The 115,343-nt window shown below is 52.9% G+C and carries 107 protein-coding genes, 2 tRNA genes and 4 pseudogenes (2 of these 113 only partly in view); 55 read left to right on the top strand and 58 right to left on the bottom strand.

Annotated elements, in window-relative coordinates; genetic code table 11:
* Nucleotides 1-728, top strand: partial view of an inosine/guanosine kinase gene (gsk, locus tag QEN31_RS17025; protein ID WP_000671592.1) — the 3' portion only. It extends 577 nt beyond the left edge of the window; the window shows 728 of its 1,305 coding nt (coding positions 578-1,305); its start codon lies beyond the left edge, outside the window; its stop codon occupies nt 726-728.
* A gap of 48 nt (nt 729-776) precedes the next feature.
* Here gsk and ybaL read toward each other — a convergent pair whose 3' ends face one another.
* Together ybaL and QEN31_RS17015 are read right to left on the bottom strand one after the other, a co-directional pair.
* Nucleotides 777-2,453 carry a YbaL family putative K(+) efflux transporter gene (gene ybaL, locus QEN31_RS17020; protein ID WP_000546209.1) on the bottom strand — a complete coding sequence of 559 codons (1,677 nt, stop codon included), beginning with the start codon at nt 2,451-2,453 and terminating at the stop codon, nt 777-779.
* Nucleotides 2,454-2,667: 214 nt separating this feature from the next.
* On the bottom strand, nt 2,668-3,888 hold the full coding sequence (locus QEN31_RS17015) for an MFS transporter (protein ID WP_001251593.1): 1,221 nt from the start codon (nt 3,886-3,888) through the stop codon (nt 2,668-2,670).
* A 172-nt stretch (nt 3,889-4,060) separates the two neighbouring features.
* On the opposite strand from QEN31_RS17015, the gene ushA reads away from it, so the two are divergent.
* On the top strand, nt 4,061-5,713 hold the full coding sequence (ushA, locus tag QEN31_RS17010; RefSeq protein WP_000670399.1) for a bifunctional UDP-sugar hydrolase/5'-nucleotidase UshA: 1,653 nt from the start codon (nt 4,061-4,063) through the stop codon (nt 5,711-5,713).
* Nucleotides 5,714-5,829: 116 nt separating this feature from the next.
* On the opposite strand, the gene ybaK is transcribed toward ushA, so the two are convergent.
* The 4 genes from ybaK to copA form a co-directional block, all read right to left on the bottom strand.
* Nucleotides 5,830-6,309, bottom strand: a complete 480-nt coding sequence (ybaK, locus tag QEN31_RS17005; protein ID WP_000186618.1) for a Cys-tRNA(Pro)/Cys-tRNA(Cys) deacylase YbaK — start codon at nt 6,307-6,309, stop codon at nt 5,830-5,832.
* Between the two features lie 201 nt (nt 6,310-6,510).
* A complete protein-coding gene (locus QEN31_RS17000) occupies nt 6,511-7,305 on the bottom strand; it encodes a TraB/GumN family protein (RefSeq protein WP_000421861.1) in 795 nt (264 codons plus the stop codon).
* Nucleotides 7,306-7,390: 85 nt separating this feature from the next.
* A complete protein-coding gene (locus QEN31_RS16995) occupies nt 7,391-8,218 on the bottom strand; it encodes a lysozyme inhibitor LprI family protein (protein ID WP_000488549.1) in 828 nt (275 codons plus the stop codon).
* A gap of 153 nt (nt 8,219-8,371) precedes the next feature.
* A complete protein-coding gene (copA, locus tag QEN31_RS16990) occupies nt 8,372-10,873 on the bottom strand; it encodes a copper-exporting P-type ATPase CopA (RefSeq protein ID WP_000083899.1) in 2,502 nt (833 codons plus the stop codon).
* Nucleotides 10,874-10,982: 109 nt separating this feature from the next.
* On the opposite strand from copA, the gene cueR reads away from it, so the two are divergent.
* Nucleotides 10,983-11,399, top strand: coding sequence for a Cu(I)-responsive transcriptional regulator (cueR, locus tag QEN31_RS16985; protein ID WP_001026760.1), 417 nt, complete (start codon nt 10,983-10,985; stop codon nt 11,397-11,399).
* Here the strand turns inward: cueR and QEN31_RS16980 are convergent, their stop codons facing one another.
* A complete protein-coding gene (locus QEN31_RS16980; RefSeq protein ID WP_000561177.1) occupies nt 11,400-11,852 on the bottom strand; it encodes an NfeD family protein in 453 nt (150 codons plus the stop codon).
* Entirely contained in the window at nt 11,849-12,766 is a 918-nt protein-coding gene (locus QEN31_RS16975; protein ID WP_000906146.1) for an SPFH domain-containing protein, read from the bottom strand. Before QEN31_RS16975 ends, QEN31_RS16980 begins: the two co-directional genes overlap by 4 nt.
* 146 nt (nt 12,767-12,912) lie before the next feature.
* On the opposite strand from QEN31_RS16975, the gene fetA reads away from it, so the two are divergent.
* Nucleotides 12,913-13,590, top strand: a complete 678-nt coding sequence (gene fetA / locus QEN31_RS16970) for an iron efflux ABC transporter ATP-binding subunit FetA (RefSeq protein ID WP_000140195.1) — start codon at nt 12,913-12,915, stop codon at nt 13,588-13,590.
* Nucleotides 13,577-14,356 (top strand): iron efflux ABC transporter permease subunit FetB, encoded by a 780-nt coding sequence (fetB, locus tag QEN31_RS16965; RefSeq protein WP_001002130.1) that lies wholly within the window; start codon nt 13,577-13,579, stop codon nt 14,354-14,356. Before fetA ends, fetB begins: the two co-directional genes overlap by 14 nt.
* Nucleotides 14,357-14,441: 85 nt before the next feature.
* On the opposite strand, the gene cnoX is transcribed toward fetB, so the two are convergent.
* The 3 genes from cnoX to tesA form a co-directional block, all read right to left on the bottom strand.
* Nucleotides 14,442-15,296 carry a chaperedoxin gene (gene cnoX, locus QEN31_RS16960; RefSeq protein ID WP_000116058.1) on the bottom strand — a complete coding sequence of 285 codons (855 nt, stop codon included), beginning with the start codon at nt 15,294-15,296 and terminating at the stop codon, nt 14,442-14,444.
* A gap of 59 nt (nt 15,297-15,355) precedes the next feature.
* Nucleotides 15,356-16,126, bottom strand: coding sequence for an SDR family oxidoreductase (locus QEN31_RS16955; RefSeq protein WP_001172802.1), 771 nt, complete (start codon nt 16,124-16,126; stop codon nt 15,356-15,358).
* A gap of 154 nt (nt 16,127-16,280) precedes the next feature.
* On the bottom strand, nt 16,281-16,895 hold the full coding sequence (gene tesA, locus QEN31_RS16950) for a multifunctional acyl-CoA thioesterase I/protease I/lysophospholipase L1 (RefSeq protein ID WP_001010576.1): 615 nt from the start codon (nt 16,893-16,895) through the stop codon (nt 16,281-16,283).
* Between tesA and ybbA the strand changes: the two genes are divergently transcribed.
* The 6 genes from ybbA (at nt 16,866) to QEN31_RS16920 (ending at nt 24,075) form a co-directional block, all read left to right on the top strand.
* The gene (gene ybbA, locus QEN31_RS16945; RefSeq protein WP_001110598.1) at nt 16,866-17,552 is read left to right on the top strand and encodes a putative ABC transporter ATP-binding protein YbbA; all 687 of its coding nucleotides are present in this window, start codon (nt 16,866-16,868) and stop codon (nt 17,550-17,552) included. The two genes, tesA and ybbA, sit on opposite strands and share 30 nt — an antisense overlap.
* Nucleotides 17,549-19,963 carry a putative ABC transporter permease subunit YbbP gene (gene ybbP, locus QEN31_RS16940; RefSeq protein ID WP_064047290.1) on the top strand — a complete coding sequence of 805 codons (2,415 nt, stop codon included), beginning with the start codon at nt 17,549-17,551 and terminating at the stop codon, nt 19,961-19,963. The genes ybbA and ybbP overlap by 4 nt, the downstream gene beginning before the upstream one ends.
* A 186-nt stretch (nt 19,964-20,149) precedes the next feature.
* The gene (locus QEN31_RS16935; RefSeq protein ID WP_000152863.1) at nt 20,150-21,283 is read left to right on the top strand and encodes a porin; all 1,134 of its coding nucleotides are present in this window, start codon (nt 20,150-20,152) and stop codon (nt 21,281-21,283) included.
* A gap of 256 nt (nt 21,284-21,539) precedes the next feature.
* Nucleotides 21,540-22,370, top strand: coding sequence for a MetQ/NlpA family ABC transporter substrate-binding protein (locus QEN31_RS16930; RefSeq protein ID WP_000524311.1), 831 nt, complete (start codon nt 21,540-21,542; stop codon nt 22,368-22,370).
* 36 nt (nt 22,371-22,406) lie between these two features.
* Complete coding sequence (gene sfbB, locus QEN31_RS16925) at nt 22,407-23,423, top strand: virulence-associated ABC transporter ATP-binding protein SfbB (RefSeq protein ID WP_000569660.1); 1,017 nt, start codon at nt 22,407-22,409, stop codon at nt 23,421-23,423.
* Nucleotides 23,416-24,075 (top strand): methionine ABC transporter permease, encoded by a 660-nt coding sequence (locus QEN31_RS16920; protein ID WP_000342247.1) that lies wholly within the window; start codon nt 23,416-23,418, stop codon nt 24,073-24,075. Before sfbB ends, QEN31_RS16920 begins: the two co-directional genes overlap by 8 nt.
* A 38-nt stretch (nt 24,076-24,113) precedes the next feature.
* Here QEN31_RS16920 and mnmH read toward each other — a convergent pair whose 3' ends face one another.
* Both mnmH and allS read right to left on the bottom strand, forming a co-directional pair.
* Nucleotides 24,114-25,208: a tRNA 2-selenouridine(34) synthase MnmH gene (mnmH, locus tag QEN31_RS16915; protein WP_001154077.1), complete on the bottom strand. Its 1,095-nt coding sequence runs from the start codon at nt 25,206-25,208 to the stop codon at nt 24,114-24,116.
* Nucleotides 25,209-25,277: 69 nt separating this feature from the next.
* On the bottom strand, nt 25,278-26,204 hold the full coding sequence (gene allS, locus QEN31_RS16910) for an HTH-type transcriptional activator AllS (protein WP_000460169.1): 927 nt from the start codon (nt 26,202-26,204) through the stop codon (nt 25,278-25,280).
* 226 nt (nt 26,205-26,430) lie between these two features.
* On the opposite strand from allS, the gene allA reads away from it, so the two are divergent.
* The 10 genes from allA to glxK all read left to right on the top strand — a co-directional run bounded on the left by allA (nt 26,431) and on the right by glxK (nt 38,275).
* Entirely contained in the window at nt 26,431-26,913 is a 483-nt protein-coding gene (gene allA, locus QEN31_RS16905) for an ureidoglycolate lyase (protein WP_000764659.1), read from the top strand.
* Between the two features lie 78 nt (nt 26,914-26,991).
* Nucleotides 26,992-27,810, top strand: a complete 819-nt coding sequence (gene allR / locus QEN31_RS16900) for an HTH-type transcriptional repressor AllR (RefSeq protein ID WP_000141265.1) — start codon at nt 26,992-26,994, stop codon at nt 27,808-27,810.
* A gap of 84 nt (nt 27,811-27,894) precedes the next feature.
* Nucleotides 27,895-29,676, top strand: a complete 1,782-nt coding sequence (gene gcl / locus QEN31_RS16895) for a glyoxylate carboligase (RefSeq protein WP_001096865.1) — start codon at nt 27,895-27,897, stop codon at nt 29,674-29,676.
* Nucleotides 29,677-29,688: 12 nt separating this feature from the next.
* Nucleotides 29,689-30,465 (top strand): hydroxypyruvate isomerase Gip, encoded by a 777-nt coding sequence (gip, locus tag QEN31_RS16890; RefSeq protein ID WP_000943591.1) that lies wholly within the window; start codon nt 29,689-29,691, stop codon nt 30,463-30,465.
* A 100-nt stretch (nt 30,466-30,565) separates the two neighbouring features.
* Nucleotides 30,566-31,444, top strand: a complete 879-nt coding sequence (gene glxR, locus QEN31_RS16885) for a 2-hydroxy-3-oxopropionate reductase (protein ID WP_000765815.1) — start codon at nt 30,566-30,568, stop codon at nt 31,442-31,444.
* A gap of 65 nt (nt 31,445-31,509) precedes the next feature.
* A complete protein-coding gene (locus QEN31_RS16880) occupies nt 31,510-32,757 on the top strand; it encodes an MFS transporter (protein WP_000005070.1) in 1,248 nt (415 codons plus the stop codon).
* Nucleotides 32,758-32,852: 95 nt separating this feature from the next.
* The gene (locus QEN31_RS16875; RefSeq protein ID WP_000401063.1) at nt 32,853-34,307 is read left to right on the top strand and encodes an allantoin transporter; all 1,455 of its coding nucleotides are present in this window, start codon (nt 32,853-32,855) and stop codon (nt 34,305-34,307) included.
* A gap of 78 nt (nt 34,308-34,385) precedes the next feature.
* A complete protein-coding gene (allB, locus tag QEN31_RS16870; protein ID WP_000006865.1) occupies nt 34,386-35,747 on the top strand; it encodes an allantoinase AllB in 1,362 nt (453 codons plus the stop codon).
* A 58-nt stretch (nt 35,748-35,805) separates the two neighbouring features.
* The gene (locus QEN31_RS16865) at nt 35,806-37,104 is read left to right on the top strand and encodes a uracil/xanthine transporter (RefSeq protein WP_000484506.1); all 1,299 of its coding nucleotides are present in this window, start codon (nt 35,806-35,808) and stop codon (nt 37,102-37,104) included.
* Nucleotides 37,105-37,126: 22 nt separating this feature from the next.
* Nucleotides 37,127-38,275 carry a glycerate 3-kinase gene (gene glxK / locus QEN31_RS16860; protein WP_058145208.1) on the top strand — a complete coding sequence of 383 codons (1,149 nt, stop codon included), beginning with the start codon at nt 37,127-37,129 and terminating at the stop codon, nt 38,273-38,275.
* Nucleotides 38,276-38,354: 79 nt separating this feature from the next.
* Here glxK and allE read toward each other — a convergent pair whose 3' ends face one another.
* From allE to allD, 3 genes are read right to left on the bottom strand one after another with little or no spacing between them, the layout of a single operon-like run.
* The gene (gene allE / locus QEN31_RS16855) at nt 38,355-39,140 is read right to left on the bottom strand and encodes a (S)-ureidoglycine aminohydrolase (RefSeq protein WP_000540985.1); all 786 of its coding nucleotides are present in this window, start codon (nt 39,138-39,140) and stop codon (nt 38,355-38,357) included.
* A 10-nt stretch (nt 39,141-39,150) separates the two neighbouring features.
* A complete protein-coding gene (gene allC, locus QEN31_RS16850) occupies nt 39,151-40,386 on the bottom strand; it encodes an allantoate deiminase (protein WP_000589759.1) in 1,236 nt (411 codons plus the stop codon).
* A gap of 21 nt (nt 40,387-40,407) precedes the next feature.
* On the bottom strand, nt 40,408-41,457 hold the full coding sequence (gene allD / locus QEN31_RS16845) for an ureidoglycolate dehydrogenase AllD (RefSeq protein ID WP_064047291.1): 1,050 nt from the start codon (nt 41,455-41,457) through the stop codon (nt 40,408-40,410).
* 315 nt (nt 41,458-41,772) lie between these two features.
* Between allD and QEN31_RS16840 the strand changes: the two genes are divergently transcribed.
* Genes QEN31_RS16840 through QEN31_RS16825 form a run of 4 tightly spaced genes read left to right on the top strand, consistent with a single transcriptional unit; the run spans nt 41,773 to nt 46,424 of the window.
* Nucleotides 41,773-43,437 carry an acyl-CoA synthetase FdrA gene (locus tag QEN31_RS16840; RefSeq protein ID WP_023224347.1) on the top strand — a complete coding sequence of 555 codons (1,665 nt, stop codon included), beginning with the start codon at nt 41,773-41,775 and terminating at the stop codon, nt 43,435-43,437.
* A 9-nt stretch (nt 43,438-43,446) separates the two neighbouring features.
* Nucleotides 43,447-44,706 carry a DUF1116 domain-containing protein gene (locus QEN31_RS16835; protein WP_000495330.1) on the top strand — a complete coding sequence of 420 codons (1,260 nt, stop codon included), beginning with the start codon at nt 43,447-43,449 and terminating at the stop codon, nt 44,704-44,706.
* 11 nt (nt 44,707-44,717) lie between these two features.
* On the top strand, nt 44,718-45,527 hold the full coding sequence (locus QEN31_RS16830; RefSeq protein WP_000821194.1) for a DUF2877 domain-containing protein: 810 nt from the start codon (nt 44,718-44,720) through the stop codon (nt 45,525-45,527).
* Between the two features lie 3 nt (nt 45,528-45,530).
* Nucleotides 45,531-46,424, top strand: coding sequence for a carbamate kinase (locus tag QEN31_RS16825; protein ID WP_000855345.1), 894 nt, complete (start codon nt 45,531-45,533; stop codon nt 46,422-46,424).
* A gap of 40 nt (nt 46,425-46,464) precedes the next feature.
* Here the strand turns inward: QEN31_RS16825 and purK are convergent, their stop codons facing one another.
* The 4 genes from purK to ppiB form a co-directional block, all read right to left on the bottom strand.
* Nucleotides 46,465-47,532 (bottom strand): 5-(carboxyamino)imidazole ribonucleotide synthase, encoded by a 1,068-nt coding sequence (gene purK, locus QEN31_RS16820; RefSeq protein ID WP_000815601.1) that lies wholly within the window; start codon nt 47,530-47,532, stop codon nt 46,465-46,467.
* Nucleotides 47,529-48,038 (bottom strand): 5-(carboxyamino)imidazole ribonucleotide mutase, encoded by a 510-nt coding sequence (purE, locus tag QEN31_RS16815; protein WP_000098736.1) that lies wholly within the window; start codon nt 48,036-48,038, stop codon nt 47,529-47,531. Before purE ends, purK begins: the two co-directional genes overlap by 4 nt.
* 117 nt (nt 48,039-48,155) lie before the next feature.
* Complete coding sequence (gene lpxH, locus QEN31_RS16810; RefSeq protein ID WP_000212284.1) at nt 48,156-48,878, bottom strand: UDP-2,3-diacylglucosamine diphosphatase; 723 nt, start codon at nt 48,876-48,878, stop codon at nt 48,156-48,158.
* Between the two features lie 2 nt (nt 48,879-48,880).
* Nucleotides 48,881-49,375, bottom strand: a complete 495-nt coding sequence (gene ppiB, locus QEN31_RS16805; protein ID WP_000255991.1) for a peptidylprolyl isomerase B — start codon at nt 49,373-49,375, stop codon at nt 48,881-48,883.
* A 172-nt stretch (nt 49,376-49,547) separates the two neighbouring features.
* Here ppiB and cysS point away from each other — a divergent pair, with 172 nt between their 5' ends.
* Nucleotides 49,548-50,933: a cysteine--tRNA ligase gene (gene cysS, locus QEN31_RS16800; RefSeq protein WP_021000029.1), complete on the top strand. Its 1,386-nt coding sequence runs from the start codon at nt 49,548-49,550 to the stop codon at nt 50,931-50,933.
* A 43-nt stretch (nt 50,934-50,976) separates the two neighbouring features.
* Here cysS and QEN31_RS16795 read toward each other — a convergent pair whose 3' ends face one another.
* The 5 genes from QEN31_RS16795 to folD all read right to left on the bottom strand — a co-directional run bounded on the left by QEN31_RS16795 (nt 50,977) and on the right by folD (nt 53,981).
* Nucleotides 50,977-51,801, bottom strand: a complete 825-nt coding sequence (locus QEN31_RS16795; protein WP_021000030.1) for a DUF2145 domain-containing protein — start codon at nt 51,799-51,801, stop codon at nt 50,977-50,979.
* The gene (locus QEN31_RS16790; protein ID WP_001038580.1) at nt 51,798-52,235 is read right to left on the bottom strand and encodes an STM0539 family protein; all 438 of its coding nucleotides are present in this window, start codon (nt 52,233-52,235) and stop codon (nt 51,798-51,800) included. Before QEN31_RS16790 ends, QEN31_RS16795 begins: the two co-directional genes overlap by 4 nt.
* Nucleotides 52,228-52,773, bottom strand: a complete 546-nt coding sequence (locus QEN31_RS16785) for a metal-dependent hydrolase (RefSeq protein ID WP_001143507.1) — start codon at nt 52,771-52,773, stop codon at nt 52,228-52,230. The genes QEN31_RS16790 and QEN31_RS16785 overlap by 8 nt, the downstream gene beginning before the upstream one ends.
* Before the next feature lie 127 nt (nt 52,774-52,900).
* Entirely contained in the window at nt 52,901-53,113 is a 213-nt protein-coding gene (gene ybcJ, locus QEN31_RS16780) for a ribosome-associated protein YbcJ (RefSeq protein WP_000190278.1), read from the bottom strand.
* 1 nt (nt 53,114) lies between these two features.
* Nucleotides 53,115-53,981 (bottom strand): bifunctional methylenetetrahydrofolate dehydrogenase/methenyltetrahydrofolate cyclohydrolase FolD, encoded by an 867-nt coding sequence (gene folD, locus QEN31_RS16775; protein WP_000729165.1) that lies wholly within the window; start codon nt 53,979-53,981, stop codon nt 53,115-53,117.
* A gap of 546 nt (nt 53,982-54,527) precedes the next feature.
* On the opposite strand from folD, the gene fimA reads away from it, so the two are divergent.
* From fimA to sfmF, 6 genes are all read left to right on the top strand, one after another.
* Complete coding sequence (gene fimA / locus QEN31_RS16770; protein WP_000681030.1) at nt 54,528-55,085, top strand: type 1 fimbrial protein subunit FimA; 558 nt, start codon at nt 54,528-54,530, stop codon at nt 55,083-55,085.
* A gap of 75 nt (nt 55,086-55,160) precedes the next feature.
* Entirely contained in the window at nt 55,161-55,694 is a 534-nt protein-coding gene (fimI, locus tag QEN31_RS16765) for a type 1 fimbrial protein subunit FimI (RefSeq protein WP_000619606.1), read from the top strand.
* Between the two features lie 43 nt (nt 55,695-55,737).
* Nucleotides 55,738-56,430 (top strand): type 1 fimbria chaperone FimC, encoded by a 693-nt coding sequence (gene fimC / locus QEN31_RS16760; RefSeq protein ID WP_000935025.1) that lies wholly within the window; start codon nt 55,738-55,740, stop codon nt 56,428-56,430.
* Nucleotides 56,431-56,460: 30 nt separating this feature from the next.
* The gene (locus QEN31_RS16755) at nt 56,461-59,073 is read left to right on the top strand and encodes a fimbrial biogenesis usher protein (RefSeq protein ID WP_000754233.1); all 2,613 of its coding nucleotides are present in this window, start codon (nt 56,461-56,463) and stop codon (nt 59,071-59,073) included.
* A 14-nt stretch (nt 59,074-59,087) separates the two neighbouring features.
* A complete protein-coding gene (gene fimH, locus QEN31_RS16750) occupies nt 59,088-60,095 on the top strand; it encodes a type 1 fimbria D-mannose specific adhesin FimH (protein ID WP_000708662.1) in 1,008 nt (335 codons plus the stop codon).
* 9 nt (nt 60,096-60,104) lie between these two features.
* Nucleotides 60,105-60,623 (top strand): fimbria assembly protein, encoded by a 519-nt coding sequence (gene sfmF, locus QEN31_RS16745; RefSeq protein WP_000577507.1) that lies wholly within the window; start codon nt 60,105-60,107, stop codon nt 60,621-60,623.
* A 45-nt stretch (nt 60,624-60,668) separates the two neighbouring features.
* Here the strand turns inward: sfmF and fimZ are convergent, their stop codons facing one another.
* From fimZ to fimW, 4 genes are all read right to left on the bottom strand, one after another.
* Nucleotides 60,669-61,301, bottom strand: a complete 633-nt coding sequence (fimZ, locus tag QEN31_RS16740; protein WP_000801273.1) for a fimbria biosynthesis transcriptional regulator FimZ — start codon at nt 61,299-61,301, stop codon at nt 60,669-60,671.
* Between the two features lie 603 nt (nt 61,302-61,904).
* Complete coding sequence (fimY, locus tag QEN31_RS16735; RefSeq protein WP_001258123.1) at nt 61,905-62,627, bottom strand: fimbria biosynthesis regulator FimY; 723 nt, start codon at nt 62,625-62,627, stop codon at nt 61,905-61,907.
* A gap of 18 nt (nt 62,628-62,645) precedes the next feature.
* Nucleotides 62,646-62,957: a hypothetical protein gene (locus QEN31_RS16730; RefSeq protein WP_000226501.1), complete on the bottom strand. Its 312-nt coding sequence runs from the start codon at nt 62,955-62,957 to the stop codon at nt 62,646-62,648.
* Nucleotides 62,958-63,118: 161 nt separating this feature from the next.
* A complete protein-coding gene (gene fimW, locus QEN31_RS16725) occupies nt 63,119-63,715 on the bottom strand; it encodes a fimbria biosynthesis transcriptional regulator FimW (protein WP_000948629.1) in 597 nt (198 codons plus the stop codon).
* A 254-nt stretch (nt 63,716-63,969) separates the two neighbouring features.
* On the opposite strand from fimW, the gene QEN31_RS16720 reads away from it, so the two are divergent.
* A tRNA-Arg gene (locus QEN31_RS16720) sits at nt 63,970-64,046 on the top strand.
* Between the two features lie 21 nt (nt 64,047-64,067).
* Here QEN31_RS16720 and QEN31_RS16715 read toward each other — a convergent pair.
* The 6 genes and pseudogenes from QEN31_RS16715 to QEN31_RS16690 form a co-directional block, all read right to left on the bottom strand.
* Nucleotides 64,068-64,193: pseudogene (locus QEN31_RS16715) on the bottom strand (integrase); the annotation flags it as partial.
* Nucleotides 64,162-64,576, bottom strand: a pseudogene (locus QEN31_RS16710) (IS3 family transposase); the annotation flags it as partial. The pseudogenes QEN31_RS16710 and QEN31_RS16715, both read right to left, overlap by 32 nt.
* 34 nt (nt 64,577-64,610) lie before the next feature.
* Nucleotides 64,611-64,829, bottom strand: coding sequence for an IS3 family transposase (locus QEN31_RS16705; protein ID WP_001541675.1), 219 nt, complete (start codon nt 64,827-64,829; stop codon nt 64,611-64,613).
* Nucleotides 64,830-65,215: 386 nt separating this feature from the next.
* Entirely contained in the window at nt 65,216-66,868 is a 1,653-nt protein-coding gene (gene gtrC1, locus QEN31_RS16700) for a putative glucosyltransferase GtrC1 (protein ID WP_010988978.1), read from the bottom strand.
* Entirely contained in the window at nt 66,849-67,775 is a 927-nt protein-coding gene (locus QEN31_RS16695; RefSeq protein WP_000703614.1) for a glycosyltransferase family 2 protein, read from the bottom strand. Before QEN31_RS16695 ends, gtrC1 begins: the two co-directional genes overlap by 20 nt.
* A complete protein-coding gene (locus QEN31_RS16690) occupies nt 67,772-68,134 on the bottom strand; it encodes a GtrA family protein (protein ID WP_000915523.1) in 363 nt (120 codons plus the stop codon). Before QEN31_RS16690 ends, QEN31_RS16695 begins: the two co-directional genes overlap by 4 nt.
* A gap of 240 nt (nt 68,135-68,374) precedes the next feature.
* Here QEN31_RS16690 and QEN31_RS16685 point away from each other — a divergent pair.
* Nucleotides 68,375-68,468 (top strand) — tRNA-OTHER (locus tag QEN31_RS16685).
* Between the two features lie 163 nt (nt 68,469-68,631).
* On the opposite strand, the gene QEN31_RS16680 is transcribed toward QEN31_RS16685, so the two are convergent.
* Together QEN31_RS16680 and QEN31_RS16675 are read right to left on the bottom strand one after the other, a co-directional pair.
* Nucleotides 68,632-68,802 carry a hypothetical protein gene (locus QEN31_RS16680; protein ID WP_001683811.1) on the bottom strand — a complete coding sequence of 57 codons (171 nt, stop codon included), beginning with the start codon at nt 68,800-68,802 and terminating at the stop codon, nt 68,632-68,634.
* Nucleotides 68,803-69,001: 199 nt separating this feature from the next.
* Nucleotides 69,002-69,376 (bottom strand): annotated as a pseudogene (locus QEN31_RS16675) (ATP-binding protein); the annotation flags it as partial.
* A 3-nt stretch (nt 69,377-69,379) separates the two neighbouring features.
* On the opposite strand from QEN31_RS16675, the pseudogene QEN31_RS16670 reads away from it, so the two are divergent.
* Nucleotides 69,380-69,619 (top strand): annotated as a pseudogene (locus QEN31_RS16670) (efflux RND transporter permease subunit); the annotation flags it as partial.
* A 50-nt stretch (nt 69,620-69,669) separates the two neighbouring features.
* Here QEN31_RS16670 and rclR read toward each other — a convergent pair.
* Nucleotides 69,670-70,524 carry a reactive chlorine-specific transcriptional regulator RclR gene (rclR, locus tag QEN31_RS16665; protein WP_000339633.1) on the bottom strand — a complete coding sequence of 285 codons (855 nt, stop codon included), beginning with the start codon at nt 70,522-70,524 and terminating at the stop codon, nt 69,670-69,672.
* A gap of 215 nt (nt 70,525-70,739) precedes the next feature.
* Between rclR and rclA the strand changes: the two genes are divergently transcribed.
* The 3 genes from rclA (at nt 70,740) to rclC (ending at nt 73,031) form a co-directional block, all read left to right on the top strand.
* The gene (gene rclA / locus QEN31_RS16660) at nt 70,740-72,065 is read left to right on the top strand and encodes a reactive chlorine resistance oxidoreductase RclA (protein WP_000195929.1); all 1,326 of its coding nucleotides are present in this window, start codon (nt 70,740-70,742) and stop codon (nt 72,063-72,065) included.
* Between the two features lie 156 nt (nt 72,066-72,221).
* Nucleotides 72,222-72,458, top strand: coding sequence for a reactive chlorine resistance periplasmic protein RclB (rclB, locus tag QEN31_RS16655; RefSeq protein ID WP_000922170.1), 237 nt, complete (start codon nt 72,222-72,224; stop codon nt 72,456-72,458).
* A gap of 12 nt (nt 72,459-72,470) precedes the next feature.
* Nucleotides 72,471-73,031 carry a reactive chlorine resistance membrane protein RclC gene (gene rclC, locus QEN31_RS16650; RefSeq protein WP_000362180.1) on the top strand — a complete coding sequence of 187 codons (561 nt, stop codon included), beginning with the start codon at nt 72,471-72,473 and terminating at the stop codon, nt 73,029-73,031.
* Between the two features lie 78 nt (nt 73,032-73,109).
* Here the strand turns inward: rclC and QEN31_RS16645 are convergent, their stop codons facing one another.
* Nucleotides 73,110-74,285 (bottom strand): DnaJ family molecular chaperone, encoded by a 1,176-nt coding sequence (locus tag QEN31_RS16645; protein WP_001033457.1) that lies wholly within the window; start codon nt 74,283-74,285, stop codon nt 73,110-73,112.
* A 325-nt stretch (nt 74,286-74,610) separates the two neighbouring features.
* On the opposite strand from QEN31_RS16645, the gene pheP reads away from it, so the two are divergent.
* Entirely contained in the window at nt 74,611-76,005 is a 1,395-nt protein-coding gene (gene pheP / locus QEN31_RS16640) for a phenylalanine transporter (protein WP_000786288.1), read from the top strand.
* A 41-nt stretch (nt 76,006-76,046) separates the two neighbouring features.
* Here the strand turns inward: pheP and QEN31_RS16635 are convergent, their stop codons facing one another.
* A complete protein-coding gene (locus QEN31_RS16635; protein ID WP_001156978.1) occupies nt 76,047-77,294 on the bottom strand; it encodes a mechanosensitive ion channel family protein in 1,248 nt (415 codons plus the stop codon).
* 310 nt (nt 77,295-77,604) lie between these two features.
* Here QEN31_RS16635 and QEN31_RS16630 point away from each other — a divergent pair, with 310 nt between their 5' ends.
* Together QEN31_RS16630 and QEN31_RS16625 are read left to right on the top strand one after the other, a co-directional pair.
* Complete coding sequence (locus QEN31_RS16630; RefSeq protein ID WP_000192437.1) at nt 77,605-79,575, top strand: autotransporter domain-containing esterase; 1,971 nt, start codon at nt 77,605-77,607, stop codon at nt 79,573-79,575.
* A gap of 166 nt (nt 79,576-79,741) precedes the next feature.
* The gene (locus QEN31_RS16625; protein ID WP_001031460.1) at nt 79,742-82,471 is read left to right on the top strand and encodes a sigma 54-interacting transcriptional regulator; all 2,730 of its coding nucleotides are present in this window, start codon (nt 79,742-79,744) and stop codon (nt 82,469-82,471) included.
* A gap of 127 nt (nt 82,472-82,598) precedes the next feature.
* Here QEN31_RS16625 and QEN31_RS16620 read toward each other — a convergent pair whose 3' ends face one another.
* The 9 genes from QEN31_RS16620 to QEN31_RS16580 form a co-directional block, all read right to left on the bottom strand.
* A complete protein-coding gene (locus QEN31_RS16620) occupies nt 82,599-83,585 on the bottom strand; it encodes an SIS domain-containing protein (protein ID WP_000109360.1) in 987 nt (328 codons plus the stop codon).
* A gap of 66 nt (nt 83,586-83,651) precedes the next feature.
* On the bottom strand, nt 83,652-84,695 hold the full coding sequence (locus tag QEN31_RS16615; protein ID WP_010988979.1) for a glutamine--fructose-6-phosphate aminotransferase: 1,044 nt from the start codon (nt 84,693-84,695) through the stop codon (nt 83,652-83,654).
* A gap of 32 nt (nt 84,696-84,727) precedes the next feature.
* On the bottom strand, nt 84,728-85,582 hold the full coding sequence (locus QEN31_RS16610; protein WP_000005803.1) for a PTS system mannose/fructose/sorbose family transporter subunit IID: 855 nt from the start codon (nt 85,580-85,582) through the stop codon (nt 84,728-84,730).
* 2 nt (nt 85,583-85,584) lie between these two features.
* A complete protein-coding gene (locus tag QEN31_RS16605; RefSeq protein ID WP_000927523.1) occupies nt 85,585-86,328 on the bottom strand; it encodes a PTS mannose/fructose/sorbose/N-acetylgalactosamine transporter subunit IIC in 744 nt (247 codons plus the stop codon).
* Nucleotides 86,329-86,342: 14 nt separating this feature from the next.
* On the bottom strand, nt 86,343-86,813 hold the full coding sequence (locus QEN31_RS16600) for a PTS sugar transporter subunit IIB (protein WP_000594177.1): 471 nt from the start codon (nt 86,811-86,813) through the stop codon (nt 86,343-86,345).
* Nucleotides 86,791-87,240 (bottom strand): PTS sugar transporter subunit IIA, encoded by a 450-nt coding sequence (locus tag QEN31_RS16595; protein ID WP_001216659.1) that lies wholly within the window; start codon nt 87,238-87,240, stop codon nt 86,791-86,793. The genes QEN31_RS16600 and QEN31_RS16595 overlap by 23 nt, the downstream gene beginning before the upstream one ends.
* A gap of 199 nt (nt 87,241-87,439) precedes the next feature.
* On the bottom strand, nt 87,440-88,093 hold the full coding sequence (gene nfsB, locus QEN31_RS16590) for an oxygen-insensitive NAD(P)H nitroreductase (protein ID WP_000355879.1): 654 nt from the start codon (nt 88,091-88,093) through the stop codon (nt 87,440-87,442).
* Between the two features lie 96 nt (nt 88,094-88,189).
* Entirely contained in the window at nt 88,190-88,558 is a 369-nt protein-coding gene (locus tag QEN31_RS16585) for an MmcQ/YjbR family DNA-binding protein (RefSeq protein WP_000348999.1), read from the bottom strand.
* The gene (locus tag QEN31_RS16580) at nt 88,558-89,139 is read right to left on the bottom strand and encodes a TetR/AcrR family transcriptional regulator (protein WP_000113609.1); all 582 of its coding nucleotides are present in this window, start codon (nt 89,137-89,139) and stop codon (nt 88,558-88,560) included. The genes QEN31_RS16585 and QEN31_RS16580 overlap by 1 nt, the downstream gene beginning before the upstream one ends.
* Before the next feature lie 288 nt (nt 89,140-89,427).
* On the opposite strand from QEN31_RS16580, the gene QEN31_RS16575 reads away from it, so the two are divergent.
* A complete protein-coding gene (locus tag QEN31_RS16575; RefSeq protein WP_000155631.1) occupies nt 89,428-89,769 on the top strand; it encodes a RamA family antibiotic efflux transcriptional regulator in 342 nt (113 codons plus the stop codon).
* A 5-nt stretch (nt 89,770-89,774) separates the two neighbouring features.
* Here the strand turns inward: QEN31_RS16575 and QEN31_RS16570 are convergent, their stop codons facing one another.
* From QEN31_RS16570 to QEN31_RS16555, 4 genes are all read right to left on the bottom strand, one after another.
* Nucleotides 89,775-90,023 (bottom strand): DUF1158 family protein, encoded by a 249-nt coding sequence (locus QEN31_RS16570; protein WP_000682497.1) that lies wholly within the window; start codon nt 90,021-90,023, stop codon nt 89,775-89,777.
* 66 nt (nt 90,024-90,089) lie between these two features.
* Nucleotides 90,090-91,208, bottom strand: coding sequence for a YbdK family carboxylate-amine ligase (locus tag QEN31_RS16565; RefSeq protein WP_001196903.1), 1,119 nt, complete (start codon nt 91,206-91,208; stop codon nt 90,090-90,092).
* Nucleotides 91,209-91,219: 11 nt separating this feature from the next.
* Nucleotides 91,220-91,924, bottom strand: coding sequence for an enterobactin synthase subunit EntD (gene entD, locus QEN31_RS16560; protein ID WP_000958064.1), 705 nt, complete (start codon nt 91,922-91,924; stop codon nt 91,220-91,222).
* 45 nt (nt 91,925-91,969) lie between these two features.
* Nucleotides 91,970-94,225, bottom strand: a complete 2,256-nt coding sequence (locus tag QEN31_RS16555; RefSeq protein ID WP_001034955.1) for a TonB-dependent siderophore receptor — start codon at nt 94,223-94,225, stop codon at nt 91,970-91,972.
* A 188-nt stretch (nt 94,226-94,413) separates the two neighbouring features.
* On the opposite strand from QEN31_RS16555, the gene fes reads away from it, so the two are divergent.
* The 4 genes from fes (at nt 94,414) to wzz(fepE) (ending at nt 101,144) form a co-directional block, all read left to right on the top strand.
* Nucleotides 94,414-95,628, top strand: coding sequence for an enterochelin esterase (gene fes, locus QEN31_RS16550; RefSeq protein ID WP_000656600.1), 1,215 nt, complete (start codon nt 94,414-94,416; stop codon nt 95,626-95,628).
* A 30-nt stretch (nt 95,629-95,658) separates the two neighbouring features.
* Entirely contained in the window at nt 95,659-95,877 is a 219-nt protein-coding gene (locus QEN31_RS16545; protein ID WP_000396006.1) for an MbtH family protein, read from the top strand.
* Entirely contained in the window at nt 95,874-99,758 is a 3,885-nt protein-coding gene (gene entF / locus QEN31_RS16540; protein WP_000194139.1) for an enterobactin non-ribosomal peptide synthetase EntF, read from the top strand. The genes QEN31_RS16545 and entF overlap by 4 nt, the downstream gene beginning before the upstream one ends.
* 249 nt (nt 99,759-100,007) lie before the next feature.
* Entirely contained in the window at nt 100,008-101,144 is a 1,137-nt protein-coding gene (wzz(fepE), locus tag QEN31_RS16535; RefSeq protein ID WP_001139584.1) for an LPS O-antigen length regulator Wzz(fepE), read from the top strand.
* A 52-nt stretch (nt 101,145-101,196) separates the two neighbouring features.
* On the opposite strand, the gene fepC is transcribed toward wzz(fepE), so the two are convergent.
* Genes fepC through fepD form a run of 3 tightly spaced genes read right to left on the bottom strand, consistent with a single transcriptional unit; the run spans nt 101,197 to nt 103,984 of the window.
* The gene (gene fepC, locus QEN31_RS16530; protein WP_000140620.1) at nt 101,197-101,991 is read right to left on the bottom strand and encodes an iron-enterobactin ABC transporter ATP-binding protein; all 795 of its coding nucleotides are present in this window, start codon (nt 101,989-101,991) and stop codon (nt 101,197-101,199) included.
* Nucleotides 101,988-102,977, bottom strand: a complete 990-nt coding sequence (gene fepG / locus QEN31_RS16525; protein WP_000480067.1) for an iron-enterobactin ABC transporter permease — start codon at nt 102,975-102,977, stop codon at nt 101,988-101,990. Before fepG ends, fepC begins: the two co-directional genes overlap by 4 nt.
* Nucleotides 102,977-103,984 carry a Fe(3+)-siderophore ABC transporter permease gene (fepD, locus tag QEN31_RS16520; RefSeq protein WP_099949698.1) on the bottom strand — a complete coding sequence of 336 codons (1,008 nt, stop codon included), beginning with the start codon at nt 103,982-103,984 and terminating at the stop codon, nt 102,977-102,979. The genes fepG and fepD overlap by 1 nt, the downstream gene beginning before the upstream one ends.
* 110 nt (nt 103,985-104,094) lie before the next feature.
* Between fepD and entS the strand changes: the two genes are divergently transcribed.
* The gene (entS, locus tag QEN31_RS16515; protein ID WP_001081661.1) at nt 104,095-105,339 is read left to right on the top strand and encodes an enterobactin transporter EntS; all 1,245 of its coding nucleotides are present in this window, start codon (nt 104,095-104,097) and stop codon (nt 105,337-105,339) included.
* Between the two features lie 62 nt (nt 105,340-105,401).
* Here entS and fepB read toward each other — a convergent pair whose 3' ends face one another.
* Entirely contained in the window at nt 105,402-106,358 is a 957-nt protein-coding gene (gene fepB, locus QEN31_RS16510; RefSeq protein WP_001238988.1) for a Fe2+-enterobactin ABC transporter substrate-binding protein, read from the bottom strand.
* 308 nt (nt 106,359-106,666) lie between these two features.
* On the opposite strand from fepB, the gene entC reads away from it, so the two are divergent.
* The 7 genes from entC (at nt 106,667) to QEN31_RS16475 (ending at nt 114,052) form a co-directional block, all read left to right on the top strand.
* A complete protein-coding gene (gene entC, locus QEN31_RS16505) occupies nt 106,667-107,842 on the top strand; it encodes an isochorismate synthase EntC (protein WP_000367601.1) in 1,176 nt (391 codons plus the stop codon).
* Nucleotides 107,843-107,851: 9 nt separating this feature from the next.
* Nucleotides 107,852-109,462, top strand: a complete 1,611-nt coding sequence (gene entE, locus QEN31_RS16500) for a (2,3-dihydroxybenzoyl)adenylate synthase EntE (protein WP_001222445.1) — start codon at nt 107,852-107,854, stop codon at nt 109,460-109,462.
* Nucleotides 109,463-109,475: 13 nt separating this feature from the next.
* Entirely contained in the window at nt 109,476-110,333 is an 858-nt protein-coding gene (locus QEN31_RS16495) for an isochorismatase (protein ID WP_001007166.1), read from the top strand.
* Nucleotides 110,333-111,088, top strand: coding sequence for a 2,3-dihydro-2,3-dihydroxybenzoate dehydrogenase EntA (entA, locus tag QEN31_RS16490; protein ID WP_000145522.1), 756 nt, complete (start codon nt 110,333-110,335; stop codon nt 111,086-111,088). The genes QEN31_RS16495 and entA overlap by 1 nt, the downstream gene beginning before the upstream one ends.
* A gap of 2 nt (nt 111,089-111,090) precedes the next feature.
* On the top strand, nt 111,091-111,504 hold the full coding sequence (gene entH, locus QEN31_RS16485) for a proofreading thioesterase EntH (protein WP_000637965.1): 414 nt from the start codon (nt 111,091-111,093) through the stop codon (nt 111,502-111,504).
* Nucleotides 111,505-111,685: 181 nt separating this feature from the next.
* A complete protein-coding gene (gene cstA, locus QEN31_RS16480) occupies nt 111,686-113,791 on the top strand; it encodes a pyruvate/proton symporter CstA (protein ID WP_001043108.1) in 2,106 nt (701 codons plus the stop codon).
* 63 nt (nt 113,792-113,854) lie between these two features.
* A complete protein-coding gene (locus tag QEN31_RS16475; RefSeq protein WP_000460619.1) occupies nt 113,855-114,052 on the top strand; it encodes a YbdD/YjiX family protein in 198 nt (65 codons plus the stop codon).
* A 35-nt stretch (nt 114,053-114,087) separates the two neighbouring features.
* On the opposite strand, the gene QEN31_RS16470 is transcribed toward QEN31_RS16475, so the two are convergent.
* On the bottom strand, nt 114,088-115,176 hold the full coding sequence (locus QEN31_RS16470; protein WP_001016847.1) for an oxidoreductase: 1,089 nt from the start codon (nt 115,174-115,176) through the stop codon (nt 114,088-114,090).
* Nucleotides 115,177-115,302: 126 nt separating this feature from the next.
* On the opposite strand from QEN31_RS16470, the gene QEN31_RS16465 reads away from it, so the two are divergent.
* Nucleotides 115,303-115,343 carry the beginning of a pyridoxal phosphate-dependent aminotransferase gene (locus QEN31_RS16465; RefSeq protein ID WP_001245592.1) on the top strand. 1,120 nt of this gene lie beyond the right edge of the window, so the window shows 41 of its 1,161 coding nt (coding positions 1-41); the start codon lies at nt 115,303-115,305; its stop codon lies off the right edge, out of view.

Raw genomic sequence — 115,343 nt, 5'->3', positions numbered from 1 at the left:
CCTCATATCTGGTGCGCTGTAAGCCTGGCGAACCGATGCCTGACGCGACGATGAAAGCGATCGAATACGCGAAAAAGCATAACGTGCCGGTTGTCATGACGCTGGGCACCAAATTTGTGATCGCCGATAATCCGCAGTGGTGGCAGGCGTTTCTCAAAGAGAATGTCTCGATTCTGGCAATGAATGAAGAAGAAGCGGAAGCGCTGACCGGCGAAAACGACCCGCTGCTGGCGGCGGATAAGGCGCTGGACTGGGTCGACCTGGTGTTATGCACCGCCGGGCCGATAGGGTTATATATGGCGGGCTTCACCGAAGAGGAAGCAAAACGTAAAACCCAGCATCCGCTGCTACCGGGAGCTATTGCTGAATTTAACCAGTATGAATTTAGCCGGGCAATGCGCCATAAAGATTGTATTAATCCGCTGCGCGTTTATTCGCATATTGCGCCGTATATGGGCGGGCCGGAAAAAATCATGAACACCAACGGCGCGGGCGATGGCGCGCTGGCGGCGCTGCTGCACGATATTACGGCGAACAGTTACCATCGTAGCAACGTACCGAACTCCAGTAAGCACAAATTTACCTGGCTGACCTATTCGTCGCTGGCGCAGGTGTGTAAATATGCTAACCGTGTCAGTTATCAGGTACTGAACCAGCATTCTCCGCGTCTGACACGCGGGCTGCCGGAACGTGAGGACAGCCTGGAAGAGTCGTACTGGGATCGCTAATCTGGCTTGCCCGATGGCGCTGCGCGCATCGGGCCGTCCGGCAAACCCTTAACTGGCGACGACTTCACCCGCGGGCGGCGTTTCAAGCAGTTCCAGCATCGCCCGGGCAATTTCTCGCTCGCCCATCACTACCTGATTGGCTCCCCGCTCGGTAATATATTTCACTTCATCATCATAGTGCGCGCGGGCGATTATCTCGATATCAGGACTTTTTTCCCGCGCTGAGGCGACAATCTCGCCGGCTTCGTAACCGTTGGGGATGGTCAATAACAGCCAGCGGGCGCAGTCCAGATGCGCCAGATTCATGATTTCTTCGTTAGCGGCGTTGCCCAGTACGGCGCGAATCCCGCGTTCGCGCAGTTCATCCACGCGGGTACGGGACGTTTCGATAACCACCAGCGGAATCCCCGCCGCCAGTAATTTTTCTCCCAGCAGACTGCCTACGCGGCCAAAACCCACCAGCAGGGCATGATTACAGATATCCACCGGAATTTGCTTCTCTTCTTCGATAGCCTCTTCCAGAGTTTGCTCTTCCAGCGTTTCGGTTTTCGCCAGATACTTCTCCAGCAGGGTAAACAGTACGGGATTAAGCATAATCGACAAAATAGCGCCTGCCAGCACCAGGTTCTGTCCCGCTTGCGGCAGCAGATTGAGCGCCATGCCGAGTCCGGCGAGAATAAAGGCGAATTCGCCGATTTGCGCCAGGCTGGCGGCAATGGTCAGCGCGGTTCGCGGCGAGTGGCCGAACATACGCACCAGGAAAAACGCAGCGATCGATTTACCAAAGACGATAATGGCAAGCGTCGCCAACACCGCCAGCGGCTGTTGGATCAAGACTAACGGATCGAACAACATGCCGACGGAAACAAAAAACAGGACGGCAAAGGCGTCGCGCAGCGGCAACGTATCGTGCGCCGCCCGGTGACTCAGTTCCGACTCATTAAGCACCATTCCAGCGAAGAACGCGCCCAGCGCAAAAGAGACGTCAAACAGTTCTACCGCGCCAAACGCAATGCCTAACGCCAGCGCCAGTACGGAAAGGGTAAATAACTCGCGCGAGCCGGTGGCGGCGCTGCGGGCCATAATCCACGGCACCAGGCGGCGTCCGACCAGCATCATGATGGCGATAAACGCCACCACTTTACCAATGGTTATCCCCATATCGACTGTCAGCGAGGCTATGCCGACATCGCCTTTTTCCACCATGCCGGCAACGGCGGGCAGCAAGACCAGCGTCAGCACCATCACCAGATCTTCGACAATCAGCCAGCCGATGGCGATTTGCCCGCGCTGGCTATCAAGGAGTTGTCGCTCCTCAAGCGCGCGCAGCAGGACGACGGTACTGGCGGTAGACAGACAGAGCCCAAAAACGATGCCGGTCATTAATGACCATCCCAGCACGGCGGAAAGCGCCATACCCAACAGCGTCGCCACCGCTATCTGAGCGACAGCGCCGGGAATGGCGATAGACTTTACCGCCATCAAATCCTTCAGCGAAAAATGCAGTCCGACGCCGAACATCAATAGAATCACGCCGAGCTCCGCCAGCTCCGGCGCCAGTTTGGTATCCGCAACAAAACCAGGGGTAAAAGGTCCCGCCAGAACGCCCGCTAACAGATATCCCACCAGTGGAGAAATACGCAATTTGTTGGCAATCATGCCGAGAATAAAAGCGAGCACAAGGCCGCCGACAATGGTGGTGATAAGCGGGGTAGCGTGATGCATTCCGTCTCCTTTGGTTGCTGGACTCCAAAACTCCGGGTAATAGTTTATGACAATTTCAATCAGGATGTTTATAAAAAATGGTTGTGTTTTATAAAAAAATACAATCTGACGGTAAAAAGAGCACGGAACGGAAAAGTGATAAGTATGGGATGGGCAAAGCATGATGGCATCGGGATGTACAGGCGGTTAAAGCGTACCTTTAACCGCCATAAAATCACGCTTTATGTCGATTATCAGGTAAGAATATGGTCAGTATCCCCAGAAGCGGCAGGAAAGCACAGATTTTATAAACTAAATAGATACTGGTATGGTCGGCAATCAGCCCCAGCACCGCTGCGCCCAGGCCTCCCATCCCGAAGGCAAACCCGAAAAACAGGCCGGAAACCATACCGATGCGTCCTGGCAGCAGCTCCTGGGCATACACCAGAATGGCGGAAAACGCCGACGCGAGAATAAAGCCGATAATCACCGTTAAAATCCCCGTCCAGTACAGCGTGGCGTAGGGTAAAACAAGGGTAAACGGCGCGACGCCGAGAATAGAGCCCCAAATCACATATTTCCTGCCGATTTTATCGCCCACCGGCCCGCCGATTACCGTCCCGGCAGCCACCGCAAACAGGAAGGCAAACAGATGGAGCTGCGCGTTTTGTATTGATAATCCGAATTTTTGCATCAGATAAAAGGTGTAGTAGCTACTGATGCTCGCCATATAGAAATATTTCGAGAAAATGAGTAGCAATAATACGCTGACCGCCAGCACGACTTTATTGCGCGGCAGCGGGTTAGCGATTATCGCTTTTGGCTTGCCTTTCGCTATCCGGTGCTGGGCTGCATACCAGCGGCTGATCTGCGCCAGCACCACGATCGCCAGCAGCGCAGCCAGCACAAACCAGGCGACATTCCCTTTGCCATAGGGCGCGATAATCACGGCGGCCAGCAGCGGGCCCAATGAACTGCCGAAGTTACCGCCGACCTGGAAGATAGACTGCGCCAGACCATGACGTCCGCCGGAGGCCATGCGCGCCACGCGGGACGATTCCGGGTGAAAAACGGACGAGCCGGTACCCACCAGCGCCGCAGCGAGCAATACGCCGCCAAAACTTCCCGCCATTGCCAGCAGTACCAGCCCGCTCAGGGTAAAACACATGCCGACAGGCAGCGACCACGGCATGGGATACTTATCCGTCCAGTAGCCGACGACCGGTTGCAGCAGCGATGAGGCGAGCTGGAACGTCAGGGTGATCAAACCTATCTGGACGAAGGTCAGCGAGAACTCCGCCTGCAACAGGGGATAAATGGCTAAGATTAGCGACTGGATCATATCGTTCAGCAGATGGGAAAGACTGATCGCGCCCAAAATACCAAACGAAGTACGTGCTTTAGCGGCCGCTGCGGGCGCGCCGGCTAACGGCTGGGTTGGTTCACTCATGGCCATAGAAAGTCACTTAAATTTTATGCGATGTTGGAGATAGTAGGATGTGTAATTATTACTTGCCTAACATACCTGTGAAATGTGTTTGAAGGAAGTCTCAATTCTGAAAACATATTTGTCTATTATTGCAAGGAAAGGTAATTTCTGCGGTTGATATTGAGTCAGGGAGAGAAAGATGAAATTTTTGAAACGGGGTGTGGCGCTGGCGTTACTGGCGGCGTTCGCGCTGACGACTCAGCCTGCACAGGCTTACGAAAAAGATAAAACCTATAAAATTACTATCCTGCATACCAACGATCACCACGGTCACTTCTGGCGCAGCGAATATGGCGAATATGGTCTGGCAGCGCAAAAAACGCTGGTGGACAGTATCCGTAAAGAGGTGGCGCAAGAGGGGGGAAGCGTCCTGTTGTTATCCGGCGGCGACATTAATACCGGAGTGCCGGAATCCGATCTCCAGGATGCGGAGCCCGATTTCCGCGGGATGAATCTGATTGGCTACGACGCTATGGCCGTCGGTAATCATGAATTTGATAACCCGCTCACCGTATTGCGCCAGCAGGAAAAGTGGGCGAAGTTTCCCTTTCTTTCCGCCAATATTTATCAAAAAAGTACCGGCGAGCGTCTGTTTAAGCCGTGGGCTATTTTTACACGCCAGGATATAAAAATCGCGGTAATCGGCTTAACCACCGATGACACGGCGAAAATAGGCAACCCGGAATATTTCACCGATATTGAGTTTCGTAAACCTGCTGAAGAAGCAAAGGTGGTGATTCAGGAACTTAATATGAATGAAAAACCGGACGTGATTATCGCGACCACGCATATGGGACATTATGACAACGGCGATCACGGTTCGAACGCGCCGGGCGACGTTGAGATGGCGCGTAGCCTGCCTGCCGGTTCGCTGGCGATGATTGTGGGCGGTCACTCACAAGACCCGGTATGCATGGCGTCGGAAAATAAAAAACAGGTGAATTACGTACCTGGAACGCCCTGCGCGCCGGATAAGCAAAATGGCATCTGGATCGTGCAGGCGCATGAGTGGGGTAAATATGTGGGCCGCGCGGATTTCGAATTCCGTAACGGCGAGATGAAAATGGTTAACTACCAGCTTATTCCGGTAAATCTCAAGAAAAAAGTGACCTGGGATAACGGGAAAAGCGAGCGTGTACTTTACACGCCGGAAATCGCAGAAAATCCGCAAATGCTCTCGTTATTAACGCCGTTCCAGAATAAAGGTAAAGCGCAACTGGAGGTGAAAATTGGTAGCGTGAATGGCCTTCTTGAAGGCGATCGCAGTAAGGTCAGATTTGTCCAGACCAATATGGGACGGGTGATTCTGGCTGCGCAGATCGCGCGCACCGGCGCCGATTTTGGCGTGATGAGCGGCGGCGGTATTCGCGACTCGATTGAGGCGGGAGATATTACCTATAAAAGCGTGCTCAAGGTACAGCCGTTCGGCAACATTGTGGTGTATGCCGATATGAGCGGCAAAGAGGTAGTTGATTATCTCACCGCCGTAGCACAGATGAAACCGGACTCCGGCGCCTATCCACAGTTCGCCAATGTGAGCTTTGTCGCCAAAGAGGGCAAGCTCACCGATCTGAAAATCAAAGGCGAGCCTGTTGATCCGGCTAAAACCTATCGCATGGCGACGCTGAGTTTCAACGCCACGGGCGGCGATGGTTATCCGCGCATTGATAACAAACCGGGCTACGTGAATACCGGGTTTATTGACGCGGAAGTGCTGAAAGAGTTTATTCAGCAAAATTCACCGCTGGATGCGGCGGCGTTTACGCCAAATGGTGAGGTGAGCTGGCTGTAGCGGTACGGATAGCCATTTCTGCCTGATGGCGCGCAACCTTAAGGCCTACGGATTATGTCTGCTGTAGGCCGGATAAGGCGTTTGCGCCGCTATCCGGCAATGTATTTTACGCAGGCTTAATCCCGACGCGCGATATCAGCGAATTTAGCACCCAGGATGGCGGCCAAATCGTCAGCCGCCAGTTCAATATCCAGCCCGCGTTTACCACCGGAAACATAAATAGTGGCAAACGTGCGGGCAGGCGCGTCAATCAGCGTGGGCAGCCGTTTCTTCTGTCCCAGCGGACTGATCCCGCCGACCAGATATCCCGTGGTGCGTTGCGCCACCATCGGGTCGGCCATATCGACCTTTTTCGCGCCCAGAGCTTTGGCGACTTTTTTCAAATCCAGCTGTCCGGCTACAGGCGTCACGGCGACGGCCAGTTGCTTCATATCGCCATTCACGGCAACCAAAAGCGTTTTATACACCTGATCGGCGTTTAGCCCGAGCTTACGCACCACTTCATCGCCAAAGTTAGTTTCATTCGGATCGTGATCGTAGGTGTGAATGTTAAACGGAATCTTGTTTTTTTCGAGTAACTTAACTGCGGGTGTCATAACGTTCCTTCTTACTACAGACGTGATTTGCCATCAGCATACGCCCGAAAGCGGACTAAAAAATAGTATAATCTTGTGCATTAGGTCTTGGCAGTTGCGGCAACTTTGAGCGACAATCTGAAGATCCGAAGCGAAAGCGTCGGGATAATAATAACGATGAAATTCCTCTTTGACGGGCCAATAGCGATATTGGCCATTTTTTTATTTCAATATTTGCGGTAGGTTGCCTTCGCCGTACAGATGTAGCGCCCCTACGGCTACCACGTAGCGTCCCGGCGGCAGTGCCAGCAGCGCGTCGCGCCAGGCTTCATTGCGTTTTACCATCAGTACATCATACAGCGGTTGGCTAAACGTTCTGGGGAGCGAAGCGCCGACGCTGGTCGGCGGCTGTTCAAGCCACCAGCCGATCATCACCTGCAAAAGCCGTGCGTTGGTGTGCCAGTGCGTCAGCGTGTCGTCGAGCAGCGCCATCCCGCCATCGGGCAGATCGCATAGTAGTTCGAGCTGGTGTTTCGCCCCTTCCAGCTCTTGCACCGGCAGCGACATTTCGCGGGCAGCCTGTAATAGCTGATAATCAATGCCATAGTCCGGACGCAATCCCAGCCGTTGCGCCTGCGTGGCCTGTAGCACCATAGCTATCTGCCATAAAGGTTGATTATCAAAATGGATCAGCGGCATACCCAACTCACTGACCCGTTTTTCCAGTGCGCTTAGCTGCCCGGCGCTGAGACGTTCGACCAACGGCGGGCATTTGGGGAGATTGCTGAATGGCGTTTCGTTACCAGAAATATCCGCTTCAACGACCAGCGCGTCGGCCTGGCGTAGCTTTTTCACCAGCTTTGCTGGAAGAGGAGCCATATCGCGCGTTCCCATATGGATACTGCCAACCAGATGCAGATGACGACCGCCGGGCAGGGAGAGATCGATAGCAGGCCAACTATTTGGGGTACCACGCAGCGCGCGCCATAAACGTTTAAGTTGATTTAATAACTCCATACGCGCTCCCTTTGAAAAAGCTCATGCTAGCGCGTTGGAGAAAAGGGCGCAATGCGCCCTGACGGGACGTCAACGATCGGTCGGGTTATTCGCTGCTGTCGAGATAGGCCGTTCTGGCGATGGTCATTTCAAGCTGGCATTTATAAATACTGATGCGCTTTTCAGCGGGTATGGCCTCGGATTTGGCATCGCTAAGTTTGCCGCACTGCTGCTCTTTTTGGGTCACCCAGACTCGCTGCTCTTGTTTTAATGCCGTTCGGGCAGAGGCGGGTAGTGAATTCCAGACCTGATTAAGCTCGCGATCTCTACTTTCAAATTTCTTTGCTGCGATTTCAATCAGTGAGTTATTTTTTTTCTTTATAATGCTATCACCAGATACCGTCATTCTTGCCATTACATAAATAGATCGCGCCAATTTATCGGTTTTTTGCACAGAGGTGACAACAATATCTTTGTTGTTGTCTGCTAGCTGAATATTGTAGTTAACCTGTTTCCAGGTCACCGTATTGTTTATTACCTGTCCATCCCCTTGTGAAATATAGAATAGAGTATTTGGTAAGTCTTTCATTAATTTAAATAATGGCTGAGGAATACCCATGGCGACGGTAGCCGAGCAAGTTCGTAGGTTGGCATTTTCTGCTTGAGGGTTCTGCGTGATTACATCACTGAATTGAACAGGAATAGCCCGGAGTTGTTGCTCGTATTGAGTCTGGGGGATATCGAAGAAAAGCGTGGAGGGCTCTTTAATATAGTCTTGCTGTAAACGACCTAATGCTTCATTGTAAATCCATTCTTTTGCCGCCGTGACTGCATTATCGTTGCCACATTTTAACTCTGGAGTGGAATCAAATAACCCTGCATAACTGACGGCGGGAGAAAGCAGGAAAAGAAGCGTAACTGCTTTTCTAAACATAAATAACACATCCTTATGATTCAAAAAAACATTATAAAATGTTATTTTTTATTTTTCTACAGGATGTGCGGTTAAATTTTTATATATTGATACGGTAAATTACTGATGGCTTAATAATATATCAGGCAGCTGATGCTGCCTGATATAGCGTTTTTACGCTTTCGGTTTAAAACGCAATAGCCGGTTGGCATTGCTGACGACGGTAATGGAAGACAGCGCCATTGCCGCGCCTGCTACTACCGGGTTTAACAAGGTACCGGTAAACGGCCACAGAATACCGGCGGCCACCGGGATACCAATGCTGTTGTAGATAAATGCGCCAAGCAGGTTTTGTTTCATATTGCGCAACGTCGCGCGCGAAATGGCCAGCGCATCCGCCACGCCCATCAGACTATGGCGCATCAGCGTAATCGCCGCGGTTTCAATCGCCACATCGCTGCCGCCGCCCATCGCGATACCGACGTCCGCCTGCGCCAGCGCGGGCGCATCGTTGATACCATCGCCGACCATCGCAACCTGACGACCCTGGCTTTGCAGGCGTTTAATCGCATCGGCTTTGCCATCCGGCAGAACGCCCGCAATGACTTCGTCAATACCCGCTTCTTTGGCAATCGCGTTAGCCGTCGTTGGGTTATCCCCGGTGAGCATTACCAGACGGTATCCGGCGTTGTGCAGGCGTTCAAGCGCGGCAATACTATCGCTGCGCAATGGATCGCGTACCGCCAGTAACGCCGCCGCTTTACCGTCAATCGCCAGCAGGACCGGAGTCGAGCCTTGCGAGGCCTGCGCGGTGATTTCCGCCGTCATGTCATCCGTGGCGACGTGCTGTTCGTTCAGCAACGCCTGGTTCCCCAGAAGCAGTTGATGACCTTCCGCTTCACCGCTGACGCCCAGTCCGCGCAGCGTTCTGAAACCGTTCACCTGCGGCAGTTTATCATCGCCGGCTTTTTCCAGAATCGCATGGGCCAGCGGGTGGCTGGAGCCTTGTTCGAGCGCGGCAGCCAGACGTAATGCCTGAGCTTCCTCAACGCCGTTAAAGGTTTTTATCGCCACCACTTGCGGCTTGCCTTCCGTCAGCGTCCCGGTTTTATCAAAAACGAGGGTATCCAACGTACTGGCGCGTTGCAGGGCATCGGCGTCGCGTACCAGCACGCCGAATTCGGCAGCGCGGCCTACGCCGGAAATAATCGACATTGGCGTCGCCAGGCCTAATGCGCAAGGGCAGGCGATAATCAGTACGGTGGTGGCGATGACCAGCGTATAAACAATTTGCGGCGCCGGCCCGAAGAAATACCAGATAGCGGCGCTGAACAGCGCAATGGCCACGACGACGGGAACGAATACCGCGGAGATTTTATCGGCCAGTTGGCCAATTTCCGGTTTACTGCTTTGCGCCTGGCGTACCATGCGAATAATGCGTGACAGCGTGGTATGGCTGCCCACCGCGCTGGCGCGGAACAGGACGCTGCCGTCCTGGACGACGGTGCCGGCATGAACGCTGTCGCCTTCGCCTTTTTGCTGCGGAATAGGTTCGCCGGTCAGCATGGCTTCATCAAGCCACGCTTCGCCTTGGGTAATTTCGCCATCCACCGGCACGCGATCGCCGGTAGTGAGCCGCAGCAGCATCCCTGGCTGAACGTCCGCCAGCGGGACGCTTTTTTCGCCGTCTTCTGTCACGACGCGTGCGGTGGGCGGGGTGAGATCGAGTAATTTTTCCAGCGCTTTTGAGGAACGCTGACGGGCGCGCGCTTCCAGCATGTGTCCGAGATTAATCAAACCGATAATCATCGCGCTGGCTTCGTAATAGAGGTGCCGCGCTTCCATCGGGAACCACTGCGGCCACAGGTTGACGCTCATGGAGTAGAGCCAGGCAACCCCGGTGCCGAGCGCCACCAGCGTATCCATCGTCGCCGTGCCGTTCAGCAGGCTTTTCCACGCGTTACGGTAAAAGTGACCGCCCGCAAAGACCATCACCGCAAGCGTGATCAGGCCAATAGCCAGCCACAGGCTGCGGTTGTCGTCGGTCACCATCATGTTATCGCCGATCATCCCCCAGACCATGACCGGTATACCGACCGCAAGGGCGACGATTGCCTGCCAACGAAAACGTTTCATGGTGGCGATGGCGGTTTCCTGCTGGCGCTCGCGGCGTTTGATGTCATCTTCAATCGCTTCTGCGCCGTAGCCGGCTTTTTCCACCGCCTGCACTAAATCAGCGGCGGACGCGCTGCCCATCACCAGCGCAGTGCGTTCCGCCAGGTTTACCCGTGCCTGCGTGACGCCCGGTACGCTTTGTAGCGCATGTTGTACGCGGGTGACACAACTGGCGCAGCTCATGCCGCTTAACAGCAACTGTTGGCTTTCTTCATCGGCCGTCGCTACCGGAAGCTCATGAGGAACCGCTGCCAGTGCTTCCGACGGGATTGATGACTCCGTCAGCGGTTTAGCCTTTGGGTGGCTTAACGTCGCGCCATACCCGGCTTGTTTGATGGTTTCAATTAACGCGTCCGCACTGGCGGTACCGGTAACGTGCGCTTCGGTTACGGTGACGTCCGCCAGCTCAACATCCGGACGTTGTTCAAGACTTTCTTTCACGCGTTTAACGCAATGACCGCAGGACAAACCGTCCAGGGTCAGGTCGATAGTTTGAGACATAGTAAAAACTCCTTTATGATTGGTCATCAATTCATTGACCTTAGTAATCGTAGTGACTCACTGTGATAAAGGTTAAACCTTCCAGCAAGGTTAAGGTCAAGGGGGAAATATGAATATTAGCGATGTGGCGAAAAAAACCGGTTTAACCAGCAAAGCCATTCGGTTTTATGAAGAGAAAGGGCTGGTGACGCCGCCATTACGTAGCGAAAATGGTTATCGCACCTACACGCAGAAGCATTTAAACGAGCTGACGTTGCTGCGACAGGCGAGGCAGGTGGGGTTTAATCTGGAAGAGTGTGGCGAACTGGTCAATCTGTTTAACGATCCGCGACGCCATAGCGCAGATGTGAAAAAGCGGACGCTGGAAAAGGTCGCGGAGATCGAGCGCCATATCAGCGAGCTGCAATCAATGCGCGATCAACTGTTGGCGCTGGCGGAGAGTTGTCCCGGCGATGACAGCGCCGACTGCCCGATTATTGATAATCTTTCCGGCTGCTGTCATCACAAGGCGCAAAAGCCACGTTGATTAAACGGCACGAATGCGTAAGGTGATGCCTTCCACGGCGATCACTTCGACATGCGTACCTGCGCGCAGGTCTTCGTCAGCGCATACCGGCCACGAGCTGTCGCCGACACGCATATGACCCCGTCCGTTCACTAACGCGGCATCAAGCATAAACCGGCGGCCTACCAGTTGTTGTCCGCGTTGGTTAAGGCGGCTGTCGGTCGGCTTCTGTTCCCGCACGCGACGCGCCAGCCAGCGCCACCAAAGCCAGGCCGCCAGCAACGTTAAGGCCGCAAACAGCACGCCCTGCCATTCCCAGCCGAGCGGTAAGAGCCAGACGGTTAAGCCGGTAATCACTGCTGCCACGCCGCTCCACAGCAAATAGCCGTTACCGCCGAGCATTTCCGCAGCCAACAACAGGCCGCCGAGGCTAAGCCAGAAGATATGCGGATGCACCAGAATCATCGCTATCATGCTTTTTTCCGTTCGCTGGCGCTGTCCTTAACCAGCTCGCTGATCCCGGCGATAGCGCCCATCAGACTGCTGGCATCCAGCGGCATCATGACCACTTTGCTGTTATTCGCCGAGCCGATTTGCTGTAACGCTTCGGTGTATTTCTGCGCCACGAAGTAGTTTATCGCCTGAATATCCCCGGCGGCGATGGCTTCAGACACCATCTGCGTAGCGCGGGCTTCCGCTTCGGCGGAACGTTCGCGCGCTTCCGCCTGCAGGAAAGCGGACTGACGTTCGCCTTCGGCTTTCAGAATCTGCGACTGTTTTTCCCCCTCGGCTTTCAGGATTTCCGCCTGACGTACCCCTTCGGCCTCAAGGATATAGGCGCGTTTGGTACGTTCCGCTTTCATCTGGGCGTTCATCGAGGAGATCAATTCCGCGGGCGGGCGGACATCGCGAATTTCGATACGGGTAACTTTAATTCCCCACGGGTTGGTGGCTTCATCGACAATATGCAGCAGCCGCGTGTTGATGCTGTCGCGCTGGGAGAGCATTTCATCCAGCTCCATCGAACCGAGTACCGTACGGATATTGGTCATGGTCAGGTTAATGATCGCCAGTTCCAGGTTACTGACTTCATAAGCGGCGCGCGGCGCATCGATAACCTGAATAAAACAGACCGCATCGATAGTGACGTTGGCGTTATCTTTTGAGATCACCTCCTGCGACGGAATATCCAGCACCTGCTCCATCATATTGATCTTGCGGCCAATTCTGTCCATAAACGGTACAACAAGGCTTAATCCCGGCTGCAGGGTTTTGGTGTAACGTCCAAAGCGCTCCACCGTCCACTGGTATCCCTGCGGAACGATTTTGACGCCCGCGCCGACGATCACCAGCGCGACGAAAATGAGAATAGGGATAAGAATGAGCATAGCTAAACCTCCTGTTGCGTTGTCCATAAACCGATTTTGCTGACGAATTAAGCGAATTATACCTGATTCAGTAAAGCATGTTCCCCCCTTATTAATTACAGGGATACACTATCGCTATAAAAATATGAACAACGGATGCGCAATAAATGACAGAACGTAGCATGTTGCTTGAGTTAAAGCAGGTCGGTTACCGGACTGCGACGACAAAAATAGTGAATAACATCAGTTTTACGCTGCAACGCGGCGAATTTAAGTTAATTACCGGTCCTTCTGGCTGCGGAAAAAGTACGTTGTTGAAAATGGTGGCCTCGTTAATAAGCCCTGATATCGGCGTGATTCTTTTTGAGGGGCAGGATATTACTACTCTGAGTCCGGAAGCCTATCGCCAGCAGGTTTCTTATTGCGCTCAGACGCCAGCGCTATTTGGCGATACGGTTTACGATAACCTGATTTTTCCCTGGCAAATTCGCCATCAGCGCCCGCAGCCGACAGCCTTCGCAGACGATCTGGCGCGTTTTGAACTGCCGGAGACGATTCTGCAAAAACCGATTACCGCGCTTTCCGGCGGAGAAAAACAGCGTATTGCTCTAATTCGTAATCTACAGTTTCTGCCGAAAATACTGTTACTCGACGAAATAACCAGCGCGCTGGATGAACATAACAAACGGAATGTGAATGATATTATTCATCGCTATGTTCGCGATAAGCAGGTCGCTGTCTTGTGGGTAACGCATGATAAAGATGAAATTCAACACGCGGATAAGGTGATAACGTTAACGCCATCTGCCGGAGAGATGCAGGAGGCGCGTTATGAACGAGCATAATATTACCAATACCTCGCTGGCGTTATCGATGCTGCTGGTGGTGGTCGCGATGCTCATCAGTCACAAGGAAAAGCTGGCGCTGGAAAAAGATATTCTGTGGAGCGTATGCCGGGCGGTGATACAGCTCATTATTGTCGGCTATGTACTGAAATACATCTTTGGCGTTAATCATGCCGCCCTGACGCTACTGATGGTGCTGTTCATCTGTTTTAACGCCGCATGGAACGCGCAAAAGCGCAGTAAATATATCGATAAGGCATTTCTCTCCTCGTTTATCGCCATCACCGTCGGCGCCGGGCTAACGCTGACGGTACTGGTGCTTACCGGTTCGATTGAATTTGCGCCGATGCAGGTGATTCCCATCGCTGGCATGGTCGCCGGTAATGCGATGGTAGCGGTAGGGCTGTGCTACAACCAACTGGGGCTGCGTTTTCATAGCGAGCAGCAGCAAATCCAGGAAAAGTTAAGTTTGGGCGCAACGCCGAAAATGGCCTCCGCCGGGCTTATCCGCGATAGCATCCGCGCATCGCTTATCCCGACGATCGACTCGGCAAAGACCGTTGGGCTGGTGAGCCTGCCGGGGATGATGTCCGGGCTGATTTTTGCCGGGATCGATCCGGTAAAAGCGATTAAATATCAAATTATGGTAACGTTTATGCTGTTGTCGACAGCCAGCCTGTCTACCATCATTGCCTGCTATTTAACCTACCGGAAGTTCTATAATTCGCGTCATCAGTTGGTAGTGATGCCGCTCAAGAAATCATGATAGTTGCCGGATGATGGCGCAAGCGCCTTATCCGGCCTGAGGACGACAGGTAGGCCAGATAAGCGCGCCATCAGGCAAGAGAGGATTAATACAGTAGCGCGTACAACTGGCGGCGGTATTTCGACGCCAGCGCGTCGCCGGTGCCGAGCGCGGCAAGGATCTCCTGGAAGGTTTTGCGCGTCTGTCCCTCGGCGGCGGTAAGATCTTTTCTCAGATGGCTGAACAGCAATTCCAGCGCTTCTTCATTACGTCCGACCTGGTGCAACTGCAATGCCAGTTGCGTTGCCAAAGCCGCATCCTGCGGATTGTCCGCGACTTGCTGCTGAAGTTGCTGAATTTCCGGCGTATCCGCCGCCTGTTTAAGCAGTTCGATCTGCGCAACCAGCCCCTGATAACGGGTATCCTGATCCTGTAGCGGGATAGTTTTTAACACCGCTTCGGCCTCTTCAGAGCGGTTCAGCGCAATTTGCGCTTCCGCCAGTAACAGGCCAATCTCACTGTTCTGCGAAGAGAGCTGCCAGGCGTCTTTGAGCAACGGCAGCGCGTCAATGTAGTTGCCCTCCTGCATTAACTGCATCGCTTGTTGCGCCTTTAGCTCTTCTTCGCGCGGCAGTACTTTATCCAGCAGAGCGCGGATCGCCTCTTCCGGCTGCGGTCCCTGGAAACCATCGACCGGTTGGCCATTCTGGAACAGATAGACTGTCGGGATGGCGCGCAGCCCAAACTGAGCGGCGATCATCTGTTCGGCGTCGCAGTCCAGCTTTGCCAGAATAAACTGACCGTGGTACTGGGCAGCCAGGCTTTCCAGCACTGGCGTTAATTGCAGACAGTGTTGGCTGCGTTCAGACCAGAAATAGAACAGTACCGGCGTGGTCATGGACTGCTCTAAGGTCTGCTGCAGGTTGGATTCATTAATATTGACAATGTTCTGTACGGACATGGCGTCGCTCTCTTTTGTCTGTGTCACGTTTACATGGGGGCTGACGGGCGCGCTTCAACTCAGCTTTGTAAAATTTTATCCAGCATCCGGCCCGGCAATATGCGTTTCAGCGCCATCACCGCCCAGGTGACCAGCGTAACGGGATAGCGCAGCCTGGGTTTATCGCTTGCAAAAGCATGACGTACTTTCGCTACTACCGCGTCAGGATCGCGGGTGAAACGTGCGGCGATGCCGGGATTTTCTACCGGTTTATCACGCTGCGTCTGGTTAACGTTATCGGTAAAACGGGTACGAATCGGCCCCGGTTCTATCAGGCTCACTTTAATGCCTGTGTGCCGTAGCTCCATACGTAGCGCGTCAGACCAGGCTTCGAGCGCATATTTGCTGGCGGCGTAAGCGCCGCGCCCTGGGGTGGAAATCAGCCCCATCACCGATGAGGTCATCACAATGCGTCCTTCGCCATGCGGCAACATGGCGGGAAGTAAGCGCATAGTAAGCTGATGCGCGCCGAAGAAATTACTGGAAAACTGTTGCTCCATCTGCTCACGGCTGATGGTGGAAAGGGGGCCATACACGCCGTAGCCGGCATTGTTAAAGATCCCATACAGACGATTATCGGTCAGGGCGATCACTTCATCGGCGGCACGATCCACGCTTTCAGGGGAGTCGAGATCGATCAACACGCCGGTAAATCCCATACTGTTCATCCGGGCGACATCATCAGGTTTGCGGCAGCCCGCCAGGATTTGAAAGCCCTGGCGTTTAAGCTCAAGCGCGCTGTCCAGACCGATTCCGCTGGAACATCCTGTTATTAAGACCGATTTTTGCATAACTTTACCTGTCAGGATCTCCGTTGATTTAAGAGTCGTGGTTAACTATATCCGTCATACTTCAAGTTGCCTGTGCGTTCGTTTACTCCAGTCACATAGGTATCTATGCTCCTGGAAATTCTCTTACGTGCCGCCTTCATGCAACTCGAATTATTCAGGAGAGAAAAGGGGTCAACTGCTTCGCCATCCAGTCGGCAATAAACGGCTGGGCGTCGCGGTTGGGATGAATGCCGTCATCCTGCATCCACTGCGGTTTCAGATATACCTCTTCCATAAAAAACGGTAACAGAGGAATATCGAACTCTTTGGCGAGCTTAGGATAAATGGCGCTAAAGGATTCATTATAACGGCGACCGTAGTTAGCGGGCAGATGAATTTGCATCAGTAACGGTTGGGCATCGGCGGCTTTCACCGTCTGAATGATTTTACGTAGCGTCTGTTCGGTTTGCGCAGGCGCAAAACCGCGTAGGCCATCGTTGCCGCCAAGTTCCACCACTACCCAGCGCGGGTGATGCTGTTGCAACAGCGTCGGCAAACGCGCCAGTCCCTGCTGCGAGGTATCTCCGCTTATACTGGCATTAACGACCGACGTTTTGTTTTGCCATTTATCATTAAGGAGCGACGGCCATGCCGCGCTGGCGGCCATACGGTAACCGGCGCTGAGGCTATCGCCCAGAATTAATAAGGTGTCTGCGGCGGCGGCACGGAAAGTTAACAGGATCAAAAACAGGAAGGGCAAATGCCAGCGGAAAACAGTGTTGAAGTTCATCGTCTCAGGAAGTCCGTCGGTCAGGGTGAGCATGAGCTTTCCATCCTTACCGGAGTTGAACTGGTTGTCAAACGCGGCGAAACCATTGCGCTGATTGGCGAATCAGGATCGGGAAAATCTACGCTGCTGGCGATTCTCGCCGGACTGGATGACGGCAGTAGCGGAGAGGTCAGTCTGGTCGGGAAACCGCTTCACCAGATGGACGAAGAGGCGCGGGCGCAGCTTCGCGCTCAGCATGTCGGTTTTGTTTTTCAATCCTTCATGCTTATTCCTACGCTTAACGCGCTGGAAAACGTTGAACTACCGGCCCTGCTACGCGGTGAAAACAGCGGTCAGAGTAAGGCGGGGGCGAAAGCGCTGCTCGAACAACTGGGACTGGGAAAACGGCTTGACCACCTTCCGGCACAGCTTTCCGGCGGCGAACAGCAGCGCGTAGCGCTGGCGCGCGCGTTTAACGGGCGTCCTGATGTGCTGTTTGCCGATGAGCCGACGGGCAACCTTGACCGTCAGACCGGAGATAAAATCGCCGACCTGCTATTTTCGCTTAACCGCGAGCACGGCACCACGCTGATTCTGGTGACGCACGACCCGGCGCTGGCGGCGCGCTGCGACCGGCGGCTGCGGTTGGTCAACGGTCAGTTACAGGAGGAGGCATGATAGCTCGCTGGTTCTGGCGCGAATGGCGCTCGCCGTCGCTGATTATTGTCTGGCTGGCGTTGAGTCTGGCGGTGGCCTGCGTACTAGCGCTCGGCAGTATCAGCGACCGGATGGAAAAAGGGTTAAGTCAGCAAAGCCGCGAGTTTATGGCAGGCGATCGGACGCTGCAAAGTTCGCGGGAGGTACCGAAAGCCTGGCTTGAAGAGGCGCGTAAACGCGGCCTTAACGTGGGCGAGCAGTTAACCTTTGCGACCATGACGTTTGCCGGCGATACGCCGCAACTGGCCAGCGTGAAAGCGGTAGATAGCGTTTATCCGATGTACGGCGAATTGCAAACCCGTCCTGACGGAGTGAAACCGCAGCCGGGTAGCGTACTGCTGGCGCCGCGTCTGATGGCGCTGCTTAATTTGAAAACGGGCGATACCATTGATGTCGGCGACGTGACCTTGCGTATTGCCGGTGAAGTGGTGCAGGAGCCGGATTCCGGATTTAACCCTTTTCAGATGGCGCCGCGTCTGATGATGAATATGGCCGATGTGGCAAAAACCGGTGCGATACAGCCGGGGAGTCGCGTGATGTGGCGGTATAAATTCGGCGGAACGCCGCAACAGCTTGCTGGCTATGAAAGCTGGCTGTTACCGCAGCTTAAACCGGAACATCGCTGGTACGGACTGGAGCAGGATGACGGGGCATTGGGGAAATCGCTCGAACGTTCGCAGCAGTTTTTGCTGCTTTCGGCGTTATTAACGCTACTGCTGGCGGTAGCTGCCGTCGCGGTGGCGATGAGCCATTACTGCCGTAGCCGCTACGATCTGGTGGCGATTTTAAAAACGTTGGGCGCGGGCCGGGCCCAGTTGCGTAAACTTATTATCGGACAGTGGTTGATGGTGCTGGGGCTTTCCGCCGTCACGGGAGGCGCGATTGGGTTACTGTTTGAAAACATATTGCTGGTGCTGCTAAAACCGGTACTGCCCGCCGATTTGCCGCCCGCCAGCCTGTGGCCCTGGCTGTGGGCGCTGGGCGCGATGACGGTCATCTCTCTGCTGGTCGGTTTACGGCCTTATCGATTGTTGCTGGCGACCCAGCCGCTACGGGTGCTGCGCCGCGATGTTGTCGCTCGCGTCTGGCCGTTAAAAATTTATTTGCCTGTCGCCTGCGCCGTCGTGGTGGCGCTGCTCGCCGGATTGATGGGCGGAAGTATGCTGTTGTGGGCGGTTCTGGCGGGCGCCGTGATACTGGCGCTGCTGTGCGGTCTGGTGGGCTGGATGCTGCTTAACGTGCTGCGCGGCATGACGTTGACGTCGCTACCGCTGCGTCTGGCCGTCAGCCGACTTCTGCGTCAGCCGTGGTCAACGTTGAGTCAGCTTTCGGCGTTTTCGCTTTCGTTTATGCTGCTGGCGCTCTTGCTGGTGCTGCGCGGCGACCTCCTTGATCGCTGGCAACAGCAACTCCCGCCGGAAAGTCCGAACTATTTCCTTATCAATATTGCTTCAGAGCAGGTCGCGCCGCTGAAAGCCTTTTTGGCGGAACATCAGGTGATTCCGCAGACGTTTTATCCGATTGTGCGGGCGCGGTTAACCAGGATAAACGGTAATCCGACGGAAGGTCAGCAGGATGAGTCACTCAACCGTGAACTGAATTTGACCTGGCAGGATACGCGCCCGGCGCATAATCCGCTGGTCGCCGGTCACTGGCCGCCAAAATCGGGCGAAGTCTCCATGGAAGAGGGGCTGGCGAAGCGGCTGAACGTCAAACTCGGCGATAGCGTAACCTTTATGGGCGATACCCAGGCATTTAGCGCTAAAGTCACCAGCCTGCGTCAAGTGGACTGGGAAAGCCTGCGGCCCAACTTTTTCTTCATTTTTCCTTCCGGGGCGCTGGACGGGCAACCACAAAGCTGGCTGACCAGTTTTCGCTGGGAGAATGGCAACGGCATGTTAACGCAGCTTAACCGCGAGTTTCCTACCGTCAGCCTGTTAGATATCGGGGCGATCCTGAAACAGGTGGGACAGGTGCTGGAGCAGGTCAGTCGGGCGCTGGAGGTGATGGTTGTGCTAGTCACCCTCTGCGGCATGTTGCTATTACTGGCCCAGGTACAGGTCGGGATGCGTCAGCGCCATCAGGAGCTGGTGGTGTGGCGCACATTAGGAGCCGGAAAGAAACTGTTGCGTACCACACTCTGGTGCGAATTCGCCATGCTGGGGTTAGTTGCCGGGCTGGTCGCCGCGATTGGCGCGGAGACGGCGCTGGCGATCTTACAAATCAACGTTTTTGATTTCCCCTGGGAGCCGGACTGGCGTTTATGGGTCGCACTGCCGTTTTGCGGCGCGCTGCTGCTTTCCGTATGCGGCGGCTGGCTTGGCGTTCGTTTGCTGAAAGGCAAAGCGCTATTCCGACAGTTTAACGGATGATTCATGATGTGAATAATTTCGCGCCGGTTTTTAAAACGGCGCGTACTTTATTTAGTCGCACAAATTGCTAACTTCTTGATTTTTAGTAGCACAAATCATTAAAAAATACACAACACGTAAGGTTTTATAACAGTTATTATTTGCCTGCTAAATGATTTGGATTGGCTATCTATCAAGGAAAATATAATGACAATTAAAATAACAGCGTTGGCGGCATCGATCGGCGCGGCAATGGCTTTCATGCCTTTCGCCACTCAGGCGGAAATCACCGTTTTAAAACAAGATCCCCAGGCGGGTAATCCACTCAGCCGACTCAATTTCACCGTTGGCGGGAGTATTCGTCCGCAGTTCCAGAATATGACCGGCAATGACGGCGCGAACGGTTATAAACGTAATGGTTTTGATGGCGGGACGCGTTTCCGCTTCGCCGCGGATTATTATCTGTTTGATGATATCAGTTGGATTAGCTATTACGAGCTGGGCGTCAATATCCCTGCGGTATTTGACTGGGATAACCATTATGCGAAGGGCTCGACTGATACCACTCGCCGTATGCTGTATACCGGCTTCAAGAGCGCGACGTGGGGAACGCTGACCTTCGGTCAACAGAACAGCATTTATTACGATGTGGTGGGCGTAAAAACCGATATCTGGGATTACGACATGATAGGTCAGGCGCCGGGCAACGGGATTAACGGCGACTACGATGGTTCTTACCGCACGCGTAAGTCATTGAAGTATAAGAAAAGCATTGGCAATGTCGATCTCTACGCGTCTTATCTGTTCAGCGACGATTATAATGCCAATAACGGCCTGAATTACAAACGTAAAGGCGGCGGTTCTTTAGGCGCGGATTACCATCTCACCGACGATCTGACCTGGGGGACGGCATGGAACTATACCCGTGCGGAGATGCGCGGCAACGGCAATAAAACTTACGATCAAAATATTGTCGGTACCGCGTTAAGCTGGACGCCGGAAAACTGGACTATCGCCGCAGGCGGCGGTTGGTATCAGAACTTTATGACGACCAAAAAAGTGTCTGTGAATGATTACTTTGCCGGCGATGCGTGGGGTCTGGAATATTTTGTCGGTTACGCTTTCCCGATTGGTCAGTATGCCGTGAAAGCTATTCAACCGTACTTTATGGGCGACCGCATTGAATATGTGAATGGCCGCGACTATCTGCGCACCGATAACGGCGTGGGGATCACCTTCCAACTGGATTATGGTTTCCGCGTTGATTATGAACATGTTTTCACCTCCAGCACTGACAATCTGGGCGATATGAACCTGGTGCGTCTGCGTTACGATTTCTAAAGCGTTTTCCTCTGCCGGATGTTGGCGTTAAGACCTCTTATCCGGCATTTCCCTTTACGCCATTCCCGCCTGACACACGCCTGAGCGCCTGCCTCGTACATTTAACGACACACCAGGAAACATCATGAAATAATTTCAAGGACAGCAGGCTGTGATCTGTGTCATGTTAAGAAATAGCCTTTCGTTTGGGCCAAAACAGACGATGCCGCATGAACGGCATCCGGCACAGCATCACACTATTTAAAATGGAGAAATTATGGGATTGCGTCAGAGTTTACGCATTGCGGCCAGCACGCTATTACTGGCCTGCGGATTACAGTTTGCCCATGCCGATGGTTCCCCGCAAACGATCGTATTTGGCGTCGCGCCAGGGCCGTATGGCGACATGGTGAAGCAGGCGATTGCGCCGACATTAAAAGAAAAAGGGTATAAGGTCGTGGTGCGCGAGTTTAGCGACTATGTCCAGCCTAATATGGCGTTAGCTAACGGCAGTATCGACGCCAACCTCTTTCAACATACCCTCTATTTTGACAAATTCACCGCTGACAAAGGGCTGAAGCTCAGCAAACTTATTGTGGTACCGACCGCCGGGATGGGCTTCTATTCACGTAAAATCAACAGTCTGGATGCGCTTAAAAAAGGGGACATTATTACCCTCTCCAACGATCCGACCAACCTGGCGCGCGGCCTTCGCTTCCTGCAATCGTTGGGGCTTATCACGATTAAGGACAATATCGATCCGACCAAAGCCTCTGAACGAGATATCGCCAGCAATCCAAAAGGACTGGTTTTCAAACCGCTGGAAGCCGCACAGCTACCGCGCACGCTGGATGGCGTGACCGGCGCGCTGGTTAACGGGAACTTTGCGGTGGCGGCAGGACTCGATCTCTCCAGCGCGATTAAGCAGGAACACCTGGATGAGAATCTGAAAAATATCATTGCGGTACGCAGTGAAGATGCCGATAAGCCGTTTGCCAAAGATATTGTCGAGGCGGTGAAATCGCCGGCTTATCGCGCGGTTATCGACGATCCAAAGAATATTTATAGCGCCTTCCAGAAACCGGAATGGATGACCGCGACACCCTGATCGCAGCGGTAGCCATCCCCAATTTCTGAGGTGAATATGATTGAAATAGAAAAAGTCTGCGTCGATTTTACCGCCGGTCGCGGTACCCCCACGCGCGCGGTGGATGATGTGAGCCTGCATATCGCCGCGGGCGAGATTTTTGGCATTGTCGGTACCAGCGGCGCAGGAAAAAGCACTCTGCTGCGTACCCTGAACGCCTTAACGCGTCCCAGCCAGGGGCGCGTCAACGTCAACGGCGTGGAAATTTCGGCGCTGGACGGAAAAGCGTTACGCCAGGCGCGGCAGCGTATTGGTATGATTTTCCAGCATTTTAACTTAATGCATACCCGGACAGTGGCGCAAAACGTTGCGTTTAGCCTGAAAGCGGCTGGCTGGGAACGCAGCAAAATCGCGCCACGGGTGGCGGAAATTTTAACGCTGGTGGGCCTTGCCGATAAAGCGAACCGTTTCCCGGTACAGCTCAGCGGCGGGCAAAAACAGCGGGTGGGGATAGCCCGCGCCATCGCTAACCATCCGGATGTTTTGCTGTGTGATGAACCGACTTCCGCGCTGGATCTGGAAACTTCCGCCACGATTCTGGCCCTGCTCAGACAGATCAACGCACAGCTCGGGATTACTATTGTGCTGATCACCCATGAAATGAACGTGATCAAATCTATTTGCGATCGCGTGGCGGTGATGTCGGGCGGTAAGGTTGTGGAATCGGGCGAGGTGTTTGATGTGTTTGCCCACCCGCAACACGCTTTCACACAGCAACTGGTGTCTCATACCCTTAATTTGACCCTGCCGGAACGTTTACGGGAACACCTGCCCGGGCAGCTGCTGAAAATTTTGTTTATCGGCGATTCGGCGGAGCAGCCGGTACTGTCGGAGGTGGCGATCAAGTTTGGCGTCGCGGTCAATATCCTGCATGGCAAGATTGAGTATATCGGCGAACGCGCGTTGGGCATTCTGGTGGTGCAATTAACCGCGCCGCATAATCCAACGGCGGTGGCCGCCGCCGTGGAGCATATCCGTCAACGTACTGCACAGGTGGAGGTGATCCGTGGATGATTTATTGCCGGATTTAACGCTGGCGTTCAATGAAACTTTCCAGATGTTGAGTATTTCAACGGTGCTGGCGATTCTTGGCGGTCTACCGCTCGGTTTTCTGATTTTTGTCACCGATCGTCATCTGTTCTGGCAGAACCGTTTTATTTATCTCGTCGCCTCGGTTCTGGTGAATATTATCCGCTCGGTGCCATTTGTTATTTTACTGGTGCTGTTACTGCCGCTAACGCAGCTTTTGCTGGGCAATACCATTGGCCCGATTGCAGCCTCCGTCCCGCTGTCGGTGGCCGCAATCGCGTTTTATGCACGCCTGGTAGATAGCGCGCTCCGTGAAGTCGATAAAGGGATTATTGAGGCGGCGCTGGCATTCGGCGCTAGTCCGATGCGTATTATCTGTACCGTACTGTTGCCGGAAGCCAGCGCAGGGCTGCTGCGCGGCCTGACGATTACATTGGTAAGCTTAATCGGCTACTCGGCGATGGCCGGGATTGTCGGCGGCGGCGGGGTAGGCGACCTGGCGATTCGCTATGGCTACTACCGTTACGAAACCGAAGTGATGGTTGTTACCGTGGTGGCGTTGATTGTGCTGGTTCAGGTCGTTCAGATGCTGGGCGACTGGCTGGCAAAACGTGCCGACAAGCGCGACAGACACTAAGCCGGCTCAATGTAGCGTCAGCCGGCAATAAAAATAAGCTATTGCGCTTTTAGCCAGTTGGCAACGTCTTGCCATGGGCCGCGAAAAACGATATTCGCGGCTTTTTTCTCCAGTTGATAGCGATACATTGGGTCGTAATATTCGTTAAGTAGCGGAACCAGCCATGCCATATGGCCGTCGGTGCTGCCGCTGGATAATTGCTCTGCCAGCGCCCTATCCAGCGTGTCCGTCAGTTCGGCAAAGCGTTGCAACCCCAGACGGCGGCGAATAGCGAACAGTCCATGATGAAGATATTCACTATACGCCTGCCAACCGGCTTCATCGCCGTAGGCGTGGGTGAAGTCGTGATGCATACGGATGAAATACTCTTCACGCAGTCGTTCCAGACGAAGCGCAAACGGATCTTCCACTACCGCAATGGGGGCCTGCGCCATTCTTTCGCGTAAACACTCAGGCAGATGGTTGGCGCCGATCGTTCGCCCTTCATCTTCCAGTACCCACCTTTTTAGCGTCTGACGCGCGTTAATTTTCAGCAATTCAACGGCAAGTTTGTTTTCAAAACTGGCCTGGCTGAGCTGGGGGTTCAGCGTGCGGCCAAAAGAGGAGCCGCGATGACGCGCGAGACCTTCCAGATCCACGCCGTTGGGCTGTTGTCGCACCAGTTGCGTTTTGCCGCTGCCCGTACAGCCGCCAATTAAAAGTATCGGTTTTTGCGCCAGTTGCCAGGTCGCCTGAATTGCTGTCTGGCGCAGCGCTTTATAGCCGCCTTCAATAAGCGGGCAGTCAATCCCTGTTTCTTGCAGCCAACGTTGTACGATATGTGACCGCTGACCGCCGCGCGCGCAGCACAGATACCCGTTGGGGAAACGTTGATACGCGGCTTTCCAGGCCTCAAGCCGCTGCTGGCGAATGTCGCCGCAAACCAACCGATGCCCCAACGCTAACGCCGCATCCGCGCCCTGACGTTTGTAGCAGGTGCCGACGGCGGCCCGCTCGTCATCCATCATCAATGGCAGGTTGATAGCGCCCGGCATGGCGCCCTGTTCAAACTCAATCGGCGCGCGTACATCAATTAAAGGCGTATCGGCAAGGAGGAGCGCGCGATAGTCCTGTGCTTTTTGTCTGTCTTGCATAACGTAAAACGTAACCTTAAATCATCCTTTGCGCTATTTTACGCGCCAATTCGCAAAGTGGCTTGATTTTTAACAGCGTACGGTATTGAAAATGGATAAAAAACCGGCTATTTCGGGTTGCCGTTGGGTAAATAATTTCACAATGTCTTCTACCGCTTTGCCTCCGCCAAATTTATGCCAGGCGAGGCTTAACGGTGAGGGCGGACGCATCGTAGGGATGGTACAGCTCACCAGTTCGTTTTTGTCGATCAGCGTTTGACAAAGCGGCTGCGGAACAAAACCGATACCGACGCCTGCCAGATGAGCGGCGATTTTGGTTTCCATATCAGGCACGATAATTTCCTTCTGCCCCGGAAGGCGCCAGGCTACCCGCTTGGTCAGCGTACGCGCGCTGTCTTCGATATTTATTGCCGGGAAACGGCGCAACTGCGCTTCTGTTAGAGGCCCGCTGACGTGAGCTAAAGGATGATCCGCGGACATCACAAAACGCCATTGTACGGAACCTAAAGGGTCGAGCATAAAGGTATTAGCCAACGGCTCGGTGCCAGTTACGCCAATCGCCAGCGAAAAACCTTCATACAGGAGCGAATCCCAGACGCCCATATAAATTTGCCGGGAAAAGTGAAACTGAGTGAAAGGGTAACGCGCATTAAGCCACGATAAAAGACTGGCGACCGCTTGCGGGCTATAGAGCAGGTTATTCACCACAATATTGACCTGACGCTCTACGCCGTCGTTAACCTGGCGTAGCTCGTCAGGCATGCTGTCCAGCCACGCAAGCCAGTCTTTTGCCTGAGAGAGAAGGTGAGAGCCCGCCGCCGTCAACGAGACGCTTCGCGTTGTGCGAAAGAACAGCCCTACGCCGGTATTTTCCTCCAGCAGTTTGATGCGGTAGCTAATGGTTGCCGTGGTTTTACACAGGCGCTCCGCCGCTTTGGAGAAACTCCCCGTTTCGGCAACGCTGATAAAGGTACGCAGTGTTTCCGGGTCAAACATCGTCAGACGCCTCCTTACGATCCTGATAAAACCAGAATTGTTTTCCTATGATTTTTAAGTAGTTTTACATAATAGCCATGTTTGATTTGTGGTCTAAATCTACTTTTGGAAAAATATTCCAACTTTTATGTTGATGTTAAATCCCGAAGGTTTTAGATTGCATGGTATTGAAACCGGACAGAGTCCAAACCGCGGTTAAACGGAATCGAGCTACAAGGGAAAAATAATGAAACTTGAGGTATTACCGTTAGATCAGAAGACGTTCAGCGCTTATGGCGATGTTATTGAGACGCAGGAACGTGACTTTTTTCATATAAACAACGGGTTAGTTGAGCGATATCACGACCTGGCGAAGGTTGAAGTTCTGGAGCAGGATCGCACGCTGATCAGTATTAACAGGGCGCAACCGGCCGCGATGCCTATTGTGGTACATGAACTGGAACGTCATCCTTTAGGTACGCAGGCGTTTGTGCCGATGAACGGCGAGGCTTTTGTCGTTATTGTCGCGCTCGGCGATGATAAACCCGATCTCTCCACGCTGCGGGCGTTTATTAGCAATGGACGGCAGGGCGTCAATTATCACCGTAATGTATGGCATCACCCGCTGTTTGCGTGGCAGACGGTTACCGATTTTCTGACGGTGGATCGCGGTGGCAGCGATAACTGTGATGTTGAAAGTATCCCGACACATGAACTCTGTTTTGCGTGACGCTATTGGCCTTCTTGCATAAGATGAACATATTGTTCATTGTTTATGCTCATATTTTGGGCCGGAGTTAACGTAAATATGACGGAAGTAAGACGACGCGGCAGGCCAGGACAGGCAGAGCCGACTGCGCAGAAAGGCGCTCAGGCGCTGGAGAGGGGCATAGCGATATTGCAATATCTCGAAAGAAGCGGCGGCAGTTCATCAGTTAGCGATATTTCCGGCAGCCTGGATTTACCGCTTTCTACGACGTTTCGCCTGTTAAAGGTACTGCAAGCGGCTGATTTTGTGTACCAGGATAGCCAGCTTGGCTGGTGGCATATTGGTTTAGGCGTATTTAATGTGGGCTCTGCGTATATTCATAATCGCGATGTCCTCTCGGTGGCCGGACCCTTTATGCACCGACTTATGCTGCTTTCTGGCGAGACGGTCAACGTAGCGATTCGCAACGGTAATGAAGCGGTGTTAATCGGTCAAAAGGAGTGCAAATCGATGGTCAGAATGTGCGCGCCCTTAGGGAGTCGTCTGCCGTTACATGCTTCCGGCGCCGGAAAAGCGCTGCTTTACCCGCTCACCGAAGAAGAGCTGGTGGGGATCGTCGTCAATACCGGTTTGCGGCGGTTTACGCCGACCACTCTGGTGGATTTACCTATCCTGCTTAAAAATCTGGAGCAGGCGCGTGAACAGGGCTACACCGTCGACCAGGAAGAACATGTTGTCGGGCTGAATTGTATCGCCTCCGCTATCTATGACGATGCGGGCAGCGTGGTCGCCGCTATCTCAATATCGGGACCGGCTTCCCGGCTGACGGAAGATCGCTTTATCAGCCAGGGTGAACTGGTACGGGATACCGCGAAAGACATCAGTACGGCGCTTGGGCTAAAACCCCCTGTAGCCTGAGCCGCATCCCGCTCGCTGGAGCGGGACTTTTTTAAAATTTTTAAAAGTTGGAAACTTTTTCCAATAAAAAGAGGTAGCAATAAAATGGCAAAAATGAGAGCCGTGGATGCGGCAATGTATGTGCTGGAAAAAGAAGGTATCACCACAGCATTCGGCGTTCCTGGGGCTGCAATCAACCCCTTCTATTCTGCAATGCGTAAGCATGGAGGCATTCGCCATATACTGGCGCGTCATGTGGAAGGCGCTTCGCATATGGCTGAGGGCTACACACGTGCGGCGGCAGGTAATATTGGGGTCTGCCTGGGCACTTCCGGCCCGGCGGGAACCGACATGATCACCGCGCTCTATTCCGCTTCTGCCGACTCTATCCCGATTTTATGCATTACCGGTCAGGCGCCACGAGCGCGTCTGCACAAGGAAGATTTCCAGGCAGTCGATATTGAAGCGATTGCAAAACCAGTCAGCAAGATGGCAGTGACGGTTCGTGAGGCGGCGCTGGTGCCGCGCGTATTACAACAGGCTTTTCATCTGATGCGCTCAGGCCGCCCAGGTCCTGTACTGGTTGATTTACCGTTTGATGTCCAGGTTGCGGAGATCGAATTCGATCCGGATATGTATGAGCCGTTGCCGGTATATAAGCCAGCCGCCAGCCGCGTACAGATTGAAAAGGCGCTGGAGATGCTGATTCAGTCCGAGCGTCCGGTAATTGTCGCGGGCGGCGGGGTTATTAACGCCGACGCCGCGCCACTGCTGCAGCAGTTTGCCGAACTGACCAACGTACCGGTGATCCCTACCCTGATGGGCTGGGGCTGTATCCCGGACGATCACCCCTTAATGGCGGGGATGGTCGGCCTGCAAACGGCGCACCGCTACGGCAACGCCACTCTGCTGGCATCTGATATGGTTTTTGGCATCGGTAACCGTTTCGCCAACCGTCATACGGGGTCCGTTGAGAAATATACTCAGGGGCGAAAAATCATCCATATCGATATTGAACCGACGCAAATTGGCCGCGTGTTGTGCCCGGATCTGGGCATCGTTTCGGACGCCAAAGCGGCGCTAACGTTGCTGATCGATGTCGCGCAGGAGATGCAAAAAGCGGGGCGTTTGCCATGCCGGAAGACCTGGGTGGACGAATGCCAGCAGCGTAAACGGACTTTGCTGCGTAAAACCCACTTTGACAACGTGCCAGTGAAGCCGCAGCGCGTCTATGAAGAGATGAACAAAGCCTTTGGTCGCGATGTGTGCTATGTCACCACCATTGGATTGTCGCAAATCGCGGCAGCGCAGATGCTGCATGTGTTTAAAGACAGACACTGGATCAACTGCGGCCAGGCGGGGCCTCTTGGCTGGACAATCCCGGCGGCATTAGGGGTTTGTGCTGCCGATCCGCAACGCAATGTGGTGGCGATTTCCGGCGATTTCGACTTCCAGTTCCTGATTGAAGAGTTAGCCGTCGGCGCGCAGTTTAACATCCCGTATATCCATGTGCTGGTTAACAACGCTTATCTTGGTCTGATTCGCCAGTCGCAACGCGCATTTGACATGGACTACTGCGTACAGCTCGCCTTTGAAAATATCAACTCCAGCGAAGTGAATGGCTATGGCGTTGACCATGTAAAAGTGGCGGAAGGGTTAGGCTGTAAAGCAATTCGTGTCTTTAAACCGGAAGATATTGCGCCTGCATTTGAACAAGCCAAAGCGCTAATGGCGCAATATCGCGTTCCGGTGGTGGTGGAAGTCATTCTGGAACGCGTAACCAATATTTCCATGGGCAGCGAACTGGATAACGTAACCGAGTTTGAAGAGGTTGCGGATAGTGCGAAAGATGCGCCAACAGAAACCTGTTTTATGAAATATGAGTAAGGGAGGTAATCGATGTTACGTTTCTCTGCCAATCTTTCTATGCTGTTTACGGAATATGATTTCCTGGAACGCTTTGATAAAGCGGCGTTGTCGGGATTTCGCGGCGTGGAATTCATGTTTCCCTACGATAACGACATCGAAGTGTTAAAACGTAAACTCAGGGATAATAATCTTGAACATACGTTACATAATTTACCGGCTGGCGACTGGGCGGCTGGCGAACGTGGAATTGCCTGTATTCCTGGGCGCGAAGAAGAGTTTCGCGATGGCGTAGCGGCCGCAATCCGTTATGCACGTGCGTTAGGCAATAAGAAAATAAATTGTCTGGTGGGTAAAACACCGTCAGGATTCTCCGCAACGGAGATCCACGACACGTTGGTTGAAAACCTGCGCTATGCGGCAAATATGCTGGCGAAAGAAGACATTTTATTACTTATCGAACCTATTAATCACTTTGATATGCCGGGATTCCATCTCACCGGCACTCAACAGGCGTTAGCATTAATTAAGGATATCGGCAGTGATAATATCAAAATTCAGTATGATATTTATCACATGCAACGCATGGAAGGGGAATTAACGCAAACCATGACGGCATGGGCCGATAAAATAGGCCATTTACAGATTGCTGATAACCCGCGTCGCGGCGAGCCGGGGACCGGGGAAATTAATTATGACTTTATTTTTAATGTCATTAAACAGTCTGGTTATGATGGCTGGGTTGGCTGTGAATATAAACCACTGACTACCACGGAAGCGGGATTATCGTGGATTAATCAGTACCGTTAAAACGCAGAATAATTCGGGCAGCGCTTTTTTTTTCACTGTGTTGGAAGGGGATTGTGTTGCCTGAATCTGGAAACACCGAAAGCAATAAAAGAGGTTGTATATGAAACTGGGATTTATTGGCCTGGGAATTATGGGCTCGCCAATGGCTATCAATTTGGCACGCGCCGGTCATCAATTACACGTTACGACTATTGGTCCGGTCGCGGACGAACTGCTCTCGCTGGGGGCGGTAAATGTTGAGACTGCACGTCAGGTAACTGAATTTGCAGACATTATCTTCATAATGGTGCCGGATACGCCGCAGGTTGAAGAGGTGTTATTTGGCGAACACGGTTGCGCCAAAACATCGCTTCAGGGAAAAACCATCGTCGATATGAGTTCTATTTCTCCTATCGAAACCAAACGTTTTGCCCAGCGCGTTAATGAAATGGGCGCTGATTACCTGGATGCCCCGGTTTCCGGGGGCGAAATCGGGGCGCGTGAAGGCACTCTGTCGATTATGGTCGGCGGCGAGCAGAAAGTCTTTGACCGCGTTAAACCGCTCTTTGACATCCTGGGAAAAAATATCACCCTGGTGGGCGGCAATGGGGATGGGCAAACCTGTAAGGTGGCTAACCAAATTATTGTTGCGCTGAATATTGAAGCGGTTTCTGAAGCCTTAGTGTTTGCTTCAAAAGCAGGTGCCGATCCGGTACGCGTGCGCCAGGCGTTAATGGGCGGGTTCGCCTCTTCACGCATTCTGGAAGTTCACGGCGAGCGGATGATCAACCGGACGTTCGAGCCTGGTTTCAAAATCGCGCTTCATCAGAAAGACCTTAATCTTGCATTGCAAAGCGCAAAAGCGCTGGCGCTGAATTTACCGAATACGGCGACCTGCCAGGAATTATTCAATACCTGTGCGGCAAATGGCGGGAGCCAGCTTGACCATTCGGCAATGGTACAGGCGCTGGAATTAATGGCCAATCATAAATTGTCCTAATTATGTGTATCGCTGCGGCTGCAGCGATACCTGTTCACAAGGAACACTCTGTAAAGGTGAAGAACATGAGTGAAACTAAAAAATCCGGGATTGATTACTGGAAACAAATTGTTGTCGTAATGAGTCTGGGCTGGGTAGCGATTTGGATCTATCGCACCGTGCTTACGCCAATTTATCCAGAAATTCAGGCATCTTTAGACAATGTAAGTAATGCTGAAATAGGCGCCATTGCAAGTTTTTACTTTTTTGCTTACTGCAGTATGCAAATCCCTTGCGGAATATTGGTCGATAAATTCGGTCAAAAAATCATGCTGATGGCCGGATTTACGCTTTTTATTATTGGTACACTCTGTATCGCGAAAGCCAATGGCCTGACCATGATCTATATAGGGTCGCTAATGGCAGGTGGCGGATGCGCTTCTTTCTTTAGCTCGGCTTATTCACTCTCTTCGGCAAACGTGCCGCAGGCCCGTCGGGCATTAGCCAACGCGATTATCAACAGCGGGTCGGCTATAGGGATGGGGATTGGCTTAATCGGTTCCAGCGTATTAGTAAAAAACATGAGCATGGCCTGGCAGAATGTACTGTATATCGTGGCCGCGATATTAGTAATCATGCTGTGCGTCTTTACGCTGATCATTCGCGGTAAAGCCAAAAGCGACTCTGCGCAAGCGGAAAAGCAAACCCAAACCGTTACGGAAGATGAGAAACGCGCGCCTTTATTCTCTGGTTTATTGTGTAGCGTTTACTTCCTCTATTTCTGTACCTGCTACGGTTATTATTTGATAGTGACCTGGCTGCCCTCTTATCTACAGACTGAAAGAGGATTTGATGGCGGAGCTATCGGGCTGGCATCAGCGCTGGTAGCGGTGGTTGGCGTACCGGGGGCGTTATTTTTTAGCCATCTGTCAGATAAATTCCGTAACAGTAAAGTTAAGGTTATTCTCGGTCTGGAAATTGTGGCGGCAGCAATGTTGGCGTTTACGGTTTTGTCCCCGAATACCACGATGCTGATGGTCAGTCTGACGCTATACGGCTTGCTGGGGAAAATGGCAGTAGACCCGATCCTGATCTCCTTTGTATCTGAACAGGCTTCGGCAAAAAGTCTGGGAAGAGCTTTCAGCCTTTTTAACTTCTTTGGCATGAGTTCAGCGGTTGTCGCCCCAACGTTGACCGGATTTATTTCGGATGTAACGGGGTCGAAAGAGATCAGTTTTGTGATTTCAGCATGTTTAGTGGTCACCGGAACGCTGATCTTTGCTGTCGTCACTTTATATAAAAAGAAAGCAACGCAACGTATTGCTTCAGCTTAAAAATAATTATATCTACTAATTCTTTATTTTATATTTATTTGTTCCTCATAGCTAAACCCATAACAACGTTATCCGATGCGTGAAAAGAGGGATTTATGGAACATCAAAGAGAGCTATACCAGCAGCGCGGTTATAGCGAAGACTTATTACCTAAAACAGAAACCCAACGAAACTGGAAGGCATTTAACTATTTCACCTTATGGATGGGATCTGTACATAACGTGCCAAATTACGTTATGGTCGGCGGTTTTTTTATACTGGGGCTATCAACATTTAATATCATGTTGGCCATTATTATCAGCGCATTATTTATTGCGGCGGCGATGGTAATGAATGGCGCGGCAGGCAGCAAATATGGCGTTCCTTTTGCTATGATATTGCGAGGTTCTTACGGCGTCCGCGGCGCGCTATTCCCTGGATTATTGCGAGGGGGAATCGCGGCAATTATGTGGTTCGGCTTACAGTGTTACGCGGGATCGCTGGCATTTCTTATTTTGATTGGGAAGATCTGGCCAGGATTTCTGACATTAGGCGGAGATTTCAAGCTGCTGGGTCTTTCACTGCCAGGACTAATTACTTTTCTAATTTTTTGGATTATTAACGTTGGCATCGGTTTTGGCGGTGGTAAAGTATTAAATAAATTTACCGCTATTCTCAATCCATGTATTTACATTGTCTTTGGCGGCATGGCTATTTGGGCAATATCGCTGGTCGGCATTGGCCCGATTCTGGACTATCTGCCTTCAGGCGTGCAAAAAGCAGAGCACAGCGGCTTTCTGTTCCTGGTGGTGATTAACGCCGTAGTCGCCGTCTGGGCTGCGCCAGCAGTGAGTGCGTCCGATTTCACGCAAAACGCGCATTCATTTCGCGCTCAGGCATTGGGACAAACACTGGGGCTTATCGTAGCGTATATATTATTCGCCGTAGCCAGCGTGTGCATTATTGCCGGAGCCAGTATTCATTATGGTATGGATACCTGGAACGTGCTGGATATTGTGCAGCGCTGGGACAGCCTGTTTGCTTCATTCTTTGCGGTGCTGGTGATTCTGATGACGACAATTTCAACCAACGCCACCGGTAATATTATACCTGCGGGGTATCAAATTGCGGCGCTTGCCCCGACAAAGCTTAACTATAAAAATGGCGTAATGATTGCCAGTATTATCAGTCTACTGATTTGCCCATGGAAATTAATGGAGAATCAGGACAGTATTTATCTGTTCCTCGATATTATCGGCGGTATGCTTGGCCCGGTAATCGGTGTAATGTTAGCTCATTATTTTGTGGTAATGCGTGGAAAAATTAATCTTGATGAGCTGTACACCGCCAGCGGTGATTACAAATATTATGATAATGGATTTAACCTGACTGCATTTTCAGTCACCCTGGTCGCAGTCATTCTGTCATTAGGCGGCAAGTTTATACCATTTATGGAGCCTTTATCCCGCGTGTCCTGGTTTGTAGGCGTAATAGTTGCGTTCGTTGCTTATGCGCTATTGAAGAAACGCACGGGTTTTGAAAATACAGGAGAGAAAAAACTCGCAGGTTAAATATTGAAAAAGCATTAAGCGTATTTAATGAAGTGTGCGCTATTTAAAAACTATCTGTATCCATACAAGGAGTTTGTTATGTCTTTTGATTTAATTATTAAGAACGGTACTGTCATCTTAGAAAACGAAGCGAGAGTTATCGATATCGCCGTCCAGGGCGGAAAAATCGCCGCGATTGGCGAAAACCTGGGGGAAGCGAAAAATGTGCTGGATGCGACGGGATTGATCGTTTCGCCGGGCATGGTTGACGCGCATACCCACATTTCTGAACCGGGCCGTACCCACTGGGAAGGCTATGAAACCGGTACCCGCGCGGCGGCGAAAGGCGGTATTACCACGATGATTGAGATGCCGCTCAATCAGCTGCCGGCGACGGTAGATCGTGAGACGATTGAACTCAAGTTTGACGCGGCAAAAGGTAAATTGACTATCGACGCCGCGCAGTTGGGCGGTTTGGTCTCTTATAACCTGGATCGGCTGCATGAGCTGGACGAAGTGGGCGTTGTCGGCTTCAAGTGCTTTGTCGCCACCTGCGGCGATCGTGGCATCGATAATGATTTTCGCGACGTTAATGACTGGCAGTTTTACAAAGGCGCGCAAAAATTGGGGGAAATGGACCAGACGGTACTGGTACATTGCGAAAATGCTCTGATTTGCGATGAGCTGGGCGAGGAAGCTAAACGCGAAGGTCGCGTAACGGCGCATGATTATGTCGCCTCACGTCCGGTATTTACTGAAGTGGAAGCCATTCGTCGCGTGCTGTATCTGGCGAAAGCGGCAGGTTGCCGTCTGCACGTTTGCCATATCAGCAGCCCGGAGGGGGTAGAGGAAGTAACGCGCGCGCGTCAGGAAGGCCAGGATGTCACCTGTGAATCGTGCCCGCACTATTTTGTCCTCGATACCGATCAGTTCGAAGAGATTGGCACCCTGGCAAAATGTTCTCCGCCAATTCGCGACCAGGAAAACCAGAAAGGGATGTGGGAAAAACTGTTTAACGGCGAAATCGACTGCCTGGTATCCGACCACTCTCCATGTCCTCCGGAAATGAAAGCAGGCAATATCATGCAAGCATGGGGTGGAATTGCCGGACTGCAAAACTGCATGGACGTCATGTTTGATGAAGCGGTGCAAAAACGCGGTATGTCGTTGCCGATGTTTGGCAAATTAATGGCGACCAACGCCGCCGATATTTTTGGTCTGAAACATAAAGGACGTATTGCCCCCGGCAAAGATGCTGACCTGGTCTTTATTCAGCCTGACAGCAGCTATGTTCTGAAAAATGAAGATCTGGAATATCGCCATAAAGTCAGTCCGTATGTTGGCCGTACTATTGGCGCGCGTATTACCAAAACGATTTTGCGCGGCGATGTTATTTATGACATCGAGCATGGCTTCCCTGTGCCGCCAAAAGGTCAGTTTATCCTTAAACATCAGCAGTAATCCGGTGTGATTTAATGCCCGTCGTCACGACGGGCATTCTCTATTTTAAGGTGTGGATATGTTCCCTGTTATTAACCGCGAAAGTGTATTGTCCGGCTTTCAGTGGTTTTTCTTTATTTTCTGTAACACGGTTGTGGTTCCCCCTACCTTGCTGTCCGCTTTTCATCTTCCCGCTGATAACCTGTTAATGCTCACACAATACGCTTTTTTGACCACCGCGTTGGCCTGCCTGGTTCAGGCATTTTGCGGCCATCGCCGCGCCATTATGGAAGGGCCGACAGGGCTGTGGTGGGGCGCTATTCTTACGATTACGCTTGGCGAGGCGTCTCGCGGCACGCCGTTGAACGATATCGCCTCCAGCCTGTCGGTCGGGATCGCGATCTCCGCGATGGTGACGATATTTATCGGCATTAGCGGCTTAGGACACCGTCTGGCTCGCCTGTTTACGCCGGCGGTGATGGTTTTTTTCATGCTGCTTTTGGGCGCGCAGCTGACCTCAATATTTTTTAAAGGCATGCTGGGGCTGCCTTTTGGCATTGCCGATACCAGCGCCAGAATCAAATTGGCCCCCTTTGGGTTGGCGGTCGCGGTGATGTGTTTTATCCTCGCGATGATTATTTTCCTACAACAGCGTATCTCCCGTTACGCGTTACTGGTAGGGACCGTGGTCGGGTGGGGGCTATGGCGGTTATGCTTTCCTTCATCACACTTACCGCCGGGTGAATTAAGCTGGCGATGGTTTCCGCTGGGCAGCCACGGCACGCTGATGCCGGGTATTATTGTGACGGCGGTGATGACGGGGTTAGTCAACATCAGCAACACTTACGGCGCCATCCGCGGTACCGATATCTTTTATCCGCATCAAGGGTCGGGCAGTTCTCGTTATCGCCGAAGCTTTATGATTTCCGGACTGATGACGTTAGTGACGGTGCCTTTCGCGGTCGTGCCTTTTTCGCCTTTTGTGTCTTCCATTGGTTTATTAACGCAAACCGGCGACAGTTCTCGCAAATCTTTTATCTGCGGTAGCGCGCTGTGTCTGCTGGTTGCCATTATAACGCCGTTAACCCGCTTATTTTGCGCTATTCCACTGGCGATCAGCAGCGCCGTTATGCTGGTCTCTTATTTACCTTTACTTTATTCCGGTTTGGTTTTTAGCCAGCAAATTACGTTTACCGCGCGGAATATTTATCGCCTGGCATTACCGCTTTTTGTCGGCATTTTTTTGATGGGGCTTCCTCCGGTCTATTTACAGGATCTTCCACTGATGATTCGTCCTTTGCTTAGCAACGGATTACTGGTGGGAATCTTACTGGCAGTGCTTATGGAAAATCTTATTCCGTGGGAACGCATTAAATAACGTGAGAAAACAAGGAGACATGATGAAGATTGTAATTGCGCCAGATTCATTTAAAGAGAGCTTAAGTGCTGATAAATGCTGTCAGGCTATTAAAGCGGGATTTTCAACCGTATTTCCTGATGCGCGCTATGTCTGTTTACCGGTCGCCGATGGTGGAGAAGGAACCGTGGACGCGATGGTGGCAGCGACCGGCGGGAAACGGGTTTCTGTGGACGTTAGCGGGCCGATGGGGGAAAAAGTAAACGGATTTTATGGCCTGACCGGCGACGGCAAAACGGCGATTATTGAAATGGCGGCGGCGAGCGGATTGATGCTGGTGGCGCCAGAGGCGCGTAATCCGCTGCTGGCATCCAGTTTCGGCACCGGCGAGTTGATTCGTCACGCCCTGGACGCGGGGATTCGCCATATTATTCTGGGTATCGGCGGCAGCGCCACGGTGGATGGCGGAATGGGAGTAGCGCAGGCGCTCGGTGTGCGTTTTCTGGACGCGCAGGGAACGCCGCTTGGCGCCAGAGGGGGCAATTTATCGCGCCTGGCGAGCATTGACCTGCAGGGGCGCGATCCGCGAATTTCAGAGTGTCGTATTGAGGTCGCCTGTGATGTTGATAACCCGTTGGTGGGGCCACGCGGCGCGGCGGCGGTATTCGGTCCGCAGAAAGGGGCGACGCCTGAAATGGTTGAGACGCTGGAAAATGGATTACGTAATTATGCCCGTGTTTTACATGCCCTGACCGGACGCGACATGTCTCAAATACCGGGCGGTGGAGCGGCCGGAGGAATGGGGATTGCTGCTATCGTCTTCCTGGAAGCGGAAATGAAGCCCGGTATTGAGATTGTTATGCAGGCGGTGAAGCTGGAGGAGGCGGTAAAAGAGGCCTCGCTGGTGATTACCGGAGAAGGGCGAATCGACTCGCAAACGGCGGGAGGAAAAGCGCCGATAGGCGTTGCGTCAGTGGCGAAACGGCATCACGTCCCGGTTATCGGCATTGCCGGCGTACTGGGCGACGGCGTGGAAGTGGTCCATCGCCACGGTATTGATGCCGTATTCAGTATTTTGCCGCGGCTGGCGCCTTTGCCGGAGGTTCTGGCGAACGGTGAACAAAATCTCTACCACAGCGCCTGTAATATTGCCCGCGTCATCAAACTTGGCCAGGATATCGGGACTCGTTAAGCATAAAAAAAGCCACGGTTCTCACCGTGGCAAAATCCAACATAGCTAAATTAAAAATAATCAGGAGGGCTGTCCGCCGTTAAATCATAACGTCGCGGTTACAGTCTTTGGAGTAGATGTAGCTGAATGCTTCGCCACGACCTACACCGTATCCGGCCTGCAGGGAATAAGCGCCCATGAAGATGTAGTCGCCTTTTTTCACCGGCACCCAGTTGTTGTCGAGGTTATAAACCCCCTGGCCGGAAAGGATATAAGCGCCATGTTCCTGGACGTGGGTTTCAATATAGCCGTGGCTGGCGCCCGGTTCGAACGACAGAATATGCATATTCATATCGAAGCCCAGCTCTTTAGGCAGGAAATCCAGCAGAATAACATCTTCCATGCCTTCATAATGAATACGCTCCAGCTGGCTGGCATTGCCGGAAACCAACCACGGGGCATGCCCCTCGACAGGAGTATAGCGGCGTTTATATAAAAATAGCTGGCTGTCTTCCGTTTGAGCGTTGCTAAAGGTCATCATCTCGCCCGGTGGACAATAGAGGTATCCGCCCTGAGTTAAAGAGAATGTTTTTCCTTCTGCTTTAGCTTCAATATTTCCCGTAATGACATAGAGAAAAGTTTCAATCCCCTCGCCGCCAAAGCCCTGCTGGTTGCCGCCATTCTGATGTAAGGTGACCAGATAATCGACGAAAGAAGCACCCAGCTTCGGCGTCGAAAGGATGGTGACGTCACAGTTTTCAAAGCCGGGAATAATATTTTTCACCAGACCGTCCGGCGTTAAGAGCGCATAGTTACCGTGTTTCACAATGGCGCGGTTCGCCAGTAAATCATCGCGGTAACCCGTGACGTTATTCAGATATCCCATTGATGGCTCCTTATTTTTGCCAGGCAAGTTGATGCAGCATTAATGCCAGAGTTTTGACCCCTTCAGCAAGATCATTAATGTTGGTACGTTCCGCCGGGTTATGGCTGATACCATTAATGCTGGGGACGAAAATCATACAGGTAGGGACGCGCGGCGCGAAAATTTGCGCGTCATGACCTGCGCCGCTATGCATTATGCGATAGTTCAGTTGTTCGGTTTCACACAGCCTGGTGAGGGCCGCGACCAGTTCGGCGTTCATCGGCACCGGCGCTTCGTCCATCCACAAATCGATATCGATGCTGATATCCATTTCATCGCAGATGGCGCGCATATCGTTTTCCAACTGTTCGGTAAATTCGCGAAGTACCGCGGCGTCCGTATGCCGGCAATCGATTGTAAATGTGGTTTTTCCAGGGACAACATTGACCGTATTCGGCTGCGGCTCAACTTTGCCGAACGTTAATACCAGGGGATCGCCATGCTGTTTGGCTTTTTCAATGGACTGACTGCAAATACGACTGAAGGCATGCACCGTATCGCGACGATAGCCCATTGGCGTTGTGCCTGCATGGTTGGACTCGCCGTTGAGCGTCACCGTGTAGCGACGTTGCCCGACGATGGCGTTGACGACGCCAATCGACTGTCCGTTGCTCTCCAGAACACAGCCTTGCTCAATATGCAATTCAACAAAGGCGCGGATATCGGTTCGCGCGGCGAGCGGCGCGGCGGGAAGGGTAAATCCGCACGCCTGCATAGCGTCGACAAAGCCTGTGCCTTTGGCGTCCTGGATATGGCGTACCTCTTCAGGATTCGCCAGGCCAAAAATGTTCTTGCTGCCCCAAAAAACGTAAGGGAAACGGCTGCCTTCTTCCTCAGCCATTGATACTACCTCGACGGTGCGCAGCGGCGCGCCGTAGGTCGCTTTTAGCCAGTCGATCGCCAGCCAGGCGGCAAGCGCGCCGAATTGCCCGTCCAGATTGCCGCCGTTGACGACCGTATCAATATGCGAACCGCTTAAAATCACCTGCTCCGGAAATTGTGTGCCGCAAAGGCGGCCATATAAATTTCCGACGTCATCAAAGCGTGTCTCCAGACCGCTTTCTGCCATTCGCTTTTTAAACTGCTGCTGTGTTTCCAGCCACTCAGGCGAATAAAGTAAACGCGTCATTCCACCCGTAGGATCGGCTCCAATGGAAGAGAGCCAGGGCAATGTTTCTTCTATCGCGTGGCGAAAATGCTTTATCATAGAAAATTCCTGTTTCAATAATTATTGGGCAAAGGGATTTTTTGTTTCGTATGACTTGAGATAGAGGGTATCGGAAATCAGATATTGATAAATATCATCAACAATATCGATACCATTCATATCGGCATTTTTCTGTTTAATATCCTGATCCTGTCCAGGATAATAAACCTGTTTAAAACCGGGGGCGGGCTTCACGGAATTGAGTTCCTGCATGGTCTGACTAATATGTTTGCGGAATAATTCACAGGAAGAGAAGAACGCCGGATTAATGACCAGATGAAGTTGTCCTAAATTGCGTCCGGCGTGTAAATCTTCATACATCGAACTGACCTGGCGGCCAAACGGCAGCCCCAGCAGAATACCGGACAGAATATCGATCATCATCATCAGGCCGTAACCTTTCGGGCCTGCGGCGGGTAATAACGCATTGACGGCAAAAGGATCATGTGTCGGCGCGCCATTTTTATCAACGGCCCAACTCTCCGGAATGGACTCATTGCGGGACCGTGCATCGAGGACTTTTCCCCAGGCCTGCACGGTGGTGGCCATATCAAAGGTAATGATGTCATCGCCTTCGCCCGGCGCGGCAAAGGCCAGCGGATTAGTGCCATAGTAAATATCCGCCCCGCCAAACGGCACGACCATAGGATCGGACTGACAGATAGACAGACCAATCAGGCCTTCGCGAGCAGCCTGGCGGACGAAATAAGAGATGGCGCCGCTATGGCCCATTCTGCTAATGCCGACAACCGCGACGCCATTTTTTTTGGCTATTTCAATAGCATGCTCCATTCCCATTTTGGCTGCGACCTGTCCGGCAGCATTATCGGCATGCAGTATCGCCGTACAGGGACCGGTATTCTCAATGCGGAACGTCGGCTCCCGGTTGGTGCCGCCTTTTGAAATTCGTTCGGCATAATATTCAACGCGTACGGCGCCATGTGAGTGAATACCTCTGGCATCTGCATAAACCAGTACGTCGGCGACGATGGCGGCGTGCTCACGTTTTAGTCCGGCTTTATAAAGCTTATTTTCGATAAGCTGATGGAGTGTTTCCCGACTGATTTTCATCTGTCTTCCTTTTTAACGACGGTGTGAAGCATGACTGCGATTAACATACCGGGAAAATAAAATGATTATGTGATCCAGACAGGCAAAAAAATATAATTAGAATTTATTTGATAATCAGGCGGGTTTTATCTTTTTGCTTAAATAAAAAGCTTTTTTAGAAAATCATAACTAATCCTTTAGCCGTTGTTTGAATTCTTTTGTTAATAAATTTGATGTGACGTTAATCACTCTATTTACCCTCCCGGATATATACCGTGAAGCGCACATTAACACTGCTCGTGCAATTGCAATGGGTGCAATTATTAAGGAGTTGTTATGATCCACGCCTTTATTAAAAAAGGGTGTTTTCAGGACTCTGTCAGCTTAATGATTATTTCTCGAAAGCTGAGTGAGTCCGAAAATGTTGATGATGTATCGGTAATGATGGGAACGCCTGCGAATAAGTCGCTGCTGGAAACTACCGGTTTCTGGCATGACGATTTTCATGGCGCTACGCCCAATGACATTTGCGTGGCGATTCGTACCGAAGCGGTAGATGACGGCATTACGCAGGTGATTGTGCAACAGCTCGAAGAAGCATTGCAGCAGTTGGCGCAGGGAAGCAGCGGCAGCCAGTCGTTAATCCAGGTCAGACGCTGGGAAAGCGCCTGTCAGAAACTGCCAGAGGCGAATCTGGCGCTGGTATCGGTGGCCGGCGAATATGCGGCGGAACTGGCAGAGCAGGCGCTGGATCGTTCGTTGAACGTGATGATCTTCTCCGATAATGTCACGCTGGACGATGAAATCAGACTAAAACGCCGGGCGCGTGATAAAGGACTGCTGGTCATGGGGCCGGATTGCGGCACCGCTATGATCGCCAATACGCCGCTGGCTTTCGCTAACGTCATGCCAGAGGGCAACATCGGGGTGATTGGCGCTTCCGGCACCGGTATTCAGGAGCTCTGTTCACAGATTGCGCTGGCGGGGGAAGGGATTACCCATGCCATCGGGCTTGGCGGACGCGATTTGAGCGCCGAGGTCGGCGGGATCAGCGCGCTAACGGCACTGGACATACTCAGCGCGGATGAAAAGAGCCAGGTGCTGGCCTTTGTCTCCAAACCGCCTGCCGATGCGGTTCGTCAGCATATTATCGCGGCGATGAAAGCCACCGGCAAACCCGTTGTAGCGCTGTTCTTAGGGTTTTCCTCCCCCGTTGCGCGTGAGGAAAACGTCTGGTTTGCCTCGACGCTGGATGAAGCCGCCCGGCTGGCATGTTTATTGTCTCGCGTGACGTCGCAGCGTAAAGAAATGGTTTCAACAGGCGGCGTGATTCGTGGTCTCTATACCGGCGGAACGCTGGCGGCGGAAGCGGCGGGACTGCTGGCCGGCTATCTGGGCGTCGCGACGGATACGGAACATCACCATGGCATGATGCTTGACGCTGACGGCCACCAGATTATCGATCTGGGCGATGACTTTTATACCGTTGGGCGACCACATCCAATGATCGACCCAGCGTTACGTAATCAGCTTATCGCCGGGCTTGGCGCGCAGCCGCAGGTACGCGTGTTATTAGTAGACGTCGTTATTGGTTTTGGCGCGACCGCCGATCCCGCCGCATCGCTGATTCAGGCCTGGCAGAAGGCATGTGCCGCACGCGCCGGCGACCAGCCGCTGTTCGCCATCGCAACCGTCACCGGAACGGAACGCGATCCTCAGTGCCGCTCGCAACAAATCGCCGCGCTCGAAGATGCCGGCATCACGGTAGTGGATTCTCTTCCCGAAGCCACTCTGTTGGCCGCGGAACTGATTCGACCCACTCTCTCTTCCACTCATCCATCAGCTCCCCGGTTACTGGAAGCGGTAGCGGTGATTAATGCCGGGTTACGTAGCTTCGCGCTGGATTTACAGGCTGCCGGTATGCCCGTGGTGCACTACCAGTGGGCGCCTGTCGCTGGCGGTAATAAAAAACTGGCTCGTCTGTTAGAACGTTTGCAATAAGGGGTTCCCATGTTTACATCAGTGGCGCAAGCCAACGCTGCAGTCATCGAACAAATTCGTCGCGCACGTCCGCACTGGCTGGATGTGAAGCCAGCTTCTTCATTAATTAGCGTGCTCAATCAAGGGAAAACGCTTCTTCATGCCGGCCCGCCGATGCGCTGGCAAGAGATGACCGGCCCGATGAAAGGCGCCTGTATCGGCGCATGCCTGTTTGAAGGATGGGCCAAAGATGAAATGAGCGCGCTCGCGCTGTTAGAGCAGGGAAAGGTCAACTTTATTCCCTGCCATCACGTTAACGCCGTGGGGCCGATGGGCGGTATTACCTCAGCCAGTATGCCGATGCTGGTCGTGGAAAATATCACCGACGGCAATCGCGCGTACTGCAATCTCAACGAAGGGATCGGCAAAGTGATGCGTTTCGGCGCCTATGGCGAGGATGTTCAGCAACGTTTGCGCTGGATGCGTGATGTGCTGATGCCGGTATTAAGCGCGGCGTTGGGACGTCTGGAGCGGGGCCTCGACCTGACCGCAATGATGGCGCAGGGCATTACGATGGGAGATGAATTCCACCAGCGCAATATCGCCTCTTCCGCATTGCTGATGCGCACGTTGGCGCCGCATATAGCCCGTCTGGAACACGATAAGCAGCAGATAGCGGAAGTGATGGATTTTCTGAGCGTCACCGATCAATTCTTCCTTAATCTGGCGATGGCCTACTGTAAAGCCGCCATGGACGCGGGCGCGCAGATTCGCGCCGGCAGTATTGTGACGGCGATGACCCGTAATGGCGATATGTTTGGTATTCGGGTTAGCGGTCTGGGCGACCGTTGGTTCACCGCGCCTGTTAATACGCCGCAGGGGCTATTTTTTACCGGTTTTTCGCAGGATCAGGCCAACCCGGACATGGGCGACAGCGCCATTACTGAAACGTTTGGTATTGGCGGCGCTGCGATGATTGCCGCGCCTGGCGTAACGCGTTTTGTCGGTGCCGGGGGAATGGAAGCGGCGAAATCTGTTTCTGAAGAGATGGCTGAAATTTATCTCGAACGCAACATGCAGCTACAAATCCCCGGCTGGGATTTTCAGGGGGCCTGTCTGGGACTGGATATCCGCCGCGTGGTCGAGACCGGAATTACGCCGCTGATTAACACGGGTATCGCGCATAAAGAGGCGGGGATTGGCCAGATTGGCGCGGGAACCGTCCGTGCGCCGCTGGCCTGTTTCGAGCAGGCGCTGGAAGCGCTGGCGGAAAGCATGGGCGTAAGTTAAGAGAGCGTCTCATGAAACGTATCCATCCTCTTATGGCAAGCCGACAATCGGCGGATTATCGGCAACCCTGGCAGATGTCAGGGGTATGGCGTCGCTCTATTAATTTTGTGGCGAAAAGCGGTGAATTATTAACGCTTCACCGTCGGGGGAGCGGCTTCAGTCCGGGAGGGTGGATACTGCGCGGCGGCGATTTTGACGCCTTGCGCGATGTGCTCACCGATGGCGAAAAACCGCAGTCAACCGCTGCCGGTATTCAGATTGGCGAGTTTCTTTTATGCGAGCCGGAGAGGCGCTGTTCGCTGCGGGTTCCACGCTATCTTGCGTCGCCGCGTCTTAACGCGACGTACATGCAGCGTAGTGAGGAGACTGGACTGTTTGGGCCGTTAACCGTCGCCGCAGCTCAGCCTCTATGTCCGGAACTTCGCCAGTTTTGTCACTGCTTTCAGTCGGCGCTTGCAGGTGCTGAGACTGACTGGCGGCTATGGCTGGGTAAAGGGCCGGGCTTAACGCCCAGTCATGACGACACGCTGACGGGAATGTTGCTGGCGGCCTGGTATTTTGGCGCCATAGATGAACGCGCCGGGCGTAATTTTTTTGCCCAATCCGGCAGCCTTGATCGGGCGACGACGCTCGTGAGCGTTAGCTATTTACGCTATGCGGCTATGGGTTATTTCGCGTCGCCTTTACTCCACTTTATTCATGCGCTGCGACGAGATGTTCGCACAGAAACGGCGATTGACGGACTGCTGGCGCTGGGGCACACCTCTGGCGCGGATACGCTGCTGGGGTTCTGGCTTGGACAACAAATAGTAAAAGGATAGGGAATGAAAACGTTGGTAGTTGCTCTTGGCGGCAACGCATTATTGCAGCGCGGAGAAGCGCTAACGGCAGAGAATCAATATCGCAATATTGCCGACGCGGTGCCCGCGCTGGCGCGACTTGCCCGCTCGTATCGGCTGGCGATAGTACATGGCAACGGCCCTCAGGTCGGCCTGTTGGCTTTACAGAACCTTGCCTGGAAAGCCGTTGAGCCTTATCCGCTGGATGTGCTGGTAGCGGAAAGTCAGGGAATGATCGGCTATATGCTGGCGCAGCGTCTGGCGCTTGAACCCGATATGCCGCCGGTGACTACAGTATTAACGCGAATAAAGGTATCGGCGGACGATCCTGCTTTTCTTGAACCGGAAAAGTTTATCGGTCCCGTTTATTCGCCAGAAGAGCAAATGGCGCTGGAAGCGACTTATGGTTGGCGTATGAAACGTGATGGAAAATATCTGCGCCGTGTCGTCGCTTCCCCAGCGCCGCGTCAGATTATCGAAAGCGCCGCTATTGAGTTATTGCTAAAAGAGGGCCATGTGGTGATTTGCAGCGGCGGTGGCGGGGTACCTGTTGCCGGCGAGGGCGAAGGGGTCGAGGCGGTGATAGATAAAGACCTGGCGGCGGCATTGCTGGCGGAGCAGATAGCGGCCGATGGTCTGATTATTTTGACGGATGCGGATGCGGTGTATGAACATTGGGGAACGCCGCAGCAGCGCGCTATTCGTCAGGCTTCGCCCGATGAGCTGGCGCCGTTTGCCAAAGCCGATGGCGCGATGGGGCCGAAGGTGACCGCGGTAAGCGGGTATGTGAAGCGGTGCGGAAAGCCGGCATGGATTGGCGCATTGTCGCGTATTGACGATACCCTGGCGGGCAGAGCGGGAACCTGCATCTGTCTGTGATCGCGACGGGCGGCGACAGAGAATGCGCCGCCCACGCCGTTTATTTAAGCTTACTTTGCGCCCAGATAATGCCGCTGGCGTATTCGCCCGGCAGGAGCGGAGAGAGCGCTTCCAGGGTGGCGCTAAGACGTGACGTATCGCTGTCGGTCAGATTCAGATGGCCGACTTTTCGCCCCGGACGTACCGCTTTATCATACCAGTGCAGATGTACCAGCGGCAGCTTCAGCCAGTCGTAATTCAGCTCGCTGCCGATCAGATTGATCATCACCGACGGGGCGTTAATCACCGGCGCGGGCAACGGCAGGCCGGTAATCGCGCGCAAATGCAATTCAAACTGACTGATGCTGGCGCCATTTTGCGTCCAGTGTCCGCTGTTATGCACGCGCGGCGCCAGTTCATTGATTAACAGGCCTTCCGGCGTGATAAAACATTCCATCGCCATTACGCCGACGTAGTTCAACGCCTGCATAATTGCTGACAGCATCGATTCCGCCTGCTCCTGCTGTTCGGCGTTCGCCTGTGGGAACGCGACGCTGGTCCGCAAGATGCCGTCCTGATGCAAATTGTGCGTTAGCGGGTAAAACACGGTACTACCGTCATGAGCGCGCGCGCCGACTAACGACACTTCGCCGGAAAAATGGATACCGCGCTCAACAATACATTCGCCATAGCAGTCATCCGGCAGTTGCCCGGTTTCGTCCGCGCGTAGACGCCACTGCCCGCGACCATCGTAGCCGCCAACGCGACGCTTAATAATCGCCAGTTCGCCCAGACGGTCAAAGATGCCGGACCACTCGTCAGCGCTGGTCAGCAGTTGCCACGGCGCGGTCGCGAGTCCCAGTTTATCGAAAAGCTGTTTTTGTGTCAGACGGTCGGCGATGATCGGAAATACATCGCGATTGACGAATGCCGGGTGGCGCGCCAGCTCGCGGGTAAGCGCGGTTTCCGGCCAGCGCTCAATCTCTGCGGTAATGACGCTCTGCTGTACCGGCACGGCGGTAGGCTCTGCATCCAGACCAACCGGCCAGACGGCGATACCCAGCGGTTCGCCCGCCTGGCGCAGCATTCGGCCCAGTTGCCCGTTGCCGAGAACGCAAACTTGCTTCATAGCGTCCCCCGCGGATCGGGATTTTCCAGAACTTCATCGGTTTGCGCTTTGCGCCAGTCGGCAATGCGCTGATGCAGTTCCGCGTCGTGTTGCGCCAGAATCTGCGCGGCGAGCAGGGCGGCGTTAGCGGCACCGGCTTTACCGATCGCCAGCGTACCCACCGGAATGCCGCGCGGCATCTGCACGATGGAGTAGAGGCTATCCACGCCGCTTAGCGCAGCGCTTTGTACCGGCACGCCGAGTACCGGGACCAGCGTTTTTGCCGCAATCATTCCCGGCAGGTGCGCCGCGCCGCCCGCGCCGGCAATAATCACTTGATATCCGTTCTCTTCCGCCGTTTCGGCGAAGCTGAACAGTTTATCGGGGGTGCGATGAGCGGAAACCACTTCTACATGGTGCGGGACATCCAGAATTTCAAAAATTTCGGCGGCGAATTGCATGGTAGCCCAGTCGCTTTTGGACCCCATCACGATGGCGACACGCGCCGGATTATTGCGGGAAGACATGCGTCTTAAAACTCCTGTGGTGCGGGACACGCTGCTTTTGAGGTGTCAAAGAATAGCATGATAATCAGGCAAGGAAAACGGTTGCGTGTGCGCCGTAACGGACGATTCGACGAACATTTACAGGGGGAAGGCGATTAACTCAACGTTGTCCGGCGTGACTTTTACCATTGAACCTTCATGATGCCATGCGCCTAACACCACGCGGAACGCGGGCTGGTCGTTGGCGGAAAGTTCATGCACCGCCGGGCGGTGGGTATGACCGTGAATCAGCCACTGTACGCGGTGTTTTTCCATTTCGGCGACGACGGTCTGCGCATTGACGTCCATAATATCCAGCGATTTGCTGCTATTGGCGGCTTTACTGCCGGCGCGCATTCTGGCGGCGATACGGCGGCGGATAAACAGCGGCAGGGTAAGGAACAGTCGTTGCACCCACGGATTATGGACTTTGGCGCGAAACGCCTGATATCCGGCATCATCGGTACAAAGCGTATCACCGTGCATAATCAACACGTTGCGGCCATACAGGTCGAGCACCTTTTCCTGCGGCAGTAGAATCATGCCGCTTTCGCGGGCAAAGCGTTTGCCAATCAGGAAGTCGCGATTACCATGAATAAAGAAGCAGGGGACGCCGGAATCAACCAGCGATTTAATGGCAACGGCCATTTCACGATGTAGCGGGTTGGGGTCGTCGTCGCCAATCCAGGCTTCGAAGAGATCGCCAAGAATATACAGCGCGTCGGCCTGACGGGCTTCTACGGCTAAAAAACGCAGAAAACCGGCGACGATCGCCGGTTCTTCCGTTTGCAGATGCAAGTCTGCAATAAACAGTGTCGCCACGATTACTCGCTGACGGTCACGTTTTCAATGATGACGTCTTCTTTTGGTACGTCCTGGTGCATACCGCTACGGCCAGTGGCGACGCCTTTGATTTTATCTACCACGTCCATACCTTCTACGACTTCCGCAAAGACGCAGTAGCCCCAGCCCTGCAGACTTTCGCCGGAGAAGTTCAGGAAGTCGTTGTCTGCCACGTTGATGAAGAATTGCGCGGTAGCCGAGTGTGGCGCCTGAGTACGCGCCATTGCCAGCGTACCACGGGTATTTTTCAGACCATTGTTGGCTTCGTTTTTGATCGCCTCTTTGGTGGCTTTCTGTTTCATGCCCGGCTCAAAGCCGCCGCCCTGAATCATAAAACCGTTAATCACACGGTGGAAAATGGTGTTGTTGTAAAAACCTTCGCGGCAGTAGTCCAGGAAGTTTTTAACTGTTTCAGGCGCTTTATCATCAAAGGTTTTGATTACGATATCGCCGTGATTAGTGTGGAAAGTAACCATTTTTGCATCCTGTTCCAAGAGAGTGGTGCTTTAGCCCGCAATGGGGCACATATAGGGGCTTGTTATAGCATAACCGTAAGCTGCGATCACCTTGCAAAGTGTGCTGCTTCGATTACGAATAATATGTATCATACGGAGATTATTACCCACACACGTCTATACGGAATCTTCGATGTTAAAAATTTTTAATACACTGACGCGCCAAAAAGAGGAATTCAAACCCATTCATGCCGGGGAAGTCGGCATGTACGTGTGTGGTATCACCGTTTACGATCTCTGCCACATTGGTCACGGACGCACGTTTGTCGCTTTTGACGTTGTCGCGCGCTATTTGCGTTTTCTCGGTTATAAGCTGAAGTATGTGCGTAACATTACCGATATCGACGATAAAATTATTAAACGCGCCAATGAAAACGGCGAAAGTTTTGTCGCGCTGGTCGACAGAATGATTGCGGAAATGCATCAGGACTTCGACGCGCTGAATATTCTGCGTCCGGACAGCGAGCCGCGTGCGACGCACCATATTCAGGAAATTATCGAGCTCACCCGCACCTTAATCGAGAAAGGGCACGCCTATGTGGCGGATAACGGCGATGTGATGTTCGATGTACCGACCGATCCGACTTATGGGCAGCTTTCCCGTCAGGATCTTGAGCAGCTTCAGGCGGGCGCGCGCGTAGATGTCGTTGACGTGAAGCGTAACCCGATGGACTTCGTGCTGTGGAAAATGTCGAAAGAGGGCGAGCCGAGCTGGCCGTCGCCGTGGGGCGAAGGGCGTCCGGGCTGGCACATTGAATGTTCGGCGATGAACTGCAAGCAGTTGGGCAACCATTTTGATATTCACGGCGGCGGTTCCGATCTGATGTTCCCGCACCATGAAAACGAGATTGCCCAGTCTACCTGCGCGCATGACGGCGAATACGTCAACTACTGGATGCACTCCGGTATGGTGATGGTGGATCGCGAGAAGATGTCCAAATCGCTGGGCAACTTCTTTACCGTGCGCGACGTGCTGAAATACTACGATGCGGAAACCGTGCGCTACTTCCTGATGTCCGGGCATTACCGTAGCCAACTGAACTACAGCGAAGAGAACCTCAAGCAGGCGCGCGCCTCGCTGGAGCGGTTATACACCGCATTGCGTGGAACGGATAAATCAGCGGCCCCGGCGGGCGGCGAGGCGTTTGAAGCGCGTTTCGTGGAGGCGATGAATGACGATTTCAATACGCCGGAAGCCTACTCCGTCCTGTTTGATATGGCGCGTGAAGTCAACCGTCTGAAGGGCGAAAATATGACCGCCGCGAATGCGATGGCGTCTCATCTGCGGAAGATTTCCGGCGTGCTGGGACTGCTGGAGCAGGAGCCGGATGTTTTCCTGCAAAGCGGCGCGCAGGCGGATGACGGTGAAGTTGCGGAAATTGAAGCCTTGATTCAACAGCGTCTGGATGCCCGTAAAGCGAAAGACTGGGCGGCGGCGGACGCGGCGCGCGATCGTCTCACTGAAATGGGTATTATTCTGGAAGATGGCCCGCAGGGCACCACCTGGCGGCGTAAGTAAGCGCTTTTACAGGCCGCTCTATTTGCATAGAACGGCCTGTTTTTTATTTTTTCGCACCGGGCGAAAGATAAACACACACCGACTCCCCCAGATTCTGATGTTCACACCCGGGTATTGCCCGGCTGTAATGGGCAATAAAGCGGATGACGCTGTCGCCGCTGTTTAGCCCCACATCTCCTTTTCGCAGCAATTCTGCTGGCTGATCGTCGGTGAAAACGTTAGGGGTGAACAGTTTTGCGCCTAATCGTTCAAAAGTGCCAGCACTAACGATAGAGGGTTGATAACCCTGAAGCTGCAACCAGCGGCGGGCATCATTACGTGACCAAACCTGCGCATCGTTTGCTCGCGCAAACACTTCGAGAAGCCAGCCATTCGAATTCTGATAAGGGCCGGAAAAAGGCCACGCAATTAGGTTATAGCGGGGACTGTGGAAGAGATTGAGTTTGATAGCGCTATGTAAGAGCGTTTGTAATGCCGTCGCGATATCTGAACGCGGGCGCAAAACGGCAATGCTCTGATTCACCAGGTCATCAGCCAGAAACTCATACAGACCTTGTATATAGAGCGCTGATTCAGCGGTTCCGCAAGTATTCAGATTATGGTAAACCCGCCAGTCTCCGTTTGGCTGGCGCATGGCATAGCCAGCATGTGACCAGGTTAAATGTCGGCTCGACATATCTTGCCCCTGGCGAACCAGAATGACGACCGGATCGGGTTGACTGTTAAGCTGTTGTTTGAGCTGTAGCGCCTGATCCATTGTCGCTGCGATGTTCTCCGGCGTGTTTGCTTTTTGGTGACAGTTAGCACTGTCTGCATAAGCGTTGAGCGAGATTGCGCTGAGCCACAGGGCAAACGCGAATCGCTTCATTTGGCCGGTACCGTCTGGTTGCTGGAAAGTCCTGCGTCGTCCTGATTTACCATATGGGCAAGGACTTTGCCCTCTTTTTTCAAATAAGCGCCGGTGCCTTCCTGCGTTTTTTCCAGAGTGACTTTATCACCTGCTTTGAGGTTGCCTTCTTTGACGACATGTAGCGGAACTTGCATTTTAATGTCTTTGTTATCGGGGGACTTAGTGGTTAACAGCGCGGTTTTTTGCTTTTTATTTTCGACAACAGATCCAATACTCAGGTTGAGCGGCAGCAGTACGGGGGAGAGTATAATTCCGCTAACCAGTGCGGAACTGCCCACGCTGACAACCGCAGACGATGCCGCATACCATCCAGTGGCAGACATTTCTTCGCTATAGCTGGCGTGGGAAAATGAGAAACAGACGACCGCGGCGGCGAATGTCATTTTATTCATATTGATTCCTTTTAATATGCGTTTTAAGTACCCATAGAAATAACACTAAAATACTTCCCGGCAACCACACCCACAGCAATTCTGAGAGAATGACCTGATGTCCATACGGCGTGATGTAGCTTGAAAGCGCGAACGGCGCGACTTTAATCACCTGCCAGGGCGCAAAAAAACGTTCATCTGACCACGGCCACAGCCATCCGACGCCTTTACCACCCGTGGTTATCGAATCCAGCAGGCTGTGCGACAACAATGAAACGGTTAAAAACAGCCAGCAGCGCACCTGCCCAGCTCGAAACCATCGTCGTCCCGCGAGTACGCACAACAGGGGGAGGACGAATGCGAAAAGTAAAGAGTGGGTAAATCCGCGATGGCCAAATACGTTGCCGTAGGCGACGCCAAATTTAAAGGCCAGCACGTCGGCATCGGGGAGCATCGCCAGCACAACACCGGCAAACAGCAGGCGAGGAGGGATAACTTTCAGGCCTAAGCCTGCGCCAAAACACAGGGGAACGGCGGCGTGGGTGATAACGGTAGGCATAGCGATCGTTCACAGGGAAATAGCCATGCTAGCAGTTGGAACGCAGAGGATTAAGTGGATGATTATCTGAAAAGACAGCGTAATCAGGCCGGATAAGACGCTTTGCGTCGCTATCCGGCACTCTGTATCAGGCCACGACGTTCACACTTTGGCCTTCAAAGCTAACGGTTTGCCCGGCGACAATTTTGCAGCGTTTACGCGTTTCAACCGCGCCATCAACCTTCACCAACCCGTCGGCAATGGCGATTTTCGCCTGCGCGCCGCTTTCGCTCCAGCCTTCCAGCTTGAGCAGATCGCACAGCTCGACGTGCGGGTGCTTGCCTAAAGAGAATGTCGCCATATTATTTTCCTTGTGGATCGTGATATTCAATGCACGCCTGCAGCGTGTTTTCGATAAGCGTGGCGACCGTCATCGGGCCGACGCCGCCCGGTACTGGCGTGATGTATGACGCGCGCGCCGCGGCTTCGTCAAACACGACGTCGCCAACGACCTTGCCATTTTCCAGACGGTTAATACCGACATCAATCACAATTGCGCCTTCTTTAATCCATTCGCCGGGAATAAAGCCCGGTTTACCTACGGCGACAATGAGCAAATCAGCATGCTCGACATGGTGACGCAGATCTTTGGTAAAGCGGTGCGTAACGGTAGTCGTACAGCCAGCCAGCAACAGCTCCATGCTCATTGGGCGTCCAACGATATTGGACGCGCCAATGACCACCGCATTCAGGCCGTAGGTATCAATATTGTAACGCTCAAGCAGCGTCACAATACCGCGGGGCGTACAGGGACGCAGGCGTGGCGCACGCTGACACAGACGACCGACATTATAAGGATGGAAACCGTCTACGTCTTTATCTGGCGCGATACGCTCCAGCACTTTAACGTTGTCGATACCTGCCGGTAAAGGCAACTGCACCAGAATACCGTCAATCGTGTTATCTGCATTCAGAGTATCGATAAGCGCCAGCAGTTCGGCTTCGCTGGTGGTTTCTGGCAGGTCATAGGAGCGGGAGACGAACCCCACTTCGTCGCACGCTTTACGTTTGCTTGCGACATAAATCTGTGAGGCCGGATTGCTGCCGACCAACACCACAGCCAGGCCGGGAGCGCGAAGACCTGCTGCGACGCGTGCCTGAACTTTTTGAGCAACCTCAGATCGCACCTGCTGCGCAATCGTTTTACCGTCAATAATCTTTGCTGCCATCAGAGAGAAGATTCCATCTGTTACTTCAAGTCAAAGGGGATGACGCTATTTTGTCAGAAGCGGGCCTCGCTGTCAGTTAACGTTTGTGTTTCCGATGCAAACGCGACGTCTCCCCCGTCTGTTGACGATACTGAGACGTGGCCCGTAAGCGCGCCATGATTAACCAAAAAGAAACAATTCATCACCCTGGCTATGGTTACCGTAATCCCTCGTCGTTAATAGCATCGGGCGGCATAATGCGACATTTTATACAAAATAAGATTAGACCCTTCTTATATCCCAATAAGAATTAGCTTAGGTCATTAAAAGAGTTTGCGGCTATTTTTTATTTAGCGAAATGTTTAATTTATTACCGTGACGAAATGTCATATTCGCAAAGATTAATTACTGCGTCTGATACTCAGGGGAGAAACAGAAAACTAATTAATCTGCGATATCTATCTTTACAGGATGCAGAGATAACTTTTCTGACATGCTATGTCGATAATAATTCAAACGGAGCCGACAGGATGCCGAAACCGGGTGTGTGTAATTCAAGGGAAATCCATGAAACATAAATTAATGACCTCTACTATTGCGAGTCTGATGTTTGTCGCTGGCGCAGCGGTTGCGGCTGATCCTACTCCGGTGAGCGTGAGTGGCGGTACTATTCATTTCGAAGGTAAACTGGTTAATGCAGCCTGTGCCGTCAGCACTAAATCCGCCGATCAAACGGTGACGCTGGGTCAATACCGTACCGCCAGCTTTACGGCGATTGGTAATACGACTGCGCAGGTGCCTTTCTCCATCGTCCTGAATGACTGCGATCCGAAAGTGGCGGCCAACGCTGCCGTGGCTTTCTCTGGTCAGGCAGATAACACCAACCCTAATTTGCTGGCTGTCTCCTCTGCGGACAATAGCACTACCGCAACCGGCGTCGGGATTGAGATTCTTGATAATACCTCTTCACCGTTGAAGCCGGACGGCGCGACCTTCTCGGCGAAGCAGTCGCTGGTTGAAGGCACCAATACGCTGCGTTTTACCGCACGCTATAAGGCAACCGCCGCCGCCACGACGCCAGGCCAGGCTAATGCCGACGCCACCTTTATCATGAAATACGAATAATCCCGTCAGGGAACGCCAGGGAAGGGAGGCGCCTCAACGGAAGAGGCTATCGGGGATAAATAGAGAACATAGCAGATGATAAGGAAAGGCGCGGCGCTAGCGGGGCTTGTTTTGATGTCGCCCGTCATTGCGCAGCCGGTAATGGTGGAGAGCGGGCGTGTTCACCTGCGCGGACAACTGGTCAATGGCGGCTGCGCTGTCGCCACAGAAAGCCAGAATTTGCGCGTATTGATGGGACAGTACCGCACGAATGCGTTTACCGGTCCTGGCAGCTTCGCTCCCGTCAGCGTTCCATTTTCGTTACGGTTAATCTCCTGTAGCGCGGAGGTCTGGCGTCATGTCGGCATTGCGTTTGCCGGCGTTACGCCTGCGGAAGATCCCCATGTTTTTCTGGCCAGCGGCGAGGGTATCGGTAATGCCGGAATCGGCCTGGCATTATTTGATGACCAGCAGCGGCAAATCATACCTAACACGTTACCGCTTCATTACACGCCCATTTTAACGTCAGAAATGACTTTGCATTTTACTGCCCGCTATCGGGCAATTTCAGAAAATATGACGCCGGGACGAATTCATTCAGAAGTGTGGTTTACGCTGGTTTACCCATGAATTTTCTTGCCGACGTGACTCAATGCAAAAGGTATTTTTTACCATGCTGAATAGTATAAAAGTAGGCTTTATTGTTCTTCTCACGTTATTTACTTCGCTGAACGTACAGGCGGCGGGGGGGATTGCATTAGGCGCCACGCGCGTTATTTATCCCTCGGCGGCGAAGCAGACTTCTCTGGCAATCAGTAATAGCGATACTCAAGAACGTTACCTCGTCAATTCATGGATCGAAAATAACGCTGGGCAGAAAGAAAAAACGTTTATCGTTACGCCGCCTTTATTCGTCAGCGAGCCCAAAAGTGAAAACACGCTGCGTATTATCTACGCCGGGCAACCGCTACCCGGGGATCGGGAGTCGTTATTCTGGATGAACGTGAAAGCCATCCCGTCGGTCGATAAAAGTCATATTGAAGGAAAAAACGTTCTGCAACTGGCGATTCTGTCGCGCATCAAACTGTTCGTGCGTCCGGCGAATTTGCCGCAGACGCCGGAAGACGCGCCGACCTTGCTGAAATTTTCCCGTGTCGGCAACCATCTCAAGATAACCAACCCATCTGCTTATTACCTCACGCTGGTCAATATCAGCGTGGGCGCGAAAAAGATTGATAACGTGATGATCGCGCCAAAAAGCGACATGCAAATTCCCTTACCGACTGGCGCGCAGGGCAACGTGACATTTCAGTCCGTCAATGATTACGGCGCATTGACGTCGGCGACAACGGCCAGTCTCGGTTAAGCAGAGAGCGTGAAGCCACACGAGAACACGATGAAGAAGACAACCTGGTTTGCAGGGCGATTTCCCGGCTATGTATCACCGTTAAGCAGCGTGGCGCTGTCGGTGCTGGCGGCGCTGTGTCCGCTGACGAGCCGCGGCGAAAGTTATTTCAACCCTGCGTTTTTGTCGGCGGATACCGCGTCCGTGGCGGATTTATCTCGCTTTGAAAAAGGTAATCATCAGCCTCCCGGTATTTACCGGGTGGATATCTGGCGTAACGACGAATTCGTAGCGACGCAGGATATTCGTTTTGAGGCGGGCGCCGTGGGCACCGGCGATAAATCCGGCGGCCTGATGCCTTGTTTTACACCGGAGTGGATTAAACGGCTGGGCGTGAATACCGCGGCGTTCCCTGTCTCAGATAAAGGCGTCGATACCACGTGTATTCACCTTCCTGAGAAAATCCCGGGCGCGGAGGTCGCGTTCGATTTCGCGTCGATGCGCTTAAACATTAGCTTGCCGCAGGCGTCATTGCTCAACAGCGCGCGTGGCTATATCCCGCCGGAAGAGTGGGATGAAGGGATACCCGCCGCACTCATTAATTACAGTTTTACCGGTAGCCGCGGAACAGACAGCGATAGCTATTTTTTGAGTCTGCTGAGTGGCTTGAACTATGGCCCCTGGCGGTTGCGTAATAACGGAGCCTGGAACTATTCGAAAGGGGACGGCTATCATTCGCAACGCTGGAACAACATTGGCACCTGGGTACAGCGCGCCATCATTCCGCTAAAAAGCGAACTGGTCATGGGGGACAGCAATACCGGGAACGATGTTTTCGACAGCGTCGGCTTTCGCGGAGCGCGGCTGTACTCTTCTGACAATATGTATCCCGATAGCCTGCAGGGCTACGCCCCCACGGTTAGAGGAATCGCCCGGACGGCGGCAAAGCTGACGATACGACAGAACGGGTATGTTATCTACCAAAGCTATGTGTCGCCGGGCGCGTTTGCGATTACCGATCTTAATCCTACCTCTTCCAGCGGCGACCTTGAGGTGACGGTAGATGAAAAAGACGGTAGCCAACAACGTTACACGGTGCCTTACTCTACCGTTCCGCTATTGCAGCGTGAGGGCAGGGTGAAGTATGACCTGGTGGCCGGGGATTTTCGCAGCGGCAATAGTCAGCAGTCTTCGCCATTCTTTTTCCAGGGAACGGTGATTGCCGGCCTGCCTGCGGGGCTGACGGCTTACGGCGGTACGCAACTTGCCGATCGTTACCGTGCCGTGGTGGTCGGGGCGGGGCGAAATTTGGGCGACTGGGGAGCCGTGTCGGTTGATGTCACACATGCGCGTAGCCAACTGGCAGATGACAGCACCCATCAGGGGCAATCGTTGCGTTTTCTGTACGCCAAATCGCTGAATAATTACGGGACTAATTTTCAATTGCTGGGTTACCGCTATTCCACGCGCGGATTTTACACCCTGGATGATGTGGCATATCGCAGTATGGAAGGGTACGACTACGAATACGATAGCGACGGACGCCGCCATAAAGTGCCGGTGGCGCAGAGCTACCACAATCTCCGCTACAGCAAAAAAGGCCGCTTTCAGGTCAATATTTCGCAAAATCTGGGGGATTACGGGTCACTGTATCTTTCCGGCAGTCAACAAAATTACTGGAATACGGCGGATACCAATACCTGGTATCAACTGGGATACGCCAGTGGATGGCAAGGCATAAGTTATTCGCTGTCATGGTCGTGGAGCGAGTCGGTGGGGAGCTCAGGCGCCGACCGCATTCTGGCATTCAATATGTCCGTTCCGTTTAGCGTTCTGACCGGACGGCGTTATGCGCGCGACACTATTCTTGATCGTACTTATGCCACGTTTAACGCCAACCGCAACCGCGACGGCGACAATAGCTGGCAGACCGGCGTGGGCGGCACGCTTCTGGAAGGACGTAATCTGAGCTACAGCGTGACGCAAGGGCGTAGCAGTAGCAATGGTTATAGCGGCAGCGCCAGCGCTAGCTGGCAGGCGACGTATGGCACGCTGGGCGTGGGATATAACTACGATCGCGATCAGCATGACTATAACTGGCAACTTTCCGGCGGCGTGGTCGGTCATGCGGATGGTATTACGTTTAGCCAACCGTTGGGCGATACCAATGTCTTGATTAAAGCGCCGGGAGCGAAAGGCGTGCGCATCGAAAACCAGACCGGCGTGAAAACGGACTGGCGGGGCTATGCGGTAATGCCCTACGCCACGGTATATCGCTATAACCGCGTCGCGTTAGATACCAACACGATGGACAACCATACCGATGTCGAAAATAACGTCAGCAGCGTGGTGCCGACAGAGGGCGCGCTGGTGAGGGCCGCTTTTGATACGCGGATAGGCGTAAGGGCAATCATTACCGCGAGGCTTGGCGGACGTCCGTTACCGTTTGGCGCGATAGTACGAGAAACCGCCAGCGGCATTACCAGTATGGTCGGCGATGACGGACAAATTTATCTGAGCGGCTTGCCGCTAAAAGGTGAACTGTTCATCCAGTGGGGAGAGGGGAAAAACGCGCGTTGTATCGCCCCTTACGCCCTGGCGGAGGATAGCCTGAAGCAGGCGATTACGATAGCCAGCGCAACCTGTATCCGTCCGGCGTCATAAAAGGAAAAATAGAGATGAAAATATACTCAGCGCTATTGCTGGCGGGGACCGCGCTCTTTTTCACACATCCCGCGCTGGCGACGGTTTGCCGCAATTCAAACGGGACGGCGACCGATATCTTTTACGACCTGTCAGATGTTTTCACCAGCGGCAATAATCAGCCGGGACAGGTGGTTACGCTGCCGGAAAAATCAGGTTGGGTCGGCGTAAACGCGACGTGCCCGGCGGGGACAACGGTAAATTATACCTACCGAAGCTATGTATCAGAATTACCGGTACGAAGCACCGAAGGAAATTTTAAATACCTCAAACTGAATGACTACCTTCTGGGCGCGATGAGCATCACCGATAGTGTCGCTGGCGTATTTTATCCGCCCCGTAACTATATTCGCATGGGCGTCGACTCTAACGTGTCGCAGCAAAAGCCGTTTGGCGTGCAGGACTCAAAGCTGGTTTTTAAATTAAAAGTGATACGGCCTTTTATTAATATGGTGACGATCCCTCGCCAGACAATGTTTACTGTCTATGTGACGACCTCTACCGGCGACGCGTTGAGCACGCCGGTGTATACCATTAGCTACAGCGGCAAAGTGGAAGTACCGCAAAACTGTGAAGTGAATGCCGGACAGGTCGTGGAGTTTGATTTCGGCGATATCGGCGCGTCGTTATTTAGTCAGGCGGGGGCGGGTAATCGTCCGCAAGGCGTCACGCCGCAAACGAAAACTATCGCTATTAAATGTACCAACGTCGCGGCGCAGGCCTATTTATCTATGCGGCTTGAAGCCGAAAAGGCCTCAGGGCAGGCGATGGTGTCCGATAATCCGGATTTAGGCTTTGTGGTTGCTAATAGCAACGGTACGCCGCTCACACCCAATAATTTGTCGAGTAAAATTCCGTTTCATCTTGATGATAACGCCGCCGCTCGCGTAGGTATTCGCGCCTGGCCGATCAGCGTGACGGGGAATAAACCGGCGGAAGGGCCGTTTACTGCGCGCGGCTATCTACGAGTCGATTATGATTAAGGAGGCATAATGATCTTTCGGCGCGTTTTCATCGCTATCGGTTGTGTTTTGTTCAGCCCGCTGAGTCAGGCCAACTCATCTCTGGGCGAAGTGAATATTGAACTGCGCGGTAACGTGGTGGATTTTACCTGCGCCGTGGTGGCGGGCGACAGTAACAAATCGGTTAACCTCGGCACCTGGCCGACAAAACAGCTTCACGCCGCCGGTGACGCCACGCAACCGGTAGCCTTTAGCCTAAAACTTGAAGGCTGCCCGCCGGGGTCGGCGTCTATAACGTTTTCCGGGACGCCAGCGCCCGGCACGGCATTACTGGCGCTTGCTGATACGGCAATGGCGCAAAAACTGGCGATTGAAATTCGCGATGGCGATCAACGTCGATTGCCGCTTGAACAGGCCAGCAAGGCCGTCGATATTGACAACAACGGCAATGCTACCCTGAAATTCTATGCGAACTATATCGCCTTAGCCGATGGCGTGCAGCCCGGACTTGCTAACGCGGATGCGACCTTCCTGATCAATTACAATTAGTGTCCGTTATTGTGGCTCCCGAACGATAATTCGCCGGGAGTACATTTACAATAATTCGTGTGATTTGGCGTAATCGATAAGCTCAACGATAGAGTGAAGGCCAAGTTTAGAAAATATATTGGCCTTATGCGCGCTGATAGTCTTGTTACTCAATAAAAGTTGCTCGGCAATTTCTTTGTTAGACATTCCATTGGCCAGATAGCGCAGCACGGTAACTTCGCGGTTAGATAGTGGCATATCATGGTGCCCACCTTTGGGGGTACGGGTATTACTGATGAAATTAAGCGTCTCAGATGGGAAAAAAGAATAGCCGGATAAAATCATTTTTACCGCATTATAAATATCATTGAGGTCTTTGCGTTTACTTACAAATCCGTTTGCGCCCGCTCTTATTGCTCTTCCGGCATAAAAAGCCTCTGATTTCGACGATAAAAAAAGTATCCGGGTATGTTCCTGGATAGATTTGATTCGTTTAAGTAAGGTAAAGCCGTCGGTGCCCGGTAATTCAATATCCAGAATGACAAGGTCAACAGGATAAGTGCGCAGATACTCTATCGCTGTTCGGCTATCATCCGTTTTCAGGACAACCTGAATATTGCTATTTTTACCGAGTAAAACTTCGATCGACATTCTTACAATAGGGTGTTCGTCCATAATGATAACAGATGCAGGTTTCATTGTTGTATGCCTCAGACTGTTATGCGTCCTTCGTTTTAGAATAAGCGTCAGACACCTTAAAGATTGTGAAATAGCCAGGTCTACGCACCACACAGTGGAGCAATAATAAAGAATGAGACCTCCCTGTTGACTGGCTATTTTGCGTAAGAGTAATAAATATGTGGAATATCCATTTCGCACCAACAAAAAAGAAATTTCTGATTAAGTAAAAACAATATGGATTATACCTGGTCTGATTTCTCGGAAAAGTCTTGCGAAATGCGAATTATGGATAGCGGGTAGGATGTTCTGTGGCGTTATAGAAAATTTGTTCGTGGTGGAGCTATTTTCTTTAGAGTTGACATTGAGTAGTTTAAACTGTTGTTTTTAAGTATAAAAATAATATGAAAGACTAATTGTTTAGTATTTGTTATGTAATAACAGAAAGATGTTGACGCTGGAGACCTCAAAAAACGAGGAGGGACAGGGGGCGATGTAAGAAAAAAATTTTTATCGCTTACCAGGACGAGTTGTAAATATTAATTTTATGTGAAATATTTACATTTAATGGAAGTGAAAATAAGTAATTTCTTAAAAAATCTTATTCACCAAAACGTTACTCCGTTAAAAAATATCGTGGAAAGTAACGTTTAGCTGCTGGAGCAGCCGAAGAAAGCTTTGCCTGTGGGGAAGGTTAAGGAGGGTGATAAGTTGTTTAAGCCGGTAAACTACACGATGATAAGGTACGCTTTGCTGACGTGCTATTTCTTTTAAAGAGGCACCTTGCGCTAAAGTTTCAATCATCAACCAGTCAGTACGGCTAAAGCTTTCCGATAAGCGAGGTTCGGCGGCTGATAACAAGGCTTCGCGTACAGAGGCCAGATTTTGTCGTCGCGACAGGACAAAAAAACGCCCAGCCATACGGATAAACTGAGCTATAGCGGGGGTTTTATCTGATACCAGCAGGTAAAACTGGATATCGCTTTGTTGCCAACTGAGCGCGCGTAGCTGGTTAAGCGCCTCAATACAGGAGACAGGTAGCGTCTCCATATCTACAATCAGTTGTCTGAGCGACCCCTTTTCAATCCACAAAGAAATGTCATCTAATGAGCGGAATGCAGCGGTACGTTTTCCGGAAAATAAGTAGTGACTCAGCGAATAGCCGAGGTAGTTGTCAGTTGTAATTATTGCCTGAGAAATGATACCAACCGGCAAGGCATAATTGAGCTGTTGGTTCAGTAACTCAAGGCGATCAAATATCTGCGGCGTTGGAGAGTGATAACGGCAGGCGCAGTCTTTAGCATTTCTTAAACGGCGGTGTCTTTCCCTGCGTGGTACGCTGCGCATCCTGCTTTTTCCATTGCTCTAATATATATCTGGTAATATGGCTGGCCATAAATAACCTTGTTCCATCGTTGCACCAGCGTAAAAAGCAATGCTTCGTTGCTCTGATGTTTCAATGCCTTCCATCAGCATTAACTGCTGAAAAAAAACTTCGCTATCATGTTTTGACGGAAGTTGCGTCAGGACCTCATAGCCGATTAATTGCGCAGTTGAGAGATTAACGATTGGCTCAGATTTTAACAATCTGCTGTTGAGATATGAATGACGTGTTGGCGAAGACGCCAGGTGTGGGGGATTTATCCTTTCCTTTAATAAAGTACCCTGTGCCACCAAACACTCCTCCAGGCATTTATGATGCAGCCATATATTTTCGACCCCTGAATCTATCAGGATATTATGGGCATCATTGTGGCAGCGTTAAAAAAATGCCTGTAGGTATCGTTACTTAATTATTGGTGAGATATTTCGTAAGCCTTGTAAAAAGTTAAGTGGGTTTACTTACTGAGTAAGAAATGAAGGTTAACTCTAATATACTTTAAAAACTGCTGCTCCGTTTTAACATGTAATTTTCGCATAATGCTCCGGCGGAGTGACTTTGTCTGCTCTTCAGAAAGTGAAAGTAAAGCGGCCGTTTCGCTTAAATGATAACCGCTGGCGATCAGTTTTAACAGGTGACGTTCTGTTACTGAAAAATGACGAGTCGTGCAGTAGTGACAAATGCCAGAAGGGACGCTATGTCGAAGCGCTCGTTTATGTAAGATCAATATCATTTTCCGGGTAATTTCTTCAACATCATCTTCCCGATAAATATGCGGCAGCATATACAGACATGGTCTGAACATGAGCTTTTCTTTATCGCATTTATTACAAATAATCACCCGTAGCTGATGTTGGGTATGCATAGGTATCTGGTAACAGCCTGCGCTGAACCAATCATCATCCAGGGCCAGGAAAGCGATATCGGCATTATCTATCTCTTCTGGCGGCAGAAAGTCAATTTTCTGCTGCCATTGATTCGCCAGACGCGTCATGATGATTTTCAAACCATGCTCAAAGTGACTGTTTTGTTCCTTAATAGCGATACTCAGCATAAAAAATATCCTACACGGCAGGTGAATCATGGTGAAATATTAAAGAAACTGATTGATTTTCTAAATACTGGCGGCCTTAATTCCCACTTTATGCGTGCTGAGATGTGTCCAGGCGATTTCCTGGAACCTGGCATTGCGCCAGAAAAGACGATATTCGTACACTTAGTCAGCAACCAGAACAAAAGCCATTGACTCAGGAGTGCCTGACCGTATAATTCTCGCGTTTCGTCTACACGAAGTCTTCACTTCACAAGGCGCCCTTAGCTCAGTTGGATAGAGCAACGGCCTTCTAAGCCGTGGGTCGCAGGTTCGAATCCTGCAGGGCGCGCCACTTATAAATCAACGTGTTACGCTTCTTTATTTCCTCCTTATTTTCCATATGGGACATATTTGGGACATCATCACCAAAAATGTCGTCTATTTTCCTCGCGTGTTCCGTTAAATGATTAGGTGCAAGGTGAGCATATCTGTGAATCACCACGGATAACCTGGACACTTCTGAGTCGTTGATGATATAGGTTTTCATATTCAGCCGGTGGCATCTGCTCGCTCGAACCATGCCGGCGTCTACTGTTATAAAACATTTCTATGTAATCAAAAATATCGCTTCTGGCTTCGTCTCTCGTTCCGTAGATCTTTTCCTTTATCCGTTCACGCTTCAGTAGCTGGAAAAAGCTTTCTGCAACCGCATTGTCATGACAGTTGCCACGACGGCTCATTCTGCTCTCCAGTCCGTGCGGTTTCAGGAGCGACTGCCATTCATAGCGGGTGATTACGTCGCCACACGGCCATCAGAAGCGCATTCAGGACTCTATCTTTTGTCATTCATGGTTGCAGTGACCAATTGAATCTATTGCGGCTTTTTTTTATATGTCCCGCTCGTCAGTAACCCGCTTCAACTCTTTCGGGAGTCGGCGGATTCCGGTCTGATCATCTGACTGCTCTTTATTTCTTTATTGGTGGAGGAGTTCGACCCGTACTTCTTTATCCTGGCGTAAAGACTGTGGGTAGTAATATCGAGATGTGTTGCGGCGCTGGAAACAGAATGGCCACGCTCAACGACCTGTCTTACCGCTTCAATTTTAAACTCTTCGGGATAACGTTTACCGCTCATAGGCACCTCTCTTTAAGTCATCTTAAATGGCTCTGAGGTGTCTGTTAAACCTGTGGCGATTCACATTGACCGCAGATTGTCAGGTTCCTTTACCCGGTAGTGAAACCAGTAGGGGGCAGTTTATCCGCACTAAAAGACGGTGTTCCTGCATCTGTGGTGGAGTTGAACCGGATGGGCTTTGGGCACATGCGTATCCTTGCGTGTATTGGTCAGTTGCCGGAGTCTGGATTAATGCACTATGGCTCCGTTGGGTTCTTTTTTGGGACTGATGGTGCATTGCGACTTCTTGCTAAGAAACCTGATGGGGCATTTGTGACATACGATATGTAGGAATCCCCGCCGCCCGTTACCCATTGGTGGCGGGGAACATTAATTATACATGAATGTTATTTAATTATTTCCGTAATATTCTCATTTGTCCTCGCCCCTGTTCTAACGTCCCATGTCCCAGATGTAATTGATTCTAATTCATTTGAATCTATGCCGTTAATCGCCCGCCCGGAAAGCCATCTTCCGTCTATTTGGAATGTCTTCTTGTCGACATCTGCATTTATAATTTTTCCATCCTTTGTTTTAAAGCTAATGAACATCGCTGTATTCTCATCAAGAGAATCAGCAGGATTTTTATTAAACTCAAATATTACAAAGGTTTTAATGCCCATTTGCTGTTTATATATCCATAATGATTTTATATAAACGTTGTTACATATTTTTGCGTTAATATTAAGAGGCTTGAAATTAAAGGCTCGTGAATAGTCGAAAAATCCTGGAGCAGTTATTTTCAAATCAATCCCGTAGTATCTAGACATTGCTTCACTGTTAAACGTATCAAGACTTGGGCCTGCATGCAGTACCGGTGGAAAGTAATAATCAGGAATTATCGCTTGATCTTGTTTGTTATGTTTCGCCCTGTCTATTATTTCTTCCCTAATCTCCGTTTGTTTGCTTATTGATTTAATTGATGAGTAATAGAGGATGTATGATGGGATGAAATATAAAAAAGCCATTGCATATGTAGTAACAGATAAATAAATGGAAGCCTTGTTAAATTTCGTAAATGCAGAATGAGCAACAAAGGAAATCGAAAGAATCATAAAGCAGAGTGCTCCATTGAGAGCCCTGCTGGGCATTGCAGGAGATGCAAGGAACGCAACATTTGCAGCAATTGCACCCAGCATGAATAAAAAGCTTCCAAACATAAGTTTGCTGCTACTATTCCTTGATAACACTACAGAGATTAGTAGTATTATAAATGCAATATAGACCTGCCAATATGCCCCCATTGCTGATGGCAGCCTTTCTGAAAAGTGCTCAAGAACCCTCCATGCAAGTGGTTGATTGTACCAGTCTTGTATTGTAGACGCACGGGATAGGTTTCCCGGAGCCAGCAGGAGAACCCCCGCGCCTATTGCAGATCCGAATACGCCAATCAGTAAATATTTATTTCTATTCATTATAAAGAAATATGCTACAGAAATTAATACAACTACAAGAGATGTATTTTCATTTGAGCAACCTGCAAATATCGATGATATGGCATATACAAAGAGTATTAAATTGGATTTTTTACCATTGCTTAAATATATAGAAATTAGTATATAAATGGCAATGAACATGTTGGTCCATAAGTAATTTGCTGACCCAACAAGCCAGAAGTTAGTTTGACCGAGGGCTGGATTTGCAACGAAGTATAAGAAAAATAAGAAAATCATCACATATGGGGACGGTGACGACTTTGTTAATGTAGCTGGGATCATTGTCCAGCACAACACCATTAATGTTAGCGCTGCTGAGTTTATTGCATTGTAAATATGCGGGGAGAAAAACTTTAATAGAGATGTGCTGATCGTATCTGACACAACCCTTCCGCTCCATCCCAAATAGTGCATTTTTACGCTAGAAAGCGAAAGCTCTCTTAGGGCATAAGTATAGTCATCAGAGTTCATTGGTGTGATAAATCCTATTGAATACACCAACGAGAAAACTATAAGGATAGCGATTACCATTTTTAATCTATTGTTAACCATTTTTCTTCTCATTCTTAATTATGTACTTAGGCCTTTTTTTTGTTTCTATGTAAATCCTGCCAATATATTCCCCAAGAATACCTATTCCTATCAATTGAACGCCACCCAGAAAAAGTACAGAAACAAGAAGAGACGGGTAGCCAGGAACATTATTTCCAAATATTAATTTATCAATAATCATCCATGCACCGTAAAGGAATGACATACCTGCAATAAACAATCCAATGTAAGTCCATATGCGGAGCGGAAATGTTGAGAAAGAAGTTATTCCTTCCAGCGCCAGATTCCATAATTTCCAGCCATTGAATTTTGAATCGCCGGCAACACGCTCAGCGCGGGCGTATTCAACTACATCAGTCTTGCCGCCCACCCATGACAGAACGCCTTTCATAAACAGATTACGTTCTGGCATCTGTTTAATATTTTCGACAACCTCACGACTCATTAACCGAAAGTCGCCAACGTTCTCTTCAATTTTCGGATTGCTGATTTTATTATGCAGCTTATAAAACCATTCAGCTGTCTTACGCTTCATGCGCCCGTCAGTTGAGCGGTCTGAGCGCTTAGCCAGCACCATATCCGCGCCAGCCTGCCACTTCTCAATGAGATGGGGGATTACTTCTATCGGATCTTGTAAATCGACATCAATAGGAATGACCGCATCCCCGGTTGCATGGTCGAGACCCGCGAAAAGAGCAGGTTCTTTACCGAAGTTTCGCGTAAACGAAAGCGGAATAACGAGCGGATCAGATGCAGCTATTTTGTTAATTATTGATTCAGTCGCATCTTTGCTTCCATCGTTGATGAAAACAATCTCAACTTCATACGGTTTTAGCTCTTCAAACTCGCGAACCGTTTTATAGAAAATAGGTATCGTGGCTTCTTCATTGAAGACCGGAACGACTAACGAGATTTTCATTTCGCATCCCTAAAGACAATGAACTTTGAATAAATGAATCCGCATATCAGGCTGATAGCTGAAAAGGTGACAAGAGTAAGGAGTGGCGGCAGGGAACATTTGTCAGCCATCCAGCCAACAACGGCGCTCAGTGTTCCCATAAATCCCACGTACATCATGTAGCGAAGCGTGGTGGTGCTGGCGTTAAAGGTGAAGCGCGCATTGGCATAGAAGCTGAACGATACGGCGATAACAAAACCGGAAAAGTTCGCCAACGCCTGATGCGTATGCATCCCATACACACAAAAAGCAAATACGCCCCAATGAATAAGCGTGTTAAGAACACCGATCGATGTGTACTTAGCGAATAACTTCAACATTATGAAAATCAGCGGATTCGGAAAGGTCTGGAGTGTAGCACTACAAATTGCTTTGATCGATATAAACGATCAATAATGTGGTATTCAATAGTTTAAAGTTATTGTTATCTTATTAATTGATCGTTGTTACCGATCAATTGGGGCTACTGATTGCTAAGTAGTTTGGGACAAAAACGGGACACACAAAGCTTTGCATCGGCTTGCAAGGCTTTGCATGTTTTTCGAAGATGGGGCGAGTGAGCGCCGTAGTAATGGGATAACTTGTTGTTAGCTCAGGTAGTTCCAGGAACATCTAAGCCGTGGGTCGCAGGTTCGAATCCTGCACGGCGCGCCATTTAACCTCTCAAAATTACGTTAATCCGTAAGCTTCTGCGGCGGCGACGTTGCGCCATCCGCAGTACGTGACGCTAATATGCAAATAACTAATTGCGTTTAATCTGTTTATGGTGCTCCTCAGCCTGGATCTCGTGGGAGAAAGAATGGGCATTATTCATCGATTAATGGATGACCATTGCTTTTTCATAGTCGTCCATTTCAGAAAAGGATGTCGCATTTTCCACAGTAGCCGGGGCGCTGGGTTTCTGTGTCTGAGCCATTTGCTGATGCGCGAAGGCGTCACCGTTATTCATCATCTCATGTGCTGTGGCGGATAATTGGCGGGATTCCATTTTCTCTGCGGTGTTTACGCCAGCTGAAATAAAAAAACGACAGCTAAAAGGGATGTAAACTTATTCATCTTATTTCTCCGGTGTGGGTTAATAAGAGAAATAATAAAACAGTTGTTGGGCCTGGCGCGTGACGGGATAATGACGATTATATCAGATTATTTTGCTGGCTAGTGATAGCGCCTTTCACTATCGCTACAGTTCAACGGAGGTGTTTGGGGAATGTCAAAATAAAACGAGTAGCGCGTGTATCGGAGGTGACAGAAATTTTTCCCCGGTGCGCAGTGACGATGGATTTTACAATTGCCAGGCCTATACCGCTGCCTTCCCCTTTACGCTGGCGGGAGGGATCAACGCGATAAAAACGATCGAAAAGGAGCGGCAAATGTTCCGGCGCGATTGGCGTACCGGGGTTTTCAACAATAATATGTATCTGGTCGTCCGCTTCTTTTATCCGAAGAGTAATGGTTTTACCCGGCGGCGTATAGCGCATCGTATTAGAGAGTAAATTACTGATCGCTCTGCGCAGCATGATGGGATCGCCGGTGATTCAGCAGGCGCGGCCTTCAAAGCGCAAGCTCCCAACACCTTTTCGGCAGAAAAACTCGATGAGGCGCTTTACCACGGGGCGGTGCTCCGGGTGCGGCCAAAAGCCATGACGGTAGCGGTGATTATCGCCGGTCTGCTACCTGTTTTATGGGGGACCGGCGCGGGTTCTGAGGTGATGAGCCGTATTACCGCGCCATTGCTGTCGCTGTTCATCATTCCGGCAGCCTACAAGCTGATGTGGCTGCGCAGGCATCGTCGCCTTGCGGCATAACGTGTGCACCCCGCCTGCGGCGTCAAACTGCAGGCGGGTTCAGCGTACGTTTATCGTCCGAGCGCGCTGACCCGTTTGCGGTACTCGCCTGGTGTACAACCGAATTCACGGACAAAAGCTTTGTGAAAAGAAGATTCGCTCGCATAACCTACCGACTCGGCAATCACCATCACCGGCAGCACTTCACGCGACAGGGTCTGGGCGGCGATTTGCAGGCGCAGCGTTGTTAACACGGCTAAGGGCGTTGTAGCGGACACGTCGCGAAATAGCTGGGCGAAGCTCGCCCGCGACATGTGTACCCGTTGCGCCAGCGTTTCGACCGTCCAGGGATGCGCCGGTGTTTCCAGCATGTGAAGGATCACGCGGCCCAGCCGGGGATGCAGTAATAAATTGAGCACGCTTTTCGCCGTGCCAGCCTGCGATAGCCAGTCGCGAACGGCGAGGGTAAACAGCGTGGCGCACTGCTGACTGTATAAGACATCAGCGCCAGGTAAATGGCGTTCTGACTCCTGCTGTAACAGCAAAATGGTGGCGTTAATCCAGATACTGGCGGGGCTATGCGGCGGCGGGGCAAGACATAACACTTCCGGCAACGCGGTAAGGAAATAACGTGACGTCGTGTGCAGACGTAGACTACCGCAGACGATATGTGTCGGTGATTCGCCAGACTGGCGCAAACGGTGGGCGGAGTTTTGCGGCAGAATCACCACCTTTCCCGGCGTAAGCGTCATGGCGTCGCCGGTAGGCATTTCCAGTTGCGCTTCGCCCTGCGTAACGGTATGCCAGCGAATCACCGATAGTTCGCCAGCGGCGTGCGGCAACTGCCAGTCGCCGCCTAACGGGCAATTCTTGTCGATTGAGCCCTGAGGGGCGTTAAGCGTCAATAGCCGACTAAGCGCATCCATATAGACTCCAGAACAGATTTATTTTCAAAACTAGAGATAACCATTTCTGTATCTGTTCACTATATTTCGGACTCAATGTCATTTCTACCCTTGTTTTTGCTAACCACCAATTTAGACGATAAGACAAAAAATGGCGCGTTGCGGATAACCCTGTCTTTTTTGACGTTATTTATACTTGTCCTGACAAACAGATGGTGATTTGGCGGAGAAAGAAGATGACACAGTATCAGGCGCTCATTATTGGTTTTGGCAAGGCAGGAAAAACGTTGGCGGCAACTCTGGCGAAGACGGGATGGCGCGTGGCGATTATCGAACAGTCCGCCAGTATGTTCGGCGGAACCTGCATCAACATTGGCTGTATTCCAACGAAAACGCTGGTGCATGATGCGGAACGTGAGGGCGATTTTTCTGTCGCCATGCAACGTAAAGCGGCGGTCGTAAATTTTTTACGCGACAAAAATTTTCATAATCTTGCCGACCTGGACAATGTCGATGTGATTGAGGGAAGGGCGGAGTTTATTGATAACCATACCTTACGGGTATTTCAGGCGGACGGCGAGCGGGTGTTACGGGGAGAAAAGATCTTTATTAATACTGGCGCAGAGTCGGTGATCCCGGCTATTACGGGCTTAACAACGACGGCAGGGGTGTTCGATAGCACCGGGCTACTCAGCCTGAGCCAGCGTCCGGCGCGGCTGGGGATTTTAGGCGGTGGTTATATTGGCCTTGAATTTGCCTCAATGTTCGCCAACTTTGGTACGAAGGTCACTATCTTTGAAGCAGCGCCGCAATTCCTGCCTCGTGAAGATCGGGATATCGCGCAGGCAATTACCCGTATTTTACAGGAAAAGGGCGTCGAGCTGATTTTAAACGCCAACGTACAGGCCGTATCCTCAAAGGAGGGCGCGGTACAAGTAGAAACGCCGGAAGGCGCGCATCTTGTGGATGCCCTGCTGGTGGCGTCGGGGCGAAAACCGGCGACGGCTGGCTTACAGTTGCAGAACGCCGGCGTGGCGGTGAACGAACGCGGCGGGATTATCGTGGATGATTACCTGCGTACCACGGCGGACAATATCTGGGCGATGGGCGACGTTACCGGTGGGTTGCAGTTTACCTATATTTCACTGGATGATTTTCGTATTGTACGCGACGGGTTATTGGGAGATGGCAAACGCAGTACCCGCGATCGCCAGAATGTTCCGTATTCCGTCTTTATGACGCCGCCGCTCTCTCGTGTCGGGCTGACGGAAGAACAAGCGCGGGCAAGCGGCGCAACGGTGCAGGTGGTGACATTACCGGTGGCGGCGATCCCTCGCGCCCGTGTTATGAACGATACTCGTGGCGTACTAAAAGCGGTAGTGGACGTGAATACGCAGCGTATTGTAGGGGTGTCATTGTTATGCGTCGATTCTCATGAAATGATTAATATCGTTAAAACCGTTATGGATGCAGATTTACCTTATACGGTGTTACGCGACCAGATATTTACCCATCCTACAATGAGTGAGTCTTTAAACGATCTCTTCTCTCTCATTAAGTAAAACATAAATAATATAGCCCTGTTAATCAGGGCTTTTTTTTGCCTGTCAGACCATAAAAATACGCCAGGACAAATATGCTGGCGTCTGAAAGAAAAGGCTTTAGTCAGGCATAACGTATTATAACACCATTGAAATAACCCACGACTGGAAATCTCGATGTTAAAAGTTACCACACTTATTGCTTCATTATTGGCTGCGCCGCTGGCGTTTTCCGCTTCCGCCCAGCCGCTAACCGACGTTGAATATATCAGCGTTTCTGCGGTGTCAGCAACGCCGTCAATGCTTGAAGATGCTATTGCCAGACTGGCGCAAAGTAAACAGGCGTCGTCATGGAAAATTACGTCAATGCGTATTGATAATACGGGTTACGCCACTGCGATATTATATAAATAAGGAGAGTCTGAGATGGATAAATATCTTCGTCTGTTAAGTCAGGGGGATCGGCTGGGGTTAACATTAATTCGCCTGAGTATCGCCATCGTTTTTATCTGGATTGGACTACTAAAATTTGTGCCCTATGAGGCAGACAGTATTACCCCGTTTGTGGCGAACAGCCCGTTTATGTCTTTTTTCTATGAACATCCGGAAGAATATCGTCAGCATCTGACTCATGAGGGCGAACTAAAACCGGAGGAACGCGCCTGGCAAACCGCCAATAATACGTATGCGTTTTCGGATGGTCTGGGCGTGGTGGAATTGATTATCGCGGCGCTGGTACTGGCTAACCCTGTCAGCCGTTGGTTAGGGCTGGCGGGCGGCGTGCTGGCATTCCTGACGCCATTTGTCACGCTGTCGTTTTTAATCACCACGCCGGAGGTCTGGGTTATGCCGCTGGGCGATGCGCATTATGGTTTTCCGTATTTATCGGGCGCCGGGCGGCTGGTATTAAAAGATACGTTAATGCTGGCAGGTGCGGTGATGATCATGGCGGACTCCGCCCGTTCGTTACTTTTACAGCGACAGTAGCGACCCTCTTACCCTCTTTATGCCGCGATTCGTCGGGTGGCGCTTGCGCCATCCGACAATGTGTTGATGAATGATGGACTACCCTGACAGAAGTTCCTGTTCCACCTGTTGAACCTGCGCCTCCAGCGTATTGCGAATTTCGGTTAGCGCCCGTTCCTGCTCGGAGAAATAGGCTTCCTTATCCGCAACGGAAGAGGCGAGCCGCCAGGCATTTTCCGTTTCCAGTTGCGTTATCTCTTTCAACAGCGCGTCGATTTGCGTGCGGAGCTGGCGTATTTTATGGCGCAGATGTTCCAGGTTATTGAGCCTGTCGCTTGCCATCATCGGTTCCAGACCGCTTTGCAACTGTGTCAGTAACGCGCGAATTGCCGCCAGATCGGCATTCTGCCGCGCCTGATTAAGCTGTACCATCATCTGGTGCGCTTTTTCTTTTAATTCATCGGCGACCACATCCGGGTGACACAGGCGGCTGGCCTGACGCCACAAACGTTTTAATTCACTGCGTTCGTCTGCCGACAAACGTTGATCGCGGGCGTAGCGGAATTGCGCTTCCTGCTGCTGCTCCCGATACTGGTGATAGTCCTGTTCCGCATTTTCCTGCGCCTGGCGGAATGCGCTGTCGTCCTGATGGGAAAAATCCGCTTCCAGCTCGCGAATTTCCGCCAGCAACGCGGTGATTAACTCCGTCTGCTGCTGGATTCGCTGACGGATGCCCACCGCTTCGCGCGAGGCGGCATTCAATCCTGTCCACTGCTGTTTTAGCGTTGCCAGTTGATCCACGGCCTGGGAAATAAATTGCAGGCAGGATTGATAATCCTTTTCCCGGCGTTTTATTTCGGCTTCTTGCTTACGCTGCATACTCACCGCGAGCTGTTTACGCAACTCCAGAATACGGCTCATCAACGGCCCGAGACGCAGATGATAGAGGTCGTTGAAATCGTCGAGGATTTGTACCCGCGCATTTCGTTTGTCAATCAGATCGCGAAGTTGGGCTTCAAGCGCTTTCAGCTCCAGTTTACTGGCGGCAATAGAGGGATCTTGCCACGTCGAGAGCGCCCGTTGAGCCTGTAGCCAGGCGGCGATCTCTTGCATGGCGTCACTGAATCGACGAGCTTCAATCGCCTGGGCAATCGCGCTGATTACGGCATCCTGCGGCTCATTTTTCAGGTAGATGAGCTGCTGACGGATAATCTCTTCGTCCTCAAGTTCGATGGCGCTTTTGATGATCTCTAAACGTTTGATGATCTTATTCATGACGTTGATGCCTGGCGTGGCTCAAAAACGGATAACAGATACCAGGTCTGATTCACCTTTTTGAAAATACTGAAAAAATACTAAATGTATTCTGTAGGGTGTCGTACTTTTCGTCCAGAGTTATTCACATATTTTATACCCGGCGTCTGTCACCCGTAACGTTCTATATCGGCGCGCACTCTTTTCTTTTTACTCCCCACGACATCTTTTTTTACACGATAACGTTAACGTCCGGAGTTGAGCCTTGACAAACGATTGCGCCTTGCGGCAGCGAGAGCGAAATGTTAAAAGGTGCCCCTCAATAAAAACGATACAGGGGTAGGACGTGAAAAACGCGTCAACTGCATCCGGCGCCAGCGTGTCGGATGCCGCGTCGAAGAATGAACCGACGCTTCAACGGGGGTTGCAAAACCGCCATATTCAGCTAATCGCCCTGGGCGGCGCCATTGGCACCGGACTGTTTCTGGGCATCGGCCCGGCGATTCAAATGGCGGGGCCGGCTGTTTTGTTGGGCTATGGCGTTGCCGGGATTATCGCTTTTCTCATTATGCGCCAGTTGGGTGAAATGGTCGTGGAAGAGCCGGTTTCCGGATCGTTTGCCCACTTCGCCTGGAAATATTGGGGGCCGTTTGCGGGCTTTTTGTCGGGCTGGAACTATTGGGTCATGTTTGTGCTGGTCGGGATGGCGGAGCTGACCGCGGCGGGCATCTATATGCAGTACTGGCTGCCTGACGTACCAACATGGGTATGGGCGGCGGCGTTTTTTATTATCATTAATGCCGTGAATCTGGTGAACGTTCGTCTGTATGGCGAAACGGAATTCTGGTTCGCGCTGATTAAAGTGCTGGCGATTATCGGCATGATAGGTTTTGGTCTGTGGCTGCTGTTCTCCGGCCACGGCGGCGAACATGCCAGCATTGATAACCTCTGGCGTTATAACGGTTTCTTCGCTACCGGTTGGCATGGTTTGCTTCTGTCGCTGGCGGTGATTATGTTTTCTTTTGGCGGACTGGAGCTGATCGGCATTACTGCGGCGGAAGCGCGCGATCCACAAAAAAGCATTCCGAAAGCGGTGAATCAGGTGGTATACCGTATTTTGCTGTTCTACATCGGTTCGCTGGTGGTGTTGCTGGCGCTCTATCCGTGGGTAGAGGTGAAATCCAATAGCAGCCCTTTTGTGATGATCTTCCATAACCTGGACAGTAATGTGGTGGCTTCGGCGCTGAATTTCGTTATTCTGGTCGCGTCGCTTTCGGTGTATAACAGCGGCGTTTATTCGAATAGCCGAATGCTGTTCGGCCTGTCCGTACAAGGCAATGCGCCGAAATTTTTAACCCGCGTCAGCCATCGCGGCGTACCGGTGAACTCGCTGATACTTTCCGGAGCGATTACCTCGCTGGTGGTGCTGATCAACTATCTGTTGCCGCAAAAAGCGTTTAGCCTGTTGATGGCGCTGGTTGTCGCGACGCTATTGCTAAACTGGATAATGATCTGTCTCGCGCATTTACGTTTTCGCGCGGCGATGCGTCGTAAAGGGCGCGAGACGCAATTTAAGGCGCTGTTCTATCCCGCCGGAAACTATTTGTGCATTGCGTTTCTGGCGCTGATTCTGGTGTTAATGTGTACGATGGACGATATGCGATTGTCGGCGATTTTGCTGCCGGTATGGATTGTATTCCTGTTTATCGCGTTTACCGTTTTGCGCCGTAAGGCTCATTAACTTTTTTGCCCGATCCCATGTTCATGCGATCGGGCAATCCATTAATGCCGCAATGTCCCTGACAGCGCGCGAATATCGCTGCCGGTCGGCGTCTGATGAATACGCAAGCCAAACTCTTCCACCACGGCAAAAATATGGTCGAAAATATCGGCCTGAATGCTCTCATATTCCAGCCACACGACGGTATTGGTAAAGGCGTAGATCTCTATCGGCAAACCATGATCGTCAGGCGCCAGTTGGCGTACCATCAGCGTCATGTCTTTACGGATGCGCGGATGGTGGCGTAAATATTCGTTCAGATAGGCGCGAAATGTCCCGATATTGGTCATGCGGCGGTGATTTAAGGCTGATTCCGGCGCATCCAGTTGTTTATTCCATTCATCGATTTCCTGATGACGGCTGGTAAGGTACGGCTTTAACAGTTGCGCGGTTAACAGCCGCTGTTTTTCATCATCATCCAGAAAATGGATACTGGTCGCGTCAATATTAATGCTGCGTTTAATCCGGCGTCCGCCGGACGCAGACATGCCGCTCCAGTTTTTGAATGAGTCGGAAACCAGCGACCAGGTGGGAATGGTGGTGATGGTATTATCCCAGTTGCGTACTTTTACCGTGGTTAAGCCAATATCAATGACCGCGCCATCTGCGCCATATTTCGGCATTTCCAGCCAGTCGCCCAGTTTGAGCATATCGTTGGCGGAAAGCTGGATACCGGCAACCAGGCCAAGAATCGGGTCTTTAAAGACCAGCATTAATACCGCGGCCATCGCGCCCAGCCCGCTGATTAAAATTGCTGGTGACTGGCCAATCAGCAGTGAGATCATCAGAATGCCGACGATAATTGCGCCGATGAGCTTAATACCCTGAAATATTCCTTTTAGCGGTAACTGAGAGGCGGCGGGCCATTTTTGCGATAGATTGAAAATCACGTCCAGCAAGGAAAATAACGACAGCAGGGCGTAGGTCATAATCCATAACTGCGCGCAGGTCGTCAGGATATCCGCAGCCTCACTGCCTTTTTGTAGCCAGAGCGCGGCCTGAATATTGACAATGATGCCTTGCAGCGTAAAAGCCAGACGATGGAATAATTTATTCTGGGTAATAATTTGCAGCCACAGGCGGGAACTGGCGCTGGCACGTTTTTCGAAAGCGCGCAGTACTATCCAGTGCAAAATAATATGCACGACAACTGCTGTCAGAAAAATAATACCAAATATCACCACCAGCGACGTGGTGTGATTCATTTCAATTCCCGCTAAATCTTCTACCCGGGATATCAATTCCTGCATAATCTCTCCTTTATAAACAGCAGCCTATGATGACTGCTGAATGGCATTTATGCAAATCAGGACGCCTGCGCTTCAGGCATAATCAGCAACAGACGGGTAAAAGCGCCTCTGGGGTTATCCATACGCTATATTTTATCCTGCGCCCTGTAAACGTCGTTATTTTACGCGGTTCCCTCTTTTTGAACAGGCGCCAGTCCGTCAACAATGAATGAAAACTTTTTAACCAGAATGTTTAAAACGATTGCAATATCTCTGTCGGATAATGATTAGCACCGTCGTACCTATCAACAATAACATTAAGGAACATCGGATGACCCAAAAGCGTACCCTGCTAAAATACGGCATACTCTCGCTGGCGCTGGCCGCGCCATTATCTGCCTGTGCGTTTGACTCTCTTACGGTGATTGGCGATAGCCTTAGCGATACCGGTAATAACGGTCGCTGGACCTGGGATAGTGGTCAAAATAAGCTCTACGACGAACAGTTGGCCGAACGATATGGGCTGGAATTAAGCCCTTCCAGCAATGGCGGCTCTAATTATGCCGCCGGCGGCGCGACGGCGACCCCGGAATTAAACCCGCAGGATAATACCGCGGATCAGGTACGGCAGTGGCTTGCCAAAACGGGGGGAAAAGCCGACCACAACGGTTTGTATATTCACTGGGTCGGCGGAAACGATCTGGCGGCGGCCATCGCGCAACCAACCATGGCACAGCAAATAGCCGGTAATAGCGCCACTAGCGCGGCGGCGCAGGTAGGGCTGTTACTGGATGCCGGCGCCGGGCTGGTCGTGGTGCCAAACGTACCGGATATTAGTGCGACGCCAATGCTTCTGGAGGCGGTAATCACCGCTGGGCTGGGCGCAGCGGCGCCCCCGGCGCTAAAAGCGGCGTTAGATGCGCTGGCGGAGGGCGCTACGCCCGATTTCGCCAGTCGGCAACAGGCGATCCGCAAGGCGCTGCTGGCGGCGGCTGCAACGGTAAGCAGCAATCCATTTATTCAGCAACTGCTCGTTGAACAACTGCTGGCGGGCTATGAAGCGGCGGCAGGGCAGGCGTCAGCTCTGACCGATTATTATAATCAGATGGAAGAGAAGGGGCTGGAGCAACACGGCGGCAATATAGCCCGTGCCGATATCAACGGCCTCTTTAAGGAAATTCTTGCCAACCCGCAGGCGTTTGGTCTGACAAATACCGTAGGTATGGCCTGCCCGCCTGGCGTATCCGCTTCGGCGTGCTCCTCGGCAATGCCTGGATTTAATGCGTCGCAGGACTATCTGTTTGCCGATCATTTACATCCCGGTCCGCAGGTCCATACCATTATTGCGCAATATATTCAGTCGATCATTGCCGCGCCGGTACAGGCGACATACCTGAACCAAAGCGTTCAGTCGATGGCGCAAGGCAGTCGTACCACGCTTGACAGCCGTTATCAGCAGCTTCGCCAGGGGGAAAATCCTGTTGGTTCGCTGGGCATGTTCGGCGGATACAGCGGGGGATATCAACGTTATGATAATAATGAGGCCGACGGGAACGGTAATCATAATAATCTGACGGTTGGCGTCGATTATCAGCTTAACGAGCAGGTTCTGCTGGGAGGGCTGATAGCCGGTTCTCTGGATAAGCAACATCCTGACGATAATTATCGTTATGATGCCCGCGGTTTTCAGGCCGCCGTATTCAGCCATTTACGCGCCGGTCAGGCGTGGCTGGATAGCGATTTACACTTTCTGTCCGCTAAATTCAGTAACATTCAGCGCAGTATAACGCTCGGTGCGCTAAGACGGGTGGAAGAGGGCGAAACCAACGGTCGGCTGTGGGGCGCGAGGTTAACCAGCGGTTATGATTTTGTCATGGTGCCGTGGTTAACGACCGGACCGATGCTGCAATATGCATGGGATTACAGCCACGTTAATGGTTATAGCGAGAAGCTCAATACCAGTACATCAATGCGTTTTGGTGACCAAAACGCCCATTCGCAGGTGGGTAGCGCGGGTTGGCGTCTGGATCTTCGCCACAGCATCATTCACTCCTGGGCGCAGATTAATTATCGCCGTCAGTTTGGCGATGATACGTATGTGGCGAACGGCGGCCTTAAATCGACCGCGCTGACGTTTAGCCGCGACGGAAAAACGCAGGATAAAAACTGGGTTGATATCGCGATTGGCGCAGATTTTCCGCTGTCGGCAACGGTGTCCGCTTTCGCCGGGCTGTCGCAAACGGCAGGGTTAAGCGATGGCAATCAAACCCGTTATAACGTTGGGTTTAGCGCCCGATTTTGATGACACGCCAGGGAGGGCCAACCCCGTTCGTTCGTGACACGATGAGCCGAAAGCGCAACGGTAAGTTTTATAAAAAGTAAGTATTTTCAAAAATGTGGGTGAAGCCTGTGACGTCGTTTGTAAATTATCGTATAAGCGGAGTTTACGTTTTTGGCGGGGCGCAGGTATGAATAAAGAGTCCATATTTCGTCAGTTGGAGCTACGGCTAGCCGGATGTTCACTAACAGCTGACGCGTTAGGCGCGTTTAGCGCAATGGCGATTGCCGACAGTCTCAGGCAAAAACGCAGCATTATTAGTCACCATCTTAATAACTTGCATCGTGAGCAGCGGGTGGTCAAAGTGAATAGCCGCCCGGTGCTGTTCCTGCCCGTCGAGGCGCTACGTCGTCACCACCGGCTGGCGGTTCGGCAGGGGGATTACGCGTCCATTCAGGCGCTGTGCGCGGAGCGGCAGGACAGTCTGGAGCTGCTCATTGGCGCACAGGGCAGCTTGCAGGAGTCCCTGCGTCAGTGTAAGGCGGCGATCAGTTATCCCGGCGCGGGCTTGCCTTTGCTGCTGCGCGGCCCGACGGGGACAGGAAAAAGTTTTTTGGCGCGTCAGCTTTGGCAGTACGCCATCGAGCAGGGCATTTTGCCCCCGGAGGCGCCCTTTACCGTGTTTAACTGCGCCGAATACGCTAATAACCCGGAATTGCTGACGTCAAAATTATTTGGTCATGCCAAAGGTGCGTTTACCGGCGCAGACAGAGCGGTATCCGGGTTAATTGAGACCAGTAATGGCGGCGTATTGTTTATCGATGAAGTGCACCGTCTTCCGCCGGAAGGGCAGGAAAAACTGTTCCATTTTATGGATAACGGCACCTGGCGTCGCTTAGGCGAAAGCAGCGATGAACGCAGCGCCACGGTACGTCTGATATTCGCCTCTACCGAAGATCTGGAAAAGCACTTTCTGGCGACATTTATTCGCCGGATACCGGTCATTGTCAAAATTCTGCCTATCGCCGAACGCGGACAGTATGAGCGGCTGGCGTTTATTCACCATTTTTTTCGTCGCGAGGCGCAGCGTCTTCATCACGATTTGTCGCTGGATAGTGAAATTATCAGCCAACTGATGCAGGAGACCCTGGAAGGGAATGTCGGCGGCCTGGAAAATCTCATTCGTAATATTTGCGCCAGCGCCTGGACTTTCGGCCAGCGTGACGATGGGGTACTGGAAGTAAAAGCCGGGCAACTGCCGGATCGTCTGCTGATGGAGGTGCCCTTTACCGTTCCGCAGACGGCGGAACGCATCATGATTTATCGCGAAGGTGGCGTTTTTCCGCGAGTTTCCGGTCAGCATCAGGAATATTTACGGTTGACGGAAAACATTTGCGGCCTGTGCGAAGAGCTGGCGCAGGAGAATATTTCCGCACGGACGTTTGACAAGCTGGTCTATCAAAACCTTACGTTATATCTCGATGCCTTAATGAATAAAGAGAGCCCTCGCGCTCGTCAGGACAAGCGGCTGCGTTTTATCGAAGATGTCGGGAAAGCGATCGCTGCACATTACGATCTCGAACTGAATGCGGAATTCGCTTATCTCACTGGACGTTACCTTACCAGCCTGCCGTTAACGCCGGTGGAGGCGTCGCCATCGGTTCGTCATGTGATGCTGCGCTGGCTGGAGGAGGCGCCGGGGCTGGCGCAGCGTGTGGCGCAAAAACTGCTGGACGTGGTAAATAATAAATATGATTTGTTAATCGACACGCTCGACAGACTGGTCGTGGCGGCCATCGTCAGTAATGCCATTGACGCCACCAGCGGCGGTAAGGTAAAAGCGCTGATCATCGCGCATGGTTATTCGACCGCCAGCAGCATTGCAGGCGTGGCGAACCGTCTGATTGGCGAAAAGATTTATCATGCGATGGATATGCCGATGGAGGTCGCGTTTAGCGATGTCAGCCGGGCCATTGTCGATTATCTCCAGCATACGGATACCCGCGCAGGCGTCATGGTGCTGATCGATATGGGATACACCAAAGAGATCGCCGATGCGCTTTTGAGCGTAATTCATGGCCCGCTGGTGGTGGTCGATAACGTTACGACGCGTCTGGCGCTGAACGTGGCCAGCGAGATCGCGCTGCAAAAAAACATCGAACAGATCGCCGAAGAGATCGTCCCGTTAAATCAGTCGCGCTGGGATGTCTTCTGGCCCGCGCAGAAAAAAGCGCGCGCGCTGCTGGTGACCTGTATTACCGGCATCGGGACGGCGTTTAAATTTAAAAATTTGATGGAAAAAAGTCAGTTGACCGACTTTGATATTAATATTATCGCCTGTGAATATACTCGCCTGAAAAACAGCCGGATGGCGGCCTCGTTGCTGAATCAGTATGAAGTGATTGCGGTTGTCGGCACCATTGACCCGCAGCTGGCGGGCGTTCCCTGGGTGGGGATTGAAGAGCTGCTTGGCGAGCAGGGGTATGCGCATTTAAGTCAGTTATTAAGCGGTTATCTTAACGATAAACAAATTGCGTTAATTAATAAAAATATGGTTCGCGAATTTTCGTTGCATAATGTGGTTAATTCGCTGACCATTCTCAATGCCAATAAGACGATAGGGCATATCGAAACGATTATTGCCGAATGGCAAAGTACGCTGGGCTTCAGCTTTAATAATAATTTGATTATTAGTTTATATGTTCATTTGAGCTGTATGATTGAGCGACTGGTCATGCGCAATGAAATTACCCACTATAAAAACATGACGGAATTTAACGAGCGGCATGGTGAATTTATCGCGATGGTAAATCATTCATTTCAGCGGTTGAAAATTCTTTATAACGTGGCGCTGCCGGTAGCGGAAATTGGCTATATCCACGATATTTTCGAATTACGGATAGAGGATTTTCACTGGTAGCTGCGGTAGTTCAGGGAAAAAGGGGCGCTAGCGCCCCGCAGAAGAAAGACCTGATGGCGCTACGCTTATCAGGCCTACAGATCGCTTTGTAGGCTGGATAAAGCGAAGCCGCCATCCGGCATAACTATTAATATTCAACTTTCCACATATACCGGCGGGTGGTCAGTGGGTGATTACGGGCTGTCGCCAGAGCGAGGTTATAAACGTCCAGCACACAGTTGTGCAACAGACCGCAGAAGTATTCGCCAACGTCGGTGGATAGATCCTGAATGCCGAGTTTATCCGCATCGATCAACTGCAGTTTTCCCTGATAGCGTTCAATAAAGCGAATCGCACGATCGTCCAGCGGGCGAGTGCGACCACTGCTTTGCAGCAATATAAACGGCGTGCCCGGCTCGGTGATTTCGAACGGTCCGTGGAAATACTCTCCGCTATGTATGCTGGCGGAGTTGATCCACTGCATTTCCAGCAGAATACAGATAGACTCCTGATGCGCGGCGCCGAAAGAGGGGCCGCTGCCCATCATATAGACCACCTTCTCATCCTTCCATTCGGCGGCGAAACGCTGAGCATCTTCTTGTACCTGCCGTTGGGCGCCGTGAACAACGTCGCTAAAGCGCCCAAATGCGCTGACTAACTCATCGTATTGCGCATAGCCCTCTGTTTGGGCGAGAATTTCCAGCGCCAGCCACAGGCTGTATGCGGCTTTTTGTTGTGCAGGGTCGACCGTTTCCGGATAACGCGCCCACTGATATTCAATGATGTAGTCGCTGTATTCGCACAACGGCGTGTCAGGTTGGTAAACCAGACCGATGGTCGCCGCTCCTTTTTCACGCGCCACGCGGGCGGCTGCGACGGTTTCCGCCGTATTGCCCTGCTGCGAGGCGAGAATAACGACGCTATTTTTTCCTAATGCTTTTGGTGTGGCGTGGACAAATTCATTACTGGTGATATAACCGACAGCCAGTTTTGACGCTTCACAGTCCAGAAAGTATTTTCCTGGCCAGAAGCCGGTTAATGAACCGCCGCAGCCGACAAACCAGACGCGTTCAATGTTTTGTTTACCTAAAATATCGCTAATAATACGGCGGGCATTTTCATGAGCAACAGACATATTTATCTCCTTAGCGTGTAGCGCGTCCTCCGCAACAGCGCGGATAATAACGAGCATTAATAAAAATTAAATTTCTTGCTTACTTTTCATTTTTTGATGGAATTGCGGATCTTTGGGTATCGCCGGATTAATGCCTTTTTGCGGGGGTAATATCGCACATAGCATTTGTAGCGGAATGATATATTCAAAGACGGCAAAGTCCTCATCATTGACAAACGGGAAATTCAGATTCAGACCATTATTTTCTACCTGCGGGCCGATGCGGTAAATAGACGGCGTCCACTCACCGAGTATTTGCGCCAGCCGATCCTGACGCGCGTCAGGCTGCGGGTCGAGCATAATGAGTGCGGATTGCGCATTAAAGGCATTGTAAATACCGTGAATAAACTCCTCGAATTCGTAGCCCGACACCGGACAGCGCAACGTCTCCAGCATCTTGAGCGCACCCTCCTGCACCGTACCGAACAGCGTTGCCGGGCCGGTCAGACGAATATCTGCGCTATCGCGCAGCGCCAGCGCATTGGTTTGCGCCCACGCTTGCGAGGCGGTAACCAGCGCGGGCAGGTGGTTAAAGGTCTTTTCCATCCGCAGCAGCAGTGACCGGCGCTGTTCGCCGTCCAGCCGCTGTTGCTGCCCGGCGACGGCGAGCGCCAGCAGCATCAAATTGAGAACCGTGCAGTGATAGCCTTTTGTTTTCGCGCCAGCGGTTTCTTCGCCGCAGGGAACGGTAAGGATATAATCCGCCGCCCGGTCGATAGTCGCAGGCGCCACGCCAGCCATTGAGGCGGTGATATGACCAACATTGCGGGCGCGCTCCATCGCCGCCAGCGTTGAGAGGCTGCCGCCGCCCTGGGAGATGCCGACAACCAGCGCCTTGCCGCTGCGGGCAAGCGTCTCGTCGTCAAGCATAAACGGCCAGCAGACATCCACTGGTAATGCGCACCAGCGCTGCATAAACGTGCGAGCGGTCAGCGCGCCGTGGTATGACGTGCCGGAGCCTGTCAGAATAATGCGGGTGACGCCGCGTTCCGTTAGCGCCTGCGCCGCGCGCCAGAGATCTTCCCGCGTCTGCGTCAGCATCTCCAGCAGGCGAAGGGGCGTCTCGTTCATATAGTCTTCTACTTGCATAGTGTTACCTCTCGTCAAAGCAGGCCCAGCGCGCTGGCAAGAAGCCCAAACACGACGGTGCCTAACAGGATCCAGTTAATGTTCACGCCCTTACGGATAAGTTTGTACATGCCGAGCGTGAAGAGCAGCGGCAGCAGGGAAGGGAGGATTTTGTCAATAAAATCCTGCACTTTCATGGTAGTCTGCCCGGCGGTAAAGCTCAGCGGGGTTGTAATGTCGATCATGCTGGCGGTCATGGCGCCGACGACCATCAACCCGACGATTGACGCGATATAAGTCACCCTGTCCATCAGCCCGCTTTGCCAGAGGCGCATCAGCCAGGTGGTCCCCGCCCGGTAGCCCAGTTTGAGGGCGTACCAGCGGCAGAGGATGTGCGGAATGTTATAGACCAGTAGGGCGAGAATCGGCCCCAGAATGCTGCCCTGCTGGGCAAAGTAGATCCCCATCCCGGCGGCGATAACTTTCAGCGATCCCCAGAAGATGGAATCGCCGATCCCGGCCAGCGGCCCCATCAGGCTGGTTTTAACGGCATTGATCGACTCTTCGTTAAAGTCCGGGTTGCGTTGATTTTCCTCCTCCATCGCAATCGACAGGCCAAAGACAAACGTTGACAGATGCGGCGTGGTATTGAACAGCACCAGATGACGCTGTAAGGCGCGCCCCAGTTCGGCGGGGTCCTGGTAGATACGCTTTAGCGCTGGCGACATAGCGAAGGCATAGCCCATATGCTGCTGGCGTTCATAGTTCCACGATCCTTGCAACGTAAAGGAGCGCCAGAAAACGCTGCGTAAATCGCGGGCGGTGATGCGGCTTTCGCTTTGCGAGTGAGCCTGTGCGTCGTCGATCAGGGTCTGCGTCACTTCACTCATGATTAGCCCTCCTGTTGGGATGTGTTAAGAAACTGGCTGATAATGAAAGCCAGCACCACGGCAAACAGCGCGATGGCGATGATGTCCAGTTTGGTATATGCGGCGATCAGAAAGCCCAGCCCAAGGTAAGGCATTAATTTGCTGCTAAGCATCATGCTGATCAGCAACGCGAAACCCAGCGCCGGCAAAATCTTACTGGCGACAACCAGGCCATTGGTAATAAAGGCGGGAATGGCGTCGAGGAACCAGGTGACGGCGGCAGAACCGAGCAAAATGGCGAAAAAGACCGGCAGAAAACCGCTTAGAAAATAGAGCAGCGTTGGGCCTCCCAGGTGCATAACGGCAACCATCCGGGTATTACCCTGCGCCGCATAACGATCGGCCATGTGGCCAAAGCGGGCGTTAACCACGCGCACCAGGACGCCGAGGGTCTGCGCCAGCATAGAGATAGGAATCGCGATGGTCAGCGCCGCTTCGGGCCCGCGCCCGGACATAATAGAAAACGCGGTCGCCAGCACCGAACCGGTGACGACATCAGGCGGTACCGCGGCGCCGATAGCGACATTACCTAAAAAGATCAGTTCCAGCGTCGCGCCGATCAGAATGCCTTCGTGTAAATTGCCGCAGACCAGACCGGTGAGGGCGCACATCACCAGCGGACGGTCAATCATCGACACGCCGAGTAAACGCCCGTCAAGAATGCCCAGTGCGGCAATCAGGCCGAGCAGCGTTGCGGTGAGCAACATAGTGACCTCCGGGTTCAGAGTTTATCGTTAAGCAATTCGGCGGAATGAGCCGGAACCTGGCGCATTTCCAGACGGATGCCTTTGGCTTTTAGCGCCTGGCTATCGGCAATCTCCTGCTCGGTCAGGTATATGGCTTTGCCGAACTGCTGCGCGCCCTCTTTTTGCGCGATACCGCCGTAGTTGATAACGCTAATCCCTGGCACTTTCTCGACGAAGGCGAGGGTTTCGGCGGTATTTCCCAGCACCACCATCACTTTTTTGTGATCCAGCTTGCCGCTGGCGAGTTTTTCCGCCGCCTGTTCCACCGTGATAATGTCCAGCGACACGCCAGCGGGTTTTGCCAGACTTAATGACATAGAGACAAACGCGTCGCCGGCGGCGTTGGCGTTAGCGACGATGATATGGTCGATATCCAGCGCCCGGGTCCAGGCGAAGACCACCTGGCCGTGCAGCAGGCGGTAATCAATGCGCACTAATTTGATCATGGGATTCTCCCTGTAGGTCAGCGGATGGTTGTGTTATTAGCGTGTTGATAAAGACAATGGATTCACGCGCCGCATTGGTGGCGTAGGTAATGGCCGCGTCTGTGCTTTCTTCTTCACAGAGTAAAAACTCCAGCAACAGGGTCATGTTGACGCCAGCCACCACAAAAACGTGACGGTGACGCATCAGCACTTTCGCGGCGCTATTGTTGATGCTGCCGCCGAGCAGATCGGTAAACACCACCACTTCTTCGCCGTTGGCTTGCGCGATCAGATTTTCGAGGGTTTGTTCAAGCTGCTCCGTGGTGACAATATCGCCATCGTAGGCGCAAACCGGTGTCACGCCGTGTTCGTCGCCAATCAGCAGCGATAGACTGTTAATAAGTCCGCGGGCAAAAGGGCCATGGCTGGCTACATAAACATGTCTCACCCGTTTTCTCCTTCATCCAGATAGGGGGTATCCAGATATGGCAAACGGCGTGCCAGTTTTAAATGTTATTTATTTTCAATAAATTGAAAGAGGAAGTTAACACTAGCGATGTAAAACCTGGCACTTCGCGCCATTGATCATTGAGGAACCTGGCAGAAAGGTGAAAAAAGCCGGACGGGCGTCCGGCTTAGGCAGGGGATTAAACTTCCGTCAGTGTGGTTTCAAGCGGCAGACGTGATTTCGGCAGCCCGGCGTTGAAATCCTCGACGCTATGATGGCCGACCGGCACCACGACCAGACTGGTATAGCCTTTTTCTTTCAGACCAAATTCAGCGTCGAGCACCTCGGCGTCGAAACCTTCAATGGGGACGGCGTCGAGACCCATCGCGGCGACGCCCAGCAGAAAGTTGCCGACGTTCAGATAAACCTGCTTCGCCATCCACTGGTGGTCATCTTTCAGCGAGACGCGGTGCATATCGGCGAAAAAGCGGCGACCTTTATCATTTGCCGCTTTAGCTTCCGGCGTAGCGAAACGGCCATCAGCATCTTCCTGATCGACGACGCGCTCAAGCCATGCGTCATCCATTGCGGTTTTGGCGCAGAAGACCACCACATGGGAGGCGTCCAGCATTTTGCGTTCGTTGAACGTGTAGTTTCCGGCAGCGGATTTTGCTACGCGCGCTTTGCCTTCTTCCGTACTGGCGACAATAAAGTGCCACGGCTGGGAATTGGTGCTGGAGGGGCTGTACTGTAGTAGTGTTTTTATTTTATCCGCTTCTTCGGCGGTCAGTTTTTTGCTGGGATCGAACGCCTTAGTGGAGTAGCGCTGTAAGGCGACAGAAACGATATCCATAAATGCTCCTGGTTGGTTTAGTACCCTTTTGTATCAGCAGGGTACCGGGTTATCGGTAAAAAGATAAGGGAGGAAAATGCGGAAACGGTTATTGCATCAGCGCGGCCGCAGGCGCAGTTGCTCTCTTTTAGGCAGCCCGTCTACGACCAGATTCCATGAGTCATTTATCAAATCGTTGAGTAGCGAGACGGTGATATCCTCGCCCGCATAGACTGAAATCCAGTGTTTCTTATTCATGTGATAGCCAGGCGCAATGCTGGGGTAAATTTGTTGATTTACCAGGGACTTTTGGGGATCCGACTTCAGGTTCACCACTGGGCGACAGTGATGTTCAGTGAACAGCATGAATATTTTGCCGCCGACTTTAAACACATCGTACTGTGGGCCGAAAGGCCAGCAGTGTTCGGTAAAAGGCAGTTCCAGCGCAAAGCGTTTTGCCCAGGCGTGCAGTGTTTGACCGTCCATTATTGCTCCTCGCGAGTCAGCGCGCGCCACATGGCTTCGAATCCCAGCGCAATATATTCGCCAGCGCGAGCGGGATCGCGCGCGGCGAAATCCATTGTTGTTTCAGCCAGCGCCAGAAAAAGGCCGTCGCCGAAGGCGCGGTATTCATCCGACATAAACACCATCAAAACGGAACGATGACATAAATCGCGCAATTCGGGGAACATATCGTCGGCCCGTTGTTCCGTCTCTTTGGTGAGCTTTTCGCTGACGGCCAGTTGACGGATCGCCCGATGGCGCGCGGGATGGTTCAGACCCCAACTGATGTAACTGTTCCAGATAAAACGAGTCATCATTTTGGCATCGGTAATGGATCGATCCAGCTCCATTATCATTGACTGGCAGAGATCCTGCTTTAAATGCAAATACAACGTGTTAATCAGCTCATCTTTGGTCGCGAAATAGCGAAACAATGTTCCTTCTGCAACACCTGCGTTACGCGCAATCACCGCCGTTGAGGCGGCGATACCGGATTGCGCTATCGCCTGGGTTGCCGCTTCCAGTAATGCTTGTTTTTTGTCTTCACTCTTCGGACGAGCCACTACACGTTACCCTTATGTCTGGAAAAACATGATTGAATCATGCCCGTTGTCGCGTCGCAACGGTGAATGTCAACCTTTGAAAAGTACCTTGACGGCGTATCTTTGCTTTCTATAATGAGTGCTTACTCACTCATAATCAAGGGCTGCCGCATGAAGTGGTAGAAAAGCATATTGCAGGCCATGCGATAAGCTGTCTCACAATTTGTGTGGTTATTACTATGCTTATTGCTGTTGCCGTAAATGTGCGGTGCGGGAGCCGCTGACGAGTTTGATAGAGGGGAGAGCACGATGACCATTTCCGCTCAGGTTATCGACACGATTGTCGAGTGGATTGATGATAATTTGAATCAGCCGTTACGTATTGATGATATTGCCCGTCATGCGGGGTATTCCAAGTGGCACCTGCAGCGCCTTTTTATGCAGTACAAAGGGGAGAGTCTGGGACGCTACGTGCGTGAACGGAAGCTAAAACTGGCGGCGCGCGACCTGCTCGACACCGACCAGAAGGTGTATGATATTTGTCTCAAGTATGGTTTTGATTCGCAGCAAACCTTTACGCGCATTTTTACCCGCACGTTCAACCTGCCGCCAGGCGCTTATCGTAAAGAAAAGCATGGCCGTACGCATTGAAATGTTTAATCGGCCAGCGAAAACCAGCGCCGCCAGATAAAGCGAATGACATAATATTCCAGCGCGCCGAGCAACAGAAACCATAAACAAAACAACAAAGTATAAAGCTGGTTGAGATCCATAAGATGAAAGATCCCGACCAGTTTTTGCGCCAGCGCAAGGCCGAGCGAAGGGGCGGGCAGCAGCAGGCTGGAGAGCAACGCCATCAGCAAAATACCGGCAGCGGTCATCAATGATTCAAGCGGGTGTTTCATGGCTTTGTTAAACGTAAGTTAAAACGCCATTGTCCGGGATATCGCCTGGTAAGGCAAATATGCTGTCTATTGTCCCGCCCAGATTTCACAATGTTTTTGTACCAGACCTATCAGCGATCCGCCGTCGGCAATAAACTCCCGCATATATTGCGCTTCGTTACCGCCTTTTTTCACCTGCAGACGTAGCGCGTCAATGGCGCTGTCGGCGCCCAGCTTGCGCGCAGAGGGGGTAACGTTGTCCAGCAGACGCAGCGTATCATCTGCCAGGCGACGGCGGTCGCCGGTATAGGCATCGGTTAGCACGCCCTCCAGACCATAGCGGCAAGCCTGAAAACGGTTGAATTTATATAACAGATAGTCTTGTTCCTGCGGTTTAAAGGGACGCTCGGTCAGCAGCCAGTGCGCGGTCGCCTGAATCAACCCTGCCATATTGATGGCATGATCAAGAGTGAGCGGCGTATCCATCACCCGAACTTCTACCGTGCCAAAGGCCGGGCTGGGGCGGATATCCCAGTGCAAATCTTTGATGCTGTCGATCATCGTGGTGTAAGACAGACGACGAAATAGTCCGGCAAACTCTTGCCAGTTACTGACCCACGGCATGGGCCCGTTATCGGGAAAAGCGGAAAAAATATTCAGGCGCGCGCAGGCAAAACGGGTGTCAGCTCCTTGCATATAGGGGGACGCGGCGGAGAGCGCAATAAAGTGCGGCACAAAATGCGACAGCCCGTGTAAAAGATAAATCGCATCGTCGCCGTTCGCGCAGCCGACGTGGACATGCTGGCCGAAAACCGTCGCCTGTTGAATTAAGTAGCCGAAATTTTCCAGCGTGCGTTGATAGCGCTCATTATCACAGACCTCCTGACGCTGCCATTTTTGAAAAGGGTGCGTACCGCCGCCGCAAATGCCGAGATGGTGTTCCGACGCCGCCTGTAAAATAACGTGCTGCATAGCAGAAAGTTGGGCCGCCGCCTGGTCAATATCGCGGCAGACGCCCGTGGCCATCTCCAGCATACTTTCGGTGATATCGTGCTTAATTTCTCCCGCAGTAAGTTGGGGCTTAACGGCGTCGATCAGCGTAGAAGAGTCCTGACTTAAATCGTAGCCAGGTGGATTGATCACCTGCATCTCCAGCTCAATACCAAGCGTATAAGGTTCAGAAACGTGAAAATCATTCAGCGCCATAGGGATCTCATTTATCGGGGTATTGCGCTAAGTATAGAAGCGGGAGCGCTCCTGTCGTGGGGAACGCGCGTTATTGCAGAAACAAGAGTAATAACGCTATTGTCACGTTGAAACCATTCTGTACGGACGGTACGTTCAGCCATCGTGGCGGCAAAGGCTGGCAGCAGATGTAACGAGATGTGCGTGGCGGTAAGCGAGGTAACTTTTGCGCTATTGAATCCCGGGAGCGTGACGCGGTCTGAAAAGGCTTTATAAACGCTCTCTTTGGCGGAGAAAGCCAGCGTCAGGGCAAGCGGAAAAGGGAGCAAGCTCGCCTGGAGAATTTGGCGCTCATCGCTATCAATAATGGACGGCGCCAGCTCTGTCGCCGTGTGCTGACTCATGATTTTTTCTATATCAATGCCGATACGCTGTCGGGATATGACGGCCAGCGCCGTTGTCGCACAGTGGCTGATGCTGCCAAATAGGCCGTCCGGCCATAGCGGCTGTCGCTTGTCGCCCATACCGGGCACTGTCCTGACGCCCACCTCGCGTAGCGCATGAACGGCGGCAATGCGGCCTGCCAGATGTTCAGCTTTACGCTTGCGTCCGGCAGACCGGAGCCGATCGTGATGAGGTAGCCATAGCAGGTCGTGTTCGCGAAAGCTGCTCGCATCAAAGTCGACGATATGCAGCCTGTGTCCGGCAAAGGGAAGGGGAAAATGAGATGTCAGCATCGTTTTTGCCAATTCCCTCCCCGAATGAGGGAGGGAAGGTTGCCATCAGAAATGGGTATTAATGCTCATATACCACGTACGTCCTGGTTCGTTATAGGTGTACGCGCCAGCGCCCGCCATATAAGCGCCAGTTTGCGTATCCCTGACGGTTTGCGCGTTACCTTCACGCCACAGACGTTTGTCAAAGAGGTTATCCACGCCACCGGTCAGGCTGACATTTTTGGTCACGTCCCAGGTCGCGCTCAGGCCAACAATACTGTATGGGCTGACCGCTTGCTTATCTGTTCCGGTAACGGGGTTACCCTGATAATCATATTTCTTCGGCTCTTGTTTGCCGTACCAGGTGAAGGTCGATTGCAGAGAAACGTCCTGACGTACCTGCCAGCTCAGGGTTGAGTTAAGCGTGTACTGTGGAATAATCGACAGGCGTTCGCCGGTCTCTTTGTTTTTACTCTGCAGCATATACGTAACGTTATTCGTCCAGTTGACGGTGTCGCTAACCGGTACGTTTAACGTGCCTTCCAGACCTTCAACGACCGCTTTCGGCACGTTCTCCCACTGATAAACATCCGTTTTGCCGTTGTTGATACGCTGCAACGGCACTGTACCCGCTTCAATCTTATTGCGGTAATCATTGCGGAACCAGGTGACGCCGGCCAGCCAGCCATCGCGTTTAAATTCCAGACCGATCTCTTTATTGATGCTAGTTTCGGCTTTCAGATCATCGTTACCCATCATATAGCAGCCGATGCCGGTACCCGCGCCAGTCGCGTAGCAACCCTGACCTTTACTGTACAAAATATAGTTTGGGTTAGTCTGGTACAGACTCGGGGCTTTATAAGCGCGGGCGATTCCCATTTTCAGGGTAAAGTCATCCCCCAGACCTTGCGACAGGTTGAGGGACGGGCTCCAGTTATCCCCCACAATACTGTGATGATCGAAACGTAGCCCCGGCGTCAGCATGGTGCTGTCGGTCAGTTCCATGTTGTTTTCAGCAAACAGAGAGAAAATTTCCGCTTTTGAATAGGGGCTACGATTGGTACTGCTGTAACCCGGGATATTTCCCCCCATAAAGGTTTGCGAGTTGGAGAGCTGGTCTTTCATACGCTGTTGGGCCCATTCAGTACCCAGCGTCAGGTTTTGATTGACCAGCAGATCGAAAGGAAGGCTCACTTCGCTGTGTAGGGTGACGTCATTCAAATCGGCATCGGCATATTTTTGCGATGCTTTGGGATCGAAAATTCCTTCGGTGCCGCCTGCCAGGCCTTCCGGCATCCGGGAGTTACGGGTATGTTCGTATTGCACCCAGTTACTGGTGGTTACGCCATTATTCCAGCCGCCGTTCCAGGTCAGAGAGTAGTTCTGCCGATAGAGGCGGTTCGTCTCTTTTCCGTAATTATCTTTCACCAGTTGGTTCGTATTGGTGTTCTGAGTATCGCCGGCATAGAGATTGCCCTGGCGACTGTATCCGGCCTCCAGCTCCAGAGACTGAAGCGGAGCAAAATCCCAACGAACCACGCCGTTGATATCTTTGTTAATGACCCCCTCGCGTCCTGCTGGTAGCGTGTCGGCGTAACTCCCGGTACGTTCAGACTGATGCCCCTGGTTAATATTACGCGCATCCGCCTGCGTTTTGTCGAGGTTGCCATACAGGCGGAAGCTGAAATCCCCGCCCAGCGGGCCGTTCAGGCTAAAGTTAGTGCGTTTGGTCGCGCCTTCGTCTTTATGTTCCGGCGCGTTGAAATAGGTATTCCAGGAACCGTGCCACTCGCTACCGCCTTTTTTGGTAATGATATTGACTACGCCACCCGCCGCGCCGTTACCGTAGCGTGCGGCGGCAGGGCCACGCAGCACTTCAATGCGTTCGATCATCTCCGGCGGCACCCACGCGGTATCGCCGCGGGTATCGCGTTCGCCGCGCCAGCCCAGGCGCACCGAGTTACGGCTGGTGACGGGTTTACCGTCTATCAGGATGAGGGTGTTTTCCGGCCCCATGCCGCGAATATCGATTTGGCGGTTATTCCCGCGCTGACCGCTGGTGGAGTTGCCGGTCAGGTTTACGCCCGGCATGGTGCGGATGATTTCTGACACGTCGCGCGCGGGCGGATTTTTGCGGATCTCATCGGCGGTGATGGTGGATACGCCTGGCGCCTGTAGGTTTTGCTGGGCAGCGGTCACCACGATGGTGTCTTCATTGGTGAGCGCAGCGCTATCGGTTTTGTCTTCCGCCATCACGGGCAGAGCGGCCCCGTAAATCCCTAAATTGACCAGTAAGGTCAGGGAATGAATCTTCTTGTTCATTGTATATCCTGCTTTTCTTTAGCCACATAAGCCAAAGCGCCCGTCAAAGGCATTGGCCGGGTGGTGAAATTGTGTTCGCGCGTCCCATAGCGCGACAATACGCTATTGCAAATGCAAATAGTTATCAATAATATTATCAATATATTTCACCTTTTATATACAAAATTCATAATAAACACAGGGTTATAATGAAAGAGGCGCTGGCAACGGGAAGTGAGGCCTGGTGGAGGACGAAAACCGGGCCGGAATGGATACGGGAAAAAGACGGAAATTATCGGGTCACTTTTTGGTGGCGCGACCCGCAGGGAAACGAAACACACTCCCCGATACGGCGTGTCTGGGTCTACATCACTGGCGTAACCGATCATCATCAAAACGCGCAGCCTCAGACGATGGCGCGTATTGCCGGAACGGATGTCTGGCGCTGGAGCACGGCGCTTAGCGCTAACTGGCGCGGCAGCTACTGTTTTATTCCTACCGAGCGCGATGACGTTTTTGCCGCTTTTGCGCCGGGCGAAACGCCCGATCGGAACGTGCTGCGTGAAGGCTGGCGACAGCTATTACCGCAGGCGATTGCCGACCCGCTTAATTCGCAAAGCTGGCGGGGAGGACGTGGTCATGCGGTTTCAGCGCTGGAAATGCCGGATGCGCCCCTTCAGCCGGGATGGGATCGTCCTGAAACGCCGTACTCGCCGCCTTTGATGATGCAGTGGCATAGCGAACGTCTGGGTAACTCCCGCCGCGTATGGATATTGACGACCGGAGACGAGGCGCCGGAGGAAAGACCGTTGGCTATTCTGCTGGACGGTCAATTCTGGGCGGAAAATATGCCCGTCTGGCCCGCGCTCGCCTCGCTGACTCATCAACGCCTGCTTCCCGGTGCCGTCTATCTGCTGATTGACGCGATTGATACTCAACACCGCAGCCAGGAGTTGCCCTGCAATGCCGACTTCTGGCTGGCGGTGCAGCAGGAACTGTTGCCGCAAGTCAGAGCCGTGACGCCTTTTAGCGATGATGCCGGACGAACGGTGGTCGCCGGACAGAGCTTTGGCGGCCTGTCGGCGCTGTATGCCGGCCTGAACTGGCCGACGCGTTTTGGCTGTGTACTGAGCCAGTCAGGATCGTTCTGGTGGCCCCATCGCATCACCCCGCCGGAGGGGGAAGTCATTACCCGGCTGAAAACCGGCGCATTATGCGCGCGCGGACTGCGTATCGTACTGGAAGCCGGCGTGCGTGAGCCGATCGTGTTTCAGGCGAATCAGGCGCTTTATGCCCAACTGAATACTTCGCAGCAGTCCATTTTCTGGCGTCAGGTTGACGGCGGACACGATGCGCTTTGCTGGCGCGGCGGGCTAACGCAAGGGCTGATGCTGCTTTGGCAGCCGCTTATCGACACGCTTTAACCGGGCACATGTCCATGACAGGAGTTGAGTATGGAATTCAGTAATCCCTTCGATAATCCGCAGGGACAGTTTTACATCCTGCAAAATGCGCAGCGTCAATTCAGCCTTTGGCCAGCGGCATGTGCGCTTCCCGCAGGCTGGGACGTGGTATGCGAACCGCAATCGCAGGACGCGTGCCAGCAGTGGCTTAATACGCGCTGGACAACACTGAATCCGGCGCATTATGCCGATAAGCAGGAGGCGAAATGACGCAGCGTTTACCGTTAGTCGCCGCCCAGCCGGGGATCTGGATGGCGGAAAAACTCTCTGATTTACCCTCCGCCTGGAGCGTGGCGCACTATGTGGAACTGAACGGCGAGCTGGATGCCGCCTTGCTGGCAAAAGCGGTAGCGGTAGGGATGCAACAGGCGGATACGCTACGGATGCGTTTTACCGAAGAGAACGGCGAGGTCTGGCAATGGATAGATCCTGAGCACACCTTCGGCGAGCCCCCGATTGCCGATTTACGCGACCAGCCCGATCCGCATCACGCGGCGCTGGCGTTAATGCAGGCGGATTTACGGCAAAACCTGCGCGCAGATAGCGGTAAGCCGCTGGCGTTTCACCAGTTAATCCGCATTGATGATACCCGCTGGTATTGGTATCAGCGCTATCACCATTTGCTGGTGGATGGCTTTAGCTTCCCGGCGATAACTCGCCAGATTGCGGCGATTTATCGCGCCTGGCAGAGCGACGCTCCTACGCCGGAGTCGCCTTTTACCCCCTTTGCGGATGTGGTCGAGGAATATCAGCGCTATCGCCAGAGCGAGGCCTGGCAGCGTGACGGCGCCTTCTGGGCGCAGCAGCGCCGCGAGCTGCCGCCGCCGGCGTCAATGTCTGCCGCGCCGTTGCCGGGGCGGTCGGCGAGCGCGGATATTCTGCGTATGAAATTGAGCGCGCCGGCGGGGGCGTTTCGCCAACTGGCGGCGCACATGCCTGAGATACCGCGAGCGGATCTTGCCCTGGCGCTGGTGACGTTGTGGCTGGGGCGATTATGCGGGCGAATGGATTATGCCGCCGGATTTATCTTTATGCGGCGGATGGGCTCGGCGGCGTTAACGGCGACCGGGCCTGTCCTTAACGTGTTGCCGCTGGCGGTTAACCTTCATGCAACGGAAGATCTGCCAACGCTGGCGAAGCGTCTTGCGGCGCAGTTAAAGAAGATGCGCCGCCACCAGCGTTACGACGCCGAACAGATTGTACGCGATAGCGGGCGAGCCGCAGGGGAGACGCCGCTATTTGGCCCGGTGCTCAACATAAAAGTGTTTGATTATCATCTGGATCTTCCTGGCATACAGGCGCAAACCCATACCCTGGCGACGGGGCCGGTTAACGATCTTGAACTGGCGCTTTTTCCGGATGAAAACGGCGGTCTGGATATTGAATTGCTGGCGAATGCACAGCGTTACGATGATGCCACGCTCTCCCGCCATGCCTTACGATTGATGGCGCTTATCACGCAGTTTGCGGATAACCCGGCGCTGCGCTGCGGCGATGCGCAAATGCTGCTGGCGGAAGAACAAACGCAATTAGCACACCTTAATAATACGGCGGTAACGATTCCCGCCGCCACGCTTAGCGATTTGGTGGCGCAGCAGGCGCAAAAAACGCCAGAGGCTTCCGCGTTGGCAGATGCGCATTATCACTTTACCTACCGTGAAATGCGCGAACAGGTTGTGGCGCTGGCGTACGCGCTGCGGGAACGCGGCGTTCAGCCTGGCGATAGCGTGGCGGTGGCGTTGCCGCGGTCGGTTTTCCTGACCTTAGCGCTGCATGGCATTGTCGAGGCGGGCGCCGCCTGGCTGCCGCTGGATACCGGTTATCCTGACGATCGGCTGCGAATGATGCTGGAAGATGCGCAGCCGAAACTGTTAATTACGACTCAGGCGCAGCTGGCGCGCTTTCACGATATTCCGGGGATGGAATATTTGTGTTATAGCCAACCGCTACCGGTCAGTGACGCCACTCCGCTGAGGCTGTCGTTACCGCATCATACCGCTTACATCATTTTCACCTCTGGCTCGACGGGCAGGCCGAAAGGGGTGATGGTGGGACAAACGGCGATAGTCAACCGGCTGCTGTGGATGCAGGATCACTATCCGTTGACGGCGGATGATGTAGTAGCGCAAAAAACGCCGTGCAGTTTTGACGTCTCAGTATGGGAGTTTTTCTGGCCGTTTATCGCCGGGGCGAAACTGGTGATGGCTGAACCGGAAGCGCACCGCGACCCGCTCGCGATGCAGCGGTTCTTTGCGCAATACGGCGTCACGACCACTCATTTTGTGCCGTCGATGCTGGCGGCCTTTATTGCCTCGCTCACGCCAGCGTCGGCTGGGAAAAGCTGCGCTTCCTTAAAGCGCGTTTTCTGTAGCGGCGAGGCCCTGCCGACGGCGCTGTGCCGCGAATGGGAGACGTTAACCAACGCGCCGCTACACAATCTGTACGGGCCAACGGAGGCCGCGGTGGATGTGAGCTGGTATCCGGCCTGTGGCGATGAGCTGGCGGCTGTTGACGGCAACAGCATCCCGATTGGTTATCCCGTCTGGAATACCGGTTTACGTATTCTCGATGCGCATATGCAGCCGGTGCCGCCGGGCGTGGCTGGCGATCTCTATCTTACCGGTATCCAACTGGCGCAGGGCTATCTGGGGCGTCCGGATCTTACCGCCAGCCGTTTTATCGCCGATCCTTTTGCGCCAGGCGAACGGATGTACCGTACCGGAGATGTGGCGCGCTGGCTGGATTCCGGCGCGGTGGAATACCTGGGGCGCAGCGACGATCAGCTCAAAATTCGGGGTCAACGTATTGAACTGGGCGAGATTGACCGCGTCATGCAAACGCTGCCGGATGTTGAACAGGCGGTAGCACATGCCTGCGTCTTTAATCAGGCGGCGGCGACGGGTGGGGATGCCCGGCAACTGGTCGGCTATCTGGTGTCGCACTCCGGTTTGCCGCTGGATTTACCGGCGCTGCAGGAAAAATTACGCCAAAAACTTCCCGCGCATATGGTGCCGGTTGTGCTGTTGCAACTTGCCAGCTTGCCGCTTAGCGCTAATGGCAAGCTGGATCGCAAAGCCCTGCCGCTGCCGGACCTGGCGCCGCGCGTGAAAGGGCGCGCGCCGCAGTCCGCAACGGAGATTGCTGTCGCCGCGGCGTTTTCCCGCCTGCTGGGCTGTGAGATTAACGACGTTGAAAGTGATTTCTTTGCGCTGGGCGGACACTCGCTGCTGGCGATGAAACTGGCCGCGCAGCTAAGCCAGACGTTTAACCGCCAGGTGACGCCGGGGCAGGTGATGGTGGCGTCTGACGTGGCGCAGTTGAGTAAGCTGCTCGATACTGACGATGACGAACGCTCGCGCAATCTGGGGTTCGGGCCGCTGTTGCCGCTGCGTGAAAGCGATGGTCCAACGTTATTTTGTTTCCATCCGGCGTCGGGGTTCGCCTGGCAATTTAGCGTATTATCACGCTATCTCAGCCCGTCGTGGTCGATTATGGGGATTCAGTCGCCGCGCCCCGCTGGCCCTATGCAAACCGCAACCACCCTTGATGAGGTATGTGAACATCATCTGGCGACTTTGCTCGCCCGGCAGCCGCATGGCCCTTATTATTTATTAGGCTATTCGCTGGGCGGGACGCTGGCGCAAGGGATCGCCGCCCGGTTGCGCGCGCGCGGCGAAACCGTGGCGTTTTTGGGGTTACTGGACACCTGGCCGCCGGAAACGCAAAACTGGCGGGAAAAAGAGGCGAATGGCCTCAATCCGGACGTATTGGCGGAAATTGAACGTGAACGCGCTGCGTTTGTCGCCGCGCAGCAGGGAAATGCCTCCGACGCCTTATTTACCGCCATTGAAGGCAATTATGCGGATGCCGTCCGTTTGCTGACGACGGCGCATAGCGTACCGTTTGATGGACATGCTACGCTCTTTGTGGCGGATAAAACGGTGCCGGAAGGCGTATCGCCTGAACAGAGCTGGTCGCCGTGGATAGCGTCTTTGGCTATTTATCGCCAGCCGTGCGCGCATGTAGATATTATTTCTCCCTCCGCTTTTGAAACTATCGGGCCCATCATCAGCGAACTTATTAATAAATAACGGGCGTTGTTTCTGCCTTTAACAAATTAAATCCTGAAACCCATAATAATTACTAATTATTATGGGTTTTTTATTGCAACTATTAATTCTTTTAACATAAGTGATACATGCTACAGGCAAGTTTAATTCCGAATATTTAGCTTTTCGGGCACTGGCGCGTAAAGATTGTTTCGGATAATTCTGACTTGCTGTTAGAATCTCTGACAGGAATGTGTTCTTTCATTGGATAAAGTTTTCAGGTCATACGGCATGCCATCTCTTAATGTAAAACAAGAAAAAAATCAGTCATTTGCAGGTTATTCACTGCCGCCCGCCAACAGTCATGAAATCGATTTGTTTAGCCTTATAGAGGTGTTATGGCAGGCGAAACGTCGTATTCTTGCTACCGTTTTCGCCTTTGCGTGCGTGGGGTTGCTTCTGTCCTTTCTGCTGCCGCAAAAATGGACCAGCCAGGCGATTGTCACACCGGCGGAGTCGGTACAGTGGCAGGGGCTGGAGAGAACGTTGACCGCGCTGCGCGTGTTGGATATGGAGGTAAGCGTTGATCGGGGCAGCGTATTTAATCTGTTTATTAAAAAGTTTAGCTCGCCCTCGCTGCTGGAAGAATATCTTCGTTCTTCTCCGTATGTCATGGATCAATTAAAAGGCGCGCAAATAGACGAGCAGGATCTTCACCGGGCGATTGTCCTGCTGAGCGAAAAAATGAAAGCGGTGGACAGTAATGTCGGCAAGAAAAATGAAACGTCGTTATTCACGTCGTGGACATTGAGTTTTACCGCGCCGACGCGGGAAGAAGCGCAAAAAGTGCTGGCTGGCTATATTCAGTACATCTCCGATATCGTCGTGAAAGAGACGCTGGAAAATATTCGTAACCAGCTGGAAATCAAAACCCGCTATGAGCAGGAAAAGCTGGCGATGGATCGGGTGCGTCTCAAAAATCAGCTTGATGCCAATATTCAACGTCTTCATTATTCGCTGGAAATCGCCAACGCCGCCGGTATTAAGAGACCGGTTTACAGCAATGGTCAGGCGGTAAAAGATGATCCGGATTTTTCTATTTCTCTCGGCGCGGATGGTATTTCCCGCAAACTGGAAATTGAAAAAGGGGTAACGGACGTGGCCGAGATCGACGGTGATTTGCGTAACCGTCAATACCATGTTGAACAACTGGCGGCAATGAATGTGAGTGACGTGAAGTTTACCCCGTTTAAATATCAACTGTCGCCGTCTCTGCCAGTGAAAAAAGATGGCCCGGGTAAAGCCATCATTATTATCCTGGCGGCGTTGATTGGCGGTATGATGGCCTGCGGCGGCGTATTACTGCGTCACGCGATGGTCTCGCGTAAAATGGAAAACGCGCTGGCGATAGATGAACGGTTAGTCTGATTTACCCGAAAAGCCGGATAGCGATATCCGGCTTTGTCATCAGTGTGGGCGACTATCGCCGCCCCAGCGGTACCACCAGCGGCGTCCCGGCAACCGGATCGTCGATAATCATACAGCGCAGCCCATAGATTTTTTCGATAAGCTCTGCGGTAACAATCTCTTTCGGCGCGCCCTGTGCGACAATATTACCTTCGCGTAATGCAATCAAATGCGTGGCGTATCGGCAGGCCTGATTCAGGTCATGCAGGACGGCGGCGAGCGTATAGCCTTTTTCGCGGTTGAGATCGCTTAACAACTCCAGCAAATCAATTTGATGGCTAATATCCAGCCACGTTGTCGGCTCATCCAGCAGCATGATGGACGTTTCCTGCGCCAGCACCATGGCTATCCACGCCCGCTGACGTTGGCCGCCGGACAGAGTGTCTACACTTTGCGCCGCCAGTGAGGTGATACCTGTTGCACGCATGGCACTGGCGACGGCATCGGCATCTTCCTTACGCCAGCGGGTAAATAACGGCTGATGCGGATACCGCCCTCTGGCGACCAGCTCTTGTACGGTGATATCGCCCGGCGTGGTAGCGTTTTGCGCCAGCAATCCGATGCGCCGCGCCACCTCTTTACTGGCGTAACGCTGTATTTGTTCGCCATCCAGCCAGACATGGCCGTCAACAGGCGTCATCAGACGGCTTAGCGTACGTAGCAACGTCGACTTGCCGCAGCCGTTAGGGCCGATGATGGCGGTAAAATGGCCGTCCGGAATCGAAACATTAAGGTTTTTTGCGACGGTATAGCTGCCATAACCCAGCGTTAACTGGTCGCCGCGCAAACGGGCTACGGATTCGGTCATTTTTTGCGGGACTCCTGAATTAACAAGACGATAAGGTAAATACCGCCGAGGCTGACGGTGACCACGCCCACTGGAAGCTGATAAGGCATAAACAGTTGCTGCGCGCACGCATCGGCGGCCAGTAGTAATAACGCGCCGCACAGCGCCGACTGGGTTAATCCCCAGCGCGCTGTGCCGCTAAGACGGCGGGCGATGTGCGGCGCGACAAGGGCAATAAACGAGATGGGGCCAGCCAGTGCCGTTGCCGCAGCGGTGAGCGACACCGCCACCAGCATCAGCATCAGGCGTGACCGCTCCACGCTAACACCCAGCGCGCAGGCGCTGTCATCGCCCATCTCCAGCAGCCGCATACGACGCACCAGTAGCGCGGCGCCTGTCAGCATCACCATAATCAGCGGCGCCGAAGGCCAGGTTTTTGCCCATGTCAGACCGTTGAGCGACCCGGCGTTCCATAAGCCAGCGGTGAGCGCCGTTTCCAGCGACGCCTGCAACAGAAGCCAGGTATTAAAGGCGACTAACATCGCGCGGATGCCGATACCGATGATAATCAGCCGGAAAGTTTCAATCCCGTTACGCCAGGCGAGCAGCCAGACAATCAATGACGTGACGATACCGCCCGCCATTGCCGCCAGCGCGATCGCGGTAAGATGCTGGCCAAACAGGACCATTGCGACCAGTACGCCGCTCCAGGCGCCGGTATTAAAGCCCATCACATCAGGGCTGCCTAGCGGGTTACGCATCAACGACTGAAAAATCGCGCCACTGACGCCAAGCGCAGCGCCAATCAGTAGCGCCATTAATACGCGCGGTAGTCGCCATTCGGTTACGACAAGGGTGATGTTACGCGGCGCGTCGCCCAGCAGCGCGGCAATAATCTGCCCGGTCTCAAGGGGCACGGCACCGCTTTGCAGGCTCCATAAGCCAATGGCGAAGCAGCCAGCCGCCAGAAGCAGGCAGCTTACGATAAGCCGACGAGAAAGAAACATCACAGGCCGCCTCCGCTCGATTTACGGCGTACCAGAAAGATAAGTACCGGCGCGCCGATAAACGCACTGACGACCGATACGCGGAGTTCGCCCGGCACTAACAGACGACCAATAATATCGGCAAAAAGCAGCAGAGCAGGGGTTGCCAGTAGTGTTACCGGCAGCGACCAACGGTGGTCTGCGCCCACCAGCCAACGCGCCATATGCGGCATCATCAGACTAATAAAGGCGATAGGGCCGACCAGCGCCGTTGCGCTGCCGCACAAGACGGTAATCGCCAGTAAACCGATAAGTTGGGTGCGCGCCACTTTACTCCCCAGCGCCGTCGCAGTATCGCTGCCGAGGCTCAGGCTATTCAGCGCACGGCTCAGAAATAGCGCCACGATCCCAGCGATAACCACGGGCGCAAGCGCGACTTTCAACGTTTGCAGGCTACGAATGTCCAGCGATCCCGCCTGCCAGAAGCGAAGCTGATCATAAACCTCTGGATTTAACAGCGCGATGCCGCTGGTCAATCCTTCCAGTACCGCGCCAAGCGCCACGCCCGCCAGTGTCAGGCGGACCGGGCTTAACTGGCCGCCGCCCTGACTACCGGTGAAGGCGACAATCAGTGATGCGATAAGCGCGCCGCTAAATGCCATGAAAAGCTGTTCCAGCGGCGTGGAGAAACCAAACAGCGCCGCGCCCAGTACAATGGCGAAGCTGGCGCCGTTGTTAACGCCCAGAATCCCCGGGTCGGCGAGCGGGTTGCGAGTGAGTGTTTGCATGAGCGCCCCGGCGAGGCCCAACGCGCCGCCTGCCAGTAATCCGGCCAGCGTACGCGGCAAACGCGCATCCAGGACGATGGTGCAATCGGCGCTTTGGCACACGCCGGTGAACGCCTCCAGCACGACGGCGGCGGGCAGCGGTTTCGCGCCAATGACCAGGCTTAAAACCGCGGCGAGACTCAGTAATAACAACAATCCGGGCACGGCAAACGCGCGCGTCACGGAAAACGAGCATGACATAGTAACTTCCCTGATAATGATAGTAATTATCGTTATCTATCTTATTTGGTTATGTTAGCATGTGCAGCCATTGAATGGATATTTAAAAAAACTCGCATTAAGGCGTTGTAATGAATCGACAATCCTGGCTGCTCAATCTCAGCCTGTTGAAGACGCACCCTGCATTTCGCGCAGTATTTCTGGCCCGTTTTATCTCTATTGTCTCGCTGGGGCTGCTTGGCGTGGCGGTTCCGGTACAGATCCAAATGATGACGCACTCCACCTGGCAGGTAGGGCTGTCGGTAACGTTAACCGGCGGCGCCATGTTTATTGGCTTAATGGTGGGCGGTGTGCTGGCCGATCGCTACGAACGTAAAAAGGTGATTCTGCTGGCGCGCGGTACTTGCGGTATTGGCTTTATTGGCCTGTGCGTGAACGCGCTGCTGCCGGAACCGTCATTGCTGGCGATATATCTCCTTGGCCTGTGGGACGGCTTTTTCGCGTCTCTGGGCGTGACCGCGTTACTGGCGGCGACGCCAGCGCTGGTCGGAAGAGAAAATCTGATGCAGGCCGGCGCGATTACCATGCTGACGGTACGTCTGGGATCGGTTATTTCCCCGATGTTGGGGGGCATATTGCTTGCCAGCGGCGGCGTAGCCTGGAACTATGGGCTGGCGGCCGCCGGGACGTTTATTACGCTATTGCCGTTACTGACGCTGCCGCGACTGCCTGTTCCTCCGCAGCCGCGGGAAAATCCATTTATCGCGTTACTGGCGGCATTTCGTTTTTTGCTCGCCAGTCCGCTTATCGGCGGTATTGCGCTGCTTGGCGGCCTGGTGACGATGGCAAGCGCGGTACGCGTCCTCTATCCGGCGCTGGCGATGAGCTGGCAAATGTCGGCGGCGCAAATTGGTTTGCTGTATGCGGCAATTCCGCTGGGGGCGGCCATTGGCGCGCTGACCAGCGGACAACTGGCGCATAGCGTTCGTCCGGGGCTCATTATGCTGGTTTCGACAGTCGGTTCTTTTCTGGCGGTGGGGCTGTTCGCCATCATGCCGGTCTGGATCGCTGGTGTTATCTGTCTGGCGCTATTTGGCTGGCTTAGCGCCATCAGTTCGTTATTACAATACACTCTGCTGCAAACCCAGACGCCGGAAAATATGCTGGGGCGAATGAACGGCCTGTGGACCGCGCAAAACGTCACGGGAGACGCTATCGGCGCGGCGCTGTTAGGCGGTCTTGGCGCAATGATGACGCCGGTCGCTTCCGCGAGCGTGAGTGGATTCGGGCTGGTGATTATCGGTTTGTTGCTGCTGTTAGTGCTGGGCGAGCTACGTCGTTTTCGCCAGACGCCGCCGGTTAGCGATGCTGGCTGATGAAGGGGCGTTTATCCGACTGACCAAATCGGTCTGGTCAGTCGGATAAGACTCCGATAAGGCTAAAACAGGGCGGCAAGCCGGTTAAGCAACAATGTTGCGCTGTAATAATCCAGACGGAACGTCTCCGTACCCAGGGCATAGACGCGCTTATTTTGCACCGCTGGCAGGTGCGCCAGCAGCGGATTGGCGTAAAGGGCCGCGACATCTTTGTTGTCGCCGGCAAACAGGAAAAGAGATTCGCCGTTTAACCCGGCGGCCAGATTTTCACCGCCAAGCTGAATGATATCGTGGCGCTTACCCTGGCTTTTGCTGGTTTGCAGCCCTCGGGGCAATGTCGCCAGCGTAAAGCCTAACTGTGTCAATAGCTTGCCTTGTGCTGATTCTGGCGTCCACAGATTGGCGCTATGCGCGGCAGGGGTATACACCAGCGCGCTAACCGGCTGCGGCGGCAGGGCGATTCGCTGTTTAACCGTCGTCAGTTGCGTCTCAAACTCCGCTATTCGCGCGGCGGCCTGTTTCTCCTGACCGGTGATCTCGCCAAGTTGCGTGAGCAAACTCTGCCAGCTTTTATCGTCATAATTGATGACGAGCGTCGGCGCGATAGCGGAGAGCTGATCGTAAAGCGCCAGCGCGGAGTCGCCGCCGGTGGCGCTAATCAAAATGAGATCCGGCATTTGCGCGGCGACCGTTTCGGCATTCGGTTCGCCGATGTACAGCCGGGCGACATGGCGAGCCTTTGCTACGTCGCTCCACTGGCGCATAAACCCTTGATCGTCGGCAAAGCGGTTATTCGGCGTAGTGGCTCCGCTGGCGACGACGGGCGCATCAATCGCCAGCAGCGAGCCTGTCAACGTCACGCTGGTAGAGACGATACGCGCGGGTTTGTGGTCCAGAGTATGAACGCCGCGGCTGTCCTGGATTTGCCGGGGCCAACCGGCGTCCTGGGCTAAGGATATTCCTGAAATTGATATACCAACCACTAAAAGCAGCCAACGATAAAAGGCGGGGAGTCTCACAATAGCGTCCTGTTATTAATAAAGTTAATGCTTCTCATTTTCATGTCAGCGGCAGCGAGATGCAAGCCTTAGTGCCATTTAACTCATGACCAGAGTTGACAGAGCGACGTTTTACTCTTAGGTTAGCGCACTAAAAATAGAAATAATAATCATTATTATACACAAAATCATTCAAGAAGCATCGCAACGGCAAGGGAAGAAATCCCCGCGGGCATAGATAACTGTGTGACCGGGGTTTCTGATCGCAGCCAACAAAGAGGCAGCTTGAAAGATGAAGTGTATATAAGCCTTTATCATTGGAGGATGATATGGATATGTCACTGGCCGAGGACGCTCAGGAGACAATGGCAACGCTTGCTCCCGATCGCTTTTTCTTCATGTCGCCGTATCGCAGTTTTACCACTTCCGGGTGCTTCGCCCGTTATACCGAGCCTGCGGTTGCCGGAGATTCGCCGGATAGCCCTTTCCAGCAGAAATTGCGCCAGCAGTTTGCCGAGGCCAAATCGCAGGGCATCGCCAACCCTATCCTGGTGGGGGCGATCCCCTTTGATACTCGTCAGCCGTCGTCGCTATTTATCCCGATGGCGTGGCAGTCCTTTTCCCGCCAGCAAAAGCAGCGCACGGCGCGTTATTTTACTGACCATCAGTCGCTGACGGTGACGGCGCGAAAGGCGATTCCGGAGCAGGATGCTTTTGAAGCGATGGTCGCACGCGCGGCTATGCTGACCGCCACGCCAGACGTCGATAAAGTGGTGCTTTCCCGGCTGATAGATATCACCACTGATGTGGCGGTGGATAGCGGAGCATTGCTGGAGCGGCTGGTTGCGCAGAATCCAGTTAGTTACAACTTCCATGTGCCACTGGCGGATGGCGGCGTTCTGCTGGGCGCCAGCCCCGAATTGCTGCTACGCAAAGAGGGCGAGCGGTTTAGTTCGCTGCCGTTAGCAGGCTCGGCACGTCGACAGCCGGATGACGTTCTGGATCGCGAGGCGGGAAACCGACTGCTGGCTTCACAAAAAGATCGGCATGAACATGAGCTGGTGACGCAGGCGATGAAGCAGATCCTGCGCGATCGCAGCACGGAACTGCAATTACCTTCCTCTCCGCAGTTGATCACCACGCCGACGCTATGGCATCTCGGTACGCCGTTTGAGGGCAAGGCCAACGCCGGAGAAAACGCGCTGACGCTGGCCTGTCTGCTGCATCCAACGCCTGCGTTAAGCGGTTTCCCTCATCAGGTCGCGAAAAAGCTGATTGCTGAACTGGAACCGTTCGATCGTGAACTGTTTGGCGGCATTGTCGGCTGGTGCGATGCCGAAGGAAACGGCGAGTGGGTAGTGACGATTCGTTGTGCGAAATTGCACGGTAATCAGGTGCGCCTGTTCGCTGGCGCCGGGATTGTCCCTGCCTCTTCGCCAGTCGGCGAGTGGCGGGAAACCGGCGTCAAGCTCTCTACGATGTTGAACGTTTTTGGACTGCATTAAGGAACGATGATGCGTATACCTTTCACCCGTTGGCCGGATGAATTTGCCCGCCGTTATCGTGAAAAAGGCTACTGGCAAGACGTGCCGTTGACCGATATTCTGACCCGCCACGCTGACAGCGACAAGACGGCGGTCATTGAAGGCGAGCGCGCATTCAGCTATCGCCAGCTCAACCAGGCCGCAGATAATCTGGCCTGCAGTTTACGCCGTCAGGGCATCAAACCTGGCGAAACCGCTCTGGTACAACTGGGGAATGTACCGGAACTGTATATCACCTTTTTCGCCCTGTTGAAGCTTGGCGTAGCGCCCGTTCTGGCGCTGTTTAGCCATCAACGTACCGAACTTAACGCCTATGCGATGCAGATCGCGCCGACGCTGGTGATTGCCGATCGCCAACATACGCTGTTCGCCGGGGAGGACTTTCTCAACACGTTTGTGGCTGAACACCGCTCTGTGCGGGTGGTGTTATTGCGCAACGACGACGGCGATCACAGCCTGGACGCGGCGATGCGGCAGGCGGCGGAAGATTTCACTGCCACGCCATCACCTGCTGACGAAGTGGCCTACTTTCAGCTTTCCGGCGGTACTACCGGCACGCCAAAGCTTATTCCCCGTACCCATAACGACTATTACTACAGCGTGCGCCGCAGCAATGAGATTTGCGGTTTCAACGAGGATACGCGTTTTCTGTGCGCGATTCCCGCCGCGCATAACTACGCCATGAGTTCGCCGGGCGCGCTGGGCGTCTTTCTTGCCAAAGGAACGGTAGTGCTGGCGACCGATCCCAGCGCCACGCTCTGTTTCCCGCTGATCGAAAAACACCAGATTAATGCCACAGCGCTGGTGCCGCCCGCGGTCAGTCTATGGCTACAGGCTATCCAGGAGTGGGGCGGCAATGCGCCGCTGGCGTCATTAAGGTTATTGCAGGTCGGCGGCGCGCGGCTTTCTGCGACGCTGGCCGCCCGTATTCCGGCTGAAATTGGCTGTCAGTTGCAGCAGGTCTTCGGTATGGCGGAAGGGTTAGTGAACTATACCCGGCTGGACGATAGTCCGGAACGGATTATCAATACCCAGGGAAGACCCATGTGTCCGGACGACGAAGTGTGGGTGGCGGATGCCGACGGGAATCCACTGCCGCCGGGCGAGATTGGTCGTCTGATGACGCGCGGCCCCTATACTTTTCGCGGCTATTTCAACAGTCCGCTACACAATGCCAGCGCCTTTGACGCCAACGGTTTTTACTGTTCCGGCGATCTGATCTCCATTGATCAAGACGGTTACATCACCGTTCACGGGCGTGAAAAAGATCAGATCAATCGGGGCGGCGAGAAGATAGCCGCCGAAGAGATAGAAAACCTGTTACTGCGCCACCCGGTGGTGATCCATGCGGCGCTGGTCAGCATGGAAGATGAACTGCTGGGAGAAAAAAGTTGCGCATATCTGGTGGTAAAAGAGCCGCTGCGAGCGGTACAGGTACGCCGTTTCCTGCGAGAGCAGGGCGTGGCGGAATTTAAATTACCGGATCGCGTGGAGTGCGTTGCGTCACTGCCGCTGACGCCGGTTGGTAAAGTCGATAAAAAACAATTACGCCAGCGGTTGGCGTCACGTTCACCGCTCTGAAGGAGAAAGAGAGATGGCAATCCCGAAACTACAGTCTTACGCGCTGCCCACCGCACTGGATATCCCGACCAACAAAGTGAACTGGGCATTTGAGCCGGAGCGCGCGGCGCTGCTCATCCACGATATGCAGGATTACTTTGTCAGCTTTTGGGGCCGCAACTGCCCAATGATGGACCAGGTGATTGCTAATATCGCCGCCCTGCGCCAGTACTGTAAGGAACATCATATCCCGGTCTATTACACCGCTCAGCCGAAAGAGCAAAGCGATGAAGATCGCGCGTTACTCAATGATATGTGGGGGCCGGGACTGACGCGCTCTCCGGAACAGCAGAAGGTGGTAGAAGCCTTAACGCCGGATGAGGCGGATACGGTGCTGGTGAAGTGGCGCTATAGCGCGTTTCACCGCTCGCCGCTGGAACAGATGTTAAAAGATACCGGACGTAATCAGCTCATCATTACCGGCGTGTATGCGCATATTGGCTGTATGACCACCGCTACCGATGCGTTTATGCGCGACATTAAGCCGTTTATGGTGGCGGATGCGCTGGCGGATTTCAGCCGGGAAGAGCATCTGATGGCGCTGAACTATGTGGCGGGGCGTTCCGGTCGCGTCGTCATGACCGAGTCGCTGCTGCCGACGCCGGTTCCTGCCAGTAAAGCGGCGCTGCGGGCGTTGATTCTGCCGTTGCTGGATGAGACCGACGAGCCGCTGGATGATGAAAACCTGATTGATTATGGCCTGGATTCAGTACGCATGATGGGGCTGGCAGCGCGCTGGCGTAAAGTACACGGCGATATCGACTTCGTGATGCTGGCGAAAAACCCGACCATTGACGCCTGGTGGGCGCTGCTTTCTCGCGGGGTAGAGTAATGACCGGCTTTGATTTTTCAGACAAAACGGTATGGGTGACCGGGGCGGGGAAAGGGATCGGTTACGCGACGGCGCTGGCGTTTGTCGACGCCGGGGCGCGGGTGATCGGCTTCGATCGCGAATTTACGCAAGAGAATTATCCCTTTGCTACCGAAGTCATGGATGTGGCGGATGCCGCACAGGTTGCGCAGGTGTGCCAGCGTGTGTTGCAAAAAACGACGCGGCTGGATGTGCTGGTCAACGCCGCCGGTATTTTGCGTATGGGAGCGACCGATGCGCTTAGCGTCGACGACTGGCAGCAGACGTTTGCGGTCAATGTGGGCGGGGCATTTAACCTGTTTTCGCAGACGATGGCGCAGTTTCGCCGTCAGCAGGGAGGGGCGATTGTCACCGTAGCCTCAGATGCGGCGCATACGCCGCGCATCGGTATGAGCGCCTACGGCGCCTCTAAAGCGGCGCTGAAAAGCCTGGCGCTAACCGTAGGGCTGGAGCTGGCGGGCTGCGGGGTGCGCTGTAATGTGGTGTCGCCTGGTTCGACTGACACCGATATGCAGCGCACGTTATGGGTGAGTGAAGATGCCGAACAGCAGCGTATTCGCGGTTTCGGCGAACAGTTTAAGCTCGGCATACCGCTCGGTAAAATCGCCCGTCCGCAGGAGATAGCCAATACCATTTTGTTTCTTGCCTCCGATCTGGCCAGCCACATTACCTTGCAGGATATCGTGGTGGACGGCGGTTCAACATTGGGAGCCTGACGATGATCTGGAAACGGCATTTAACGCTGGATGAATTGAACGCTACCAGTCAGAACACTCTGGTGGCGCATCTGGGCATTGTTTACACCCGTCTGGGCGATGACGTGCTGGAGGCGGAAATGCCCGTCGATGCCCGCACTCATCAACCGTTTGGTCTGCTACACGGCGGCGCATCGGCAGCGCTGGCGGAGACGTTGGGATCAATGGCGGGTTATCTGATGACCCGCGACGGGCAGTGCGTGGTCGGGACCGAGTTAAACGCCACTCACCACCGCGCCATCTCGCAGGGGAAAGTACGCGGCGTTTGCCTGCCGCTGCATCTGGGGCGGCAGAATCAAAGCTGGGAAATTACGCTCTTTGACGAGCAGGGGAGGCGCTGCTGCACCTGTCGCCTGGGAACGGCGGTAATGGGATAGTTCTGGCAAAGTAAAATGCAATTGCAGCATTAACGAAGAAAGGAAGTGATCTGGTTAACACTGTAATGTAAAAAATGGGTAACAATCCGGTTTTATCATGTTGTTGTGTTGTTAATTACGGTAAAGGTGTTATAGAAACAAAATGTAACATCTCTCTGGAACACCCAAACGGACAACAACTATGAATAAATCAGGGAAATACCTCGTCTGGACAGCGCTCTCAGTATTGGGTGCGTTTGCCCTGGGCTATATTGCGTTAAATCGTGGGGAACAGATCAACGCGCTATGGATCGTGGTGGCGTCGGTCTGTGTCTATCTTATTGCGTATCGTTTTTATGGGCTCTATATCGCCAAAAAAGTGCTGGCGGTTGACCCAACGCGTATGACGCCCGCGGTACGTCATAATGATGGTCTGGATTATGTCCCGACCGATAAAAAAGTGCTGTTCGGTCACCATTTTGCGGCCATTGCTGGCGCAGGTCCGCTGGTCGGGCCGGTACTGGCGGCGCAGATGGGCTATCTGCCGGGGATGATCTGGCTGCTGGCGGGCGTCGTGCTGGCGGGAGCGGTGCAGGACTTTATGGTGCTGTTCGTCTCGACCCGGCGCGATGGGCGTTCGCTTGGCGAGCTGGTTAAAGAGGAGATGGGCGCGACGGCAGGGGTGATCGCGCTGGTGGCCTGCTTTATGATCATGGTGATCATTCTGGCCGTCCTGGCGATGATCGTGGTGAAAGCGCTGACCCATAGCCCGTGGGGAACGTACACTGTCGCGTTCACTATTCCACTGGCGATTTTTATGGGCATCTACTTGCGTTATTTGCGTCCGGGGCGCATCGGCGAGGTGTCGGTCATTGGGCTGGTATTTCTTATTTTCGCTATTATTTCCGGCGGATGGGTGGCGGCAAGCCCAACCTGGGCGCCGTACTTTGATTTTACTGGCGTGCAGCTTACCTGGATGCTGGTGGGTTATGGTTTTGTCGCGGCGGTACTGCCGGTCTGGCTGCTGCTCGCGCCGCGTGATTACCTCTCTACCTTCCTGAAAATTGGTACGATTGTCGGTCTGGCGGTCGGGATTCTGATTATGCGTCCGACGCTGACTATGCCGGCGCTGACCAAATTTGTTGATGGTACCGGACCGGTCTGGACGGGCGACCTGTTCCCGTTCCTGTTTATTACCATCGCCTGCGGCGCGGTCTCCGGTTTCCATGCGCTCATCTCCTCCGGCACGACGCCGAAGATGTTGGCCAACGAAGGCCAGGCCTGCTTTATCGGCTACGGCGGGATGTTAATGGAATCTTTCGTCGCCATTATGGCGCTGGTCTCCGCCTGTATTATCGATCCGGGTGTTTACTTTGCGATGAATAGCCCGATGGCGGTACTGGCGCCAGCGGGGACAGCGGATGTCGTAGCTTCTGCCGCGCAGGTGGTCAGTAGTTGGGGTTTCGCTATCACGCCGGATACGTTACACCAGATTGCCAATGAAGTCGGCGAACAATCCATTATCTCCCGCGCAGGCGGAGCGCCAACGCTGGCGGTAGGGATGGCCTACATTTTACATGGCGCGTTGGGCGGCATGATGGATGTGGCGTTCTGGTATCACTTCGCCATTCTGTTTGAAGCGCTGTTTATTCTGACGGCGGTGGATGCGGGCACCCGTGCGGCGCGCTTTATGTTGCAGGATTTGTTGGGCGTAGTGTCGCCAGGGCTGAAACGTACCGATTCGTTGCCAGCGAACCTGCTTGCTACGGCATTGTGCGTGCTGGCGTGGGGGTATTTCCTCCATCAGGGCGTGGTCGATCCGTTGGGCGGTATTAACACCCTGTGGCCGCTGTTTGGCATCGCTAACCAGATGCTGGCGGGTATGGCGCTGATGCTTTGCGCCGTGGTACTGTTCAAAATGAAGCGTCAGCGTTATGCGTGGGTCGCGCTGGTGCCGACGGCCTGGCTGCTGATTTGTACGCTGACGGCGGGCTGGCAGAAAGCGTTTAGTCCGGATGCGAAAATCGGCTTCCTGGCCATTGCCAATAAGTTCCAGGCGATGATCGACAGCGGCAATATTCCGCCGCAATACACCGAATCGCAACTCGCGCAGTTGGTATTCAATAACCGTCTGGATGCCGGGCTAACCATCTTCTTTATGGTGGTGGTCGTGGTGCTGGCGGTCTTCTCTATTAAGACGGCGCTGGCCGCTCTGAAGATTGATAAACCGACGGCGAATGAAACGCCGTATGAGCCGATGCCGGAAAATGTGGATGAGATCGTGACGCAGGCGAAAGGCGCGCACTAATCTTTTTACATCAATAGCCCTCTCCAGAATAAGGAGAGGGCATTTGAATGACAGGTGACAACGATGTTCGATACGCTTTCGAAAGCCGGAAAATATCTGGGACAGGCCGCAAAAATGATGATTGGCGTGCCAGACTACGACAACTATGTTGAGCATATGCGCATAACGCATCCGGATCAGACGCCGATGACCTATGAAGAATTTTTCCGCGAGCGGCAGGATGCGCGCTATGGTGGAAAAGGCGGCGCGCGTTGCTGCTGAGGGTTGCCAGGCCTGATAAACGCAACGTCACCAGGCTATATTCTGAAAAATTCAACTTTTTCAAACGCCGCACGCAGGGTGTCTGGCGTTAACGTCACCGGTAAATAGTGGATGGATTCGACCGGGCGCAGGGTATGCGCGATGACCCTATCGATCTCGGCGGTGTTATGAATATCCACGTCCAGTTCGCTAAGCCGGGCCGGCAGATGAAATCGCCGGTACGCTGTAATCAATTGCGCCAGCACGTCATCTTGTCCCAGTAGCGCGCTTTGCACCAGAATGCCATAAGCCACTTTCGTTCCGTGCAGGAATTTTTCCGTTTGCGGCAGGACGGTCAGACCGTTGTGTACCGCATGGGCGGCGGCGACACGGGTATAGCGTTCCCCGAGGCCGCCGACCATACCGCCGCCAGCAATAATCGCATCCACCACGTCGCAAAATGCCTGGGTCAGCCGACGCTGCTGTTTATCCGCTAATGCTTGTTCGCTGCTGTCCAGCAGGAGATCGCGAATAGCGCACGCGCTGTTAATGCCCAGCCTTACGGTCAATGGCAATGTTTCAGGCTGCGGCGCAAGCACAACGGCTTCATACCATTTCGCCAGCGTATCGCCAATGCCAGCTAACAGATAGTCATCGGGCGCCTGCAGAATAATGCGCGGTTCGACCAGCACCAGAAAATTGGCATCATCAAAAATTTCGAACTGTAACGCCTGTCCCGCGTCGTTATACCAGACGGAAAGCGGTGTCCAGGCGGCGCAGGTTGCCGCGATTGTCGGGATAGCGACAAACGGCAGCGCCAGACGGCGGGCGAGCGCTTTGGCGGTATCGAGCAGCGCGCCGCCGCCGACGCCTATCACCACCTGACGATCGTCGTTGCAGGCGTGCGCCAGTTGGGCAACATGGCGTTCGCTACAATGGCCGGTAAACGGCAGATGCTTTGCGCCAGCACGTTCAAACGCTTCCGGCAGGTAAGGCCGGGCGGCGGCAATCGCGCGTTCGCCGTACACCCAAACGGCGTGGGAAAGCTGTTCCGGCGTGAAAAAGTCGGTCAGTCTTTCGAGGCTTCCTGCATGGGAAAAATAATTCGCCGGGCCGGTAACGACGCGGATCTCAGTGTGGTTCATGTTGTGTTGTCCTTAGGGTCTTCTCACCGTTGTTATTATATTTAGACATCTAAACGTCTTGATTGCCAAATACTAACACCCTGTGATAGTGTGTCAACAACCACATCACTGGCGGGTATGAAGATAATGAGAAATAACCCACTGATTCCAAAAAGCAAATTGCCAAA

Source organism: Salmonella sp. SA15303, assembly GCF_029962125.1.
Classification (GTDB): Bacteria; Pseudomonadota; Gammaproteobacteria; order Enterobacterales; family Enterobacteriaceae; genus Salmonella; species Salmonella enterica.
The sequence above is the reverse complement of the archived record's forward strand: the minus strand, read 5'-3'. Positions and strand labels throughout refer to the sequence as shown.

Coding starts and splice junctions, on each gene's coding strand:
- QEN31_RS16795 (WP_021000030.1), bottom strand. CDS start 51,801: ATGAAGCGATTCGCGTTTGCCCTGTGGCTCAGCGCAATCTCGCTCAAC.
- QEN31_RS16545 (WP_000396006.1), top strand. CDS start 95,659: ATGGAATTCAGTAATCCCTTCGATAATCCGCAGGGACAGTTTTACATC.
- fetB (WP_001002130.1), top strand. CDS start 13,577: ATGAACGAGCATAATATTACCAATACCTCGCTGGCGTTATCGATGCTG.
- entC (WP_000367601.1), top strand. CDS start 106,667: ATGGATATGTCACTGGCCGAGGACGCTCAGGAGACAATGGCAACGCTT.
- entD (WP_000958064.1), bottom strand. CDS start 91,924: ATGCTGACATCTCATTTTCCCCTTCCCTTTGCCGGACACAGGCTGCAT.
- rclB (WP_000922170.1), top strand. CDS start 72,222: ATGTTAAAAGTTACCACACTTATTGCTTCATTATTGGCTGCGCCGCTG.
- QEN31_RS16585 (WP_000348999.1), bottom strand. CDS start 88,558: ATGGACGGTCAAACACTGCACGCCTGGGCAAAACGCTTTGCGCTGGAA.
- QEN31_RS16695 (WP_000703614.1), bottom strand. CDS start 67,775: ATGAAAATCTCGTTAGTCGTTCCGGTCTTCAATGAAGAAGCCACGATA.
- QEN31_RS16475 (WP_000460619.1), top strand. CDS start 113,855: ATGTTCGATACGCTTTCGAAAGCCGGAAAATATCTGGGACAGGCCGCA.
- sfmF (WP_000577507.1), top strand. CDS start 60,105: ATGATCTTTCGGCGCGTTTTCATCGCTATCGGTTGTGTTTTGTTCAGC.
- gtrC1 (WP_010988978.1), bottom strand. CDS start 66,868: ATGAGAAGAAAAATGGTTAACAATAGATTAAAAATGGTAATCGCTATC.
- fimY (WP_001258123.1), bottom strand. CDS start 62,627: ATGCGCAGCGTACCACGCAGGGAAAGACACCGCCGTTTAAGAAATGCT.
- folD (WP_000729165.1), bottom strand. CDS start 53,981: ATGGCAGCAAAGATTATTGACGGTAAAACGATTGCGCAGCAGGTGCGA.
- allS (WP_000460169.1), bottom strand. CDS start 26,204: ATGTTTGACCCGGAAACACTGCGTACCTTTATCAGCGTTGCCGAAACG.
- entS (WP_001081661.1), top strand. CDS start 104,095: ATGAATCGACAATCCTGGCTGCTCAATCTCAGCCTGTTGAAGACGCAC.
- fes (WP_000656600.1), top strand. CDS start 94,414: ATGAAAGAGGCGCTGGCAACGGGAAGTGAGGCCTGGTGGAGGACGAAA.
- QEN31_RS16790 (WP_001038580.1), bottom strand. CDS start 52,235: ATGAATAAAATGACATTCGCCGCCGCGGTCGTCTGTTTCTCATTTTCC.
- QEN31_RS16470 (WP_001016847.1), bottom strand. CDS start 115,176: ATGAACCACACTGAGATCCGCGTCGTTACCGGCCCGGCGAATTATTTT.
- QEN31_RS16570 (WP_000682497.1), bottom strand. CDS start 90,023: ATGAAACACCCGCTTGAATCATTGATGACCGCTGCCGGTATTTTGCTG.
- fepG (WP_000480067.1), bottom strand. CDS start 102,977: ATGTTTCTTTCTCGTCGGCTTATCGTAAGCTGCCTGCTTCTGGCGGCT.
- mnmH (WP_001154077.1), bottom strand. CDS start 25,208: ATGCAAGACAGACAAAAAGCACAGGACTATCGCGCGCTCCTCCTTGCC.
- QEN31_RS16835 (WP_000495330.1), top strand. CDS start 43,447: ATGTTTACATCAGTGGCGCAAGCCAACGCTGCAGTCATCGAACAAATT.
- QEN31_RS17000 (WP_000421861.1), bottom strand. CDS start 7,305: ATGGAGTTATTAAATCAACTTAAACGTTTATGGCGCGCGCTGCGTGGT.
- ybbA (WP_001110598.1), top strand. CDS start 16,866: ATGCCAGCGGAAAACAGTGTTGAAGTTCATCGTCTCAGGAAGTCCGTC.
- fimH (WP_000708662.1), top strand. CDS start 59,088: ATGAAAATATACTCAGCGCTATTGCTGGCGGGGACCGCGCTCTTTTTC.
- entF (WP_000194139.1), top strand. CDS start 95,874: ATGACGCAGCGTTTACCGTTAGTCGCCGCCCAGCCGGGGATCTGGATG.
- QEN31_RS16690 (WP_000915523.1), bottom strand. CDS start 68,134: ATGTTGAAGTTATTCGCTAAGTACACATCGATCGGTGTTCTTAACACG.
- tesA (WP_001010576.1), bottom strand. CDS start 16,895: ATGAACTTCAACACTGTTTTCCGCTGGCATTTGCCCTTCCTGTTTTTG.
- fimI (WP_000619606.1), top strand. CDS start 55,161: ATGATAAGGAAAGGCGCGGCGCTAGCGGGGCTTGTTTTGATGTCGCCC.
- ybaK (WP_000186618.1), bottom strand. CDS start 6,309: ATGACACCCGCAGTTAAGTTACTCGAAAAAAACAAGATTCCGTTTAAC.
- QEN31_RS16755 (WP_000754233.1), top strand. CDS start 56,461: ATGAAGAAGACAACCTGGTTTGCAGGGCGATTTCCCGGCTATGTATCA.
- QEN31_RS16875 (WP_000401063.1), top strand. CDS start 32,853: ATGGAACATCAAAGAGAGCTATACCAGCAGCGCGGTTATAGCGAAGAC.
- QEN31_RS16930 (WP_000524311.1), top strand. CDS start 21,540: ATGGGATTGCGTCAGAGTTTACGCATTGCGGCCAGCACGCTATTACTG.
- nfsB (WP_000355879.1), bottom strand. CDS start 88,093: ATGGATATCGTTTCTGTCGCCTTACAGCGCTACTCCACTAAGGCGTTC.
- gcl (WP_001096865.1), top strand. CDS start 27,895: ATGGCAAAAATGAGAGCCGTGGATGCGGCAATGTATGTGCTGGAAAAA.
- fimA (WP_000681030.1), top strand. CDS start 54,528: ATGAAACATAAATTAATGACCTCTACTATTGCGAGTCTGATGTTTGTC.
- cnoX (WP_000116058.1), bottom strand. CDS start 15,296: ATGTCCGTACAGAACATTGTCAATATTAATGAATCCAACCTGCAGCAG.
- sfbB (WP_000569660.1), top strand. CDS start 22,407: ATGATTGAAATAGAAAAAGTCTGCGTCGATTTTACCGCCGGTCGCGGT.
- glxK (WP_058145208.1), top strand. CDS start 37,127: ATGAAGATTGTAATTGCGCCAGATTCATTTAAAGAGAGCTTAAGTGCT.
- ushA (WP_000670399.1), top strand. CDS start 4,061: ATGAAATTTTTGAAACGGGGTGTGGCGCTGGCGTTACTGGCGGCGTTC.
- QEN31_RS16705 (WP_001541675.1), bottom strand. CDS start 64,829: ATGAGCGGTAAACGTTATCCCGAAGAGTTTAAAATTGAAGCGGTAAGA.
- QEN31_RS16880 (WP_000005070.1), top strand. CDS start 31,510: ATGAGTGAAACTAAAAAATCCGGGATTGATTACTGGAAACAAATTGTT.
- QEN31_RS16825 (WP_000855345.1), top strand. CDS start 45,531: ATGAAAACGTTGGTAGTTGCTCTTGGCGGCAACGCATTATTGCAGCGC.
- fimW (WP_000948629.1), bottom strand. CDS start 63,715: ATGCTGAGTATCGCTATTAAGGAACAAAACAGTCACTTTGAGCATGGT.
- QEN31_RS16785 (WP_001143507.1), bottom strand. CDS start 52,773: ATGCCTACCGTTATCACCCACGCCGCCGTTCCCCTGTGTTTTGGCGCA.
- QEN31_RS16630 (WP_000192437.1), top strand. CDS start 77,605: ATGACCCAAAAGCGTACCCTGCTAAAATACGGCATACTCTCGCTGGCG.
- QEN31_RS16840 (WP_023224347.1), top strand. CDS start 41,773: ATGATCCACGCCTTTATTAAAAAAGGGTGTTTTCAGGACTCTGTCAGC.
- allB (WP_000006865.1), top strand. CDS start 34,386: ATGTCTTTTGATTTAATTATTAAGAACGGTACTGTCATCTTAGAAAAC.
- fepD (WP_099949698.1), bottom strand. CDS start 103,984: ATGTCATGCTCGTTTTCCGTGACGCGCGCGTTTGCCGTGCCCGGATTG.
- QEN31_RS16565 (WP_001196903.1), bottom strand. CDS start 91,208: ATGGCGCTGAATGATTTTCACGTTTCTGAACCTTATACGCTTGGTATT.
- QEN31_RS16620 (WP_000109360.1), bottom strand. CDS start 83,585: ATGTCTGTTGCTCATGAAAATGCCCGCCGTATTATTAGCGATATTTTA.
- fepC (WP_000140620.1), bottom strand. CDS start 101,991: ATGACCGAATCCGTAGCCCGTTTGCGCGGCGACCAGTTAACGCTGGGT.
- cueR (WP_001026760.1), top strand. CDS start 10,983: ATGAATATTAGCGATGTGGCGAAAAAAACCGGTTTAACCAGCAAAGCC.
- purK (WP_000815601.1), bottom strand. CDS start 47,532: ATGAAGCAAGTTTGCGTTCTCGGCAACGGGCAACTGGGCCGAATGCTG.
- glxR (WP_000765815.1), top strand. CDS start 30,566: ATGAAACTGGGATTTATTGGCCTGGGAATTATGGGCTCGCCAATGGCT.
- allC (WP_000589759.1), bottom strand. CDS start 40,386: ATGATAAAGCATTTTCGCCACGCGATAGAAGAAACATTGCCCTGGCTC.
- ppiB (WP_000255991.1), bottom strand. CDS start 49,375: ATGGTTACTTTCCACACTAATCACGGCGATATCGTAATCAAAACCTTT.
- allA (WP_000764659.1), top strand. CDS start 26,431: ATGAAACTTGAGGTATTACCGTTAGATCAGAAGACGTTCAGCGCTTAT.
- entE (WP_001222445.1), top strand. CDS start 107,852: ATGCGTATACCTTTCACCCGTTGGCCGGATGAATTTGCCCGCCGTTAT.
- purE (WP_000098736.1), bottom strand. CDS start 48,038: ATGTCTTCCCGCAATAATCCGGCGCGTGTCGCCATCGTGATGGGGTCC.
- QEN31_RS16575 (WP_000155631.1), top strand. CDS start 89,428: ATGACCATTTCCGCTCAGGTTATCGACACGATTGTCGAGTGGATTGAT.
- entH (WP_000637965.1), top strand. CDS start 111,091: ATGATCTGGAAACGGCATTTAACGCTGGATGAATTGAACGCTACCAGT.
- QEN31_RS16610 (WP_000005803.1), bottom strand. CDS start 85,582: ATGAGTGAAGTGACGCAGACCCTGATCGACGACGCACAGGCTCACTCG.
- QEN31_RS16600 (WP_000594177.1), bottom strand. CDS start 86,813: ATGATCAAATTAGTGCGCATTGATTACCGCCTGCTGCACGGCCAGGTG.
- rclR (WP_000339633.1), bottom strand. CDS start 70,524: ATGGATGCGCTTAGTCGGCTATTGACGCTTAACGCCCCTCAGGGCTCA.
- fimC (WP_000935025.1), top strand. CDS start 55,738: ATGCTGAATAGTATAAAAGTAGGCTTTATTGTTCTTCTCACGTTATTT.
- copA (WP_000083899.1), bottom strand. CDS start 10,873: ATGTCTCAAACTATCGACCTGACCCTGGACGGTTTGTCCTGCGGTCAT.
- QEN31_RS17015 (WP_001251593.1), bottom strand. CDS start 3,888: ATGGCCATGAGTGAACCAACCCAGCCGTTAGCCGGCGCGCCCGCAGCG.
- allR (WP_000141265.1), top strand. CDS start 26,992: ATGACGGAAGTAAGACGACGCGGCAGGCCAGGACAGGCAGAGCCGACT.
- fimZ (WP_000801273.1), bottom strand. CDS start 61,301: ATGAAACCTGCATCTGTTATCATTATGGACGAACACCCTATTGTAAGA.
- QEN31_RS16605 (WP_000927523.1), bottom strand. CDS start 86,328: ATGTTGCTCACCGCAACGCTGCTCGGCCTGATTGCCGCACTGGGCATT.
- entA (WP_000145522.1), top strand. CDS start 110,333: ATGACCGGCTTTGATTTTTCAGACAAAACGGTATGGGTGACCGGGGCG.
- ybaL (WP_000546209.1), bottom strand. CDS start 2,453: ATGCATCACGCTACCCCGCTTATCACCACCATTGTCGGCGGCCTTGTG.
- allE (WP_000540985.1), bottom strand. CDS start 39,140: ATGGGATATCTGAATAACGTCACGGGTTACCGCGATGATTTACTGGCG.
- allD (WP_064047291.1), bottom strand. CDS start 41,457: ATGAAAATCAGTCGGGAAACACTCCATCAGCTTATCGAAAATAAGCTT.
- QEN31_RS16995 (WP_000488549.1), bottom strand. CDS start 8,218: ATGTTTAGAAAAGCAGTTACGCTTCTTTTCCTGCTTTCTCCCGCCGTC.
- ybcJ (WP_000190278.1), bottom strand. CDS start 53,113: ATGGCGACATTCTCTTTAGGCAAGCACCCGCACGTCGAGCTGTGCGAT.
- QEN31_RS16935 (WP_000152863.1), top strand. CDS start 20,150: ATGACAATTAAAATAACAGCGTTGGCGGCATCGATCGGCGCGGCAATG.
- QEN31_RS16975 (WP_000906146.1), bottom strand. CDS start 12,766: ATGCTCATTCTTATCCCTATTCTCATTTTCGTCGCGCTGGTGATCGTC.
- gip (WP_000943591.1), top strand. CDS start 29,689: ATGTTACGTTTCTCTGCCAATCTTTCTATGCTGTTTACGGAATATGAT.
- rclC (WP_000362180.1), top strand. CDS start 72,471: ATGGATAAATATCTTCGTCTGTTAAGTCAGGGGGATCGGCTGGGGTTA.
- cysS (WP_021000029.1), top strand. CDS start 49,548: ATGTTAAAAATTTTTAATACACTGACGCGCCAAAAAGAGGAATTCAAA.
- rclA (WP_000195929.1), top strand. CDS start 70,740: ATGACACAGTATCAGGCGCTCATTATTGGTTTTGGCAAGGCAGGAAAA.
- cstA (WP_001043108.1), top strand. CDS start 111,686: ATGAATAAATCAGGGAAATACCTCGTCTGGACAGCGCTCTCAGTATTG.
- QEN31_RS16625 (WP_001031460.1), top strand. CDS start 79,742: ATGAATAAAGAGTCCATATTTCGTCAGTTGGAGCTACGGCTAGCCGGA.
- QEN31_RS16865 (WP_000484506.1), top strand. CDS start 35,806: ATGTTCCCTGTTATTAACCGCGAAAGTGTATTGTCCGGCTTTCAGTGG.
- ybbP (WP_064047290.1), top strand. CDS start 17,549: ATGATAGCTCGCTGGTTCTGGCGCGAATGGCGCTCGCCGTCGCTGATT.
- QEN31_RS16830 (WP_000821194.1), top strand. CDS start 44,718: ATGAAACGTATCCATCCTCTTATGGCAAGCCGACAATCGGCGGATTAT.
- fetA (WP_000140195.1), top strand. CDS start 12,913: ATGACAGAACGTAGCATGTTGCTTGAGTTAAAGCAGGTCGGTTACCGG.
- QEN31_RS16645 (WP_001033457.1), bottom strand. CDS start 74,285: ATGAATAAGATCATCAAACGTTTAGAGATCATCAAAAGCGCCATCGAA.
- QEN31_RS16495 (WP_001007166.1), top strand. CDS start 109,476: ATGGCAATCCCGAAACTACAGTCTTACGCGCTGCCCACCGCACTGGAT.
- QEN31_RS16615 (WP_010988979.1), bottom strand. CDS start 84,695: ATGAACGAGACGCCCCTTCGCCTGCTGGAGATGCTGACGCAGACGCGG.
- QEN31_RS16635 (WP_001156978.1), bottom strand. CDS start 77,294: ATGCAGGAATTGATATCCCGGGTAGAAGATTTAGCGGGAATTGAAATG.
- QEN31_RS16980 (WP_000561177.1), bottom strand. CDS start 11,852: ATGATAGCGATGATTCTGGTGCATCCGCATATCTTCTGGCTTAGCCTC.
- QEN31_RS16555 (WP_001034955.1), bottom strand. CDS start 94,225: ATGAACAAGAAGATTCATTCCCTGACCTTACTGGTCAATTTAGGGATT.
- QEN31_RS16955 (WP_001172802.1), bottom strand. CDS start 16,126: ATGCAAAAATCGGTCTTAATAACAGGATGTTCCAGCGGAATCGGTCTG.
- QEN31_RS16680 (WP_001683811.1), bottom strand. CDS start 68,802: ATGGAATCCCGCCAATTATCCGCCACAGCACATGAGATGATGAATAAC.